This is a genomic window from Pseudomonas sp. GW821-FHT02H09 (genome assembly GCF_059421425.1).
Genome location: NZ_JBWKVA010000001.1, coordinates 343714 through 456549 on the forward strand (window position 1 = coordinate 343714; position 112836 = coordinate 456549).

Sequence of the window (112836 nt, forward strand, 5' to 3'; positions counted from 1 at the left end):
ATACAGATAGTCGAGCCGGGTCTGATCGCCAACGATTTGTGCGAAATCGTGGATAACCTGGGGATCGGACAGATCCTTGCGCTGGGCGGTGGTCGACATCACCAGGTGGTTCTGCACCAGCCAGACAATCAGTCGGCTGTCCCACTGCGGCAGCTGATGGCGTGCGCAGAACGCCTCGGCATCTACTGCGCCAATGTCCGAGTGATCGCCATGCCGACCCTTGCCGATGTCGTGATACAGGCCGGCCAGGTAGATCAACTCGGGTTTTGGCAGCTTGCCCATGAGTTTGCTGGCTAGCGGGAATTTTTCGGAAGCCTGGGTGTACTGCAGTTTACGCAGGTGTTTGATCAGGTTCAGGGTATGGGCGTCAACGGTATAGATGTGGAACAGATCGTGTTGCATCTGGCCGACGATAAAGCCGAATTCCGGTAGATAGCGCCCGAGAATGCCATAACGGTTCATTCGCCGCAGATTGCGGTGGACGCCGATCTCGCACTTGAACAATTCGATGAACAGGCTGGTATTGCGGATATCATGGCGGAATTCGTCGTCAATCAAGTGACGGTTTTCCCTCAGCAAACGGACGGTATCGGCGCGAACTCCTTTAATCTCCGGGTGCTGAGCCATCAGCAGGAAGATCTCCAGCATCGCGAATGGCGTGCGTTTGAAGACATTGACGTTGGTGACTTCGATGTAGCCGTCATGCAGCTGGAAACGCGAGTTAAGCGGCTGCGAGGGCGCTTCATCTTCTGATGCGAGAATGATTTCCTCGAAGTGCTGGATGATCAAGTCGCTGAGCTGGGCAATGCTCATGACCACCCGGTAATACTGCTGCATGAAGCTTTCGATAGCCTGCTTGGCGTCATCCCCCGCGAAGCCCAGCAACCCGGCTATCGAGCGCTGGTGATCGAACAGCAGGCGGTCCTCGGAGCGTCCGGCCAGCATGTGCAAGGCGTAACGGACCTTCCACAGAAATTCCTGGGATGAAGCCAGCAGGGTGTTCTCGCTCTCCACCAGGAAGCCCTCGCCAGCCAGTGCACGCAAGTTCAGCGTGCCGTACTGGCGGCGGGCTACCCAGAGAATTGTCTGGATATCCCGCAGGCCACCGGGCGAGCCTTTGACGTTGGGTTCCAGGTTGTATTCGGTATCGTTGTATTTGTGGTGGCGGGCCTTTTGCTCGGCACGTTTGGCCAGAAAGAAGTCCTTGCTTGGCCACATATGAGCGGTACTGGTGACCTCCAGCATGCGCTGGCGCAAACGCTCGGGGCCAGCAATGGTGCGGCTTTCCATCAGGTTGGTGATGACCGTCAGGTCGGCGCGGGCTTCTTCGGCACATTCATCCACCGAACGCACGCTTTGCCCGACTTCCAGGCCAATATCCCACAGCAACGTCAGAAAACGTTCGATGGAATCGCGGAAAGTCTCGTGATCGGCGCTGTCGAGCAGGATCAGCAGGTCGATGTCGGAGTAAGGGTGCAGCTCGCCGCGACCATAGCCGCCGACCGCGACCAGCGCGATGTCGGCGTCTTCGTTCCAGTTGAACTGCTCCCAGGCCTTTTGCAGGATGTTATCGATGAACCAGGCGCGATCCTCGATCAGTCGACGGATATCCCGACCGGCGCGAAAGCGCTCGTCGAGCGCCTCGCGGGCCTGGCGAATAGCTTTCTTGAAGGCCGCAATCGGGCTTGCCTTCAAGGCCAGTTCAGCCTGGAACTGACCGCGGTCGAAGAGTTCGGGATCCACCTGCGGCATCGATTGGCTTTCCTTTCTTTATGTAGGGGCAGAGCAGGACGGATCAGGCCGAAACGCGAGGGATAGTGTCATCGCTGCGCAGGGTGAAGATCTCGTAACCGGTGGCGGTCACCAGCAGCGTGTGTTCCCACTGCGCGGAGAGCTTGCGGTCCTTGGTGATCGCGGTCCAGCCGTCGCCCAATACTTTGGTGTCGGCGCGGCCCTGATTGATCATTGGCTCGATGGTGAAGGTCATGCCTTCTTTCAGTTCCATTCCGGTGCCGGCACGACCGTAGTGCAGGATCTGCGGCTCTTCGTGAAACACCTTGCCGATGCCGTGGCCACAGAACTCGCGGACCACCGAGAAACCGTTTTTCTCGGCGTGTTTCTGGATGACTTCACCGATGTCGCCAAGGCGGCAGCCAGGTTTGACCAGTTCAATGGCCTTGTACATGCATTCCTGGGTGACTTGCGACAGGCGCTCGGCCCAGACAGGCACGGTGCCAACGTGAAACATCCGGCTGGTGTCGCCGTGATAGCCATCTTTGATGACGGTGACATCGATGTTCAGGGTATCGCCATCCTTGAGTGGTTTCTCGTTCGGGATGCCGTGGCAGACCACATGGTTGATCGAGGTGCAGATCGACTTCGGGAAACCCTTGTAATTGAGAGGGGCAGGGATGGCCTTCTGTTCATTGACAATATAGTCGTGGCAGATGCGGTCCAGTTCGTCCGTGGTGACGCCGGGTTTGACGTATTCGGCGATCATTTCCAGCACGTCGGCGGCCAGTTTGCCGGCGACACGCATTTTTGCGATGTCCTCTGGGGTTTTGAGGGTGACGGTCATACAGGCTCTCTAGGCGCTCAAAGGCGCTATAAACACGGGAGATGGATTGCGTGACCAAATGTTGCGTCTTCGCAGCCCTAAAACACGATTCTAACAGACGGTCGGTGCAAATCATGAACGTCTTGCCATCGCTTCTCTCTATAGTAATGGTGCATTCTGATCCGATTCCAAGGTCAGGGTAAAAGCTGACGCCTGGAACGTGTGAATCCTGGTTTCGTTTTTCCCTTTCTTGTGGTATAAAATGCGCCGCTTTCCGGGGATACCTCGAAAAGTTTAAACCCACACACGCGTCGACACGATGACCTGGGTGCCTTCAGCTTGACGCTGCTGGTTGGTCATTGGGATGCGTGGAGGCCTAACCCGACTTATTAAGGAACTATCATGTCCCAAGTCAACATGCGCGATATGCTGAAGGCCGGTGTGCACTTCGGTCACCAAACCCGTTACTGGAACCCGAAAATGGGTAAGTACATTTTCGGCGCGCGGAACAAGATTCACATCATCAACCTTGAAAAAACCCTGCCAATGTTCAACGAAGCTCTGACTTTCGTAGAGCGTCTGGCCCAGGGCAAAAACAAGATTCTGTTCGTCGGCACCAAGCGTTCCGCTGGCAAGATCGTTGCTGAAGAAGCAGCACGTTGCGGTTCGCCGTACGTCGATCACCGCTGGTTGGGCGGCATGCTGACCAACTTCAAAACCATCCGTGCTTCCATCAAGCGTCTGCGTGACCTTGAAGTTCAGGCCGAAGACGGTACTTTCGCCAAGCTGACCAAGAAAGAAGCGCTGATGCGCACTCGCGATCTTGAGAAGCTGGATCGTAGCCTGGGTGGTATCAAGGACATGGGCGGTCTGCCAGACGCACTGTTCGTTATCGACGTTGATCACGAGCGCATCGCGATCACCGAAGCCAACAAGCTGGGCATCCCGGTTATCGGCGTTGTCGATACCAACAGCAGCCCGGAAGGCGTTGACTACATCATCCCAGGCAACGATGACGCAATCCGCGCCATCCAGTTGTACATGGGTGCGATGGCTGATGCTGTGATCAAAGGTCGCAACCACGTTGCTGGCGGCACCGAAGTGTTCGTCGAAGACGCTCCAGCAGCAGTAGTTGAAGGCTGAGTAGCTAGCGCTTAGCGTTTACTCAGTACGCAAAAAGGGGGCTTGGCCCCCTTTTTGCCACCTCGAAAATCGTTTGTTGAAAAATGCCCTCTGCAGTTTTTGTCATGAGCGGCGGTTAACAAGTGTTTCGGGAGTAGCGCAAGAATTGAACGCCCGTTCGGTCGGGTGGAATGGTTGAAAACCTATCCAAGAGGAATTTTGAAATGGCAGAGATTACTGCAGCGTTGGTCAAAGAACTGCGCGAGCGTACCGGCGAAGGCATGATGGACTGCAAGAAAGCCTTGACCAAGGCTGGCGGCGACATCGAAAAAGCCATTGATGACATGCGTGCTTCGGGCGCCATCAAGGCAGCCAAAAAAGCAGGCAACGTTGCTGCTGAAGGCGCAATCGCTATCAAGGACAATGGTAAAGCCGCAGTTCTGCTGGAAGTGAACTCGCAGACCGACTTCCTGGCTCTGCAAGACGACTTCAAAGTGTTCGTTGCTGCCAGCGTCGAACAGGCTTTTGCTGACAAACTGACTGATGCTGCTCCGCTGATCGAAGCGCGTGAAGCTGATCGTCTGGTTCTGGTTGGTAAAGTCGGCGAGAACGTCAACATCCGTCGTCTGGTTCGCGTTGAAGGTGACGTGGTCGGTACTTACCTGCACGGTAACAAGATCGGTGTTGCTGTCGTCCTGAAGGGCGGTAACGTTGAACTGGCTAAAGACATCGCGATGCACGTCGCGGCCAGCAACCCTGAGTTCCTGCTGCCGTCGGAAGTTTCCGCTGAAGCCATCGAGCGCGAAAAAGCCGTGTTCATGAGCCTCAACGAAGACAAGATCAAAGGCAAGCCAGCCGAAATCGTTGAAAAAATGGTTGCTGGTCGTATCAGCAAGTTCCTGGCCGAAGCCAGCCTGGTCAACCAGCAGTTCGTCAAGGACCCTGAAGTGACTGTTGGCGACCTGGCCAAGAAAGGCGGCGCTGAAATCGTTTCCTTCACTCGCTTCGCGGTAGGTGAAGGCATCGAGAAGCCAGTAGACAACTTCGCTGAAGAAGTTGCTGCTCAGCTGGCTGCTGCCAAGCAGTAAGACGGTTTTTTAAACTGTCGCCCTGAAGAGGCTGCCCGCTCACGCGCGCAGCCTCTTTTCAAATGGGATGATCAATTTATTTGGCTTCCCTTCGGAACTGGCTTACAAAGCCGTGTTCCGATGGCGTTGTGATAGCGTCCAGTTAGAGTGAACGCAGGCTGCAAACAGCTTGCAAAGAATTTTTAAAATACGCCGCAGGAGAGATTCGCAATGGCTCAGCAGGGCAGTGGTTATCAGGCTCGCTATAAACGCATTCTACTCAAGCTCAGCGGCGAGGCCCTGATGGGCTCGGAAGAGTTCGGGATCGACCCCAAGGTTCTGGATCGCATGGCGCTGGAAGTCGGCCAGCTGGTCGGTATAGGCGTTCAGGTTGGTCTGGTGATTGGCGGTGGCAACCTGTTCCGTGGTGCAGCCCTGAGTGCTGCCGGGATGGATCGGGTTACCGGCGATCACATGGGGATGCTGGCCACTGTGATGAATGCCCTGGCCATGCGTGATGCGCTGGAACGTGCGAATATCTCCGCCATCGTTATGTCGGCTATTTCCATGGTTGGCGTAACCGATCACTATGATCGCCGCAAAGCCATGCGTCACCTGAACGCCAAGGAAGTCGTTATCTTCGCAGCCGGTACCGGCAACCCGTTCTTCACCACGGATTCGGCAGCCTGCCTGCGAGCGATCGAGATCGATGCTGACGTCGTGTTGAAAGCGACCAAGGTTGATGGTGTGTACACCGCTGACCCATTCAAAGACCCGCATGCCGAGAAGTTCGATCATCTGACCTACGATGAAGTGCTGGATCGCAAGCTGGGTGTGATGGATCTGACGGCCATCTGTCTGTGCCGTGATCACAAGATGCCGTTGCGCGTCTTTAACATGAACAAGCCCGGCGCCCTGCTGAATATCGTACATGGCGGCGCTGAAGGAACCCTGATCGAGGAAGGCCAACAATGATCAACGAAATCAAGAAAGACGCTAAAGATCGCATGCAGAAATCTGTGGAATCGCTGGCGCACAACTTCGGCCGTATCCGTACTGGCCAGGCGCACCCAAGCATCCTGGAGGGCGTGATGGTGCCGTACTACGGTGCTGACACCCCGATCAAGCAAGTTGCCAACATCACCGTCAAAGACGCCCGTACCCTGCAAGTTGTTGCCTTCGAGCGCAACATGCTGGGCGCCGTCGACAAGGCAATCGGCAGCGCAGGTCTGAACCTGAACCCGACCAACCTTGGTGAGCTGCTGCTGATCAGCATGCCGGCCCTGACCGAAGAAACCCGTCGCGGTTTCACCAAGCAGGCACGCGATGTGGCTGAAGATGCCCGTGTTGCCGTACGCAACATCCGTCGCGATGCAAACAGCTCGCTGAAGGATCTGGTCAAGGAAAAGGAAATCAGCGAAGACGAAGAGCGTCGTGCCACTGGCGAGATCGACGATCTGACCAAGAAGTTCGTAGCTGAAATCGACGCTAAGTTGGCGGAGAAAGAAAAAGACCTGATGGCCGTATAAGGGTCGCGTTTTCATGGAAAAGACCAAGCAGGCTGTACCGTCTTCGGTGCCGCGTCATGTCGCGATTATCATGGACGGCAATAATCGTTGGGCAAAAAAGCGCTTTATGCCGGGTATTGCCGGGCATAAAGCGGGTGTCGATGCTGTTCGTGCTGTCATCGAGGTGTGTGCCGAGGCCAAGGTCGAAGTGCTGACCTTGTTTGCCTTCTCCAGTGAGAACTGGCAGCGTCCGGCAGACGAAGTCAGTGGCTTGATGGATCTGTTCTTCAGGGCATTGCGTCGTGAGGCCAAGCGCCTCAACGACAACAACATCAGCCTGCGCATCATTGGTGACCGCTCGCGCTTCCATCCGGAGCTGCAGGCGGCCATGCGTGAAGCTGAGGCGATGACATCGGGCAGCAATCGTTTTATCCTGCAAATCGCTGCCAATTATGGTGGTCAATGGGACATTGCCCAGGCTGCCCAGCGCCTGGCGCGCGAGGTTCAGGCCGGGCATCTGCGACCTGAAGACATTACGCCAGAGTTGTTGCAAACCTGTCTGGCGACTGGCGATCTGCCCTTGCCGGACTTGTGCATTCGTACTGGCGGTGAGCACCGCATCAGCAACTTCCTGTTGTGGCAGTTGGCGTACGCCGAGCTGTATTTCTCCGACCTGTTCTGGCCGGACTTCAAACACGATGCCATGCGTTCTGCGCTGGCCGATTACGCTTCTCGTCAGCGCCGCTTCGGTAAAACGAGCGAGCAGGTCGAGGCTGGAGCCCGGGTTTAATGCTTAAGCAACGAATCATTACTGCGCTGATCCTGCTGCCAATCGCCTTGTGCGGGTTTTTCCTGCTCGAAGGTACGGGCTTTGCTTTGTTCATCGGGCTGGTGGTGACTCTGGGTGCCTGGGAATGGGCTCGATTGGCAGGTTTCACTGCTCAGTCTGCCCGGATTGTTTACGCAACCCTGGTCGCGCTGCTGCTGTTTTTCATGCATGTACTTCCCGGTCTTGCTCCATGGGTACTGGGTGCTGCTGTTCTCTGGTGGTTGCTGGCGACTTTCCTGGTGCTGACTTATCCACGGACCGGTGAGTATTGGGCTAGCGCGGCAAGCAAGTTGGTGATTGGTCTGTTGATCTTGTTGCCTGCCTGGCAAGGTTTGATCCTGATCAAGCAACAACCCTTGGGTAACTGGCTGATCATGGCGGTAATGGTGTTGGTCTGGGGGGCTGATATCGGTGCCTACTTTTCCGGCCGGGCTTTTGGCAAGCGTAAACTGGCTCCGCAAGTCAGTCCGGGCAAGAGCTGGGAAGGGGTTTATGGTGGTTTACTGCTTAGCTTGCTGATCACTGCCGTTGTCGGCTTTGTTCGAGACTGGAGTGGGGTGCAGGTGCTGTTGGGGTTGCTCGGCGCGGCGATTGTCGTATCGCTCTCGGTGGTCGGCGATCTGACTGAAAGCATGTTCAAGCGTCAGTCGGGGATCAAGGACAGCAGTAACCTGCTGCCGGGCCATGGCGGTGTGCTGGATCGAATCGACAGTCTGACAGCGGCTATTCCGGTATTTGCTGTCCTTTTGTGGATGGCTGCACTGTGAGTCGCCTACAACAGATTACCGTTCTGGGGGCGACGGGTTCGATTGGCCTGAGCACCCTGGATGTCATTGCTCGTCATCCCGAGCGCTACCAAGTGTTCGCCTTGAGTGGTTTCAGTCGTTTGAGCGAGCTGCTCGCGTTGTGCGTTCGCCACATGCCGCGCTTCGCAGTCGTTCCTGAGATCGCTGCTGCACGTAGCCTGCAGGACGACTTGCGGGCTGCCGGGCTGAAAACCCGCGTCCTGGTGGGGGAGGAGGGGCTGTGTCAGATCGCGGCCGATCCTGAAGTCGATGCGGTGATGGCGGCGATCGTCGGGGCAGCGGGTTTGCGTCCGACTTTGGCGGCGGTAGAGGCCGGTAAAAAAATCCTCTTGGCTAATAAAGAGGCGCTGGTGATGTCCGGCGCGTTGTTTATGCAGGCTGTGCGCAAGAGCGGTTCGGTCCTGTTGCCAATCGACAGCGAGCACAACGCGATTTTTCAGTGCATGCCCAGTGACTTTGCTCGCGGGCTTGGCGCTGTCGGGGTTCGGCGGATTCTACTGACTGCCTCCGGTGGTCCGTTCCGGCAAACACCGTTGTCAGAGCTTGCGCAAGTTTCGCCCGAGCAGGCTTGTGCGCACCCCAATTGGTCGATGGGTCGCAAGATCTCGGTTGATTCGGCAAGCATGATGAACAAAGGCCTTGAGTTGATCGAGGCTTGCTGGTTGTTCGATGCCAGGCCTGCCCAGGTCGAAGTGGTCGTTCATCCGCAGAGCGTCATTCATTCGCTGGTCGACTATGTCGATGGCTCGGTGTTGGCGCAATTGGGCAATCCTGATATGCGTACGCCGATTGCCAACGCCCTGGCCTGGCCTGAGCGAATCGACTCCGGGGTGGCGCCTCTTGATCTGTTCTCAATCGCGCGACTGGACTTCCAGGCTCCCGATGAAGAGCGTTTTCCATGCCTGCGACTCGCGCGTCAGGCGGCGGAGGCGGGTAACAGTGCGCCTGCCACGTTGAATGCTGCAAATGAAGTGGCTGTGGCAGCCTTTCTTGATCGACGCATCCGCTACCCGGAGATCGCGAGTATCATCGAGGAAGTATTAAGCCTCGAGCCTGTGGTTGCCGTCGACGAACTCGACGCGGTGTTCTCGGCGGACGCCAAAGCCCGTACCCTGACCGAGCAATGGCTGAGTCGCCATGGGCGATAAATGTTGCGGCGGATTCGAGTGTATCGGCACTGGATAGGAATGCGGAGAAAGTAGATGAGCGCGCTCTATATGATTTTCGGCACCCTGGTTGCTCTGGGCGTGCTGGTCACCTTCCATGAATTCGGCCATTTTTGGGTGGCGCGCCGCTGTGGCGTCAAGGTTCTGCGTTTCTCTGTGGGCTTCGGTATGCCCCTGCTGCGTTGGCATGATCGCCGCGGTACGGAGTTCGTGATCGCTGCCATCCCGTTGGGTGGTTATGTGAAGATGCTCGATGAGCGCGAAGGTGAAGTGCCGGCTGATCAGCTCGATCATGCCTTCAATCGCAAGACTGTTCGCCAGCGTATCGCTATCGTCGTGGCCGGTCCTGTTGCCAACTTTCTGCTGGCTCTGGTGTTTTTCTGGGCGTTGGCGATGCTCGGCAGCGAGCAGGTGCGTCCGGTCATCGGTGCGGTTGAGGTCGGTAGTCTTGCTGCAAGGGCCGGCTTGAGCCCCGGTCAGGAAATCGTTGCGATCGATGGTGAGCCGACTTCTGGTTGGGCGGCCGTCAATCTGCAACTGGTGAGCCGATTGGGTGAAAGTGGCTCCTTGCAGTTGCTGATGCGCGAACAGGGCTCGACTGTCGACTCACCTCATGAGCTGATGCTGGATCATTGGCTTAAAGGTGTTGATGAGCCCGATCCGATTCACGCGCTGGGGATTCGCCCTTGGCGTCCAGCGTTGCCGCCGGTGCTGGCCGAGCTTGATCCCAAAGGGCCTGCGCAGGCTGCCGGCCTGAAGATGGGCGACCGTCTGCTGGCGCTCGATGGCCAGGCGTTGAGCGATTGGCAGCAAGTCGTTGATTTGGTCCGTGTACGGCCTGATACCAAAATTATGCTGCATGTTGAGCGTGATGGTGCTCAAATCGACGTCCCTGTGACCTTGGCTGCCCGTGGCAAGTCGAAAGTCGCGAGCGGTTATCTGGGGGCCGGGGTAAAGGCTGTCGATTGGCCACCAAGCATGATTCATGAGGTCAGCTTCGGTCCGCTGGCTGCGATCGGCGAGGGTGCCCGGCGGACCTGGACCATGAGTGTGCTGACCCTTGATTCACTAAAGAAAATGTTGTTCGGCGAGCTCTCGGTAAAAAACTTGAGTGGACCGATAACCATTGCTAAAGTGGCGGGCGCTTCTGCCCAGTCGGGTGTCGCTGATTTCTTGAATTTCCTTGCTTATCTGAGTATTAGCCTGGGAGTTCTCAATCTGTTGCCCATTCCTGTACTGGATGGGGGGCATTTGTTGTTTTATCTGATTGAGTGGGCGCGTGGTCGCCCCTTGTCGGATCGGGTGCAGGGTTGGGGGATACAGATCGGTATCAGTTTGGTGGTCGGGGTGATGTTGCTTGCTCTGCTCAACGATCTGGGTCGACTGTAACGCTTCGCTGAATTGCGAATCTGCCGCATTTTGCGGCAGTTTGTTTATTGCCAGTTGGAATAAGAAAGGACTTCATGAAACGTCTGCTGCTAACTGCGGTTCTCACCGTATTGATGATCGCCGAAGTTCACGCCGAGTCCTTCACTATCTCCGATATTCGCGTCAATGGCCTCCAGCGGGTGTCCGCGGGTAGCGTCTTTGGTGCCTTGCCGTTGAACGTTGGTGAACAGGCGGATGATCGTCGCCTGGCGGAATCCACTCGTGCATTGTTCAAAACCGGTTACTTTCAAGATATCCAGCTGGGCCGCGATGGCAATGTCCTGGTCATCACTGTAGTCGAGCGTCCATCTGTTGCCAGTATCGAGATCGACGGAAACAAGGCGATCTCCACTGAAGACCTGATGAAAGGCCTCAAACAATCCGGTCTGTCCGAAGGCGAGATCTTCCAGCGTGCGACCCTTGAGGGCGTGCGTAACGAACTGCAGCGTCAATATGTTGCTCAGGGCCGCTACTCGGCGACCGTCGACACCGAAGTGGTGCCGCAGCCGCGTAACCGTGTTGCCTTGAAGGTCAATATCAACGAAGGCACTGTCGCCGCTATCCAGCACATCAACGTGGTGGGTAACACGGTCTTCCCTGACGAAGATCTCATCGACCTGTTCGAACTGAAAACCTCTAACTGGCTGTCGTTCTTCAAGAACGATGACAAGTACGCTCGTGAAAAATTGTCCGGTGACCTGGAGCGCCTGCGTTCCTACTACCTGGATCGTGGCTATATCAACATGGATATCGCTTCGACCCAGGTTTCGATCACCCCGGACAAGAAACACGTCTACATCACTGTCAACGTTAACGAAGGTGAGAAGTACAGCGTTCGTGACGTCAAGCTGAGCGGTGACTTGAAAGTGCCTGAAGACCAGGTCAAGTCGTTGCTGCTGGTACAGAAAGGTCAGGTTTTCTCGCGCAAACTGATGACCACCACGTCTGAATTGATCACCCGTCGTCTGGGTAACGAAGGCTATACCTTCGCCAACGTCAACGGCGTGCCGCAGCCCCATGAAGAAGATCACACCGTAGATATCACTTTCATGGTCGATCCTGGCAAGCGCGCATACGTGAACCGTATCAACTTCCGTGGCAATACCAAGTCGGAAGACGAAGTGCTGCGTCGTGAAATGCGTCAGATGGAAGGAGGCTGGGCGTCAACCTACCTGATCGACCAGTCCAAGACCCGTCTGGAACGTCTGGGCTTCTTCAAGGAGGTCAACGTCGAGACGCCGGCTGTACCGGGTGTCGATGACCAGGTTGACGTGAACTACGCCGTTGAAGAGCAAGCGTCCGGTTCGATCACCGCCAGCGTCGGTTTTGCTCAGAGCGCCGGTCTGATCCTCGGTGGCTCGATTACCCAGAACAACTTCCTGGGTACCGGTAACAAGGTCAGCATCGGCTTGACCCGTAGCCAGTACCAGAGCCGCTACAACTTCGGTTATGTCGACCCCTACTGGACTGCTGACGGCGTCAGCCTGGGTTACAACGCTTTCTATCGCACCACTGACTACAAAAACCTTGATGTCAACGTAGCCAACTATGCGGTAGACAGCCTGGGTGCGGGCGTCAGCGTCGGTTATCCGATCAGCGAGACTTCGCGTCTGACCTTTGGTCTGACGGCGCAGCAAGACAAGATCAATACCGGTCAGTTCACCGTTGACGAGATTTTTGACTTCGTTAACCGTGAAGGTAACCAGTACCTGAACTTCAAGGCTTCGGCCGGTTGGTCCGAGTCGACTCTGAACAAAGGCGTGCTGGCGACCCGTGGTCATTCCCAGAGCCTGGTTCTGGAAGCAACGACCCCTGGCAGCGATCTCTCGTTCTTCAAGCTCGATTACCGTGGTCAGCTGTTCCAGCCATTGACTGATAGCTACACCATGCGTCTGCACACTGAGCTGGGCTATGGTGATGGTTACGGTTCGACCAATAGCCTGCCGTTCTACGAGAACTACTTTGCAGGTGGTTTCAACTCGGTTCGCGGCTTCAAGGACAGCACTCTCGGGCCTCGCAGTACGCCGAGTCGTGGCGTTAACCCGGGAACTTCCGTCGACCCGGACCAGAATGCGCTGCCGTTTGGTGGTAACGTCCTGATTCAGGGTGGTGTAGAGGTTCTGTTCCCTCTGCCGTTCGTGAAAGATCAGCGTTCCTTGCGCACTTCGGTATTCTGGGACGTGGGTAACGTATTCGACTCGACTTGCACGCAGAGCACTAACGCCGATGGTTCGAAGTCTAAAACGCAGTGCAACGAGGTCAGTCTGAGCAATATGGCCAGTTCGGTGGGCGTTGGTGTGACATGGGTTACTGCCCTTGGTCCGTTGAGTTTCGCATTGGCAATGCCGGTCAAGAAACCGGACAGCAATGCTGAGACCCAGGTATTCCAATTCTCCCTCGGTCAGACGTTCTAATCGTCTGATCCAAGATAACGACAATGGTTTTTGTAGGAGTGCATCGTGCGTAAGTTGACTCAATTGGTTCTCCTGGCGACTGTCCTGGTAGCGACCCCGGCATTTGCCGAAATGAAAATTGCGGTACTGAACTATCAAATGGCTCTGCTGGAGTCTGACGCGGCGAAGAAATACGCTGTGGATGCCGAGAAGAAGTTCGGTCCACAACTGACCAAGCTAAAGGCTCTTGAAAGCAGCGCCAAAGGCATCCAGGACCGTCTGGTCAGTGGTGGCGACAAAATGCAGCAAGGCGAACGTGAGCGCCTTGAACTCGAGTTCAAGCAAAAGGCCCGTGACTTCCAGTTCCAGTCCAAGGAACTGAACGAAGCCAAAGCCGTTGCCGACCGTGAAATGCTGAAACAGCTCAAGCCGAAACTGGATAGCGCTGTGGAAGAAGTCATCAAGAAAGGTGCTTTTGACCTGGTCTTCGAGCGTGGCGCAGTGATCGATGTCAAACCTCAGTACGACATCACTCGCCAGGTTATCGAGCGCATGAATCAGCTGAAGTAATCCATGACTGCGACTATAAAACTCGGCCAGTTGGCCGAGTTCCTCGGCGCCACGCTACGTGGTTCCGCGGAGAAAGAAATTACTGGGCTAGCCACCTTGCAGGAGGCTGGCCCAGCTCAGTTGAGCTTTCTGGCAAATCCCCAATACCGTAAATATCTGGTCGGCAGCCAGGCCGCAGCCGTGTTGCTGAAGGCCGCTGACGCCGAAGGTTTTGCCGGTGATGCGCTGGTTGTAGCTGATCCATACCTTGCGTACGCGCGGATTTCCCATCTGTTCGATCCCAAGCCTAAAGCCAGTGCCGGTATTCATCCGACTGCGGTTGTGGCTGAGGATGCGGTGGTCGATCCGGCTGCGAGCATTGGTGCATTTGCCGTGATCGAAAGCGCCGCGCGCATTGCCGCTGGTGTCACGGTCGGCGCTCACTGCTTTGTTGGTGCTCGCTCTGAAATCGGTGAAGACGGTTGGCTGGCTCCTCGAGTGACGCTTTATCACGACGTACGGATCGGCAAACGCGTGGTGATTCAGTCCGGCGCTGTCATTGGTGGTGAAGGTTTTGGCTTCGCCAATGAAAAAGGTGTCTGGCAGAAGATTGCCCAGATCGGCGGCGTGTTGGTCGGTGACGATGTGGAGATCGGCGTGAACACTGCCATCGACCGCGGTGCGCTGGCCGATACCGTGATCGGTAATGGCGTGAAACTGGATAACCAGATTCAGATCGCCCACAACGTGCAGGTCGGTGATCACACCGCCATGGCGGCGTGCGTGGGGATCTCCGGCAGTACCAAAATCGGCAAGCACTGCATGCTCGCCGGTGGTGTCGGTCTGGTTGGGCACATCGATATTTGCGACAACGTTTTCCTGACCGGAATGACCATGGTGACTCACTCGATTACAGAGCCGGGTTCCTATTCTTCCGGTACGGCGATGCAGCCTGCCGCCGAATGGCGCAAAAGCGCGGCACGCATTCGTCAGCTCGACGATATCGCGCGACGCCTGCGGCAATTGGAAAAGCGTGTAGGTGACGTGACCCCTGGCGGTAATGCTTCATCAGATGGCTGAAACCATTTCCATATCAAGTGTGCACAGCCGCTAGACTGCCTCCTTGATTTGCTAGAGGAGTGCGCGTCAGTCGCGCGCTCCCAATCTTTACTACAGGCTTCCCCCCGAAATGATGGACATCAACGAGATTCGCGAATACCTGCCTCACCGTTACCCTTTCCTGTTGGTGGACCGGGTAGTGGATCTGGATGTTGAAGGCAAGTGCATTCGTGCCTACAAGAATGTCAGCATCAACGAACCATTCTTCAATGGTCACTTTCCGGCACATCCGATCATGCCGGGCGTGCTGATTATCGAGGCGATGGCTCAGGCTGCCGGTATCCTTGGTTTCAAGATGCTGGATGTGAAACCGGCCGATGGCACCCTTTACTATTTCGTCGGTTCCGACAAGCTGCGCTTCCGCCAGCCGGTACTGCCAGGTGATCAGTTGATTCTTGAAGCCAGGTTCTTGAGCTGCAAGCGTCAGATCTGGAAGTTTGAATGCCAGGCTTCGGTCGATGGCAAGCCGGTCTGCTCCGCCGAGATCATTTGCGCGGAACGCAAACTATGAGTTTGATTGACCCTCGCGCAATCATCGATCCGACGGCCGTTCTGGCCGACGACGTCGAGGTCGGCCCCTGGTCGATCATCGGCGCTGGTGTGGAAATCGGCGAGGGTACAGTGATCGGGCCACATGTGATTCTCAAAGGCCCGACCCGAATCGGTAAGCAAAACCGCATCTACCAGTTTTCCTCGGTAGGTGAGGACACGCCCGATCTCAAATACAAAGGTGAGGAAACACGTCTGGTGATCGGTGACCATAACGTCATCCGTGAAGGCGTAACCATTCACCGTGGGACCATTCAGGATCGTGCCGAAACGACCCTGGGCGATCACAATCTGATCATGGCCTATGCGCACATCGGCCACGACAGTGTCATCGGCAATCATTGCATTCTGGTCAACAACACCGCGTTGGCCGGTCATGTGCACGTTGAAGACTGGGCGATTCTCTCCGGCTTTACTCTGGTTCATCAGTACTGCCATATCGGCGCTCACAGCTTTTCTGGCATGGGTACCGCTATCGGCAAGGATGTTCCGGCCTACGTCACGGTGTTCGGCAACCCTGCCGAGGCGCGCAGCATGAACTTCGAAGGCATGCGCCGTCGTGGTTTCAGCGACGACGCGATCCACGCTCTGCGTCGCGCCTACAAGGTGGTTTACCGTCAAGGGCTGACTGTCGATCAGGCACTTGCCGAGCTGGCCGAGCCGTCCGCACAGTTTCCGGAAGTCGCGGTTTTCCGTGATTCTATCCAGTCTTCGACTCGCGGCATTACTCGTTAATCATGGCCACTTTGCGTGTTGCACTGGTGGCGGGCGAGGCCTCCGGCGATATCTTGGGCGCTGGCTTGATGCGCGCCCTCAAGGCACAACATCCTGCGGTTGAGTTTATCGGTGTCGGCGGACCGCTGATGCAGGCCGAAGGCTTGACTTCCTATTTCCCGATGGAGCGTCTGGCCGTCATGGGGCTGGTTGAGGTTCTGGGGCGTTTGCGTGAGCTGCTGGCTCGACGCAAAAAGCTTATTCAGACCTTGATCGCGGAGAAGCCGGACGTATTCATCGGTATCGATGCGCCGGACTTCACGCTGAATATCGAACTCAAACTGCGGCAGGCCGGGATCAAGACCGTGCACTACGTCAGCCCGTCTGTCTGGGCCTGGCGTCAGAAACGCGTGCTGAAGATTCGTGAAGGTTGCGATCTGATGCTGACGCTGTTTCCGTTCGAGGCGAAATTCTACGAAGAGAAGGGCGTGCCGGTACGTTTTGTCGGTCACTCCCTGGCCGATGCGATCCCGCTTGAGGCAGATCGCGCCGCAGTCCGTGCAGAGCTGGGGTTGCCTGATGGACCCCTGGTTGCCTTGATGCCGGGTAGTCGCGGTGGCGAGGTCGGTCGTCTGGGAGGTTTGTTTCTTGACACCGCCGAGCGTCTGCGTGCCTTGCGTCCAGGCGTGCGTTTTGTCATGCCATGCGCCAGTCCTGAGCGCCGTGTGCAGCTCGAAGAGTTGCTGGCAGGCCGCGACTTGCCGTTGACTCTGCTCGACGGACGTTCCCATCAGGCTCTCGCTGCCTGTGACGCAGTGTTGATTGCCTCCGGTACCGCGACCCTGGAAGCGCTGCTGTACAAGCGGCCGATGGTGGTCGCTTATCGCCTGGCGCCGCTGACGTTCTGGATTCTCAAGCGCATGGTAAAAAGCCCCTATATATCTCTGCCGAACTTGCTGGCGCAGCGTTTGCTGGTGCCCGAGTTGTTGCAGGACGATGCAACTGCCGAGGCGCTGGCGCAGACGGTGTTGCCATTGATCGACGGCGGCGAAGAACAAACCCGTGGTTTTGACGAGATTCATCGGACCTTGCGTCGCGATGCCTCGAATCAGGCCGCCGAAGCGGTATTGAACCTGATCGGCAAACCAGTATGAGTGGTGTAAAGATGCAAATGGGTCTGGATTTCACCTTGGTTGCCGACGCTGAAGACCTGGTTGCCGGTGTTGATGAAGTCGGACGCGGGCCTTTATGCGGTGCTGTGGTGACCGCGGCGGTGATTCTCGATCCGAATCGGCCGATTCTCGGGCTCAACGATTCGAAAAAGCTCACCGAAGCCCGTCGCGAAAAGCTTTATGACGAGATCTGTGAAAAGGCCCTGAGCTGGTGCATTGCCCGCGCTGAAGTTGAAGAAATCGACGAGCTGAATATCTTGCACGCCACCATGCTGGCCATGCAGCGCGCAGTGGAAGGGCTAAGCATCACCCCAAAACTGGCGATGATCGACGGCAACCGCTGCCCGAAGCTGGCGATGCCGGCTGAAGCGGTGGTCAAGGGTGATAGCAAAGTCCCGGCGATTGCCGCAGCTTCGATTCTGGCAAAGGTTAGCCGTGACCGTGAAATGGCTGCTTTCGAATTGATTTACCCTGGCTACGGCATTGGCGGGCACAAAGGCTACCCGACTCCCGTACATCTGGAGGCCTTGGCCCGCTTGGGTCCGACGCCGATTCACCGACGCTCGTTCGCGCCTGTGCGTCTGGCGTATGAGGCGCTGGAAGGGTTGACTGAGGTTTAGTCAACAGGCTGATGTTTTGCTCAGGGCCCGGTACAATCCGGGCCTTGTTGTCTTCACGCTTATGACAGGATCACTATGCCGGCTTCATTCGTTCACCTACGCCTGCACACTGAATATTCCCTGGTCGACGGTCTGGTGCGGATCAAACCGCTGGTCAAGACGCTGGTCGGCATGAACATGCCTGCCGTGGCAGTCACCGACCAGAACAACATGTGTTCCCTGGTCAAGTTTTACAAGGCAGCCATGGGCGCCGGGATCAAGCCGATCTGCGGTGCTGACCTGTGGCTGTCGAACAAGGATCCTGAAAACCCGCTCAGCCGCATTAGCCTGTTGGCAATGAATGGCGTCGGTTATCGCAATCTCACCGAGTTGATCTCCCGCGGCTTTATCGATGGTCAGCGCAATGGCCAGATCATCATCGAGCGCGAGTGGGTGGCCGAGGCCAGCGAAGGCTTGATCATGCTGTCGGCGGCGAAGGAGGGCGAGATCGGTATTGCTCTGCTTGGCGGCAATCCGGATGAGGCGGAGACGCTGGCCCGTGAATGGATGGCGGTGTTCCCGGATCGTTTCTATCTGGAAGTACAGCGCACCAATCGCCCGAATGACGAAGAGCAACTGCACGGTGCCGTCGCCCTGGCCGAGAAGATCGGCGCGCCATTGGTGGCAACCAACGACGTGCGCTTCCTCAAGCGCGAAGACTTCGAAGCCCACGAAACCCGCGTCTGCATCGGCGAAGGCCGCGCCCTCGACGATCCGCGCCGTTCGAAGAACTACAGCGACCAGCAGTACCTCAAAAGCGCCGATGAAATGGCTGAGTTGTTCAGCGACTTGCCTGAAGCGCTGGAAAACTCGGTCGAGATCGCCAAACGCTGCAACATCGAAGTGAAGCTGGGCAAGCACTTCCTGCCCAACTTCCCGATTCCCGATGGCATGACCATCGATGAGTATTTCCGCAAGGTCTCGTTCGACGGCCTGGAGGAGCGGTTGTCCGTCCTGCTGCCCAAGGACACTACCGAAGATTATGAGGCCAAGCGCCAGGTCTACGTCGACCGGTTGAATTTCGAGCTGGATATCATCATCCAGATGGGTTTCCCCGGTTACTTCCTGATCGTTATGGACTTTATCCAGTGGGCCAAGAGTAACGGTGTGCCGGTCGGTCCGGGTCGAGGGTCAGGTGCCGGATCGCTGGTGGCCTACGTGCAGAAGATCACCGACCTTGACCCGTTGGAATATGACCTGCTGTTCGAGCGGTTCCTTAACCCGGAACGAGTTTCCATGCCCGACTTCGACGTCGACTTCTGCATGGATGGTCGTGATCGCGTAATTGAATATGTGGCCGAGAAATATGGTCGCAACGCGGTAAGCCAGATCATTACCTTCGGCTCCATGGCGGCGAAAGCTGTGATTCGTGACGTGGCACGGGTGCAAGGCAAGTCCTACGGCTTGGCGGATCGGCTGTCGAAGATGATTCCCTTCGAAGTCGGCATGACCCTGGAAAAAGCCTACGAGCAGGAAGAAATCCTCCGGGACTTCATCAAGATCGATGAAGAAGCCGCGGAAATCTGGGAGATGGCGCGCAAGCTTGAAGGTGTTGTGCGTAACGTGGGCAAGCACGCCGGTGGCGTGGTTATCGCACCGACCAAACTCACCGACTTCTCGCCGATCTATTGCGATGAGGAAGGCGACGGTCTGGTAACCCAGTTCGACAAGGACGACGTCGAGGCCGCCGGTCTGGTGAAGTTCGACTTCCTGGGGCTGCGGACCCTGACCATCATCGATTGGGCGCTGAAAACCATCAACCGCGACCGCGCCAAGGTCAACGAGCCGCCGCTGGATATTGCGTTTATTCCGCTGGACGACAAGCCGACCTACACGCTGCTGCAAAAAGCTGAAACCACTGCGGTGTTCCAGCTCGAATCGCGCGGCATGAAAGAGCTGATCAAAAAGCTCAAGCCCGACTGCCTGGAAGACTTGATCGCACTGGTGGCGTTGTTCCGTCCGGGTCCGCTGCAATCGGGCATGGTGGATGACTTCATCAACCGCAAGCACGGTCGCGCCGAACTCGCCTACCCGCACTCCGATTACCAGTACGAAGGCTTGAAGCCAGTATTGGCGCCGACCTACGGCATCATCCTGTATCAGGAACAGGTGATGCAGATTGCGCAGGTCATGGCCGGTTACACCCTCGGTGGTGCGGACATGCTGCGTCGAGCCATGGGTAAGAAAAAGCCCGAGGAAATGGCCAAGCAGCGCGGCGGTTTCATTGAAGGTTGTGCGACCAATAATATCGATGCCGACCTTGCCGGTAACATCTTCGACCTGGTAGAGAAATTTGCCGGTTATGGCTTCAACAAATCCCACTCGGCCGCCTATGGGCTGGTCTCGTACCAGACGGCATGGCTGAAGACTCACTATCCGGCACCGTTCATGGCCGCGGTACTTTCTGCGGATATGCACAACACCGACAAGGTCGTGACCTTGATCGAAGAAGTGCGCACCATGAAGCTGCGCCTCGACGCGCCGGATGTGAATACCTCCGAATTCAAGTTTACGGTGAACGACGAAGGCCGCATCGTTTACGGCCTCGGTGCGATCAAGGGTGTTGGTGAAGGTCCGGTGGAAGCCATCACCGAGGCGCGTCAGGAGGGGCCGTTCAAGGACCTGTTCGATTTCTGCGCCCGGGTTGACCTCAAACGCATCAACAAGCGCACGCTGGACGGTTTGATCCGCAGCGGCGCGCTGGATCGCCTCGGTCCGTACTTCCATGACGAGCCGAAAGCCTATCAGGCCGGCATCGACCAGAACCGTGCGGTATTGCTGGCGGCAATGGAGGAGGCGATCAAGGCCGCCGAACAAACCGCTCGCACCCATGACAGCGGTCATGCGGACCTGTTTGGCGGCCTGTTCGTCGAAGAAGACGCCGACGTCTACGCCAGCCACCGCAAGGCCAAGGAATTGACGCTCAAGGATCGTCTGCGCGGGGAGAAGGAAACCCTCGGCCTGTACCTCACCGGTCACCCGATCGATGAATACGAGGGTGAAATCCGACGCTTTGCCCGTCAGCGCATCATCGACCTGAAGCCGGCTCGGGATACGCAGACGGTCGCGGGCATGATCATCGCACTGCGGGTGATGAAGAACAAAAAGGGCGACAAGATGGGTTTCATTACCCTCGACGATCGCTCGGCGCGCATCGAAGCGTCGCTGTTTGCCGAGGCGTTCCACTCGGCACAGTCCTTGTTGCAGACCGATGCGATGGTGGTGGTCGAAGGTGAAGTCAGCAACGACGACTTCTCCGGCGGCCTGCGCCTGCGAGTCAAGCGGGTAATGAGCATGGAAGATGCTCGCACCAACCTGGCCGAAAGCCTGCGCCTGAAGGTGCACACCGAGGCCTTGAAAGGTGATCGGCTTCGTTGGCTGGGCGAGTTGTTCAAGCGTCATCGCGGGGCGTGCCCGATTACCGTGGAGTACACCGGCCCGGACGCCAGGGCGTTGCTGCAGTTTGGCGAAACCTGGCGAATAGACCCGGCAGACAGCTTGATTCAAGCCCTGCGTGACCAGTTCGGGCGAGACAACGTCTTCCTCCAATACCGTTGACGGTGAGGTGCCGCTCTTTGTCATTTGAGCACGCCCTGATCTCGACCAAATTTTTAATCTCGACCTGAACGCGCCTCTCCCTTAAGGTAGGGCGCGAATAGACAACTGGCCGGCCCAAGCTCTCTTGGACGTCGACCCAAGACGGACGCCTATGAACCCGAATTTTCTTGATTTCGAACAGCCGATCGCCGACCTGCAAGCCAAGATCGAAGAGTTGCGCTTGGTCGGTAATGACAATTCGCTGAATATCGGCGATGAAATCTCTCGTCTGCAAGACAAAAGCAGCACACTGACCGAGGACATCTTCGGCAAGCTGACCAGCTGGCAGATCGCGCGCCTGGCGCGTCACCCGCGTCGCCCGTATACCCTCGACTACATCGAACACATTTTCACCGAGTTCGATGAGCTGCACGGCGATCGGCACTTCTCCGACGATGCTGCCATTGTCGGTGGTGTTGCCCGTCTGGACGACCAGCCGGTGATGATCATCGGTCACCAGAAAGGCCGCGAAGTGCGCGAGAAAGTTCGCCGCAACTTTGGCATGCCACGTCCGGAAGGCTATCGTAAGGCCTGCCGTCTGATGGAAATGGCCGAACGCTTCAAGATGCCGATCCTGACCTTCATCGACACTCCGGGCGCATACCCTGGCATCGACGCTGAAGAGCGCAACCAGAGCGAAGCGATTGCCTGGAACCTGCGCGTCATGGCACGCCTGAAAACCCCAATCATTGCCACCGTGATCGGTGAGGGCGGTTCCGGTGGTGCGCTGGCGATCGGTGTCTGCGATCAGCTGAACATGCTGCAATACTCGACTTACGCGGTTATCTCTCCGGAAGGTTGCGCTTCGATTCTGTGGAAAACTGCCGAGAAGGCACCGGATGCGGCTGAAGCCATGGGCATTACTGCCGAGCGCCTCAAAGGCCTGGGTATTGTCGACAAGGTTATCAATGAGCCGCTGGGTGGTGCGCACCGTGATCCGGCTGGCGCAGCAGCGTCGATCCGTGCCGAACTCAGCTCGCAACTGGCGATGTTGAAGAAGCTGGATAACGACAAGCTGTTGGCTCGTCGCTACGAGCGTCTGATGAGCTACGGTCTCTGATTTGACGCTGATCTACTGTAGGAGCGAGCGGTGCGGCGATCCGGCTTGCCCGCGATAGAGGCGCCTCGGTCAATCTGACTGATCGCGTTATCGTTCATCGCGAGCAAGCTCGGCTCCTACAGGTTTTGGTGCGTTCATGACTCTTTGCGCAACACTTCTCAAGCAACTTGCCCCCTGGCGCAACGCCTCGACCTGGCGCATCGCCTTCTCCGGCGGACTCGACTCCACCGTTCTGCTGCATCTGCTCGTGCAACTCGCTAAAACCGAATCCCTGCCGACACTCTCTGCCATCCATGTCCATCACGGCCTTCAGGCTGTGGCCGATGCGTGGCCGGAACATTGTCAGTCGGTCTGTGATGCGTTGGGCGTGCCGCTGCAGGTGATTCGCGTCGAGGTCCGGCCCGGCGCCAGTCTTGAGCGTGCCGCCCGGGATGCGCGTTATGGCGCCTTCATCGCGGCGACCGGGGCCAATGAATTGCTGTTGACCGCTCAGCACCGCGACGATCAGGCTGAAACACTGCTTTTCCGTTTGTTGCGTGGGGCAGGGGTGAGAGGGTTGTCGGCGATGCCCGAACAGCGCCCGCTGGGGCACGGACATTTGCTGCGACCACTGCTCCATGTGTCGCGGGCCGAGTTGGAGGCTTATGCCGCTGAACATCAGTTGAACTGGATCGAAGATCCCTCGAATGATGATCGGCAGTTCTCCCGCAATTATTTGCGCCATCAGGTGTTCCCGGTACTGACCGAGCGCTGGCCACAGGCGGTGACGACCATCGCTCGCAGTGCTGCGCATCTGAGTGAGGCGCAAGGGCTGCTCGATGAGCTGGCTGAAATGGATCTCGCTAATGCCTGCACTGTCAGCGAGTTCGATTGGCTGGGATTACCGTCGCTGGCGTTGGCCCCCCTGGAAAATCTGTCGTTGGCTCGCCAGCGCAATGCCTTGAGTCACTGGCTGGCCGCGTGGACCCTTTTGCCTGATAGCGACCACTGGTCGGGCTGGCAGGCCTTGCGCGACGCTGCGGGCGATGCAAGGCCCATCTGGTGTCTGGCAGACGGAGAGTTGCATCGGGCCGCAGGGCGAATCTGGTGGCTGTCTGGCAGTTGGCTGCGAGCTCCGGAACCGGCTCCGATCTGGACGGATGCGGCCTCGGCTTTGCTGTTGCCCGATAACGGTAGGCTGAGATTCAGTGGTCAAATCCCCGAAGGGCCATTACACGTTCATTACCGTCGGGGCGGTGAAGTCATGCACCTGCCGGGGCGTGGTCACCGGGACCTGAAGCGCTTGCTCAACGAAAGCCGCCTGCCATTGTTCGCCCGTGGCAGATTGCCGCTGGTGTACCGCGGTGAGCAATTACTAGCGGTTGCGAACCTCCCTGGACTGAGCGCAAGTGCCCATGAATGTTGGCAATTGCATTGGCTGCCACCGACGAGCGATCAAGGTTTGAGCTGAAAGGGGCTTTCCGGTAGACTACGCTCCCTTCTTGATACAACTTCTGTGGATTCCCATGAATTGCAGGAGTTGCCGATTACCAAGCAGTCTTTGCTGGGCGATTCTCAAAAAAATGTGTAGCGCGTACCGTATCGGTGTTCTGTGCCGATCTGTTCCAACGCAGCAATTTTTCGAAAGATGCACTGTAATTAATGCAGGTGATCGGGGGCTTCGGCCTTCCTTCGCTTTCCCCGGCGGCTCTGACCGCTTTAACGCAGACTTCTAGGGTTTTTCATGACGCGCTACATCTTCGTCACGGGCGGTGTTGTTTCTTCATTGGGGAAAGGCATTGCCTCGGCTTCATTGGCAGCCATCCTGGAGGCGCGGGGACTTAAGGTCACCATGCTCAAACTGGACCCCTACATCAACGTTGATCCGGGCACCATGAGCCCGTTCCAGCACGGTGAAGTGTTCGTCACCCACGACGGCGCCGAAACCGACCTGGACTTGGGCCACTACGAGCGGTTCATCCGCACGACCATGACCCAGAACAACAACTTCACCACCGGCCGTGTCTACGAACACGTCCTGCGCAAGGAGCGCCGTGGTGATTATCTGGGCGCAACGATCCAGGTGATTCCGCACATCACCGACGAGATCAAGCGCCGGATCATCAAGGGCGCCGGCGATGCCGACGTGGCCATGGTCGAGATCGGTGGCACCGTGGGTGACATCGAATCCCAACCGTTCCTCGAAGCGATCCGTCAATTGCGTTTCGAAGTTGGCGCCAAACGCGCGATGCTGATGCACCTGACGCTGGTACCGTACATCGCCACTGCCGGTGAAACCAAAACCAAGCCTACTCAGCATTCGGTCAAGGAGCTGCGTTCCATTGGCTTGCAGCCAGACGTGCTGGTGTGCCGTTCCGACCACCCGATCGATATCTCTTCGCGCCGCAAGATCGCGCAGTTCACCAACGTTGAAGAACGTGCGGTCATCGCGCTGGAAGACGCCGACACCATCTACAAGATCCCGGGCATTCTGCACTCCCAGGGCCTGGATGATTTCGTCGTCGAGCGTTTCGGCCTGCAATGTGCTGGTGCCGATCTGTCCGAGTGGGAAGCCGTGGTTGACGCCAAGCTCAACCCGGAGCACGAAGTCACCATCGCCATGGTCGGCAAGTACATGGAGCTGCTGGACGCCTACAAGTCGCTGATCGAAGCGATGAGTCACGCCGGTATCAGCAACCGCACCAAGGTCAACCTGCGTTACATCGATTCCGAAGACATCGAGAACCAGGGCACTGCGCTGCTTGATGGCGTCGATGCGATTCTGGTGCCAGGCGGTTTCGGTCTGCGTGGCGTGGAAGGCAAGATCACCGCCGTTCAATTCGCTCGCGAAAACAAGATTCCTTACCTGGGTATCTGCCTCGGTATGCAGGTGGCCGTGATCGAGTTCGCTCGTAACGTGCTGGGCTGGAAAGACGCCAACTCCACTGAATTCGATCGCAACAGCGGTCACCCGGTCGTTGGCTTGATCACCGAGTGGGAAGACGCCACCGGCGCAGTCGAAACCCGCACCGAAACCTCCGATCTGGGTGGCACCATGCGTCTCGGCGCTCAGGATTGCCTGCTGGAAGCCGGGTCCCTGGTCCATGACTGCTATGCCAAGGACGTCATCGTCGAGCGTCATCGTCATCGTTATGAAGTGAACAACAAGCTGCTGCCGAGCCTGATGGAAGCCGGCCTGAAAATCTCCGGTCGTTCCGGTGATGGCGCGTTGGTTGAAGTGGTTGAAGCACCGGATCACCCATGGTTCGTCGCGTGCCAGTTCCACCCTGAGTTCACCTCGACACCGCGCGACGGTCACCCGTTGTTCAGCGGCTTCGTCAAGGCTGCTTTGGTTCAGCATCAGAAGAAAGCTTGAGCCCGGAGATAAAACGCATGGCGCAGAAAATCATCCGCGTAGGCAACATCGAGATCGCCAACGATAAGCCGATGGTGCTGTTCGGCGGCATGAACGTGCTGGAAAGCCGCGACATGGCTATGCAGGTCTGTGAAGAGTACGTGCGGGTTACTGAAAAACTCGGTATCCCTTACGTGTTCAAGGCCAGCTTCGACAAGGCTAACCGCTCGTCCGTGACCTCTTATCGTGGCCCGGGCCTGGAAGAGGGGATGCGGATTTTCCAGGACGTTAAACAGGCGTTCGGTGTGCCGATCATTACTGACGTCCACGAGCCTGAACAGGCTGCGGTGGTCGCCGAAGTCTGCGACATCATCCAGCTGCCAGCCTTCCTGTCGCGGCAGACCGATCTGGTGGTGGCCATGGCCAAGACCGGCGCGGTGATCAACATCAAGAAAGCCCAGTTTCTCGCCCCTCATGAAATGAAACACATTCTGAGCAAGTGTGTAGAGGCGGGTAACGATCAGTTGATCCTCTGTGAGCGCGGTTCGAGTTTCGGCTACAACAACCTAGTTGTGGACATGCTCGGCTTCGGCATCATGAAGCAGTTCGAATACCCGGTATTTTTCGATGTGACCCACGCGCTGCAAATGCCTGGCGGTCGCTCCGATTCCGCCGGTGGTCGTCGCGCCCAGGTCACTGATCTGGCCAAGGCTGGCATGAGTCAGTCGTTGGCTGGCTTGTTCCTCGAAGCGCATCCAGATCCGGACAACGCCAAATGCGATGGCCCTTGCGCCTTGCGTCTGGACAAGCTGGAGCCATTCCTGGCCCAGCTCAAGGCTCTGGATGAACTAGTGAAGAGTTTTCCGACAGTAGAAACCGCGTAAACCTGATTTCTCCGGTAAAGTACCGCTCGATTTATCGCTCTGGCCTGCGGGCCGCACTGCTCTTGTAGGAGTACGGCTTGCCGGCGATGGTGTCCTTGTGGGCTCCTTCGCTGGCAAGCCATGCTCCCACAGCGTTCTAGTCAACTTTGGAGTGTTTACAACAATGGCAAAAATCGTCGACATCAAAGGTCGTGAAGTTCTCGACTCCCGTGGCAATCCCACCGTCGAAGCGGATGTGCTTCTCGATAACGGCATCATCGGCAGTGCATGCGCGCCGTCCGGTGCTTCCACTGGCTCGCGTGAAGCACTCGAGCTGCGTGATGGCGACAAGAGCCGTTACCTGGGCAAGGGTGTGCTCAAGGCTGTAGCCAACATCAACGGTCCGATTCGTGACCTGTTGCTGGGTAAGGATCCGGTTGACCAGCAGGCACTGGACCGCGCGATGATCGCGCTGGACGGTACCGAAAACAAGGCAACCCTGGGCGCCAATGCGATCCTCGCCGTTTCCCTGGCCGCGGCCAAGGCAGCAGCACAGGACCAGGACCTGCCTCTGTATGCGCACATCGCCAACCTGAACGGCACCCCGGGTGTTTACTCGATGCCGGTTCCGATGATGAACATCATCAACGGTGGCGAGCACGCCGATAACAACGTCGACATCCAGGAATTCATGGTTCAGCCGGTTGGCGCCAAGACTTTCGCCGATGGCCTGCGCATGGGCACCGAGATTTTCCATCACCTCAAAGCTGTGCTGAAGGCTCGTGGCCTGAGCACCGCCGTCGGTGACGAAGGTGGTTTCGCGCCGAACCTGGCGTCCAACGAAGACGCTTTGAAAGTGATCTCCGAAGCTGTGGCCAACGCTGGTTACAAGCTGGGCACCGACGTCACCCTGGCTCTGGATTGCGCTGCCAGCGAGTTCTACGAAAATGGCAAGTACGATCTGGCTGGCGAAGGCCAGGTGTTCGATGCTGCCGGTTTCGCTGACTACCTGGCCGGTCTGGCCAGCCGTTATCCGATCATCTCCATCGAAGATGGCCTGGATGAGTCCGACTGGGATGGCTGGAAAATCCTTACCGACAAGATCGGCGACAAGGTTCAACTGGTCGGCGACGACCTGTTCGTGACCAACACCAAGATCCTGAAAGAGGGCATCGACAAGAAGATCGCCAACTCGATCCTGATCAAGTTCAACCAGATCGGCACCCTGACCGAAACCCTGGAAGCCATCCAGATGGCCAAGGCTGCTGGTTACACTGCGGTGATCTCGCACCGTTCCGGCGAAACCGAAGATTCGACCATTGCCGACCTGGCTGTGGGCACCTCGGCTGGCCAGATCAAAACCGGTTCGCTGTGCCGTTCCGACCGTGTTTCCAAGTACAACCAATTGCTGCGCATCGAAGAGCAACTGGGCGCCAAGGCCAAGTACAACGGCCGCAGCGAGTTTCGCGGCTAAGCTGAAGTATCCTGCCTCGCAAATAGCTGCTCCTTTTTGACGGCGTCTGTTGCCTTCATGCAGCGTTACCTGACGACTACAGCCACTCGTCAAAAGATGAGCGTGTTTGTGAGGCGGGACACTAGATGGTAAAAAGACACCAGATTGTGTCGGAAAGAACGCTACAGCGGCTTTTTTGCCACTAATCTGACGTCTTAGAGTACGAGCCTGGTTCTTCCAGGCTTCGTGCTATTGGTCGATTCAAAATTGTTGGCATGGCTGTCTTTTTTCACTGGAAACCCGATATTCGATGCGCAGTCCCAATTGGTTGTTCCTCGTCTTGCTCTTGCTGCTGGCTGGCCTGCAGTACCGCCTGTGGGTGGGGAATGGCAGTCTGGCGCAGGTCGCCGAGCTGACCCAGCAAATTGCTGACCAGCACGCCGAAAACGAGGCACTGCTGGAGCGTAACCGCGTTCTGGATGCCGAAGTCCTTGAGTTGAAAAAAGGTATGGAGACCGTTGAAGAGCGGGCTCGCCATGAGTTGGGCATGGTCAAGGAGGGTGAAACCCTCTACCAGTTGGCCCAATGATTCAGACGCTACCGGCCTTCTGGGCCGTGATTCCTGCCGCGGGCGTTGGTGCCCGTATGGCTGCGGACCGCCCCAAGCAATATTTGCAACTGGGTGGGCGCACAATTCTCGAACACAGCCTCGGCTGTTTCCTCGACCATCCCGCCTTGAAGGGGCTGGTGGTCAGTCTTGCTATTGATGACCCCTATTGGCCGACTCTGGCTTGCGCCCATGATCCGCGAATTCAGCGGGTGGATGGCGGTCAGGAGCGCTCGGGCTCGGTACTCAACGCGTTGCTGCATTTGCATGCACAAGGCGCTGCCGACGAGGACTGGGTGTTGGTCCACGATGCCGCGCGACCGAATCTTTCTCGCGATGATTTGGACAAGCTGCTGATTGAGCTCGCGGATGATCCTGTTGGCGGGCTATTGGCTGTGCCAGCGCGCGACACCCTGAAACGTGTCGACAAACAGGGGCGGGTGGTTGAAACCGTTGATCGCAGTTTGATCTGGCAAGCCTATACACCACAGATGTTCCGTCTCGGCGCATTGCATCGGGCCTTGGCTGACAGCCTGGTGGCTGACGTGGTGATCACCGACGAGGCCTCGGCCATGGAGTGGGCAGGTTTGGCCCCACGCCTGATTGAAGGTCGCTCGGACAATATCAAGGTCACCCGTCCCGAAGACCTGGAGTGGCTACGCCTGCGCTGGGCGAATCGCCGGTAGAAGTGCTTTTCGTAGCAGCTGGCGAAGCCTGCTGCTACGGGCGGAGTTGCAACTACTCCAGATACTCCGGCCGTTTGGCCAGTCCCTCCTTCAGATAATCCACCAGCTTGCGCACCTTCGGCGACAGATGCCGTTGCTGCGGATACAACGCCCAGACGGCGGTGTTCGGTGGTTGATGAGCATCCAGCAACGACACCAGTGCGCCGCTTTTCAGGTGTTCCAGCACATAATAGTCCGGCAGCTGACACAACCCAACGCCTTGTAGCGCAGCGTCCAGCACCGCTTGCCCACTGTTGCAGCGCCAATTGCCCTGTACCCGCTGGGAAAACTCTCTCCCGCCCTGCTCCAGTTGCCAGATGTCCGAGCTGCCGATCAAACAGTTGTGTCGGCTCAGCTCGGACAAACTGTGCGGACGACCATAACGTTCCAGATAGGACGGCGAGGCACACAAGTACATGCGCCGTGGTGCCAGGCGCGTGGCTACCAGTCGTGAGTCTTGCAGGCGGCCAAGCCGAATCGCCAGATCCAGACCTTCGTGCACCAGATCGAGCGGGCGGTTGCTCAATTCGATATCGACCCGCAATTGCGGATAAAGCCCCATGAAGCTGGTCACCAGCGGCACGATAAAGCGCTCGCCATACGCCACCGCGCAGGTCATGCGCAGCATGCCTTTGGGCTCGCTGGTCAGGTCGCCGACTGCGCGTAAGGCTTCTTCGCGTCCGTCCTGCAAGCGTTGGCAGTGTTGCAGGAAAGTTTGCCCGGCTTCGGTCAGCGTCACCCGGCGGGTACTGCGGTAGAGCAGGCGGGTTTGCAGGCGCTCTTCGAGTCGTACGATTTGTCGACTGATGTGCGAAGACGAAACCCCAAGGCGTTCGGCGGCAGCCGTGAACTGGTTGCATTCAGCGACGGCGACGAACTCATCGATGCCTTCCCAGCGGTTCTCGGACATGAGGATTATCCCTGTGCAGCAATAATGTTTTGCTTTTGGCTGGATTATTCATCGCTTGGCGGTGTTTTACACTCCCTGTCTCGTTTTTATTCGCTGGAGAGTCAGGATGATCAAGTCGCGCGCCGCCGTTGCCTTCGAGGCCAAGAAACCCCTCGAGATCGTTGAAGTCGATGTCGCCATGCCCAAGGCCGGTGAAGTCCTGTTGCGTGTGGTCGCGTCCGGCGTTTGCCATACCGACGCCTACACCCTGTCGGGTGCCGACCCGGAAGGCATATTCCCGTCGATCCTCGGCCACGAAGGTGGCGCGATTGTCGAGGCCATCGGCGAGGGTGTGACTTCGGTAGCGGTGGGCGATCACGTGATTCCGCTGTACACACCGGAATGCGGCCAGTGCAAATTCTGCAAGTCAGGCAAAACCAACCTCTGCCAAGCCATCCGTGCGACCCAGGGCAAAGGCCTGATGCCAGACGGCACAACGCGCTTCTCCTACAAAGGTCAGCCGATTTTCCACTACATGGGTACGTCGACCTTCTCCGAATACACGGTGTTGCCGGAAATCTCTGTCGCGAAGATCCCTAAAGACGCACCACTGGAAAAAGTCTGCCTGCTGGGCTGTGGCGTCACCACGGGGATCGGCGCTGTCATCAACACCGCCAAGGTCAAACCGGGCGACACCGTGGCAATCTTCGGTCTAGGTGGCATTGGCCTTTCAGCGGTCATCGGTGCGGTCAAAGCCAAAGCCGGGCGAATCATCGCCATCGACATCAACCCGGCCAAGTTCGAAATCGCCAAGCAGTTGGGCGCCACCGATTGTGTGAACCCGAAAGACTTCGATCGCCCGATTCAGGACGTTATCGTCGACATGACCGATGGCGGTGTGGACTTTTCCTTCGAGTGCATCGGCAACGTGCAACTGATGCGCGCTGCATTGGAATGTTGCCACAAAGGCTGGGGTGAGTCGGTGATCATCGGCGTTGCCGGTGCTGGCCAAGAGATTTCCACCCGTCCGTTCCAACTGGTAACCGGCCGCGTCTGGCGCGGTTCGGCGTTCGGTGGCGTGCGCGGTCGCACTGAGTTGCCAAGCTACGTCGAAATGGCCCAGACCGGCGAAATCCCGTTGGACACTTTCATTACCCACACGATGGGTCTGGAAGACATCAACAAGGCATTCGACCTGATGCATGAAGGCAAAAGCATCCGCTCTGTCATCCATTTCTGAGGTCGGTCATGAGTCTGGAGAACCTCTCATGCCAGAAGAGCTTCGGTGGCTGGCATAAACGCTACAAACATCATTCCGAAGTACTGGGCTGCGACATGGTGTTTGCCGTGTACCTGCCGCCGCAAGCGGAGCATGGCGGCAATCTGCCGGTGTTGTACTGGTTGTCGGGATTGACCTGCACCGACGAGAACTTCATGCACAAGGCTGGTGCCATGCGCATGGCGGCCGAGCTTGGTCTGATCATCGTCGCACCGGATACCAGTCCGCGCGGCGTCGATGTGCCGGGTGATCCGGATGGCGCCTGGGATTTTGGACTGGGTGCGGGCTTTTATCTGAATGCCACGCAGGAACCTTGGGCCAGGCATTATCGGATGCATGACTACGTGGTGCAGGAGTTGCCGGCACTGGTCGAGGCGCATTTCCCGGCGTCCGACAAGCGTGGAATCAGTGGTCACTCCATGGGTGGCCACGGTGCCTTGGTGTGTGCGTTGCGCAACCCTGGGCGTTATCAGTCGGTGTCGGCTTTTGCGCCGATCAACAATCCGATGGATTGCCCTTGGGGGCAGAAGGCGTTTTCCCGCTATCTGGGTGAGGAGCGCTCGAAATGGCGCGAATGGGATGCCAGTGTGCTGATCGCCGAGGCCAGTGAAAAGCTGCCGTTACTGGTGGATCAGGGGGATCGAGATGACTTTCTGGCCACTCAGCTCAAGCCCGAAGCGCTACAGCAGGCGGCGAAACTTGCCGGCCATCCGCTGACCTTGCGTCTGCAACCAGGCTACGACCACAGCTATTTCTTCATCGCCAGCTTCATCGATGATCACTTGCGACATCACGCACACGCTCTAGGCGCCTAATGTCCGCCAAAGCAGGTAGAATCACGCCCTGACTAAATCGGGGCGTTTTTTTATGCGTATTGGCCACGGCTATGATGTGCACCGTTTCGCTGAAGGCGATTTCATCACTCTGGGCGGCGTGCGAATTGCACACAGCTTCGGGCTGCTCGCCCATTCCGACGGCGACGTCTTGCTGCACTCGTTGAGCGATGCCTTGCTCGGCGCGGCGGCGCTGGGTGATATCGGTAAACACTTCCCGGACACCGACCCGCAATTCAAAGGTGCTGACAGCCGCGTACTGTTGCGTCACGTTGTCGCACTGATCCACGCCAAGGGCTGGAAGGTCGGTAATGTCGATAACACCATCGTTGCCCAGGCGCCAAAAATGGCCCCGCATATAGAATCGATGCGCGCGCTGATTGCCGCGGATCTTCAAGTTGAGTTGGATCAAGTGAACGTGAAAGCTACCACCACCGAAAAGCTCGGCTTTGTCGGTCGCGAAGAAGGCATTGCCGTGCACTCCGTTGCCTTGTTGCTGCGCGCATGAACGAACTGCAATTGCTCGGCCCGCGTGCCTATGGCGAAGCACTGGGAACGGCGGTACTGAAAGCCACCGCTGAAGACTTTCAGGTCGACGAAGTACTGGATATTCCCTTGAGCGGCGACGGTGAACACCTGTGGTTATGGGTGGAAAAGCGCGGCCTGAACACCGAAGACGCGGCCCGGCGCATTGCCAAGGCTGCGGGTGTACCGCTTCGCACCGTGAGTTACGCGGGGTTGAAGGATCGCCAGGCGCTGACCCGACAGTGGTTCAGCCTGCAATTGCCGGGCAAGGCCGACCCCGATCTGTCGGCGGCAGAAAACGACACGCTGAAAATTCTGAAAAGCACTCGGCATAAACGCAAGTTGCAACGCGGGGCCCACGCGGCCAACGGTTTTACCCTGCGTTTGACTGAACTGGTGGGGGACAAGGCGGCTATCGACGAGCGCCTGCAACTGATCGCCAGGCAGGGCATTCCAAATTATTTCGGTGCCCAGCGCTTCGGCCATCAGGGCGGCAATGTGGTCGATGCCCGTGACTGGGCCGCTCGCAAGGCCCTGCCGGAACAGCGCAATGTGCGCTCGCGTTTACTCTCGACCGCCCGCAGTTATCTGTTCAATCAGGTGCTGGCTGCCCGTGTCGCCGATGGCAGTTGGCAGCGAGCGCAGATTGGCGATTTGCTCGCGTTCACCGATAGCCGCAGCTTTTTCCCGGCAGGCGAAGCGGAATGCAGCGACCCGCGTCTGGCGATCCTTGATCTGCACCCGACAGGGCCACAGTGGGGCGAGGGGGAGTCACCGGCGAGCGGCGCCACTCATGTTCTTGAGCAAGAAGTCGCTGCCCGCGAAGCCGATCTGCGCGATTGGTTGATTAAAGCCGGAATGAGCCATGAACGTCGCATCCTGCGGCTGCCCATTGGCGGGTTGACGTGGCATTATCCCGAGCCTGACATTCTGCAACTGGAATTCGTCCTGCCGGCCGGATGCTTCGCCACTGTATTGGTGCGCGAACTCGTCGATCTGGTGCCGGTGGGGCAGACGGACAGCCCATGCGTATTCTGATATCTAACGACGATGGGGTAACAGCACCCGGTCTCGCCGCGCTTTATGCTGCGCTGGCGGATTACACCGAGTGCGTGGTTATCGCCCCGGACCAAGACAAAAGCGGCGCCAGCAGCTCGCTGACACTCGATCGTCCGTTGCACCCGCAAACCCTGGCAAACGGCTTTATCAGCATCAACGGAACCCCCACCGATTGTGTTCATCTGGGCCTCAATGGTCTGTTGGAGCGCGAGCCGGACATGGTGGTTTCCGGGATCAACCTGGGTGCCAACCTGGGTGACGATGTGCTGTATTCCGGTACCGTCGCCGCCGCGCTGGAAGGGCGTTTTCTGGATCGGCCATCCTTCGCCTTTTCGCTGGTGTCGCGTCAGGTCGAGAACCTGTCGACCGCTGCGTACTTCGCGCGCAAACTGGTAGAGGCTCATGCCCAACTGGATTTGCCACCACGTACTGTGCTGAATGTGAATATCCCCAATCTGCCGCTCGATCACATACGTGGCATCCAGCTGACCCGTCTGGGCCATCGCGCCCGTGCTGCGGCGCCGATGAAAGTGGTCGACCCGCGAGGCAAGTCCGGTTATTGGATTGCGGCGGCAGGCGATGCCGAAGACGGCGGCCCGGGCACTGACTTTCATGCGGTGATGCAAGGTTATGTTTCGATCACCCCGTTGCAGCTCGATCGCACCTTCAATGATGCCTTCAGTAGTCTCGATGGCTGGCTGGAGGGGTTGCGTTAATGGGGCGTGAACAAGACGACCTGTTGCGTCGAGGTATCGGTATGACCTCTCAACGAACTCGCGAGCGCTTGATCCAGCGGTTGTACGAGGAGGGACTGTCCAACGCCCAGGTATTGGAAGTGATCCGCCGTACCCCGCGTCATCTATTCGTCGATGAGGCACTGGCGCACCGCGCCTATGAAGACACCGCGTTGCCGATCGGCCATAACCAGACAATTTCCCAGCCCTATATGGTGGCTCGCATGAGCGAGCTGTTGTTGGCGGCAGGTCCATTGGACAAAGTTCTGGAGATAGGCACCGGGTCCGGTTATCAGACGGCGGTCCTGTCGCAACTGGTTGAGCGTGTGTTCTCGGTCGAACGGATCAAAGTGCTGCAAGATCGCGCCAAGGAGCGCCTGGTCGAATTGAACCTGCGTAATGTAGTGTTCCGCTGGGGCGATGGCTGGGAAGGCTGGCCGGCACTGGCGCCGTACAACGGCATCATTGTTACCGCTGTTGCCACCGATGTCCCTCAGGCCTTGCTCGATCAGCTGGCTCCCGGCGGGCGCTTGGTGATTCCGGTCGGCGCGGGTGAGGATCAACATCTGATGCTGATCATTCGTGAAGAGCAGGGTTTCTCTCGGCAAGTTCTGGACGCTGTACGCTTTGTGCCTTTACTCAACGGTCCATTGGCTTGAGCTTTTGTTTAATCGCGGTGAATTCTGCTTGATAGCGTTTGTCTTACAGCGGGCTATTCATATAAACACTATTGAACGTCGGTCAGCAGTTGTGTCCTTCTCTCGATTTCGCTTTGCCAGCGGTAAAGAATGAACGGCCGGTTATACTGGCGACATTCCAGGCCTGAACAGGCAATCTTTATTATCAGCCACCACATAGGGAGCGGCGGGTGAGTCTCACAGTCATTGCGCAGCGTATGGGTATAACAAGCTTTCAGCGACTGGTGATTGGCCTTGTCTTGAGTTCCACGTTGGTTGCGTGCTCCAGCAAACCTTCGGACGGCGTGCGGGTAGTCGACGGTAATAATGCAGTGGCCCAGCGGCCGGTCGTGACCACTGGCCAGTATGTCGTTCGCCGTGGCGATACATTGTTCTCGATCGCTTTTCGCTATGGTTGGGACTACAAAGCCCTGGCGGCACGCAACAATATTGCTGAGCCTTATACAATTCATCCGGGTCAGACGATTCGCTTTGACGGCCGTTCAGGTTCCACGCCGACCACCGTTGTTACAAAACAGGATTCAACACCATCCTCTTCCCTTAAAACCACGGTAATCAGGCGTCCGGCAGGCGCTGTAGCCGGCACCACAGCCGGTACTGCAGCCAGTGTCGAGAGCAAGCCGGCACCGGCTCCGCTACCGCCGGCAGGGCCTGCGCCGACCGGTTGGGGGTGGCCTTCGAGCGGCATTTTGATCGGGAAATTCTCTTCAAACGGCAGTTTGAATAAAGGCATTGATATCGCCGGAGATTTGGGACAGCCTGTTTTAGCTGCGTCTGATGGGACGGTTGTTTACGCCGGGAGTGGCTTGCGGGGCTACGGCGAGTTAGTCATTATCAAACACAGCGATACCTACGTAAGTGCTTACGGCCACAACCGTAGGCTGTTGGTTCGGGAGGGGCAGCAGGTCAAAGTCGGACAGGCAATTGCCGAAATGGGGTCAACTGGTACGGACCGGGTGAAACTGCACTTTGAGATTCGCCGTCAGGGTAAACCTGTAGATCCGCTGCAATTCCTGCCACGTCGTTGATCGGTTACCAGCCTGTTCCCTCACGTAGAAGGAACAGGCTCCAGCGTTGCCAAGGATAAAGGCGTCGCTTGAGCTTGAGGTCGAACTCACCAAAGGACTATAACAATGGCTCTCAGTAAAGAAGTGCCGGAGTTTGACATCGACGATGAGGTTCTCCTGATGGAGGCCGGCGTCGCTATGGATTCGATGTCGAATGAAGGATTTGCTGCACCTTCAGTTCGTGCCAAATCCAAACACTCCGCTTCACTAAAGCAACATAAATACATTGATTACACGCGGGCGCTCGATGCGACCCAGTTGTATCTCAATGAAATCGGCTTTTCCCCATTGCTCTCCCCGGAAGAGGAAGTTCATTTTGCGCGTTTGTCGCAGAGTGGCGATCCGGCCGGGCGTAAGCGCATGATTGAAAGCAACCTGCGGCTGGTGGTGAAAATCGCCCGACGGTATGTCAATCGTGGGCTGTCGCTGCTGGACCTGATCGAAGAGGGCAACCTCGGCTTGATCCGCGCAGTGGAAAAGTTTGATCCGGAACGCGGCTTCCGCTTTTCGACCTACGCAACCTGGTGGATTCGTCAGACCATCGAGCGCGCGATCATGAATCAGACCCGGACCATCCGGTTGCCGATCCATGTGGTCAAAGAGCTCAACGTCTACCTGCGGGCAGCACGTGAGCTGACTCAAAAGCTCGATCATGAACCTTCCCCTGAAGAAATCGCCAACCTGCTGGAAAAGCCGGTAGGTGAGGTCAAGCGCATGCTGGGCCTCAATGAGCGGGTTTCTTCGGTCGACGTCTCACTGGGTCCGGATTCGGATAAAACCCTGCTGGACACCCTGACTGATGACCGTCCAACCGACCCTTGCGAGTTGCTCCAGGACGATGATCTGTCGCAAAGCATTGATCAGTGGCTCTCGGAACTAACTGACAAACAGCGAGAAGTGGTGATACGCCGCTTCGGGTTGCGCGGCCATGAGAGCAGCACTCTGGAAGATGTTGGCCTGGAGATTGGCCTGACCCGCGAGCGGGTCAGACAGATTCAGGTTGAAGGCCTCAAGCGCCTTCGAGAAATTCTTGAGAAGAACGGCCTGTCGAGTGAGTCGCTGTTCCAGTAGCTGGAACGCATTAGCTCGCAAATAAAAGCCCCGACTGGTTCGGGGCTTTTATTTGCGAGAGAGTTGATGGGCAGAGCAGCGTCCTGTCGGTGTTTCAGGTTTAGTCTTTTGCTGGTGTAAGCCTTGGCCTACTCTTTCGTAAGTGTTCGGTTTTTTTGCTTCAGGGCAGACATCCATTAGCGTTGTTGTTTTTTTCTATTCTATTGATTTTAAAGAGATTTTTCTGACAGCTTGGTGGTGGTTTACTCACCATTTCCCCCGGGCTGTGTGATTGCTCTTGCTGGGGAACCCTCTACTATCAGTGCTGTGTCAACGGATAGACACAACCATCAAGGATGATGGTCAAGGACATCGCAGGAAGCGGTTCATCAGGATGATGAAAAGGAACACAAGGACTAGGGAAAAAATGTGGGCGGGTAATACCGCCCCTTTTTTTGCCTGTCTGTAGCTGCCGCAGGTTCGGGCCGCCGATTTTTTAAGCCGCGACGCATAGCTGACAGACATCAGGCAAACCCCGAAAAGCAAAAAAGCCCACGAGGGGCCTTTTCGGGAGCGCGATGATTATCAGCGTTCGAGGTCTTTGATCTTGCCCTTCACGCCATCCCACTCTTCAGCGTCCGGCAGCGATTCTTTTTTCTCAGTGATGTTTGGCCAGATTTCGGCCAGTTCAACGTTCAACTGAATGAATTCCTGCATCTCTTCCGGGACTTCATCTTCGGAAAAAATGGCCACAGCAGGGCATTCTGGCTCACAAAGTGCGCAGTCAATGCACTCATCCGGGTGAATCACCAGGAAGTTCGGGCCTTCGTAAAAGCAGTCCACCGGACAGACTTCTACGCAGTCGGTGTACTTGCACTTGATGCAGTTGTCGGTGACGACGAAGGTCATTTCTAATTCTCTCCTCAGGCGCGGCTTGCTGCGCCCCTTCACGGTGGGGTCGCCAGGTTTGGGAGCGATAGTCTGCAGGCAGGCTAAGCCGGCAGCATCCCAAACCGCGCGAGATTCTAACAGCTTGCAGGCATCTGCGTTAGGGGCTGTTGACGTTTGGTGGCGGCTCGCCACCAAACGTCAACAGACTCTATATCCGTGTCTTTAATGTATAGAGCATTTCGAGCGCTCTACGCGGGGTCATGTCATCCAGATCGAGTTTGGCCAGCTCATCCAGCACCGGATGGGGCAGGCTGGCGAACATATCGCTCTGCTGCGGCGCTGCGGGTTTGCCTTTGGCAGGCGCTGGCACTTCGTGGGGCAGGCTGGTGGTTTCCAGCCGGCTCAAGTGCTCGCGAGCACGTACTATCACCTCGCTCGGTACGCCGGCCAGTTGCGCAACCGCCAGCCCGTAGCTCTGGCTGGCAGGGCCAGGCAGTACATGGTGGAGGAATACGATGCGCTCGTTATGCTCTGTGGCGTTGAGGTGGACGTTGGCCACCAGCGGCTGGCTTTCCGGCAATACCGTCAGCTCGAAGTAGTGGGTGGCGAACAACGTGTAGGCGCGCAGATGAGCCAATCGCTCGGCTGCCGCCCAGGCCAGGGACAGACCGTCAAAGGTACTGGTGCCGCGACCGACTTCATCCATCAACACCAGGCTGCGCTCGGTGGCGTTGTGCAAGATGTTCGCCGTTTCGCTCATTTCGACCATAAAGGTCGAACGCCCGCCAGCCAAGTCATCGCTGGAGCCGATACGGGTGAAGATGCGGTCAACCAGTGACAACTCGCAACTGGCGGCCGGCACAAAGCTGCCGATATGCGCCAGCAACACGATCAATGCGGTTTGTCGCATGTAAGTGGATTTACCGCCCATGTTCGGACCGGTGATCACCAGCATCCGGGTGCTGTCATCCAGACTCAGATCGTTGGCCACGAACGGCGTGCTCAGCACTTGTTCGACCACCGGGTGACGACCCTGAGTGATGCGCATGCAAGGCTCGCTGACGAAGCGTGGGCAGTTCAGGTCCAGGTTCAGTGCGCGTTCAGCCAGGTTGCTCAGCACGTCCAGCTCGGCCAATGCCGCAGCAGTGTCTTGCAACGGCGGCAGGCGGCCGATCAGGTTCTCGAGCAGGGCTTCGTAGAGCATCTTCTCGCGGGCCAGTGCGCGGCTCTTGGCGGACAAGGCTTTGTCTTCAAAGGCCTTGAGCTCCGGGGTGATGAAGCGCTCGGCACCTTTGAGGGTCTGGCGGCGAATGTAGTCAGCCGGTGCCTGTTCGGCCTGTTTGCTCGGCAATTCGATGAAATAGCCGTGAATCCGGTTGTAGCCGACTTTCAGGTTGGCAAGGCCCGTACGGGCTTTTTCACGGGCTTCGAGGTCGATCAGGAACTGCCCGGCGTTTTCGCTCAGCGATTGCAGTTCATCCAGCTCGGCGTCGTAACCGGTTTTCAACACGCCGCCGTCACGGATCACCGCAGGCGGGTTGTCGATGATGGCTTTTTCCAGCAGGGCCGCGAGTTCTGGATAGGTGCTGGTGGTCACGGCCAGTTGCTTGAGGTGGGGGCCCTCAAGTTCGCTCATGGCCACTTGCAGTTCCGGCAAGGCACCCAAGGCATCGCGCAGGCGCGCCAGGTCCCGAGGACGGGCGTTACGCAGGCCGATACGGGCGAGGATCCGTTCGATATCGCCGATTTCCTTGAGCTGCGGTTGCAGCTTTTCAAAGCGATAGCCGTCCAGCAGGCAGGTGATCGAGGTCTGGCGGGCCAGCAATACCTGCAAGTCACGCAGCGGACGGTTCAGCCAGCGCGTCAACAGGCGGCTGCCCATGGCGGTCTGGCAACGGTCGACCACCGATTGCAGGGTGTTGTCGCGTCCGCCGGCGAGGTTGGTATCCAGTTCCAGATTGCGGCGGCTCGCGCCGTCCAGTACGACAGTGTCGTCAAGGCGTTCGTGGCGCAGGCTGCGCAAGTGCGGCAAGGCAGTGCGCTGGGTTTCTTTGGCGTAGCTGAGCAGGCAACCCGCGGCACCGATGGCCAGGGTCAGGTTCTCGCAGCCAAAACCCTTCAGGTCCTGGGTGGAGAATTGTTGGCAGAGGCTTTTGAGCGCCGAGTCGCGCTCGAAATCCCACGGCGCGCGGCGACGTACACCACGGCGCTTTTCGGCCGGTAGATCCTTTGGCCAATCATCCGGGATCATCAGTTCGACCGGGTTGACGCGCTCCAGCTCCGCCAGCAGGTTTTCCCAGCCTTTGATTTCCAGAACCGTGAAGTTACCGCTGGTGATGTCCAGCACGGCCAGACCGAACAAGCGCTCGTCACCCAGCACCGCCGCGATCAGGTTGTCCCTGCGCTCATCGAGCAGTGCTTCATCGCTGACCGTGCCCGGAGTAATGATCCGCACAACCTGCCGGTCCACCGGACCTTTGCTGGTCGCCGGATCGCCGACTTGCTCACAGATCACCACCGACTCGCCGAGCTTTACCAGTTTCGCCAAATAACCTTCGGCCGCGTGGTAAGGAATCCCGCACATCGGAATCGCTTGTCCTGCCGACTGCCCGCGCGCGGTCAGGGTGATGTCCAGCAACCTGGCGGCTTTCTTCGCGTCTTCGTAGAAAATCTCGTAGAAGTCACCCATGCGATAGAACATCAACTGGTCGGGGTGCTGGTTCTTCAACCGCCAATATTGCTGCATCATCGGCGTGTGGCTGGACAAGTCTGAAATAGCTTTATTCATCAGTGGCTTAGAGCGATTCGTTAAAAATGAGGGGCAAAATTGGGGCCCTGCGGCCCGGCTTTTTCGCGATGGGCGCAAGGTTACCACGGGATCTCCGCCATGGAGCTTCATCGTCGAGCCGGTGTGCCTCAATCCACGCTTTCACGCATTCTCAGCGGCAAGATTGTCGATCCTTCGGATAAGCACATCTCGCGGATCGCCGAGTATTTTCGCGTGAGCACCGATCAATTGCGCGGGCGTGCGGATGTTGCCCCCGCCAAAGCCCCAGCGCGACGAGTTGCATTCAGAACTCAAGGACATAAGTCCGTGGGATGACGATACCCCCGTCGAAGACGACGAGGTGTCGATTCCCTTTCTTCGCGAGGTTGAATTGGCTGCTGGATCAGGAAGATTCGTCATCGAGGAAAGCGAGAAAGCCAGCCTGCGTTTCGGCAAGCGGAGCCTGCGGCACAATGGTGTGCAGTTCGACCAGGCCAAGTGCGTGACCGTCCGCGGCAACAGTATGCTGCCGGTGCTGCGTGATGGCGCCACGGTCGGGGTCAATGCCGCTAAATGCGCGATTGGCGATATCGTCGACGGCGACCTTGTTCACGTCTTCTGGTGGGGCATGTACGCCCGTTAACCTCACCTCTTCCAGATAGAGCCCGCATTGAGCGGGCTTATTTTCGTCTGTAGAAAACCGCCTGAGCCTTTGTCCATGCAGGTCTCGATGCTTTGATGCATTTGTTGTGCATAAATAATTGAATTTGTGCAATCTGCGGCCATCGGACTTTACGAGCGGTGGGCCGCCAAGCGCATCGGGGGTCTGTGAAGTACCACCGCGTGATTCCAGTCAGGATCACTAGATGGCGTTCAGTTTCCAGAACCAATGGATTGGCAGACCAGGGGCAATGACTACGAGCCCAGCCCGCAAGGATGTGTTCAGAGCTATCGCTCATTAACATTTTGACCGACCAGGCGTCTTGCAAGCGCGATACGCTCGTGTACGGTAGGTCTCACGCCAGCCTGATCAGGAGAGGACCATGGACGAAATCACCCAGCTTGCCGCTGAACTCGGCAGGCGTTTGCAGATTCTCAATACGCACGTCTGTACCGCCGAGTCCTGCACTGGCGGTGGGATCGCCGAGGCCATTACCCGTGTCCCGGGTAGCTCGGCGTGGTTCGAAGCTGGTTATGTCACCTACTCCAATCGTCAGAAAACCCAGCAACTGAATGTGCCCGCCGAGCTGTTCGAGCAGGTGGGGGCGGTCAGTCGTGAAGTGGTCGAGGCCATGGTTCGTGGTGCTCAGGACAAAAGCCGTGCGCGTTTTGCCGTGGCCGTCAGTGGTGTGGCCGGGCCGGACGGCGGTTCGCCGCAGAAACCGGTGGGCACCGTATGGCTGGCCTGGGGGGTCGGAGAGGCGATCAATGCCGAGTGCCGCTACTTCCCCGGTAACCGCGATGACGTTCGCCGACAAACGGTGAAGGCCGCGCTAGAGGGGTTGCTGCTGTATGCCGCGGGAGAAATCTCAAATCAGGGGTAGGCGATCCTCAAGCGCTGTGGAATAATACTGGCTACTTATACAGGTGTTGGCCGTCAGGCCTTATTGATTACGTGAGGACTTTAATGGACGACAACAAGAAGAAAGCCTTGGCTGCGGCCCTGGGTCAGATCGAACGTCAATTCGGCAAGGGTGCCGTAATGCGTATGGGCGATCACGACCGTCAGGCGATCCCGGCTATCTCCACTGGCTCTCTGGGGCTGGATATCGCACTCGGCATTGGCGGCCTGCCAAAAGGCCGTATCGTTGAAATCTACGGTCCGGAATCTTCCGGTAAAACCACACTGACTCTCTCCGTGATTGCTCAGGCACAGAAGATGGGTGCCACCTGCGCTTTCGTCGACGCCGAGCACGCACTGGATCCGGAATACGCTGGCAAACTGGGCGTCAACGTTGATGACCTGCTGGTCTCCCAGCCGGATACCGGCGAGCAAGCGCTGGAAATCACCGACATGCTGGTGCGCTCCAACGCCATCGACGTGATCGTCATCGACTCCGTGGCAGCTCTGGTGCCAAAAGCCGAGATCGAAGGCGAAATGGGCGACATGCACGTGGGCCTGCAAGCCCGTCTGATGTCCCAGGCACTGCGTAAAATCACCGGTAACATCAAGAACGCCAATTGCCTGGTTATCTTCATCAACCAGATCCGTATGAAAATCGGCGTGATGTTCGGCAGCCCGGAAACCACCACCGGTGGTAACGCGCTGAAGTTCTACGCTTCGGTTCGTCTGGATATCCGCCGTACTGGCGCGGTGAAAGAAGGTGACGAAGTCGTCGGTAGCGAAACCCGCGTCAAAGTCGTCAAGAACAAAGTGGCTCCGCCGTTCCGTCAGGCTGAGTTCCAGATTCTCTACGGCAAGGGTATCTACCTGAACGGCGAGATGATCGACCTCGGCGTACTGCATGGCTTCGTGGAAAAATCCGGAGCCTGGTATGCCTACAATGGCAGCAAGATCGGTCAGGGCAAGGCCAACTCGGCCAAGTTCCTGCAGGACAACCCGGATGTTGCCGCGGCCCTTGAGAAGCAGATCCGCGACAAGCTGCTGACGGCGACGCCGGACGTGAAAGCCAATGCGATCCGCGAGACTGCTGACGATCTGGCCGACGCTGATATCTGATCGATCCGATGAACGCCGTACTCGATACACTCGTCGCGGTGCGGCGAACCGCAATGGACCTGCTCGCGCGACGCGAGCACGGTCGAGTCGAGCTGACGCGTAAACTGCGTCAGCGCGGCGCCTCTCCTGAAATGATCGACACAGCACTTGACCGTCTGACGGAAGAGGGCCTGCTGTCCGAATCCCGTTACCTCGAAAGCTTTGTTTCCTACCGTGCCCGTTCCGGTTATGGCCCTTTGCGCATTCGCGAAGAGTTGAGCCAGCGCGGTCTGCAACGTGCCGATATTGAACTCGCCTTGCGTGAGTGTGGTATCAGTTGGCAAGAGCAACTGGAAGATACCTGGCGTCGCAAGTTTGCCGGGCATTTGCCGATAGACGCCCGCGAGCGTGCCAAACAAGGCCGCTTTCTGAGTTATCGGGGTTATTCAATGGAAATGATCGGCCGCTTGTTGAGCGGCCGTGGGACGGATGACTGACTGATATGGCTCGCCCCACTGTTTACGTTAGAGGGCGCGAACCACTGAGTTGCTTGTCGATCAAGTGACCTTGATTGGTTCCCGTGCACGTTGTTGTGTCTTGTTCTGAGCCTTGGCCCAGTTTTCCGGCAGGTTGATGAAGTCGACCAGTTCACGCAGACGACCGTGATCGCGGGCGTTGAAGGTGAACGAGAGTCGCGCCAGATGGCTGTACTGTGCTTCGTCGTGCTCCTCTCCACTGTAAGCATGCTGATGAAAGTGATCGCTCAGGCAGAGGTCGGCAAAGGCCTTCTGCATGTGCTCAAGCGCCTGCTCGCTTAGTTTATGGTTCATGCGAATCACAAACTGATGCTTCAGCCAGCGGCTGGAGTGGAAGTTGCTGTAGAACTGGTTGATTTCCTCCACGGCTTCATCGGCGCTATGCACCAGGCGAATCAGTTTCATGTCGCTGGGAAGAATGTAGCGATTGTCCTCCAGTTGATTGCGAATAAAGTCCAGAGCGCCTTGCCAGAAACTGCCGTCCGGAGCGTCCAACAGCACCACCGGTACCAGCGGGCTTTTGCCGGTCTGGATCAGTGTCAGTACTTCCAGCGCTTCGTCCAGCGTGCCAAAGCCGCCAGGGCAAAGCACCAGGGCGTCGGCCTCTTTGACGAAAAACAGCTTGCGGGTAAAGAAAAAGTGGAATGGCAGCAGATTGGCTGTGCCTTCGACGGTTGGATTCGCATGCTGCTCAAATGGCAGTGTGATATTAAATCCAAGGCTGTGTTCGAGACCAGCGCCTTCATGGGCGGCAGCCATGATGCCTCCGCCGGCGCCGGTGATGACCATCATGTTCGAGCGAGCCAGGGTCGCACCGAGTTCCCGGGCCAGACCGTAGAGGGGGTGTTCGATCGGCGTACGTGCCGAGCCAAAGACGGTGACCTTGCGTCGACCTTTGAACTGTTCCAGCACACGGAAGGCATGCTCCAGTTCGCGCAGGGCTTGTAGGGTGATCTTGGCATTCCAGCGATTGTGGTCTTCCTGGGCCATGCGCAAGACAGTCAGCATCATGTCGCGATAAATCGGGGTATTCGGGCTATTGGGTGCAACCAGGTTGAGTTGCTCTTCGACCTTGCTGGTGAGGTCGCTACCGTTGCTTTGAAAATGACGGCTTAGGAGGTCATTCGGTTGGTAAGGCATTCAACTTCTCCTTCTGGACAGACCCCTTGGTACCGGCGAGATATTCGCTAGCGCCACGACACTCCATGTGTCGCTGTCAACCCAGACTAACGCCTGAGCATTACACCTGACTCGACAGTGCCTGAAACATTGACTGTGGCGATCGAGTCATCCATACGGGCTCTGTTTTTTCCTTGGATGAAAGAAACATTCGCACTGCAAGACGCTGTTGGGCAACCCCCTTTTCTGCCCCAAAAAAGTTAACCGGCACACTCTGAATCTAGACCCTCCAGGCGGTTTTTGCTGGCTTGATCATGTGCCCGGAAAGTCTTGGCTGGCAACAGCTTACTGCTGATTCGCAACGGGGTTTCACCGCTCGTCAGAACCTGTGCAGGGCTGTGTCAGCTCTGATTTACTAAGTTACAGCCGCAGTAAGACATCTTTGCGTCAAGGTGGGACGCAAGGCATAGGGCTGAGGGTTTGATCGCGCAATTATTGGCGAATCGGCGGATGCAAGGAGGCTTGAAATGACCAGTGTGGTTCTGGAAATCGATACGCAGCTGTATCGGTTGTTGCAATCGGCGGCTGCGGCCAATCATCTGAGTTTTGAGGAAGAGTGTCGGCGACGTCTGGAGGGTTCTGAGCGGCGTTCGCGGTATTTGCAGGTGTTGGTGGCAGAGCTGCGCGCCGATGATCAGCAGCGACGCGCAGCAGAGCAGTGATTACTTCTTCTTTTTCTGCTGTAGGCAGTCAGACTCTTTGAAGCGTTCAGAGGCTACCGGGCGATTGGTTTTATATTCAGTAAATTCGTAGCGCATGATCGCCCCCTTAGCCATCAACTTGCGATAGCTCTCGTTACGGCAGACGGTAGCGCCTAACTGGAAATACACCGCTTGTGGGTTCGCGCGCATTTTTTCTGCATGGCTTGACTGCACGCTGAGGTGGTTGATCAGCTCTTTACCTTCAACGGTGTAGCCTTGATCGAGAATGTCCTCGTTGATCGCCCGTGGGGTGCCAGCACTGCTTTGCGTGGCAACCTGTTCCAGCATCTTGCTCAGTTCGTAGTCTTGTTTGGACGCAGCCTGGGCAGTGAAGGGCAGCGCCAGCAGAAGGGCAACGGTGGGAACGATAAGGCGCAGCATGAAACTCTCCTGGTTCAGTGACTGGTGCTTCGACCCGCCACGGGACTGTGCGTTCAATGGCGGCGAATTATAGGGGGAGCAGGGGTGGACGGTACAGGCTTGCGCAGGTTGCTCTGGTAAACTGCGACGACTTTATTGGCCAACCGAGTTCTTTTCGTGTCGATTCTTTCCTCTTGCCACCTTCAGCTACCATGAGCCACGCCGTTTCCCGCTTGCGTGCCCAACGCCTGGCCCGTGCGGTCAAACCTTTTGTCGCACGTGGTTCGCGGGCGGAACGTTGCCCGGGTTGCCGAGTGATCCCCAGCCACTGCATGTGTGTGTGGCGGCCGCAGGTTTCGGCCAAATCGGCGATGTGCCTGGTAATGCATGATGTCGAACCGCTGAAACCGAGCAATACCGGCTGGCTGATTGCCGATGTCATTGCTGACACCAGTGCGTTCCCGTGGTCGCGTACGGAAGTCGAACCGGGGTTGTTGGCGCTGATTGCTGACCCGCAGTGGCAACCCTACATTGTATTTCCAGGCGAGTTTGTCGCGCCGGAGCGTGTGGTGACCGAGGTCAAGCTGGAGCAGGGCAAGCGTGCGCTGTTCATTCTGCTGGACGCCACCTGGAGCGAAGCGCGCAAAATGTTCCGCAAGAGTCCTTACCTGGAACACTTGCCGGTGCTCAGCCTGGAGCCCGAGCAGCTCTCACGCTATAAATTGCGGCGCTCCAAGCGCGACGATCACTTCTGCACCGCAGAAGTTGCTGCCTTATGCCTGGAGCTGGCCGAGGATCAACCGGCCAGTGAAGTACTGGACGCTTATCTGGATGTGTTCAGTACGCATTATCTGGCGGCGAAATATCAACAGGTGATCGACCCGAACGATGAAACCCACACACGTCTGAAACCTTTTCTCTAGCGATCATGCAATCACCAACTCCGGCCTTTTTGGCCAGAGCTGCGCCACCAGCATCCCGATCAGCATCAACGCACAGCCGAAATAGCCACGCAGTTGCAAAGACTCATCGAGCAGCCAGGCACCGGCAATAGCTGCGAAGACAGCTTCCAGTGAGAAGATGATTGCTGCGTGCGAGGCGATTGCATCCTTTTGTGCAATCACCTGCAGTGTGTAGCCAATGCCCACTGCAACGATGCCGCCATACAGAATGGCCGGACCGGCGGCGATAATTGCGTTCCACTGCAAGGTCTCAAAGCACAACGCCAGGACCAGGCTGACCAATGAGCACGTGGCAAATTGCAGGAAGGCCAGGCGAATCGGGTCATGACGGCTGGCGAAAACCCCGACCAACACCACATGCCCACCCCAGACAATGGCTCCGGTGAGCTGTAGCCAGTCCCCTGGGGCGACCTGAAAGTTCTCGCCTACGCTGAGCAGAAACATCCCGACTACCGCCAATATTGCGCCGAACCAGGTGCCCAGCCCCGTCTTGTGGCCAATGATCAGGCCCAATAGTGGCACTACAATGACATAGAGGCCGGTGATGAAGCCGGCATTGGTCACGCTGGTGAATAACAAGCCAACTTGCTGGAGGTTGATTCCGAGAGCCAGTGCCAGGCCCATCAGCCCCCCGCCCATTAGCAGGCCGCGGGTAAGCAAGGGCTCTGGTTTGGTGTGATGGTGATTGCCACGCAGCACCAGCGGTAGCAGGCAGAGCGAGCCAAGGGCAAAGCGCAGGCCGGAATAAAGGTAAGGACCGATATGATCCATCCCTGAGGTTTGTGCGACAAATCCCGATCCCCAGATCATGGCGGTTACAAGCATCAGGATATCGGCACGCAAGGCTTGGCTTCGCATGATGGCACTCTTATTAGTTAGTCGATGACTTTGCCGCAAAGCATCCAGCTTGACCACCCCGCCTTCGCTGGGCATGCTTGGCGCCGATTAAGGCGCGACTGAAGTTTTGAACGCTGGTTTGCTGGACTCCTGGCGTTGAACGCGCCTTGCGGGTACAGCATTTTTGGCTGTCGCCTTGTGTTGCGTTGGCGAGGACTGAATTCATCAGGCCTCCCGTAAAAACAGGATCATTTGAAAAATGGCCACATACGAAATCCTGATTGCCGATGATCACCCGTTGTTTCGCAGCGCGCTGCATCAGGCGGTGACGCTGGGCCTTGGCCCCGAGGTTCGTCTGGTCGAGGTTGCGAGCATTGCGGAACTGGAAACCCGTCTGACCGAAAAGGCTGACTGGGACCTGGTGTTGCTGGATCTGAACATGCCGGGTGCTTACGGTTTTTCCGGGCTGGTGTTGTTGCGCGGCCAATATCCGCAGATCCCGGTGGTGATGGTTTCGGCACAGGAAGAGGCATCGATTATGGTGCGCTCCCGTGAGTTTGGTGCGAGCGGTTTCATCCCCAAATCCAGTTCACTGGAAGTCATTCAGCAAGCGGTGCGTAGCGTTTTGGACGGCGATGTCTGGTGGCCGCCGCAGGCTTTCGAAGCGGTAAGCGTCTCGGACGAGGCCAAAGCCGCCAGAGATGGACTGGCCAGTCTGACTCCCCAGCAGTTTCGCGTACTGACCATGGTTTGTGAGGGGTTGCTGAACAAGCAGATTGCCTACGAACTGGGCGTTTCGGAAGCGACGATCAAAGCCCACGTGACGGCGATTTTCCGCAAACTGGGGGTGCGCACCCGGACTCAGGCGGCTTTGCTCTTGCAACAACTTGAGTCAATTTCGACCCAGTAACAGCCTGTTTCTTCACGCTTTTTTAACTTTCATTGAACTAGTTTCCCCACTCATTTTTTCAGTTGTCTACTTTATGTCGCCTTTCAAAGGTCAAACGGGTCTTAAACGCATCCTCAATGCCGCCGGCTACTCTTTCGACGGCTTGCGTGCTGCCTTCAGGGGAGAAGCGGCTTTTCGTCAATTGGTGTTGCTCAACGTCATCCTGATTCCGTTAAGCCTTCTGTTCAACGTCAGTCGGGTAGAGCGGGCAATGCTGATCGCCGTGTGTCTGCTGGCATTGATTGTCGAGCTACTCAATTCGGCAGTGGAAGCGGCGATCGACCGGATTTCCCTTGATCTGCACCCCTTGTCGAAAAATGCCAAGGACATGGGTAGCGCCGCCCAACTCATCGCCCTGAGCATGATCGCCGTGGTGTGGGCCGTGATTCTGATTTAACGGCCGCTCAAGCGATCGTCGGCAGGACTATTTCGTCACTGCGCTGTACCCCGGCGGTGAAGGCGCGGCACAGTTCGAGAAACTCGCGCATGGCCGAGGTCTGGTACTTCTGTTTGTGCCAGATGAAATAGAACTGCCGCGCCAGGTCCAGATCCGGCGTTTCTACGGCCACCAGGCTGCCGCGGCGGAACGCATCGCGCAGCGCCAGTCGTGATATGCAGCCAATTCCCAGTCCCGATTCCACTGCGCGTTTGATCGCCTCAGTGTGTTCGAGTTCGAGGCGGATGTTCAGCGCGCTGCGGTGATGACGCATGGCCTGGTCGAAGGTCAGCCTTGTTCCAGAGCCTTGTTCGCGCAGAATCCAGGCCTCGTGCGTCAGTTCTTCCATGCTCGCCTGGCCGCGCTTGGCCAAGGGATGCTGGGGGGCGCAAAACACTACCAGCTCATCTTCGACCCAGCTTTGCACCTCAATATCCGGGTGGCTGCAATCGCCTTCGATCAGACCCAGATCAATTTCGTAATGGGCAACCTGTTGCACGATATTCGCAGTATTTTGTACATGGAGTTTCACCTGGCTTTCGGGATGCCGCTGCATAAAGCTGCCGATCAGCAAGGTCGCCAGGTAATTGCCGATGGTCAGCGTGGCGCCAACCGCCAGTGAGCCGAAGCTGGACTTGCCATTGAGCAGATCCTCGATCTCCTTGGCCTGATCCAGCAGGGCTACGGCCTGTGGCAGCAGTTGCCGGCCCAGGGCATTGAGGCTCAGGCGCTTGCCGGCGCGATCGAAAAGCTGGCAGCTGGATTGGCGCTCAAGCTCGGTGATTGAGGTGCTGGCGGCCGATTGGGAAAGCGCCAGTAAGCCCGCAGCACGGGACACGCTTTCCTGCTGGGCAACGGCGACGAATACTTGAAGTTGACGGAGAGTAAATCGCATATCTATATAACCGATAACCCTTATCTTAATAATCCATTTAACAGATATTGTCGCCGCCATTAGAATGCTATGCAATTGCGCTCAGCAGCTCATTTTTTGCAGAGCAGGCGCAGAGCATGCGCAGATAAATTCCCAGGAGTCCCCGTACATGAGCAACATGAACCACGAGCGTGTCCTCAGTGTTCATCACTGGAATGACACTCTGTTCAGCTTCAAGTGCACCCGCGATCCGGGCCTGCGCTTCGAGAACGGTCAGTTCGTGATGATCGGCCTGCAACAGCCCAACGGCCGCCCGCTTATGCGCGCTTACTCGATTGCAAGCCCTAACTGGGAAGAGCATCTCGAGTTCTTCAGCATCAAGGTTCCGGATGGTCCGCTGACTTCCCAGCTGCAGCACTTGAAGGAAGGCGACGAGATCATCATCAGCAAAAAACCGACTGGCACCCTGGTGCTGGACGATTTGAAGCCTGGTAAGCATTTGTACCTGCTCAGCACCGGTACCGGTCTGGCGCCGTTCATGAGCGTCATCCAGGATCCGGAAACCTACGAGCGTTTCGAAAAAGTGATCCTGTGCCACGGCGTGCGTTACGTCAACGAAGTCGCTTACCGCGAGTTCATCACCGAGCACCTGCCGCAGAACGAGTTCTTTGGCGAAGCGCTGCGTGACAAGTTGATCTACTACCCAACCGTGACCCGCGAGCCGTTCGAGAACGAAGGTCGTCTGACCGATCTGATGCGCAGCGGCAAGCTGTTCAGCGATATCGGTCTGCCGCCGATCAATGCGCAGGACGACCGCGCCATGCTGTGCGGCAGCCCGAGCATGCTCGACGAAACCAGCGAAGTGCTCAACAGCTTCGGTTTGAAGGTTTCTCCGCGTATGCGTGAGCCGGGTGACTACCTGATCGAGCGCGCGTTCGTCGAGAAGTAAGCCTTTAGCTCTTGTGACGCAGAGCGTCACCGGAGGCATTCCCACGCAGAGCGTGGGAACGATCAGCCCGGGTTGCCTGAGAAGGCAGCGCGGGCTTTTTGGTTTCTGGCGATTTATTCGGCGGGGATGACTTCCAGTACTCGGATCAGGCCGGGCTCGGGGTAATGCCAGCGCACGTCCAGATCCCAAAACTGCGCGCCGTATTCGCGTTCCGCTGCAGGAATCTGGTAAGCCGGGCGTGGGTCTTGGGCCAGGCACTGCTCGACCAGCTCAACTAAAGGCTCTTGCAGGCGCTGAGCGTGCTCGTGAGCCTGTTGCAAGGCGGAGTCCGTCCACTGCACCGGGATAAGGTCCGGCGCGGCGCTGGCGATGCTATTGGACGCCGTGTTGACGATGTCCGCATAAGGCACGTAAGGCTTGATATCGAGAATAGGGGTGCCGTCCAGCAAATCGATGCCGGAGATCCACAGGCGATTGGCCTCGACTTTGTCCAGCCTGACCACCGACTGGCCGATGCCGTTCGGGCGATGGGTGGCGCGGGTGGCGAATACACCCATGGATTTATTGCCACCCAGGCGGGGCGGGCGGACCTTGAGCCGTGGTTTGTCTTCCAGGGCTTGATGGAACAGGAACAGCAGCCAGACATGACTGACCTGCTCAAGCCCTTGCACGGCATCGCCCTGATCAAACGGCGCCACCAGTTCCAGAACTCCGCGAGCGGCAGGAGCCAGTTGCGGTTGGCGCGGAATGGCGAATTTCTCCTTGAAGCAGGAGCGCACGAAACCGATGGGGGAAACGCTGTAGGTCATGGTCTGGATCGAGGCGGGGGTGAGGGTGGGCATCATAACCCGAGCGACCTCTGGATCGGTGGTGACTGACAGAGCGCTATGGCCCCGCCGCCAATCTCAGAGACTGAACTCACCATCGAGTGGATGATGTTCCCGGTCATGTAAGCCCCGGCGGTGCTCGCCAGGCTGATGGCCAGTGGAGCCATTATTGTGCAGCGCAATGAGCAGTCATAAGGTTTCAGGTGGCTCAGAGTCGCCACCTGAAACCAGGGCAATCAGCCGCGAACGCGCAGGGTCAGGCCTTTCAGGAAGTTGCGTAGCAGTTGATCACCGCAGGTGCGGTAGTTGGTGTGGCCGAATTTGCGGAACAACGCACTCAACTCGGGTTTGGACACCGGGAACTCGGCGGCCTTGAGGATCGCGTGCATGTCGTCTTCCTTCAGTTCGAAGGCCACCCGCAGTTTCTTCAGGATGATGTTGTTGGTCACCGGCAGCTCGATTGGCTGCAGAGGACGGCTTTCGTCCTTTCCACGCTTGAAGATCACCAGGCCGTCGAGGAAATGCGCCATGACCTCGTCCGGGCAGAATACGTAGCCTTCTTCCTCGTCTTTCTTGAGGTAGGTTACGAGGTCTTCTTTACTGACTTCGAAACCGGTGAGCTTGATGATCTCGACGACCTTGTTGTCGCTGATGTCGAGCATGTAGCGCACGCTGCGCAGTACGTCGTTATGAATCATGTGTGCAGTCCTGATCATTCAGCTGTGGGCGCCGCAGGGAGCTGCGACGCCAAAGTGTGTGGCAGCCTTAGAACTTCTCTTTGGCCGACAGGTAGCGCCATTGGCCCATCGGTACTTTGCCGATGGAAACCCCGCCGATGCGGATGCGGCGGATGGCAACGACCTTGAGGCCGACGGCCTGGCAGAGCAGAGCGATGACACCCGGCTGGGGGTTTTTCATCGCGAAGCGCAGGCGGTTTTCGTTTTGCCAGCTGGCTTTGACCGCCGGCAGTTCCTTGCCCTTGTAGCTCAGGCCGTGGTTCAGGCGGTTGAGCCCGTGGGCGACCATCTCGCCCTCGACCTCGACCACATACTCTTGCTCGATCTTGCCGGCATCGGCCGTGAGTTTGCGCAGGATCTTCCAGTCCTGGGTGAATACCAGCAGCCCGCTGGCGTTGGCTTGCAGGTCGGGGCTGGCGGTCAGGCGCAGGAAATGCCCCTTGAGTGGGCGTTTGCTGAAGCGGTGTTCTTCACTCAGGGTTTCAGGGCCGATCAATTGCATGGCGCTTTCTGCATCCATACCCGCCGGCGCGTGCAGCAGGATGGTCACCGGCTCCGGTGCAGTGGCCTTGGCTTCGGGGTCGAGCTCGACTTTTTGCGTGTCGACCTTGAACTGCGGCTCATCGATGACTTCGCCGTCCACCGTTACCCAGCCGCCCTCGATGAACAGCTCAGCCTCCCGACGGGAACAGCCGACGAGTTCGATCAGGCGTTTGGAGAGACGAATCGGGTCAGTCATGACAGGGGCCGTAACAAAAGAGGGCGCCCATTGTACCTGCCTGGCGCCGGTTAATCGCGGGTCCATTTAAAGCGTGTGTTTTTTAGCCGCGCCGGGCCCGCTGATTTGCCTGTTTGAGGCGCATATGCAGTAGCGGATAGGGCTGGCCCATGCCGTCGTGATCCGAGCGTCCTATGACTTCGAAGCCCTGTTTGAAATAAAAGCCCAAGGCTTGGGGGTTTTGTTCGTTGACGTCCAGTTCATCGGCGTTGAGGTGTTCCAGGGCATAGCGCAGCAGTTGTTTGCCCAGGCCCTCGCCACGGTGTTCGGGGGCGATAAAGAGCATTTCGATCTTGCCCGCCGCGACACCGGCGAACCCGGTGATGTTCTGGCGTCGGTCGCGGGTGCAGATCAGCATGACGGCATCCAGATAGCGGGTGAGCACCAGGTTTTTCAGCAGGTCGATGTAACTGTCCGGCAAAAAGTCATGAGTAGCACGCACCGATGCCTCCCAGACCCGGGTCAGTTCTTCGTAGTCGCTGTGTTTCGGTGTGTGGATGACCGAATGATGGCGCATGCCCGCCTGCCCCTTGTGCTGTGTGTGAGGTGAAATCCTTTTGCTGAACAAAACGATAGACGTAAAAAAGCCCCGCATCCCGTGAAGAGAGCAGGGCTTTTCGTATTTTTTGCGTTTAGATCTGTTCAGCCCACAGGTCGTATTCGTCGGCATCGGTCACTTTGCACCAGACCTTGTCGCCTGGCTTGAGGTTGCTGCCGTTGTCGATGAACACGTTGCCGTCGATTTCCGGGGCATCGAAGAAGCAACGGCCGACCGCGCCTTGCTCGTCGACTTCATCGACCAGTACTTCGATTTCACGGCCGACGCGCATTTGCAGGCGCGCCGAGCTGATGGCCTGCTGGTGCGCCATGAAGCGCTCCCAACGGTCTTGTTTGACGTCATCCGGTACCACGTCCAGATTCAGGTCGTTGGCCGGTGCGCCTTCAACTGGCGAGTACTGGAAGCAGCCGACGCGATCGAGCTGGGCTTCGGTCAGCCAGTCGAGCAGGTACTGGAAGTCTTCTTCGGTTTCGCCGGGGAAACCGACGATGAAGGTCGAACGGATGATCAGGTCCGGGCAGATCACGCGCCAGTTCTTGATGCGTGCCAGGGTCTTGTCTTCGAAGGCCGGGCGTTTCATCGCCTTCAGCACTTTCGGGCTGGCGTGCTGGAACGGGATGTCCAGGTACGGCAGGATTTTTCCGGCGGCCATCAGCGGGATCAGCTCATCGACGTGCGGGTACGGGTAAACATAGTGCAGGCGAACCCAGACGCCGAGGCTGCTTAGCGCTTCGCACAGTTCAGTCATGCGGGTTTTCACCGGTGCGCCGTTCCAGAAGCCGGTGCGATATTTGACGTCGACACCGTAGGCGCTGGTGTCCTGAGAAATCACCAGCAGCTCTTTGACGCCGGATTTGACCAGGCGCTGGGCTTCGTCGAGCACATCACCGACCGGACGGCTGACCAGTTTGCCGCGCATCGAGGGAATGATGCAGAAGCTGCAGCTGTGGTTGCAGCCTTCGGATATCTTCAGGTAGGCGTAGTGACGCGGAGTCAGCTTGATGCCTTGCGGCGGTACCAGGTCGATCAGCGGGTTATGATCCTGACGCGGCGGCACGACGTCGTGTACAGCGTTGACCACTTGCTCGTATTGCTGCGGACCGGTCACCGCAAGCACGCTTGGGTGAACGTTGCGGATATTGCCTTCTTCTACGCCCATGCAACCGGTAACGATGACTTTGCCGTTTTCCTTGATGGCTTCACCAATGACTTCCAGGGACTCGGCCTTGGCCGAGTCGATGAAGCCGCAGGTATTGACCACCACGACATCGGCGTCCTGATACGTGGACACGACGTCATAGCCTTCCATGCGCAGTTGGGTAAGGATGCGCTCGGAGTCGACCAGTGCTTTCGGGCAACCCAGGGATACGAAGCCAACTTTGGGGTTGGCTGGCGTTGTGGTGGACATGTCTAACCTCGGTGTTTTGTGACGCCTCCAGCCGTGAGCGGCAAGGCGACGGACGGGCGCTTGGCGCGCCTCTGATCAAAAAGTGCGCAATTCTAGCGATGGGCAGCGCACTTGACCAGCTTTATGCAGGGAAATGCGACGACTGCTGCGCTATGCTTCGCCGCGTCGCGCGATAGAGAGTTTTTACGGTCGACAAATCGACTGTAACGATAAGAAAAACAGCGCATGCTGCACGGCAAAGCATAGTGCTTCTTTCAAAGAAGTCCGGGTCTGAGTAGTAGGAGTGGTTGATGGGTCAGGCAAGTAGTCAGGCGGTGGGCTCTGAGCATTCCGGGGCGAGGCCCTTGGGAATGTTGGTGGCGGCGGTCGGGGTAGTTTACGGCGATATCGGCACCAGCCCCTTGTACACCCTCAAAGAGGTGTTTTCCGGCGGTTATGGGGTTACGGTCAGCCATGACGGAGTATTGGGGATTCTGGCGCTGATTTTCTGGTCGCTGATCTGGGTGGTCTCGATCAAATACGTGCTGTTCATTCTGCGGGCTGACAACCAGGGCGAGGGTGGGATTATGGCCCTTACTGCGCTGGCCCGGAGCGCGGCTGCGCCCTATCCGCGGCTGCGGATGGTGCTGGTGATTCTCGGCCTGATCGGCGCCTCGCTGTTCTACGGCGACAGCATGATCACCCCGGCGATCTCGGTATTGTCAGCAGTCGAAGGTCTGGAGCTGGCATTCGATGGGCTCGAACGCTGGGTCGTGCCGCTGTCACTGATCATATTGGTCGGATTGTTCCTGATCCAGAAGCACGGCACGGACCGAATCGGCAAGCTGTTCGGGCCGGTGATGGTGTTGTGGTTCGTCCTGTTGGGTGTGCTGGGCGTTCATGGCATCGTCCAGCATCCCGAAGTGCTCCATGCGCTCAATCCGGCGTGGGGCGTGCGCTTCTTCAGCGTTCATCCGGGCGTGGGCCTGGCGATTCTGGGAGCGGTGGTACTGGCACTGACCGGTGCTGAAGCCTTGTATGCGGACATGGGCCACTTCGGTCGCAAGCCGATCGCTCGTGCCTGGTTCGCCCTCGTGCTGCCGGCGCTGGTGCTGAACTACTTCGGCCAGGGCGCATTGCTGCTGGAAAACCCGGAAGCGGCGCGGAACCCGTTCTACCTGCTGGCACCGGGTTGGGCGCTGATTCCGTTGGTGATCCTGTCGACCCTGGCCACGGTGATTGCTTCCCAGGCGGTTATCTCCGGCGCGTTCTCCCTGACCCTTCAGGCGATCCAGCTGGGTTACATACCGCGCATGCACATCCAGTACACCTCCAGCGCTGAAAAAGGCCAGATCTATATCGGTGCGGTGAACTGGGCGCTGATGGTCGGGGTGATCCTGCTGGTGCTCGGCTTCGGGTCTTCCAGTGCGCTGGCTTCGGCCTACGGCGTGGCAGTGACCGGGACCATGTTGATCACCAGTATTCTGGTTGCGGCGGTGATGCTGTTGCTGTGGAAATGGCCGCCGATCTTGACGGTACCGATCCTGATCGGCTTCCTGCTGGTGGACGGGCTGTTCTTCGCCGCCAACGTGCCGAAAATCATTCAGGGCGGTGCCTTTCCGGTATTGGCGGGGATTGTGCTGTTCATCCTGATGACCACCTGGAAGCGCGGCAAGCAGTTGCTGGTGGATCGTCTGGACGAAGGTGGCCTGCCGTTGCCGATATTTATCAGCAGTATCAGTGTGCAGCCGCCCCATCGCGTGCAAGGTACGGCGGTTTTCCTCACGGCCCGGGCGGATGCGGTACCTCATGCCTTATTGCACAACCTGTTGCATAACCAGGTGCTGCATGAGCAGGTAGTGTTGCTGACTGTGCAGAACGAGGACACTCCGCGAGTTCCTGCGCAACGGCGTTTCGAGGTGGAGTCTTATGGTCAGGGGTTCTTCCGGGTGATCCTGCACTTCGGCTTTATCGACGAACCGGATGTGCCAGAAGCCCTGAAGCTGTGCCATCTCGATGAGCTGGACTTCAGCCCGATGCGCACCACCTACTTCCTCAGCCGTGAGACGGTCATCGCTTCCAAGCTCGAAGGCATGGCCCGTTGGCGTGAAGGGTTGTTCGCTTTCATGCTGAAGAACGCCAACGGTAACCTGCGGTTCTTCAAGTTGCCGGTGAACCGGGTGATCGAACTGGGTACTCAGGTCGAAATGTAAGCCCCACAAAAAAAGCCCCCGTTGCCTTGCGGCAGCGGGGGCTTTTTTGTGGGCGATCAGATCACTCTTCAGCGACCTTGGTCTTGCCCTGACGCTTCTCGATCGCATCGACCAGGCGTTGAGCCAGGGCCGGGTAGTTTTCGTCGAAGTGGTGGCCACCAGGCAGTTTCATAGCTTCACCCACTGCGGTCTTCTCAGTGCAACCGCTTTCGTCGACTTCTTCTGCGCCATAGATGCATACCACTTTGTCTGCTGGCAGCTTGGCCATTTCCGGGCCGGTGGCGGCTTCTTTGCCGGCGTTGCCCAACCAGCCTTCGACCTGGATTTCGAAGCTGCCGGTGCGGGCGAAGGCCAGCAGGATAATAACGTCAACCCTTTGCTGCTCGGCTTCTGGCAGACGGTTGTAAATGGCCGGCAATACGTCGGCGCCGAAGGAGTAACCGGTCAGTACGAAGCGTTTGGTGCCCCATTTCTGGCGATAGTGCTGCATCAGTTCGGCGAGGTCAGTGGCGCTTTGCTCCGGGCTCTTGTGCTGCCAGTAGTAGCGCAGGGTGTCGATGCCGACCACCGGGTAGCCAATCTTGGCCATTTCGCCGGCCACATCACGGTCCAGGTCGCGCCAGCCGCCGTCACCCGACAGGAACAGGGTCACCGTGTCTTTTGCCTGGCCGGCGGGTACTTCGACCACCGGGATATTCAGCCCGCCATTGCCCTTGTCTGAACCGACGAGGATCTTGCGTAACTCATTGTTCAGGACTTGCGGCAAGTGGATATCGTAGTCGCTGATACTGGTTTCGGCGTTGGGTTGATCGCGGACAAAGCCTGCGCTTGTGTCGTCAGGGTTGTCGTTCCAGGCCACCAGCCAGTGACCGTGAGCTGCGGTTTTGGGCAGCAGATGGGTGCAGCCGGGCTTTTCCAGTGCCAGGTCCACGGACACGGCCTGGGCCTTGTCATTGGTTTGCTCGGACAGCCAGCGCCAGGCCAGAATTGCTCCAGGGCCGATACCGCTGACCAGGGTGGCTGGACCGTTGAGTTGTTTCATGGCCGACTGCAGTGCGCTGCCCTGCAACGTGCAGTCGGCAGGCAGGATGACTTGAACAATCTGCGCAGCACCGCCACGGCCCAGGGTCAGCAGTTGTGCATCGCTGAGCTTTTGTTCATCGGTCACTGCCACGACCACTTGCGCGCGCGCAGTGGTACCAGGAACGACGCGAGTCATTGTCGAGCCATCGGCTTGTGCCAGGTGTTCAAGTGTCGGCTCTGGCGCTGGGCGGTTCCAGAACCAATAGCCGCCACCGAGGAGCAGGGCAAGCGCCACCAGAGTGGCCAGTAAATACCGCCAGGAGCGTTGAATCATCAGCGTTTCACCAATCCAGTCAAGCCGCCCGCAATCAGGGCGGCGGTATCGGCCAGCGCCACCAGCGGATCGAGTCCGGCGGGCACGGCCATGTAACGGGGTTCCCAGTCAGGCTGGAACTTGTCTTTGAAGCGACGCAAACCCTGGAAGTTGTAGAGTTGCTCGCCACGGCTGAACACCATCGAGCCGAGGCGCTGAGTCAGTGGTGCGCCACGACGGGGTTGAAGCCCCGACAATGGGACCATGCCCAGGCTGAAACGTGCATATCCATGACTTTTATAATGTTGAATCAGGCCGACCATCATGAACTCCATGGTCAGTTTGGGCGCATCTGGATGGGCGCGCATCAGGTCGAGGCTGGCCAGTTCATGGCCGTAAGTCTCAAGCAGGTTGGAAAACGCTACCGGGCGCCCTTCGAAACGGATAATCGCAACGCGAAAATGCTTGATGTAATCATCACTGAAACGGCCAAGGGAAAACCCTTTCTCGCGTACGTTCTTGCCGGTCAGCCAGGCATCGGAGATGACTTTCAATTCATCCATGGGGGCTTGACCCGGCTCGTGGATTTCCAGCGACAGGCCGTCCCGTGTGCCACGGTTCCAAGTGTAACGCAGGTCCTTCATCTCTTTGCCCTTGGCTTCGAGATCAAAGCGCTGCAGATCGACCCGGGCTTCCTCACCGAGTTTGATTGCCGACAGACCGATGTCCATGTAATACGGCAGGTTTTCGGCGCGCACCTGATAGAACACCGGGCGGGCGTGATGGACGTCGCAAAGGTCGCGGAATTGCCAGATCATCTCGGCCCGTTGCTGGGTCGGGCCAATCGGGTCGTACAACGCTACCAGGCTGCGACCGCGACGGGCGTACATCAGGAATGCGTCGTTGTTGGGATGAAAGAGCAACGCCTTGTCACCGGTCAAGGCCAGGCCGCCGTCCGGTTGGGCTGAGGACATAAGGATTTTTACCGCCTTGTCGAGCTCTTCGGCGGTCGGTAGATGGATCACCGGGCGTGCAGTGCGTAGCAGCCAGGTCAGCGACACTACCACCAGCAGCACCGCGGCGCCGAGTAACGAGCGCAAGCCGCGCGGAGCATCGGCGTCAAGGGTGAACTGCCACCAGAGCTGATGACTGTAGGGCACGTCCTGATAGGCAAACAGTAACAGCCAGGTCGATGCGCCAAGTACGCAGAGGCTGGCGACCAGATAAAGTGGTGAAAACGGTAACTCGGTCAGGCGGCTCGGGCGATAAAACGAACGCCTGAACACGCCGAGCAGGCAGGCGATCAGTGTCAGAAGACAAGCTTCTTCCCAGTCGAAGCCTTTGAGCAGTGAAAGCAGAGCACCGACCAGCAACATCACCATGGTCAGCATCCATGCTGCGGACAGGCGGCGTCGCAGCCCCTGTGCCAGGAGCAGGCACAGTACGCCGATCAGGCTGGCACCGAAATGTGAGGCATCGATCAAACGGTCCGGGACCAGGAAGTCGATGGCTTCGAGACGGGTATCGATTTCCGGTGTAGCACCGGAAAACAGCAGAACCATACCGGACAGGAACACCAGTACCGCGAGGATTGGCGCAGCAAGGCCCGAGGCTACCCGCAGCGATTGGCGAGACTGGAACAGCCGTTGTGCTTCGCTGATCAGCAATAACAGGCAGGCCACCAGCAGTGGCAGAACCACGTAGATCAGGCGATACAGCAGCAGGGCTGCCGCCAGTGGCGCGGCACCGAGCTTGTCGGCGAAGGCTGCCAGCAAAATGGCTTCAAACACCCCGACGCCGCCGGGCACATGGCTGAGTACACCGGCAGCCAGCGCCAACAGGTAGATCAGTACGAAGGCGCCGAAGGGTGGCGCTTCAGGTAGCAATAGATAGAGCACGGTGGCGGCAGCGGCCACATCCAGCGCCGTGATCACCAGCTGCAGGAGGGTCAGGCGGCGGCTTGGCAGGCGCAGGGTGCGGCGCCCGACACGGACCAGCAAGTTGTCCGGGGATGGTTGTTCCGGTAGACGGCGACGGTAGATGCCGATCGCCAGCACCGCCCCGAGAAACAGCACTGTGAGGGCAATCCCGGCCAGCAGGGATTCGGACAGGTGCAGCGCAGCAGCGGCTGCTGGCAGGTTGCTGAGCGTCGCCAGGGCTGCCAGTGGTGGTAGGGCGCAACCCAGTGAAAGGCTGGCGAATAGCGTCATGTGGGCGACGTCAGAGGCCCCCAGGCCAAAGCGTGCATACAAACGGTAACGCACCGAACCGCCGGAGAGCAGCGAAAGGCCAATGGCATTGCCAATGGCGAACGCGGTGAATCCCCCCAGGGCCAGCGTGCGCGGCGGCAATTTCACGCCGGCATAACGGCTGGCTGACCACTCATAGCCCAGCAAAATGATGAAGCCAGCAATGGTCGCCCCTAATGCACCGAGCAAGGCCGGCTTCGGCACTTCCAGGATTGAGTCGTGCAGGGCATACAGATCGAGTTCGCTCAGCAGGTGGCGACAGGCAATCAGCGCGATCGAGAATAGCAGCAGAGTGACTGCCAGGCCGATGGGTTGACGGTATTTGCTCAACAGCTCCAGCCAGCGCAGGCGAGTGGCTGTAATCGGTTGGGTCGCTGTGACGGTGTCTTGTGGATCAGACGAGTTGGCGCGCATCAATCACCTCTTGGATTGTGCGCGACAGGATGGGGGTATCCAGCCAAGTTACCAATCCCTATGAAAAAAATAATTTCAAATATTAACGCGTCTCATCGTAACTGGACGACTGCGCGCAACCAGCAGTAGAGAGTATTGCCTGCGACTCAGCATAGCCTGCGCCGAGATGATTCCGATTGACCGTCGACAGCGCGGCACACATTGCCAGATCATTGTTGCGAAAGGGCATTTTCGACAGATACAAAAAAGGCCACTCTTTCGAGCAGCCTTTTTTGATGTTTGGTTGCGGGAGCCGGATTTGAACCGACGACCTTCGGGTTATGAGCCCGACGAGCTACCAGACTGCTCCATCCCGCGTCTGTGTGGCGGCATTCTACAGGCGATCGCTTGAGTGTCAACCGTTAATAGTCTATTGGGTCAAATAAGCGCAAATAAGTGGTGAACGGTCCGTTGGGTGGGGTAAGTGCCAGAAGCGCAAAGGGTTTTCCTTTTGCACTGTTTTCAGCCGCTGACGGGAGAGGTGCTGCCAGAGGATGGGGTTGTAAAAATCGACGCGCACAAAAAAGGCCACTCTTTCGAGTAGCCTTTTTTGATGTTTGGTTGCGGGAGCCGGATTTGAACCGACGACCTTCGGGTTATGAGCCCGACGAGCTACCAGACTGCTCCATCCCGCGTCTGTGTGTCGGCATTCTACAGCGGATCGCTGGGCTGTCAACCTGTAATTCTAAAAAATCTCTTTTTGTTCAATCGCTTAGCTTGTCAGGAGGGCAGCCTGACAAGCCTTGAGGGCTTGCTGCGTAAGGCTTTCAGCTCTATTGGCATACCTGTTTTGATTGATAAAATAAATCCATTGAGGGTTTTTCCTACGTATACAGGCGAAGATTCAAAGCACTGGTGCTATATACAGGTGTCAGTGAGATACTGCGGATTCGTTTCACCTTTGCCTCTTTTGCTCTCAATGAACACTGCCTATATATGACGCAGCGCAAAATCATCCACATCGACTGTGATTGTTTCTATGCCGCGATCGAGATGCGCGACGACCCGCGTCTGGCCAGCAAGCCACTGGCTGTCGGTGGTTCGGCGGAGCGGCGTGGGGTGATTGCCACTTGTAACTACGAGGCGCGGGCTTATGGGGTGCGTTCGGCAATGTCTTCCCGGCATGCCTTGAAGCTGTGCCCGGATCTGGTGATCGTCAAGCCGCGTATGGATGCATATAAAGAGGCTTCGAAAGAGATTCAGGCGATCTTTCGCGATTACACCGACCTGATCGAGCCCTTATCGCTGGATGAGGCGTATCTCGATGTTTCCGATAGTCCGCACTTTGCCGGCAGCGCCACGCGCATTGCGCAAGATATCCGCCGACGTGTCTCCAACCAGTTGCATATCACCGTCTCGGCCGGTGTGGCGCCGAACAAGTTTCTCGCCAAGATCGCCAGTGACTGGAAAAAGCCCAACGGCTTGTTTGTGATTACCCCGGATCAGGTTGAGGATTTTGTTTCCGCCTTACCGGTCAGCAAGCTGCACGGGGTGGGGAAGGTCACGGCGGACAAGTTGGGAAGGCTCGGCATCGTCAATTGCCTGGAGCTTCGAGACTGGAGCAAGTTGGCGCTGGTGCGCGAATTCGGCAGTTTTGGTGAGCGGCTGTGGGGGCTGGCTCGTGGAATCGATGATCGGCTGGTGCAGAACGATAACCGGCGTCAGTCCGTCAGTGTCGAGAATACCTACGATGTGGACCTGCCCGATCTGGCCAGTTGCCTGGAAAAATTACCAGAGTTATTGGAAACCCTGACCGCCCGCATGGCGAGGATTGACAGCAGTTATCGACCGGGCAAGCCCTTCGTCAAAGTGAAGTTCCATGACTTTACCCAGACCACTCTGGAGCAGGCTGGGGCAGGGCGGGATCTGGAGGGATATCAGCAACTGCTGACCCAGGCCTTCAATCGGGGCGTCAAGCCGGTGCGGTTACTGGGGATTGGCGTGCGTTTGCAGGATCTGCGTGGCGGGCATGAGCAGCTGGAGTTGTTTAGCCGCTAGGCATTTGTAGCAGCTGTCGAGCTTGCGAGGCTGCGTTCGGCGGCGAAGCAGTCGTAAAACCTGCGATAGCGGTTTAACGGAACAACCGCATGCACCAGGCTACGACCGCTTCGCGGCCGAACGCAGCCTCGCGGGCTCGGCAGCTGCTACAGTCACACCCCGGGATCTGCCACCAGTCGCCCGGCATCTTTGGTCAGTGACTTGAGGAATTCACGCTGCAATTCAGGATCGTTGCGGGTCAATTCGATCAGGCTCTGTTCCAGTTCGCTGGCTTCTTCTTCAAGGCCCAACTCCGACAGGCGTTTTACCCGGTGTACCCACTGGCTGACGTCGTCATCTTCGAGGTCATCGAAGATCAGGTTGTGAGCTTCCAGCATCTTGCCGCGCAGGGTGCTGCTGATGGTCAGGGATGAGTTGGAATGCACGTCATTCTGAGCATCTTCGACGCTGATCTGCAGCTTGCTGATGTGGTTCAGGTCCTGTTCTGAAAACGGACTGTCCAGCAGGTTCAGGCGCAGTACGCCGTTGCGATCAGTGCTCAGCTCAAAGGTATGAGTGCCGGCCTTGACCTCCACCGGCCGCTCGCTCCACGGCAGGCTCGAATATTCCAGGCGTTTGTCACGCTGGGTTTCGTCGATTCCGGCCAGGTTTTGTTGCGCTCGACCATGGGATTGAATGTTCATGAACGGGTTGAGCCCGGCAAGGCCATAGCTGATCCAGTCTTTGGTCATGCTGTCTGGCAAGTTGCCCAAGGCGAACACGTTGACAATATTCGCACCGACGCCAGCGACCAACGCCACGGCGCCCAGCGGGATCTCGTAGATCTCCCGCCAGGGCTGGTAAGGCGTGTAGCGATCATAGCGACGGGCAACTTCGAACTCGGTGACTTCGAAGGTCTTCTGCTCGTGGATCCGTACTCGGCGTTGCGGCAGTTCAAGCACCTTAGGCTCGCCGACATCGATCTGCAGGCTGTGCTCGAGCAATTTGCGCTCGATGCGTTCCTCGTGCTCGCTGTGTTGTGACATCTGATTGGCGCAGCCACTGACCAGCAGGGTGCCGCACAGGGCGGCACCACCGAGGCCTAAGGTGTTTCGCTTGAACATGACTTCTCTTGATCTGGTTTCAGCGACGGATACGGGCTTGGAGGAAGGACAGCACCTCGGCGACCGGAAGCGCTTGCGGCTCGGCCTCGGTGCGGCTCTTGTATTCCAGGTTGCCTTCGGCGAGACCGCGGTCACTGACCACGATCCGGTGTGGAATGCCGATCAGTTCCATGTCTGCGAACTTGATACCAGGGCTGGTTTTCTTGTCGCGGTCGTCCAGCAGCACTTCGAAGCCGGCAGCAGTCAGCTCGGCATAAAGCTTGTCGGTAGCTTCGCGAACCAGTTCGGTTTCGTAGCGCAGAGGTACCAGAGCGATCTGGAACGGTGCGAGGCTGTCGCCCCAGATGATTCCGCGTTCGTCGTTGTTCTGCTCGATGGCAGCGGCAACCACGCGCGAAACACCAATGCCGTAGCAACCCATGGTCAGGGTTACAGGCTTGCCGTTTTCACCGAGAACCTGGCACTTCATCGCTTCGCTGTACTTGGTGCCTAGCTGGAAGATGTGTCCGACTTCGATGCCGCGTTTGATTTCCAGCGTGCCTTTGCCGTCCGGGCTTGGGTCGCCGCTCACGACATTGCGCAGGTCGGCCACGGCCGGAACCGGCAGATCGCGCTCCCAGTTGACGCCGAAGTAGTGCTTGTCATCGATGTTGGCACCGATACCGAAGTCGCTCATCAGCTCGACTGAGCGGTCGATGATGATCGGCAATGGCAGGTTCAGTGGGCCGAGGGAGCCGGCGCCGGCGCCAATGGCATCGCGCAGTTCGGCGTCGGAAGCCATGACCAGCGGGCTGGCAACGCCTGGCTGGTTGGCGGCCTTGATTTCGTTCAGTTCGTGATCGCCGCGAATGATCAGCGCGATCAGCTTGCCTTTTTCTTCAGCGTGAACCACCAGGGTCTTGATGGTCTTTTCAATCGGCAGATTGAAGCCTTCGACCAGTTGCGCGATGGTTTTGGTGTTTGGCGTATCGACCAGGCGCAGCTCTTCGCCTGGCGCAGGGCGCGAGGTTTCGCGAGGAACGGCTTCAGCCTTCTCGATGTTCGCCGCGTAGTCGGAACCATTGCTGAAGACAATATCGTCTTCACCGGACTCGGCCAGTACGTGGAACTCGTGGGAGCCAGCGCCGCCGATGGAGCCGTTATCGGCTTCTACCGGGCGGAAATTCAGCCCCAGGCGGGTGAACACGTTGCAGTACGCCTGATGCATGCGGTCGTAAGTGACCTGCAAGGATGCCTGGTCCGCGTGAAAGGAGTAGGCGTCCTTCATGATGAATTCGCGGCCGCGCATCAAACCGAAGCGTGGGCGGGTCTCGTCACGGAATTTGGTCTGGATCTGGTACAGGTTGATCGGCAGCTGCTTGTAGCTGCTGAGCTCGTTACGGGCCAGGTCGGTGATCACTTCTTCGTGGGTCGGGCCGGCGCAGAAGTCGCGACCGTGACGATCCTTGAAGCGCAGCAGCTCTGGGCCGTACTCTTCCCAACGGCCGGATTCCTGCCACAGCTCAGCCGGCTGGGTGCTCGGCATCAACACTTCAAGAGCGCCTGCAGCGTTCATCTCTTCGCGAACGATGGCTTCAACCTTGCGCATAACCCGCAAGCCCATGGGCAGCCAGGTGTACAGGCCGGAGGCCAGTTTGCGGATCATGCCGGCGCGCAGCATCAGCTGATGGCTGATCACAACCGCGTCGGAAGGCGTTTCTTTCTGTGTGGCGAGCAAATATTGACTGGTGCGCATGGTTGGCCGTTGTCGGTTGCTAATGACTAGAAATGACTGAGCATTGTACGGGTGAGATCTGTTTGCGTACAGGATTGCAGCCGGGCGTACCGGGGGAGGGTGGCGAAAGCCGGCAACCCCCCGGGGGGGCTCCTAAGATTCTTTGCTGATTTCGCTGATTTCGCTGGCTTTGTTGGCTTCGCCAACTTCACCAACTTCGCTGACTTTACTGGTGTCGCTAACGTCGTTAGCCGCGGCTGCGGCTGCGGCGGCCGCAGCGGCCTCGCGGGCGCGGCGGGCCTCCTGAAACCAGTGCAGGGCGATCAACAATACGGTCGGGATGCCAAGCAGGGTGGTGATCAGGAAAAAGTTGTGATAGCCGAATTTCTCCACCATCACCCCGGAGTAGCCGCCGATCAGGCGTGGCAGCAAGAGCATGATCGAACTGAGCAGGGCGTATTGAGTGGCGGAGAATTTCAGGTTGGTCAGGCTCGACAGGTAAGCGACAAATGCTGAAGTGGCCATGCCTGAGCTGAAGTTGTCCAGCGAGATGGTGAAGATCAGCATCTGCAGGTTGGCGCCCATGTCTGCGAGCATCACGAACAGCAGGTTGGTGGCTGCCGAAGCTACGCCGCCGATGAGCAGGATCGGCAGGATTCCGAAGCGCACGATCAGTAAACCGCCCATCCCGGCGCCGACCAGGGTCATAATCAGGCCGAAAATCTTGCTGACTCCGGCGATCTGATCTTTGGTGAATCCCAGATCGATGTAGAACACGTTGGCCATCACCCCCATGACCGTGTCGGACATCCGATAGGTGGCGATCAGCCCCAGCAGCAGGAAGGCCTGCCAGCGATAGCGCAAGATAAAGTCGTTGACCGGTGTCAGTACTGGCGCCAGGCCGCGTCTACCCATGGCCGAGAGGCACAGGCTGGTCAGGATGATATAGAGGATCGCCCGCAGGAAGGCGCGATCTTCCAATAGCAGATCCAGCAGGCTGACACCGTTGAACAGCACGCTGGCGAAGTCGGTGTTGTAAAGCTGGGTAAACATCGCCGGTACGGAGATCAGCAGGATGATCAGCACGAATACCGACACCAGTTGATGCACAAAGCTGTAGCGCCCGGCCGACAGCTGAGTACGCAGCGGCACGGGGGGTTCACGCATAAGGAGCGTGGTGAGCAGTGCCGGGATCATCAACACACCGAACAGGACGTAGGTGCCGGTCCAGGCCGCATGTTTGTAGTTGAAACCCGTGGAGCCGAAGCCTTCGGCAAAGAACAGTGCACCGGCGGTCGCCAGCAGTACGGCAACTCGATAACCGGACATGTACGCGGCGGCCAGCGCGGCCTGGCGGCTGTCTTCGGCAATTTCCAGGCGATAGGCGTCGATAGCAATGTCTTGGGTGGCGGAGGCGAAGGCGACGATCACCGCAATGGCTATCAGCCAGGACAGGTGTTTTTGCGGGTCGCAGAAGCCCATGCTGATCAGTCCGAGGATGATCAGTGATTGAGCGAGGACCAGCCACGAGCGACGACGCCCGAGTTTACCGAGCAGCGGCAGGCGCCATTGGTCGAGCAGCGGCGACCATACCCATTTAAAGGCATAGGCCAAGCCGATCAGGCTTGCGTAGCCAATGGTTTCGCGGGCTACACCAGCTTCGCGCAGCCAGACCGAAAGCGTCGAGAACACCAGCATGTAAGGCATGCCGGCGGCGAAACCAAGCAGCAACAGTACGAGCGTCGAGGGGCTGGCATAGGCGGCGAGTGCGTCGCGCCAGGTTTTTGGGGGCATGGGCTGGAGTCTGCCTCAGATTGCGGAAACAAAGCGCGCACTCTAACCGCTGTGCTCTACCGGACGCCAGCCATGACGCTGAATATCAACACGATTGTTCAGGATGCTGATGCCTTCCATGCGCAAGCGCGTACGTTGTTCATCCCCTGAAGCGCTGCCGGCAGGCAGGCTGATACGCCCGCCAGCACCGAGAACACGATGCCAGGGCAGCTTGGTGTCGCCGGGCAATTGGCTGAGTGTGCGACCGACCCAGCGTGCGGCACGGCCCAGCCCGGCCAGTTCGGCCAATTGGCCATAACTCACCACTTTGCCCTCCGGGACTTGGGCAAGTGTGAGGTAGAGAGCCGTGCGTCGGATTTGTGCAGGGCTTTCACTCTCGTCGGGAGATTCAGTCACGTTCGTGCTTCCTGAAGGAATTCGCGAGTTCGCCTGTAAGACATATCCCTGATAGGTCGATGAGAATTTAACTCGGTTGTGATGCTTGGGTCAGTCCTGGCTAAGGCTTTTGTCCATGGGGTGTCCGGTTTTTTTCGCAAGCTCGGGCCCTGTGTTCGCTTATGTTGTCCAGAGCCCTGCTGTGCCTCGTTGTCATCAGTTTGAACGGGACGCGTCACACCGCTTTTTTGGTGTCACCTGATAACACTGGCGTTCTATCGTTCGAAAGCTGGGGGGTAAACCTTTTTCAGAGCATGTTCAGGGCAAAACAGACGGGCACAAAAAAGCCCCGCTTTTGAGGGCGGGGCTTTTGCTGTATCAGGACAAGTTAGATAACTTGAACTTCTTCAGCTTGCATGCCTTTCTGACCGCGGGTAGCGATGAAAGAAACCTGTTGGCCTTCTTTCAGGCTTTTGAAGCCGTCGGACTGGATAGCTTTGAAGTGTACGAACAGGTCGTCACCGGATTGTGGAGTGATGAAGCCGAAGCCTTTTTCATCGTTGAACCACTTAACGGTACCAGTTTGGCGATTAGACATGGTGTATCTCCTTGGACAAAGTTAACTGCGACTCAGGAAAAGCCCTGGCCGAGACTGAGTGCAAAGAGCAGGAAAAATTCTTGGAGATGGTTGGATCGAAATTCAACATATCGTGTAGAGATTCTCAGTGACACAAGCAACACAGTGGCGCCACCTTAACCCTTTTTCCGGAACGTGCCAATGGTCTTTATGAAGGTTTCTTTATTTTCGTGACTGACGGTGCCGCGTACGGGATCCGGGCCTGCGCTATTGCCGGGATCAGCGAGAAAAGCGCCCCGGACTTTGAACCCGGCGGCGTGCCCCGGTAAGATGCCGGACAGAATTTTTCCACCTCGCTATTCAGGACACCCGCCATGAGCATCAAATCGGACAAGTGGATTCGCCGCATGGCGCAAGAGCACGGCATGATCGAGCCCTTTGTGGAGCGTCAGGTGCGCGGCGAAGGCCCTGACCGGGTGATTTCCTTCGGCGTATCGAGCTACGGCTATGACGTGCGTTGCGCGGATGAATTCAAGGTATTCACCAACATCAACTCGGCGACCGTTGATCCGAAAAACTTCGATGAGAAGAGTTTCGTCGACGTCAAAAGCGATGTGTGCATCATTCCGCCAAACTCTTTCGCGCTGGCCCGGACTGTCGAGTTTTTCCGCATTCCACGTAACGTATTGACCATCTGCCTGGGGAAAAGCACCTACGCCCGTTGCGGCATCATCGTCAATGTCACGCCGCTTGAGCCGGAGTGGGAAGGCCATGTGACCCTGGAGTTCTCCAACACAACGACCTTGCCAGCGAAGATCTACGCCAATGAAGGTGTGGCGCAGATGCTGTTTTTCGAGTCCGACGAAGAGTGCGAAGTGTCTTACAAAGACCGTGGCGGCAAATATCAGGGCCAGCTTGGTGTCACCCTGCCGCGTACCTGATTCAGGCATCTGACGAACAGTTGGAATTCTTGAGCGAGCAGGTACTCTATTGAGAGTACTGCTTCGGTTCGCGCAACGCGAGTCGGGCCATCGCTCAGGAGCGCCCTATGAAAATCGATCCGCGTATAAGTGCTGAGCTGGCGAGGCTTGAGCCCAATCAGGTCGGCATGCTTGCCTGGTCATTGCTGGCGCATCCGTCGGTCAACATGGCGGGCGGCATTCCTGGTCAACCCGACCCGGACACCCCGAACGAACAGCCTACCGAACCCGGTGAGCCCACCCTGCCGGATGAGCCACCTCCCGCTCCCGTAGCTTGATATCTCTCGCCAGAGAACTTTGTAGGAGCCGAGCTTGCTCGCGATAGAGACGCCTCGGTCAATCTGCCGACCGCGTTATCGTTCATCGCGAGCAAGCTCGGCTCCTACAGGAGGCCGGGGGGTTATTTCAGGTTTCCACTCAAGAACTGCTTCAACCGCTCGCTTTTCGGATTGCCCAGCACCTCATCCGGCGTGCCTTCTTCCTCCACCAGACCCTGGTGAAGAAACAGCACCTGGCTCGACACCTTGCGGGCGAAACTCATTTCATGGGTGACCATGATCATGGTCCGGCCTTCTTCGGCCAGGCCCTGGATCACCTTGAGCACTTCGCCCACCAGTTCCGGGTCGAGGGCCGAGGTCGGTTCGTCGAACAGCATGACTTCCGGCTCCATGGCCAGGGCCCGAGCTATGGCCACGCGCTGTTGCTGACCGCCGGAGAGGAACGCCGGGTATTGATCGGCGACCCGGGCGGCCAGGCCGACCTTGTCCAGGTAACGGCGGGCACGATCCTCTGCGTCTTTCTTGCTGACACCCAGCACCCGACGCGGGGCCATGGTGATGTTTTCCAGCACCGTCATGTGGCTCCAGAGGTTGAAGTGCTGGAACACCATCGCCAGACGGGTGCGGATCCGTTGCAGTTCGGCCTCGTCGGCTACACGCATGCCATGCCGGTCTTTGATCATGCGGATCGACTGGCCGTCCAGGCTCATGGCACCGTCGTTGGGTTGCTCAAGAAAGTTGATGCAGCGCAAAAAGGTACTTTTGCCCGAGCCGCTGGCGCCGATCAAGCTGATCACATCACCGGTTTTGGCTTTCAGCGAGACGCCTTTGAGCACTTCATTGTCGCCATAGCATTTATGCAGGCCTTCAATGGTCAGTTTGTACATGGGGGCATGCATCCTTAAGGCGAAAGTAGGTAGCCGCTGCGATAGGCTTCGCGGCCAGCGACATGGGCGATCACCATGCCAGCGGTGGCCATGCGCCGCAACGAGCGGGCGTAAAGCAGCCCGGCGTTGTTGCAATGAATGGGCGTGACGCGGTCGTTGATCGGGTCGATGATCTCGGCGACCAGTTGCCCTGCCTCAAGGAACTCACCCGGCAGCGCGGCAAACACCAACAGACCGCCGACAGGTGTTGTTACTGGCTCGACGCCTGCCAGCGGAGTGGCCGGGTAGGGCAGCTCTGGCAGAGGCGCCGGTTCGCCGGCGATGGCGCCGAATTGCGTCAGGTAGTCGATAAGTGCCTGGCAATCCAGGCTGGCCAGCCCGTGATTGACATCACCCTGACCGCGCAGCTCGACGGTGACTGAAAAACTGCCCAGCGGAATCTCGAAATGCTCAGCGAAGCGTTCTTGCAGCTGCCACCAGAGCAGGGTGAAGCATTCATCGAAGGACTGCCCGCCCGAGTCGGTGGCCAGCAGGCAAGCTTGGGCGCCGATGTAGCGCGCCAACGGTTCGACCTGCGGCCAGGCTTCAGGAGTGGTGTACAGGTGGGCGACGGCTTCGAAATCGCAATGCAGGTCCAGCACCATGTCTGCATCGCAAGCCAGTCGTTGCAGGGTCAGGCGTTGGGATTGCAATTGAGTGCTGGCGGTTTGCCGGGCCAAAGCCTTGCGCAGACTGGTGCGAACCAGCCTGATGTTATGGTGAGGGTCATCGCTGAGCTGGCCTTCGATTTCGTTACCGACTTCTTCACTCAGGTCGACGAACCAGCGGTTGAAGTTCTGTCCGCTTTCCAGCTCATAGCGGCCCATCGGCACGTCCATCAGTACTTGCTCCAGGCCGACCGGGTTGGCCACAGGCACCAACACGATTTCGCTGCGCAGGCGGCCTTGAGCTTCCAGTTCGGCCAGGCGCAGCTTGAGGTGCCAGGCCACCAGCATGCCTGGCAGTTCGTCCGCGTGAAGAGACGACTGGATGTAGATCTTGCCTTCGGCCTGCTGCGGGCCGAAGTGGAAACTGTGAATCTGTCGTGCTGTGCCCGGCAGCGGGGCAAGCAAGTCATGAATCTGGTGGCGCATTGGCTCTTGTTTCCTGAAACAGAAGTCCTAGTGGGTCGGCCCGAGGAAGGCCAGCCATCGGCGTTCGGCGAGGCGGAACAAACCGACCAGCGCAAAGGTGACGCTCAGGTAGATCAGCGCGGCAATGCCGAACGATTGAAAGGTCAAAAAGGTCGCCGAGTTGGCGTCCCGCGCAATTTTCAATACATCCGGAACGGTCGCGGTAAAGGCCACGGTAGTCGAGTGCAGCATCAGGATCACTTCGTTGCTGTAATAGGGCAACGAGCGGCGCAGGGCCGAGGGCATGATCACATAGGCATACAGTTTCCAGCCGCTCAGGCCATAGGCTTTGGCCGCTTCTACTTCACCGTGGGCCATGCTGCGAATCGCCCCGGCAAAAATCTCCGTGGTGTAGGCGCAGGTATTGAGGGCAAAGGCCAGGATGGTGCAGTTCATCGCATCGCGAAAGAACGCATCGAGCACCGGCTGCGCACGCACTGCGGCGAGGCTGTAGATCCCGGTGTAGCAGATCAGCAGCTGGATATACAGCGGCGTACCGCGGAACAGATAGGTGTAGAACTGCACCGGCCAGCGGACGTAAAGCTTGGGTGAAACCCGGGCGATGGACAGTGGGATCGACACCAGGAAACCAATGAAGATCGAGGCGCTGAGCAGCCACATCGTCATGGCCAGGCCGGTGATGTGGTAGCCGTCGCTATAGAGAAAGGGCTTCCAGTAATCCTGCAGGAGTTCGATCATCGCACGGCCTCCCGGGAGCCCGCCGCGTAACGCCGTTCGAGCCAGCGCAGGACGACGTTCGAAGCGCTGGTTATCAGCAAATAAATCAGTGCCGCCAGCACCAGGAAGTAGAACAGTTGATAGGTGCTTTTGCCGGCATCCTGAGCCGCCTTGACCAGGTCGGCGAGGCCGATGATCGACACCAGCGCGGTGGCCTTGAGCATCACCATCCAGTTATTGCCGATACCCGGCAGGGCGAAGCGCATCATTTGCGGGAACACCACGTAGCGAAAGCGCTGGCCGCGTTTCAAGCCGTAGGCGGTTGCGGCTTCCATCTGCCCGCGCGGCACGGCGAGAATCGCGCCGCGGAAGGTCTCGGTGAAGTACGCACCGTAGATGAAGCCCAGGGTAATGACCCCGGCGCTGAACGGATTGATCTCGATGTATTCCCAGTCCAGCGCTACGGTGAGACTGGTCAGCCAGGTTTGCAGGCTGTAGAAAATCAGCAGCATCAGCACCAGGTCCGGCACTCCGCGAATCAGCGTGGTGTAGAACTGCGCCGGAATCCGCAACAGCTTGACGCTTGAAAGCTTGGCACTGGCGCCGATCAGGCCGAGCAGAACGCTCACCAGCAGCGACAACACCGATAATTTGATGGTCATCCAGGTGCCTTGCAACAGCAGGGGGCCGAAACCCTTCAGGCTGAAGGCGGAAAGCCCAAGGGTCTGCAACAGTTCTTCGAACATGGATCCAGCCTTTGACAGTCAGAAAAGCGCCCACCTTTTCGAGGTGGGCGCCGGGCATTATTTGCCGCTGTACAGATTCATATCGCCGAAGTGTTTCTTCTGAATGGTGGCGTAGGTGCCATCGTCGTGTAACGCTTTGATACCTTTATCGAGTAGAGCCTTGAGCTCTTTGTTACCTTTCGAGATACCGACAGCAGTTTTGGATGGCAACAAAGGATCGTTGACCGGCTTGCTGACTTCGTAGTTAGCACCTTGTGGCGACTTCAAAAAGCCCAATTCAGCTTGCAGCATGTCCTGGATCGAGGCATCGAGACGGCCAGATGTCAAGTCAGCATAGACCTGGTCCTGGTTGGCATAGGCCTGAGTGGTGACGCCAGCCTTGTCCAGCACAGCCTTGGCGTAGGCTTCCTGGATGGTGCCTTGCTCGTAGCCGACCTTTTTGCCTTTGAGCGAGGCAACATCGGAGATGCCAGAGCCTTTCTTGTACACCAGTGCGGTAGGGCCGGAGAACAGCTCACTGGAGAAATCGATGACTTTCTCGCGGGCCTCGGTAACGGTCATCGACGAGATCACACCGTCGAATTTATTGGCTTTAAGGCCAGGGACCATGCCGTCGAAATCGCTTTCGACCCATTTGCACTTAACCTTCAGTTCGGCGCAGATCGCATTGCCCAGATCGATATCAAAGCCCACCAGGCTACCGTCAGCCGCTTTGGACTCGAACGGCGCGTAGGAAGGGTCAACACCAAAACGCAGCTCTTTGTATTCTTTGGCCAGCGCGGAGCCGGCAGCCATGCACAACGCCAGTGCAGAAAGGGTCAGCAATGCTTTTTTCATTATTCAATCCCTAAAAACCAATATGAGCGCTTGTGGCGCATTAGTACTGTTACTGGAAAGCGTAAGACCTATTAAAAGTAGCAATTTCCGAACCATAGTCCCGAACAAGTGTTTTAAAAGGCCGTTTTCGGGGATAGAGGGGCAATGGTCGTGCCCGAAAACGGGCGCTGAAAATATTATGCACCATCGTGGTGCTTGAGCGCCTGAGCATCAGTTACACCCCTCCTCACCTTAGCCCTCTCCCAGAGGGAGAGGGATGGATCGTGTGAGCGCTAAATCCTTACTTGCCCGGCACCAATGTCAGCCGTGTATTGCCGTAGACCTTGTCGAAGTTCTGCGGCTGCATCGGGAAGCTCATGTATTGGCCCTTGAGCGACGAATCGATACCGTCGATGTAATGCGGGCTGGCCGGGTTACCGGATTGGCCGGTGCTGTTGAGGCCCATCATCGGTTCCGCCTGACCGAAATCGACGATGAAACGCATGGCCGGGATCAACGTGGTATTGAAGTCCTGTCCCCAATGGTAGGCGGCAGTGTTCAACGTGGTGTGATCGCCGCCCGCCGGCATTGGACCGCGCACGGTTTGGCCGCTGGCGTTTTTCCACTCGTAGCGGTGCAGTTTGCCCCACTGCCAGGCTTTGTGATCGGCGCCCATCTGGCTGTCACCGGCGGTCATCGCCGCCGCGAGGCTGCGGGCGAGGATAGTCGGTTTGTCTTCCTTTTGCGGCGTGCGGGTGTCGTCCCAGAATGGACTGTCTTCGCGACCGAGCAGGTGGTCGGCTTGAGCCGAGTAGGACAGATTGCCGTTGGCGACGAAGGCTTTCCAGACCGGGCTGGACTCCGGGCCCAATTCGTCGAGGAAGATTTGCTTGGTGCTCTCTTGCAGGAACAATTCGTAGATCGCCGCATCAGCCGAGGTCGGGCTGAGTTTGCCGTCGAACGCCATTAAGTGGCTGTAGGCCTCGCGAGCCTTGTTACGTTCAGCTTCGGGAAGCGCGTCGATGGCCTGTTTGAGCGGCTGGGACATGCCCGGCGCTTCGAACATCTTCTTCAGTTTGGCGGCGAAGGTGGTGGTCTGGTCGTACTGCATGGCGATCATACTGCGGGTGTCGTGCTTGCCGGCACCTGCCAGTTCGGCGATGCGTTCGCCGCGCTCCGGGTAGTACCAGGAGTTGGACAACTGCATGCCATAGCCGTGAGGAATGATCCGTTGGTTGGCGGTGCCGAGCCAGCCTTGAGCCGGGTTCTGGTCATAGGGATGCAGCATCGGGTCGGCATAACCGTCCCAGTCGTAGCGACCTTCCCAGCCTGGCGATGGCAGCAAACCCTCACCTTCGCGGCGGTTCGGGAAACGGCCGGTGACTTGCCAGCCGATATTGCTCGCATCGGCGAACACCATATTCAGGGCAATGGCGCGGATCTCACGGCTGGCGTCGGAGGCTTTTTCGACGTTCTGCGCACGGGACAAATCGAAGAACGCATCCAGGCTCTTGTCGTCCTTGAGGTCCGGCATTTGCAGCGCCAGGCCATAACCACTGCTCAGGGTCGTGCCTGGCGTGCTGTTGAGCAGCGGGCCGTGGCGGGTTTCGTACACGACTTCGCGAATCGGTCGCTGACCTTTGACGAAGTAGGTTTCGTTACGAACGATTGCCGGCTGCCATTTGCCACCGACTTCGTAATAGAGCGCATTGCCCTGGCGTTTGAGTTTTTCGAGGAACAGGTCCTGATTGTCACCCATGAGCATGGTCATGCTCCACGCGACCTTGCCGTTGAAACCGGCGATGATGGCCGGGATCCCGGCGACTGACACGCCAGCGGCCTGGTATTTCGGCGCGCGCAGCTGCACGTAATTCCACAGCGAGGGCACGGCGATCGGCAGCTGGCTGTCACTGGCGAGCAGGCTTTTACCACTGCGGCTGCGCTGTGGCGCGATAGCCCAGTTGCTTGAAGCCGTGACGCTCAGCAGGTTCAGGTCGGAGAGTTGACCGGTGACTTTGGTGATGTCGGCCAGGCCCGGGATTTGTCCGTCGAGGTTCAGGCCCTTGAGCTTTTCGGCTTCGGCGAAAGGCAGCGGTTCATCTGGATAGGATGGGGTCAGCCAGGCGAGCTTGTCGGCACCGACTTTCTGTGCCAGTACCAGCGACGAAATTTCTTCCTGCAGGTTCGCCGATTGGCTGAAGTTCAGCAGGCAAAAGATCAGTGCCGAATCTTCCGGTTTCCAGTATTCGGGTTTGTAGCCTGAGGCGGCCAGGTCTGGCGGCAGTTTGTCGCGGTAGCGGAACAGGTAAGCATTGACGCCACGTGCATAGACTTCGAAGAAACGTTTGATACGCGGCGAAGCGGCGTTATAGAGCTCGCCGGCGCTTTTCTTCAGATTGACCGCACGCATGAAACGGTCGGCTTCCAGCACGTCGGGGCCGGACATCTCGGCCAGACGGCCCTGAGCCAGCAAGCGCATGGTAACCATCTGGGTGATGCGATCACTGGCGTGCACGTAACCCAGGGTGAACAGCGCGTCGTGGAAGCTGCTGCTCTCGATCAGCGGCATGCCCATGGCATTGCGGCGCACCGAAACGTTCTGCGCCAGCCCTTTGAGCGGCTGCACGCCAGAAGTGGGTGGCAGGGTGTCCTGAGTGTTCCAGGTCTGACAACCGGTCAGGCTTAGAACACCGGCCACTGCTGCGGCAACGCCGAGCCGGGGAAGGAAATGTGTGAAGGCTGGCGAGGCCATGGCAAAGCTCCTGCGGAGGGTAGTGCTGATAAAGGCGCTACGTTAGTGAGCAGGAGGATGCCGCGCAAGAAGGGCGCGGATCTTATTTCAAGATTTGTCTGATAAATGATCGTTCCCACGCAGAGCGTGGGAACGATCCCGGTCCTCAGGATTTAGGTGGATTGATCCGCGCCGCAATAGCATACGCGCGCGCGGTCGCCGGGCGATCCTGGATGTGGTTGAACCAGCGCTGCACATTGGGGAAGTCTTCCAGGTTCTGGCTTTGCCACTTGTGCGAGACGATCCAGGGGTAGATTGCCATGTCGGCAATGCTGTATTCGGATCCGGCGACGAAGTTGCGGTCGGCCAGTTGCTTGTCGAGGACACCGTACAGCCGGGCGGTTTCGTCGATATAGCGCTTGATCGCGTAGGGGATTTTTTCCGGGGCGAACTGGCTGAAGTGATGATTCTGCCCGGCCATCGGCCCCAGACCGCCCATTTGCCAGAACAGCCATTGCAGGGTTTGCTGCCGACCACGCAGGTCCTTGGGCAGGAACTTCCCGGTTTTTTCTGCCAGGTACAACAGAATCGCCCCAGACTCGAACAACGCCTGCGGAGCGCCGCCATCAGCAGGTTGCTGGTCGACAATGGCCGGAATCTTATTGTTAGGGGAGACTTTCAGGAATTCGGGTTTGAACTGCTCATCCTTGCTTATATTCACCGCATGCACGTTGTACGGCAGGCCGGCCTCTTCCAGAAACAGCGAGATTTTGTGGCCGTTGGGGGTGGTCCAGTAATACAGGTCGATCATGGAGTTCTCCAGGTGAGGGGTGTCTACGGACAGCAAACTCCGGCATTAGGTCGTCCTGTTTGCTTTCGATGGCTTGCCTGCAGGAGGAGGTGATGTTGAAGTGCGGGAATTTCAATGACCCCGCAGGAGAAAAGTCGGCATGGAGCTCAAGGCTAGCGCGGCGCTGATTCTGATCGATCAGCAAAAAGGCATTCATCACCCCAGGCTCGGGCGGCGCAACAACCCGCACGCCGAGGACCGGATGGCTGAGTTGCTGGCTCATTGGCGCTGTACTGCGCGGCCGGTGATTCATGTACAACATTTGTCCCGTTCACCAGACTCGGTGTTCTGGCCGGAGCAGTCAGGGGTCGAGTTTCAGGAGCGATTTGTGCCATTGCCAGGCGAACAGTTGATCCAAAAACAAGTGCCGGATGCGTTTTGCGGGACGGCTTTAGAGACGGTCTTGCGTGAGGCGGGGATAGAACAACTGATCATTGTCGGTGTGGCGACCCATAATTCGGTCGAGTCCACTGCGCGCACGGCTGGCAATCTGGGGTTTCAAACCTGGGTCGTGGAAGACGCGTGTTACACCTTCGACAAGGCCGATTATTTTGGCAAGGCGCATTCAGCCGAGCAAGTGCATGCAATGTCGCTGGGCAATCTGCATGGCGAGTACGCCACCGTCGTCAGCGTGGCGCAGATCCTGTAGGAGCGAGCTTGCTCGCGATGAACGATGACGCTGTAAGCCTGATACACCGCGGCGGCCCTGTCGCGGGCAAGCCCTGCTCCTGTGTGACAGAGATTCCTGTATGGGCTTGCTCGCGATGGCGATTTAACAAACGAAGAAAGTATCCGCCCGGAGCATCAAGCGCCGTGGCATTTCTTGAATTTTTTGCTGCTGCCACATGGGCAAGGGTCGTTGCGGCCGACGTCTTTCAACGCATTGCGCACAGGCTCCTGGTGGGCGTGACCGCAATTGGGGCCGTGAACATGACCATGGTCGTGATCATGGTGGTCGTGGTGATCATGATCGTGGTTGCAGTCAGGGCCATGGACATGGGGTTCTTGAGTCATTGAGGTCACTCCGGAATAAAATCGGCGGGAATTATCTCGCCATTACGCGCCAGGTGCACGTCATAGCCGATGAATAATCCGGTTTCCAGTTCACCTTCCAGCCGATAAGGGATGGGGCGCTCCGGTTTTCGCAGGAGTTTTACCACCTCGCGCACCTGCGGCCAGAGGTTGGTGCGGATCGGAACCTTGAAATAGCCGCTGCTTTTCGGCTCCACGGTGAACCACTCTGAATACTCACCGTCGGCCAGGAGAATCTGGCCCAAGTGAATCCGGTAAACCAGGCCGCGCACAATCAGGCTGGAGTCGTTGGGGTTGTCGATGCGAAAGTGCAGACGAAATTTTTGCTCTAGAAGCTTGGCCCTGACCACTTCAACCTTGATCAGGTGAACCTGAGGATCGAGCCTGTCGTCGCTAAACCAGGATGCGCAGCCGGAAAGCGTCAGCACCATGAGCAGACCAATTGTCCTTATTGTTCGAAACTCAGTGACCATGAAATTACTCCCTGTGAGACCCCAGTCCAGCAATCGGTGCGGCGGGGTTGGGGGGTGGTCCACTTTGAAACTTAGCTGACTGTGTAACTTGAACAGCACTTCTTGAATTTCTGACCGCTGGCACAGGGACAAGCGTCGTTGCGCCCGGCCTTGAGCTGCACGGTGGGGTCGATGAAGTACCAGTGGCCGCTGTTTTGCACGAACGAGGAGCGTTCGCGGTGGCTGTGTTCACCGGTGCTGTCGTGCCAGCGCGCGGTAAAGGTCACGAAAGCGTGTTCGGGTTGGCCACCAAATACCTCGGAGCTTTCCACGTCTAAACCCAACCAGGTGCTTTGGGCGCTCCAGTCACTGATCGATTGACGATCCAGGCCTGCCTGCTGCGCGGGCAGGGTGGTCGCTACCAGATAGTCCACCAGGCCCAGTACATAAGCGCTGTAGCGCGAGCGCATCAAGGCCTCGGCGCAGGGGGCGGGGTGGCCTGCATGATAATGGCCGCAGCAGGCATCCAGCAGGTTGCCGCTACCGCACGGACAAATCGAGGTACTCATCGCATTACCACCAATATTTGCCGAAATTTTCCGGATTGGCCCAGAACCGGGCATTCAGCCAGTCGGGCACTTGTTTGTATTCAAGCAGATCGTAGGTGAACAGAGTCAGCACCTGCTCGTTGCGCTGGAAGCGTTCGCTGGCTTGCAGCGCCAGGGAGAAAAAGTCGGTTTCCTGCCAGCCACAAGCTGAAAGATCCGCCAGTACGGCGATGCGGCTGGCATTGAGGTTGCGAATCCCGCCAAGCAGATTCAGGCCATCGCGCTTGGGCAAATGCTCCAGGCAATCGACTGCCAGTGCCAGGTCGAAGCGGCGCGCCGCCAGTTCTGCTGGCAGAGGGCCGGGCGCGGCTTGTGCCACACACGTGTCCGGATGCGCCAGCCGGAATGCTTCCAGCGCCGGGAAATCGCTGGCGCCGATCAGTAACAGATGCTGCGGCGCATAGCGATCGAGCAAAGCGGCAAGGGCTTGCTGGGGTGTGCGCGAAGAAATACCTGCGGTCATCGAAGATCCTCAATCAGAACTGCAAAGACTAGCGCGCCCGAACGCCGGGGCCTAGTGGCCTGTGTGGTTAGTTCTGTCAGTCAACTTCGGCGCCACAAACCCCAATCCTGCGTTGCTGTTCCTCGTCTGGCCGCCGGCCTCCTGCGTTCAGGAAGAATTTTCATCGCCCTCTGGCTTATCCTTCGTGGAAGTCGGTACTGTGCACGCAAAGAATAATTCACAACGGGGGAGCGTATGAAGGTGTTATGGGGGCTGGGGAAATTTTTGACCTTGCTGTTCTGGCTCGTGGTGGTGGTCAACCTGCTCAACCCATTGATCAAACCGTTCCATCTATTGGTCAATCTGGCCGGTAGCCTGTTGCTGCTGACGCATCTTCTGGAACTGGTGCTGTTCAATGGCAGCCTGAAAGGTCGTGTCCATCCCTGGCGTGATCGCTTACAGATTCTGCTGGTTGGCATTTTTCATCTGCAAACCGTCCCGGCTCCGGCCAGCCTGGAGGCCAATCATGCGTAATCTCTGTCTGCTGGCCGCTTTGGTTAGCCCTCTGACCTATGCCCAAGTGGTAACGGTCGAAACCAATACCATGATGCGTTTGCCGAACACCACCAGTGCCCTGCAACTGGAGCGGCTGGACGTCGCCGATTACGGCACCCTGCTGATTCCCTCCAACGTGACCGAAGTGACGGTCGGCGAACTGCATCTGGGACGCGAAGCGCGAATCGCCATCGTACCCGGTGAGCAAAGCCTGCAGTTGAAGGTCAGCCATGCCCAATTGGGCAGTGGCAGCCAGATTACATCCCGTGGTGCGCCGGGTACTTACCTTAAGGCAGCCAAGCCTGGGCGTAACCTCAATCTGCGGATCAACTCGCTGAATGCTCAAGAGTTGTCAGTGGATGCGCGCGGCGGTGCCGGTGCGCCGGGTTACTTCGGCCTGGATGGCGCCAATGGTCAGGCCCCTGGTTGTGCCTGGGGGCAGGCCGGTCGCGGCGCCGATGGCGATAACGGCGGCGATGGTCATCCCGGGGCCGCCGGTGCGCAAGTACGCGTGGAGTTGCCCAAGGACTATCCGGGTGCGCAGATCAAGGTCCTGGTCGACGGTGGCGCCGGAGGATTGGCCGGCGCCGCTGGCAAGCCAGGTGCGGGCGGCAAGTCCAAAGGCTGCATTGTTTACCGGACCGATGGCGGTCAGAGCGGACGTCCCGGCGTTGAAGGCCAACCAGGGCCTGCCGGTAACGCGGGATCGGTAACGGTGCAGCGGTTGTAGCGATGTTATTGAGAATCTGATCGTTCCCTCACTCTGCGTGGGAACGATCAAAGCAGAGATTGTGTTGGTCTTAAAACGTCGGCCTTGCCGACGCTACGGCCACCAGCAGCAACCCAATAATCAAATTGATCCCCACCAAACGGCGAATCCTTCCCAGGGTTGCAGCCCCCATCGGCCAATCTTCGGCCAACACCGCTTTACGCAGTTCCGGCAGCTGCAATGCCTGGATGCGGATAAACAGCGCCGTCATGACCAGGTACAAGCCCATCATCACCTGCACATAACGCGGTGCGGTTTCAAAGCCGTTGAAACGCAAGTGGATCAGGCCAACACCGCTGATCGGCAAAAGTACTACCGCGACCCAGACCCACACAAAAAAACGTTGAAACACTTCTACCCACAGCTTCAATCGCGCCGGACCTTCAAGTGCCGCTATTGCGGCAGGGCGCAGGACTATCCAGGCGAAAAACATGCCGCCGACCCAGACCAGGGCCGTCAATACATGCAGGGTGTAGACAAGGGCAAAGGGTGTCATTGTGGTACTCCGTTCTGCGCAGGATGAATTAGCGGGTTATGATAGCGGCCGATTCGAACCACTGAAAATTTATCCAGCGTTTCCCGCGCCCGAAGACCATGATCAGCAACGAACTCAAATCCCAGATCCAGGGCGCTTACTCGCGTTTTCTCGAAGCCAAGAGCCTCAAGCCGCGTTATGGCCAGCGCCTGATGATCGCCGAAATTGCCAAAGTCCTCGGCGACATCGATACCGATGACGAAGGCCGGCGCAGTGGCGACCCCGCAGTCGTGGCCGTCGAGGCTGGCACCGGTACCGGGAAAACCGTGGCCTACAGCCTGGCTGCGATTCCTGCCGCCAAGGCCGCGGGCAAACGCCTGGTGATTGCCACCGCGACCGTCGCGTTGCAAGAGCAGATCGTCTACAAGGATTTGCCGGACCTGATGCGCAACAGCGGGCTTAACTTCACCTTCGCCCTGGCCAAGGGGCGGGGCCGCTACATGTGTCTGTCCAAACTCGACATGTTGCTGCAGGAAGGCCATGCGCAAACTGCCACGGCGCAGCTTTTCGAGGAAGAAGGCTTCAAGATCGAGGTCGATGAGGCCAGTCAGAAGCTGTTCACCAGCATGATCGAAAAGCTCGCCGGCAATAAATGGGACGGTGATCGAGACAGCTGGCCCACCGCTCTGGAAGATCAGGACTGGGCGCGGCTGACCACCGATCACAGCCAGTGCACCAATCGTCATTGCCCGAACTTCGGCCAGTGCGCCTTTTACAAGGCCCGCGAAGGCATGGGCAAGGTCGATGTGATCGTCACCAACCACGATATGGTGCTGGCCGACCTGGCCCTGGGCGGCGGTGCAGTGCTGCCGGATCCGCGCGACACGGTCTACGTGTTCGACGAAGGTCACCACCTGCCAGACAAGGCCATCGGCCACTTCGCCCATTACACCCGGCTGCGCTCCACGGCTGACTGGCTGGAGCAGACCGCCAAGAATCTCACCAAGCTGCTGGCCCAGCATCCACTGCCTGGCGACCTGGGCAAACTGATCGAGCAGGTGCCGGAATTGGCGCGCGAGATCAAGACACAGCAACAGTTCATGTTCACTGCCTGCGAGCAAGTGGCCGACTTCAAACCCGGCGAAGACGTGGAAGGTCGCGAACGGCCACGCCATCGTTTCGTCGCTGGAGTCATCCCCGAGCACATGCGTGAAATGGGTATCGAGCTGAAGAAGGGTTTTGCGCGCCTGACCGACGTTTTCACCCGGCTCACCGAGTTGCTTAAAGAGGGCATGGATGGCGAGGTCAACATCGGTATCGCCAGCAATCAGGCGGAAGAATGGTACCCATTGTTCGGTAGTTTGCTGTCCCGATCCCAAGGCAATTGGGAGCTGTGGACAGCATTCACTGTCGAAGACCCGGATGACAACCCGCCGATGGCCCGTTGGCTGACCCTGGCCGAAAGCGGCTCGTTGTTCGATATCGAGGTCAACGCAAGCCCCATCCTTGCGGCAGAAATGCTCCGGCGCAACCTGTGGAACGTCGCCTACGGCGCGTTGGTGACCTCGGCCACCTTGACCGCGCTGGGTACTTTCGATCGCTTCCGCATGCGTGCCGGTTTGCCGAAAAAAGCCGTGACGGCGGTGGTGCCAAGCCCCTTCCATCATGCCGACGCCGGGGTGCTGCGAGTTCCGGACCTGCGCGCCGACCCTCGGGACGCTCCTGCACACACGGCGGCTATCATCCGCGATCTGCCGGCCCTGGTCGAAGGCTCGCGTGGCACCCTGGTGCTGTTCTCGTCGCGTAAACAGATGCAGGACGTGTTCGACGGCCTGGACCGCGACTGGCGTAAACAAGTGTTCATTCAAGGCAACCTGTCGAAGCAGGAAACCCTGAACAAGCACAAGGCGCGGGTTGATGGCGGCGATTCCAGCGTGCTGTTCGGCCTCGCCAGTTTCGCCGAGGGTGTGGACTTGCCCGGGGCCTATTGCGAGCACGTGGTGATTGCCAAGATCCCGTTCTCGGTGCCGGATGATCCGGTCGAAGCGGCGCTGGCCGAATGGATCGAGGCTCGGGGCGGCAATCCCTTCATGGAAATTTCCGTGCCCGACGCTTCGCTGAAGTTGGTCCAGGCCTGCGGCCGGCTGCTGCGTACCGAGGAAGATCGCGGCACCATCACCTTGCTCGACCGACGACTGGTCACGCAACGCTACGGTAAAGCGATTCTCAATGCGCTGCCGCCGTTCCGCCGGGAAATTTCTTGAGGCACGGTGGTTGAAAACGCCCGCCGCGTTGTCTATCTCGTGTCACTGATTCCACACAGGCCATTCACTGGTCGTTAGGGAGAACCTCGTTCCTATGATTCGCCGCTCGCTGCCCGCCATTTTTGCTCTGTTGTTCGCTGCGCCGCTGCTGGCTGCGCCCGCCGGACAACAGACGCTGTTCAACTTTGTCCGCCCCGCCGACGTGGTGCAAGTGGCGACTGAAGATGCCAGCCTGCCGCAATCCAATGCGGAGCAAACGGCTGAAGGCGAAGTGCTGCGCCGGGTGACCTTCAACCCGGCTGCTCGGCCGAGCCTGAGCCTGACACCGCAAACCGGTGCCTGGGACTGGTCACAGTCGAGCGTCATGAGCTTGCGGATCCAGAGCGCCATGAACTGGGCGCTGACCCTCTACGTGAAAATCCAGAGTAACGACGGCAAGACCCTGGTCAGCCGCATCGACTTGCCGGCTGGCCCGGCACAAACCCTGTTAGTGCCATTGCAGGCCAGCTCCCCACTGAGCCAGGGCATGAAAGCCGGGCCACCGATGCCGATGACGATCGATGGCCAGCGGGTCTTGCTCGCCAGCAGCGAAGGCGAGCTGGATCGTAGCCAGGTAGTGTCGGTCACGCTGTCGATGGATAAGCCGAAAGTGGCGCAGAGCATCATGCTCGAGCGTTTTGGCGTGCAGGACAGTGATGCAATGGTCAAGGCTGCCTACGGCTCGCTGGTCGACGCTTATGGTCAGTTCACTCGGGCCAGGTGGCCGGAGAAAGTCAGCAGCGATGAGCAATTGAAATCCGCTGCCGGCAAAGAGCAACAGCAGCTCAAAACCTGGCTTGCCGAGCGCGAGCGCTCGTCCCTGGACACATTCGGTGGCTGGAACAAAGGCCCTGCGTTCAACGCGAGCGGCTTTTTCCGCACCGAAAAACGTGATGGACGCTGGTATCTGGTGACCCCGGAAGGTCACCCGTTCTATTCCCTGGGAGTCAACGCGGTCGCCGCTGATACCAACCAGACGTATGTTGCCGGACGTGAATGGATGTTCGGCGCGCTGCCCAACGCCGATGAGCCATTGGCCAGCTACTACGGTGAAGGTGATAACCGGGGGGGTAACGGTGCCGACAAGGGCCGTGGGTTCAATGCCGGTCGCTGGTATGACTTCTATGGCGCCAATCTTCAGCGTACTTACGGTCAGCCCTGCGCTGTCACTCGTGAGACCAAGGCTGGGGGCGCAGCCGCCGCCAAAGTGGACGCGGTAGAAAAAACTGCCGAAGAAAACACGGTCGAGAAGCCGGTCAGCGTGCCGTGCGTGCCCCAGACCCTCGACGAGAAACGCTGGGCCAGCCACACCCTTGATCGCCTGCGGGCCTGGGGGTTCAACACCATCGGCAACTGGAGCGCCCCGACGCTGGGCCTCAGTGAACGTGTGCCCTACACCCTGCCGTTGTCGATTGTTGGCGACTACGCCAGCATCAGTACCGGCACCGACTGGTGGGGCGCAATGCCAGACCCGTTCGATCCGCGTTTTGCCATGGCCACCGAACGTGCTGTGGCCATTGCTGCCCGCGATCACCGGGATGACCCGTGGCTGATTGGCTATTTTGCCGATAACGAGCTGGCCTGGGCCGGTCCCGGCAATGATCCCAAGGCCCGTTATGCGTTGGCTTACGGCACCTTGCGCATGACCACCGACGTGCCGGCCAAACGTGCGTTCCTCAAGCAATTGCGCGACAAATACCGCAATCAGGCGGGCTTGTCGAAAGCCTGGGGTATCGATCTGCCGGCTTGGGAATTGATGGAAGACCCGGGCTTCGAACCGCCGTTGCCAAGCCCGGAACACCCGGAAATCGAAGCTGACTTCAAATACTTCCAGAAAGTCTTCGCTGATACCTACTTCAAGACCATTTCCGACTCGCTGAAGTGGCATGCACCGAATCATCTGTTGCTGGGTGGCCGTTTTGCCATCAGCACTCCGGAAGCCGTTGAATCCTGCGCGCAGTATTGCGACGTATTGAGCTTCAACATGTACACGCTGCAACCCCAGGACGGTTATGACTTCGCTGCATTGCGTGCTCTGGACAAGCCGGTGCTGATCACCGAATTCAACTTCGGTTCGCGGGATCGCGGTCCGTTCTGGGGGGGCGTGACGGAACTTGCGAAAGAAGAGGATCGAGGTCCGGCCTATGCCTATTTCCTCAAACAAGCAGTGTCCGAGCCATCGATTGTCGGTGTGCACTGGTTCCAGTACCTCGATCAACCGGTGACCGGCCGCCTGCAGGATGGTGAAAACGGCCATTTCGGGCTGGTAGGCATTACCGACATACCGTTTCAGGGCTTCGTCGACAGCGTGCGCAAGAGCAACCTACAGGCGGTCGATCAACTGGGTAAAGAGGCCGAGAAGGCCAAAGCCGATGCCGATAAGGCAGCGTCCCATGAAGGCGAAGGCAGCAAGAAAGGCAACAAGGGCAAAGGTGCGGGGCAGGGAGGGCACAGCGGTGGGCATTCCGGGAATGGTCAATAACGGCGGAGGTCTACCTGCGAGATGGCGTCCTGACCGACGCCGCAGATTTCAAATCCAGCTCGTATAAGGGCGATCAGCCAGACTGACCCGGTTCCCAAATCCGTCAAGGGCTGGAACAATGCGTGCCACTATGTAAAGCGATTGTCTGAGGGAGTTGCGGGTGCAGATTCAGGGTCATTACGAGCTTAAATTCGAAGCCGTGCGCGAAGCGTTTGCCGCACTCTTCGATGATCCCCAGGAGCGAGGCGCGGCGCTGTGCATTCAGATCAGCGGGCAGACCGTGGTCGACCTGTGGGCGGGTACCGCAGACAAGGACGGCACCGAGGCCTGGCACAGCGACACCATCGCCAACCTGTTCTCTTGCACCAAGACCTTTACCGCAGTCACCGCGTTGCAATTGGTCGCTGAAGGCAAGTTGCAACTGGATGCACCGGTCGCCAGGTACTGGCCCGAGTTCGCTGCCGCCGGCAAAGAATCGGTCACCCTGCGCCACCTGCTCTGTCATCAGGCAGGCTTGCCGGCGTTGCGCGAGTTGCTGGCGCCCGAAGCCCTTTACAACTGGCAGACAATGGTCGATGCCCTGGCCGCTGAAGCGCCTTGGTGGACGCCTGGAGAAGGCCATGGTTATGCGGCGATCACCTACGGCTGGCTGGTCGGTGAGCTGTTGCGTCGTGCCGACGGACGCGGTCCGGGAGAGTCCATCGTGGCGCGGGTTGCGCGGCCGCTGGGGCTGGATTTTCATGTGGGCCTGGCAGACGAAGAATTCCACCGTGTCGCGCATATCGCTCGAGGCAAAGGCAATGTCGGCGACGCCGCGGCCCAGCGCTTGCTGCAAGTAACCATGCGCGAGCCAACGGCCATGACCACTCGGGCCTTCACCAATCCGCCGTCGATCATGACCAGCACCAACAAACCGGAATGGCGGCGCATGCAGCAACCTGCGGCCAATGGCCATGGTAATGCCCGTAGCCTGGCAGGATTTTACAGTGGCTTGCTCGACGGAAGCCTGCTGGAGGCTGAAATGCTCAACGAACTGACCCGCGAGCACAGCATCGGACCGGACAAGACTTTATTGACCCAGACCCGTTTTGGCCTGGGCTGCATGCTCGATCAACCGGATGTACCCAACGCGACTTACGGCCTCGGCTCGCGGGCCTTCGGTCATCCGGGGGCTGGAGGCTCCATTGGTTTTGCTGACCCAGAGCACGATGTGGCATTCGGTTTTGTGACAAATACCTTGGGGCCGTACGTGTTGATGGATCCGCGCGCGCAAAAGCTTGTGTGGGTTTTGGCCGATTGCCTGTAAAAGGATTGTTGTATGGCATTATTTTGATAAAACATGCCTGAAAAAGCAGCAGAGCGGAACCCTGTGGCTTTTCTAGTTTCAAAGCGTCTGCTTAAACGGGTCGTAGAGACCAACAGCTTTTTATCTCATTTTGTGGATATCCCGATGTCATCGAACAAATCTTTAGCCTTGGCACTGTGCCTCAGCATTACCGGTTGCGCACAAACCCCACAAAATGAAGCAGACGGGGGGCACTGGTGGTCATTCGGTTCAGGTTCCGACAAGGTCGCGAGTAAAGAAACTGACAAGTCAGGGTCCAAAGCAGTAACGGCCGCGACAGCCGAGAAGAGCAAAGCGGCGACCACCGCAGCGGCTTCAACGCAAACCCCGCCAGTCGCCAAGGCTGAGACCGAAAGTCACTGGTGGTGGCCGTTTGGCGACCATCCTGAGCAGCCTAAAGATCTCAGCAAGGCGGTAGTGAAAGACGTCCCGATGCCGGATCCGAAAATCACTCAGGCCTGGCTGGACGACTATGAGCCACGCTTGCGTGTCGCCATCAAGGGCAGCAATTTGCAATTGGAGCGCCGCGACAACGTGCTGGTGGTGGTGGTGCCGGTGGACGAGTCTTTCAACGCGAAGCGTCCTTCGATGTTGCTGCCGGTAACCCTTGGCCCGTTCACCCGGGTAGCCAAAGTGGTTGAAGGTGATCCGAAGACTGCCGTTCTGATACTTGGCCATGGTGATACCACGAGCGCTGCTGCGGAGAGTCAGCAGTTGAGCAAGGATCGCGCACAATCCGTTGCGGCGATTTTCAGCCTCAGTGGTTTGCACAGCGATCGCCTGATGTTGCGTGGCATGGGTGGGCTAATGCCGCGTGCTGCCAATGACAGTGCCCGGGGCCGCGCCTTGAACCGCCGTGTGGAAATCATGCTGACGCAACGCACCACCATGCTGGCGTTGCTGAGCAAGTACAGCCAGTCGACCCCGCCAGCGGCAGAAATGGTCGCTGTGCCGGATGCCAAGCCTGCAGTTCCAGCCGTCACCGCGAAAAAAGGCGCTTCATCGAAGAAGTCCGCAGCGTCCAAAAAGGCTGCATCGGCGAAGAAATCAGCAGCCAAGAAAGGATCCGCGAAAAAAGCGGCTCCAGCCAAAGCTGCTGCGCCGGCGAAGACTGCCGCACCGGCTGATCAGACCAAGAACTGATTCTTTAAGCAGAAGGAAAGCGCCATGACCCAAAGTCTGGCTGATATGCGCCGCGACTACACCCGCGATGGTTTGACCGAGGCCCACGCTCCGGCTGAGCCTTTCGCATTGTTCCATCAGTGGTTCGCTGAGGCGGTGAAAACCGAACAGCCGCCGGTCGAGGCGAACGCAATGACCCTGGCCACCGTCGATGAGGACGGCCGGCCGCATTGCCGCATTCTCCTGCTCAAGGGGCTGGACGAGCAGGGCTTTACCTTCTTCACCAACTACGATAGTGCCAAGGGGCAGCAATTGGCGGTTCGCCCGTTCGCTGCCATGACCTTTTTCTGGCCGACTCTGGAGCGCCAGGTGCGCATTGAGGGGCGGGTAGTCAAGGTCACGCCGCAGGAGTCCGATGCGTATTACCAGGTGCGCCCGCTGGGCAGTCGCCTCGGTGCGTGGGCCTCACCGCAGAGCCAGGTGATTGCCGATCGCAAGGAGCTGGAAGGTTTGCTCAAGACTACCGAACAGCGCTTTAGCGACACTCAGCCCAATTGCCCGGAACATTGGGGCGGGTATCGCTTGTTGCCGGAACGTATCGAATTCTGGCAAGGCCGTGCGAGTCGTCTGCATGATCGGCTCAACTACCGTCTGCAAGGCAGCGACTGGGCACGCGAACGTCTGGCGCCTTAAGTGGTCTACTGATCGGGATAGCTTGCTGCGGCGGCCTGGAGCCAACGCGGCAAGTCCCGGCGTTTGATTTTATGCTCCTGGGCGCGAGCCAGCTGTTGCAGCATGAAGGTTCTTTTCTGCTCGTCGCCATTTGCCAGAGCCAACGCCAGGTCGCGATCCATCCAGCGTTTGATCCGTACGTATAGCCACCAGTGGAAGTACAGTCCGGCAACGGTGGTGACGACAATAATGAAGTAGTCCATGGAAATCCTTTAGCCAGCAGCGCAGATTTTGAAAATTGACGCTACGGTGTGATGGGTTTTCAGGCACGCCTGTACTGCGCCTGAATGCGGCAAATTTTATCCGGGTGATGCAGTGACAGGCGTCAATCTGCGGAGTTTAATGAATACCTGTCCTTTGGAGTTGATGCTATGCGTAAGACTGTTCTGCTGGTTGCTTCTTTCACCACGATGGCGATGTTGCTCGGCGGCTGCCAGTCCAGCCTGACTGGTGACTCTTACTCCCGTGACGAAGCGCGTCGGGTGCAGACGATTCGCATGGGTACCATTGAATCCTTGCGTCCGGTGAAAATCGAAGGCACCAAGAGCCCGGTCGGCACTGCCGCCGGTGCGGTCGTTGGTGGTATTGGCGGTAGCTCTGTCGGCCACGGTAAAGGCAGCGCCGTTGCCGCCGTGGTCGGTGCAGTTGCCGGTGGCCTGCTGGGTTCGGCCGCCGAAGAAGGCCTGACCCGCACTCAGGGCGTGGAAATCACTGTTCGCGAAGACGACGGCAGCATGCGTGCCTACGTGCAGCAGGTTCAGGAAAACGAGGTTTTCCGGGTCGGCGAGCGTGTTCGTATCTCGATGGTTGGAGGCACCAGCCGCGTTTCCCATTAAGCATTACCCGCTAAAAACAAAACCCCGGCCAGGCAACTGGTCGGGGTTTTGTGTTTTCAGCCTTTGCAGCCCTCGACGCTCAGGATTGAAGCGAGGGGTTCTTGCGACTGGCCGCCGCCGTCACGGCATAACCCATCAGCGCCGCAAGTATGGAGCCGGTGAGGATGCCCATGCGGTCCATCCCGGCGTAATCGCTGCTGCCCGGCACAAATGCCAAGGACCCGACAAAGAGACTCATGGTGAAGCCGATCCCGCAGAGAATCGCCACACCGAACACCTGACCCCAGTTTGCACCGGTCGGCAGGGCCGCAATGCCGATCCTGACCGCCAGCCAGGTCAGGCCGAAGACGCCGATGGTTTTGCCCAGCAGCAAGCCAGTGGCGATGCCCATCGGCACATGGTGGGTGAAGCTTTCGAGATTGACGCCAGCCAGCGATACCCCGGCGTTGGCGAAGGCGAACAGCGGCAGGATGCCGAACGCGACCCACGGATGCAGCGCGTGCTCCAGGCTCAGCAACGGTGAAGGTTCGGCGTTTTTGGTGCGCAGCGGAATGCAGAATGCCAGGGTCACCCCGGCCAGGGTCGCGTGGACACCACTCTTGAGTACACAGACCCAGAGGATCAGGCCGATGATCATATACGGCCCGAGCTTCACTACCCCTAGCCGGTTCATCGCCACCAGGGCCACCAGGCACGCCGCGGCCAGCATCAGCGACAGCGTGGACAGTGCGCCCGAGTAGAAGATCGCGATGACGATAATCGCCCCGAGGTCGTCGATGATCGCCAGGGTCATCAGGAACAGTTTCAGCGAGACCGGCACGCGTTTGCCCAGCAGGGCGAGTACACCAAGGGCGAAGGCGATGTCGGTGGCCATTGGAATGGCCCAGCCACCCAGCGCCGTCGGGTTGTCTTTGTTGAGGAACCAGTAGATCAGCGCCGGGACGACCATACCGCCGATAGCTGCAGCGCCCGGCAGGACGATCTGCGAAGGTTTCGACAGATGACCTTCGAGGACCTCGCGTTTGACTTCCAGACCAATCAGCAGGAAGAACATCGCCATCAGTCCGTCGTTGATCCACAGCAGCAATGGCTTGGCGATTTTCAAGGCGCCGATCTGGGCGACCACAGGTGTGTCCAGCAGGCCGTTGTAAAGCCAGGACAGCGGTGAGTTGTTGATGATCAAAGCCAGAGCTGCAGCAGCAATCAATAACAGACCGCTGGCAGCTTCCAACTGAAAGAAACGTGTGAAAGTGCTACGCAGAGGCAAGGTCACTCTCCATCAATAGTTCAAAAGGCAGGACACCCTAACCTGTACGGTTGGTTGTTAAAACAAAAGTTATATTCTTTTTTGTTATATGCGCTGAACAGGCGTTTTATTGGCCTGGAGCCTGGCAGTTGTGTATCTAATTGCGTCACGACTGCACCTGTGCGGTAGGCAGGAAATTTCCTAAGCTTATCGACAGGGTCGAGACAGGGTCCGAACTGTTACCTGTTGTCACCGCCAGGTTTTCCCTGAGCCCCGATCACCTGAGCCGGGTGCATTTCATCTTCAGGCGCCATGCACGGCGCTCGATCCAGCGAGAAAAGACCATGAGCGACAACCGACAGTGGGCCCGAGAAGCCATCCGGATCATCGAAGCGGACTTTCAACGCAGTGCCGATACGCATTTGATTCCTTTGCCCCTCCCAGGCTTGCCGGGCATCGAGCTGTACTTCAAGGATGAGTCCAGTCACCCCACCGGCAGCCTCAAACATCGTCTGGCGCGCTCGTTGTTCCTCTATGCGTTGTGTAACGGCTGGCTCAAGCCGGGCGCACCGGTAATCGAGGCGTCCAGTGGTTCGACGGCGATTTCCGAGGCGTATTTCGCGCGCCTGCTGGGCTTGCCATTCATTGCCGTGATGCCTGCCACCACGTCCCAGGAAAAGATCGCGCAAATCGCTTTCTACGGCGGAAAAAGCCATTTGGTGCAGGACCCGACGCAGATCTACGCCGAGTCAGAACGTCTGGCCAGCGAGAGCGGTGGCCACTTCATCGACCAGTTCACCTACGCCGAGCGCGCTACTGACTGGCGGGCGAACAACAACATTGCCGAGTCGATATTCCAGCAATTGCGTTTCGAGCGTTACCCGGAGCCGAGCTGGCTGATTTCAAGCCCCGGCACGGGCGGCACGACGGCGACTCTCGGGCGCTATGTGCGTTATCGCCAACACTGCACCCGCGTACTTTGCGCCGACGCCGAGCGTTCGGTGTTTTTCGACTATTACCAGACCGGCGACGCCAGCCTGCGCCTGGACTGCGGTTCGCGAATCGAAGGCATCGGTCGGCCACGGGTCGAGGCGTCGTTCCTGCCCAAGGTGATCGATGCCATGGTCAAAGTGCCGGACGCCTTGTCCCTGGCGGCCATGCATTACCTGGCGCAGCGCCTGGGACGGCGTGTCGGCGGTTCCAGCGGCACCAACCTGATTGGCGCTGTGATGGCAGCACAGCACATGGTTGCAGCGGCGGAATCCGGGTCGATCGTGGCGATACTGTGTGATGGCGGCGAGCGCTATGCGACGACTTACTACGATCAGAATTGGCTGAAGGCTCAGGGGTATGAGTTGAGTGGCTTGATCGAGGCGGTCACGGCGAGTGTCGAGCATGGTGAAGCGTTGCCGGCCAGCGTATTGCGCGTGGGGATCTGACAAGGCCGGACTGATCGTTCCTGCGCTCTGCGTGGGAATGCCGCTATGGACGCTCTGCGTCCGCCCTTAGGTGACGCAGAGCGTCACCGGATGCATTCCCACGCAGAGCGTAGGAACGATCCGTTCTACGAGGGTTAAGCCTCGATCCCGAGGATATTGCGCGCCACCGCTTCGGCGATCCGAATCCCGTCGACACCCGCCGACAGAATCCCGCCGGCATAGCCTGCACCTTCGCCGGCCGGGAACAGGCCTTTGACGTTCAAACTCTGCATCGACTCGTTACGAGTGATACGCAGCGGCGACGAGGTGCGGGTCTCGATCCCGGTCAGCACGGCGTCATGCAGGGAGTAACCCTTGATCTGTTTCTCGAACGCCGGCAAGGCTTCGCGAATGGCTTCGATGGCGAAGTCCGGTAATGCCAGCGCCAGATCACCCAATGCCACACCTGGCTTATAGGACGGCTCGACGCTGCCCAGAGCCGTAGACGGCTTGCCTGCGATGAAGTCGCCGACCAGTTGCGCCGGGGCTTCGTAGTTGCTGCCGCCGAGGGTGAAGGCGTGGGACTCAAGACGCTCCTGCAACTCGATACCGGCCAGCGGGCCGCCTGGGTAATCCACTTCAGGGGTGATACCGACCACTATCCCGGAGTTGGCGTTGCGCTCGTTGCGCGAGTACTGGCTCATGCCGTTGGTGACGACCCGATTCGGCTCGGACGTTGCAGCCACCACCGTGCCGCCTGGGCACATGCAGAAGCTGTAGACCGAGCGACCATTGCTGGCGTGGTGCACCAGCTTGTAGTCGGCGGCGCCGAGTTTTGGGTGACCGGCATACTTGCCAAGGCGTGCACTGTCGATCAGCGATTGCGGGTGTTCAATACGGAAACCCACCGAGAACGGCTTGGCTTCCATGTACACACCGCGGCCGTGAAGCATGCGGAAGGTGTCCCGGGCGCTATGGCCAAGGGCCAGGATTACATGTCTGGAGTGGATCTGTTCACCACTGGCCAGCTCCACGCCAGTGAGCTGGCCGTCCTCGATCAGCACATCGGTAACCCGTTGCTGAAAACGTATTTCGCCGCCCATGGCTTCGATCTGATGACGCATGTTTTCGACTACGCCGGTCAGACGGAAGGTACCGATATGCGGTTTGCTGACGTAGAGGATTTCTTCCGGCGCACCGGCCTTGACGAACTCGTGCAGAACCTTGCGGCCGTGGTGTTTCGGATCCTTGATCTGGCTGTAAAGCTTGCCGTCGGAGAAGGTTCCCGCGCCACCCTCACCGAATTGCACGTTGGACTCGGGGTTGAGTACGTTTTTGCGCCACAGACCCCAGGTATCCTTGGTGCGCTGACGAACTTCAGTGCCACGTTCAAGAATGATTGGCTTGAAGCCCATCTGCGCCAGCAGCAGCCCGGCGAAAATTCCGCACGGCCCGAAGCCGACCACAATCGGCCGCTCGCTCAGGTCCTGAGGGGCCTGGCCGACGGCTTTGTAGCTGACATCCGGTGCCGGGTTGACGTTACGGTCATCGGCGAACTTGTGCAGCAGCTTCGCCTCATCATGCACGCGCAGGTCGATGGTGTAGATGAAGCAGAGTTCGGAAGACTTCTTGCGCGCGTCGTAGCTGCGCTTGAACAAGGTGAAGTCGAGCAGGTCATCACTGGCGATGCCCAGGCGCTGCACGATGGCAGGCCGCAGGTCTTCTTCGGGATGGTCGATGGGCAGCTTGAGTTCGGTGATTCGTAACATGACGGGATCCGGTTCGCGGGGCGCACAAATGCGCCAAAGGCGTTTCACAAACCGGCGATTATAAGCCTCAAAGGGGTGTTCCAGTGAGGCTAAAACAGCAGCTCGTCGAATCAGTCGTTACGCGAACCACCAAAATACGCGCAGCCACGTTCTACCTGGCCATTGACCCGCAGCTCGGCGCTCATGAATTGAACGCTGCCGTGGGTGCTGTCGACGCAGCGCTGTGGCGAGATCCAGAGTTCAACGTGTTGGTCATTGGCTTCGCTACTGAGGTTGAAACGCCCATCACCGAGTTGTTCTTCCAGAAATGGCAACGCCAGCGCTGGCTGGCCGGCGCGCTCGATCACCATGCCCTTGGTATTGACCTTGACGTTCCAGTCGGGCGTGTTGCCGCTGGCGCGCAGGATCAGCCGCTGGAAGTTGGGGTCTTCGCAGGCCGCGCCCGAGCGTTCGACGCGGTATAGCTGCTGCACGTCGAGCCGGGCGCCAGCATCCGATGATTTGTCAGCGGCAACCCGGCCACGCACATCAGCGAAAATCTTGTGCTGCGTGCCCGCCAGCGTAGCGGCTTCTTGCAGGACGCTGGTGCTGCCGGTGTCATTGACGACATACAGTTTGTTTTCCTGGCACGGCTGAAACATCAGTTTGCCGTTGGCCATACTGAGTTCACCCTGCATGCGGGTCAGGCCCGCCGTGGACGGTTTCTCAGGTTGGCTCTGGAGCAGCTGGCAACCGGCGAACAGAGGCAACAGGGCAAGCATCACTATGGAACGGGCAACACGCATCGAGTGGTCTCCTGACAAGTGCCGCCACGTTACTCAGGCATAGCGCACATCACAAGCCTGGCTTGGCATGAAGTCCGATACACCCGCGAATCCGCGGGTGTACCTGCTTTTGTAGAAGCGGCCGAAGGTTCGGGCCGCGTTCGGACGATTGTTTGGGGGACCATTACCCCACGTGGTAGGTCTGCCCGGTCTGCAAGCCTTCGACACTTTTGGCGTAGGCCAGTGCCACATCGGCGGCTGGAACCGGTTTGAATCCGCGGAAGTACGGCGCGTAGCTGCCCATGGCTTCGACCAGTACGTTCGGGCTGACCGAGTTGATGCGCAGGCCACGCGGCAATTCGATAGCCGCTGAGCGCACGAAACTGTCGAGGGCACCGTTGACCATGGCTGCCGAGCTGCCGGTACGAATCGGATCGTGGCTGAGGATGCCGGTGGTGAAGGTGAATGAGGCACCGTCATTGGCGAAGTCTCGGCCGATCAGCAGCAGGTTGACCTGGCCCATCAGTTTGTCTTGCAGGCCAAGGGCGAAGTCTTTTTCGGTCATGTTGGCCAGCGGCACGAAGTTGACGCTACCGGCGGCACAGATCAGCGCATCGAAGTTACCGGTCTTTTCGAACAGTTTGTGGATTGATGCGCTGTCACTGATGTCGACCTGGAAATCGCCGCTCTTGCGGCCGATGCGGATGACTTCGTGGCGCGGTGCCAGTTCGCGATCAATGGCTGAGCCCACGGTACCGCTGGCGCCAATCAGTAGAATTTTCATCGTGCTGTTCCTCAAAGGGTTGGACGAAGTTTCAGTTTAGTGTGGTTTTTTCCGTTGATAAGCGCGCTAATGGGCAACCTTTGGTTTTCAAATGGAAACAATCCATGAGCGAAATGGATGATCTGGCGGCGTTTGCGGTGTTGATCGAGGCCGGTAGTTTCACTCTGGCAGCGCAGCAATTGGGGTGTAGCAAAGGGCAGCTGTCCAAGCGCATCAGCCTGTTGGAGGCACGTTTCAGCGTGGTGCTGCTGCAGCGAACAACACGGCGCTTGAGCCTGACAGCGGCGGGTGCGGCGCTGCTGCCGCAAGCTCAGGCACTGGTGATTCAGGTAGAGCGCGCGCGTCAGGCCCTGGCACGTTTGAAGGACGATATGGCGGGCCCCGTGCGAATGACGGTGCCGGTGTCGTTGGGGGAGACTTTTTTCGATGGGCTGCTGCTGGAGTTTTCCCGGGAATATCCTGAGGTACAGATCGAACTTGATCTGAACAACAGCTATCACGATCTGTCACGGGATGGCTTCGATCTGGCGATTCGTTCAGACGTGGCCAATGACCAGCGGCTGGTGGCCAAGCCGCTGCTGGCCTGGCACGAGATGACCTGCGCCAGCCCGGCTTATCTTGAACAGTTCGGCGAGCCGCAGACACCCTCGCAGCTGGCCGATCATCGCTGCCTGCTCAACAGTCATTACAGCGGCCGGGAAGAGTGGCTCTATCACCAGCAACATGAACTGTTGCGGGTGCGCGTCTCGGGGCCGTTCGCCAGCAACCACTACAACCTGTTGAAGAAGGCCGCGCTGGCCCATGCGGGGATCGCGCGCCTGCCTTCTTACTTGCTGCAGACGGAGCTGGCCGATGGCCGTTTGCGCTGGCTGTTGCGCGACTATCAGACCCGCAGCATGCCGATGTATCTGGTGCACCCGTATCAGGGCGGCCTGCCCAAGCGCACGCAGGTGTTGGCCGACTACCTGATAGGTTGGTTCAAGCGCAGTGGCGAAGCGCTGGACCGGCTTCAACGATAACGTTTGGCGATCAGCTGATCGATCGACAGCACGCCCGGACCTCCGGCCATCAGGTACAGCAGAATCGCTGCCCAGGTGCCGTGAGTCGGGTAGGCGTCCGGGTAGACAAAGGTTTGGATGGTCAGGGTCATGCCCAGCAGCGCCAGGGCCGAGAAGCGTGTGGCGAAGCCGACGAGGATCAGGATCGGGAAGAAGTGTTCGGCGAAGGCCGCCATGTGCGCCGCCAGTTCCGGTGACAGCAGCGGAACGTGGTATTCGCTTTGGAACAACGGAATCGTCGAGTCTGCCAGGCGCGGTGTGCCCAGCTCAAAGGTGCCGGAAATCAGGTCCACGGCAAAACCCTCGACCTTGGTCTGGCCGGACTTCCAGAACACCGCTGCGATAGAAAAACGCGCAACGAAGGCGACCAGGCTGTGGGGGATCATGCCGAGCAGTTCGATGAGCCGTTCAATCAGGCGGGCGATGGCATTCGGGCGTTCAGCGTGGGTGTTCATGGCGATACCTTGTCGTCTTCCAAGTGGGTGATGGCGTTGTGGAGGATCAGCAGTGCCAGGCACTGGCTCAGGTCGAACGCCGATGCAACGTCGAAGGCATCGGCCACGGCCTGCCCCAAGGGACAGTTGCTTTGCAGGCGGTGGATGAAGGTCGCTGTGCCGACATCGATGGCGAAAACCTCGACTTGCAGGCCGTTACGCAGCACCAGGGCACTTTGCGCGTGATACGGCTCAAGGTTCTGGGGCGGTGCGTCAGCCTGATGGGCCGCCCACAACGCAACCACGGCGTACGCCGAGTTCAGCGTGAAGATTGAGGGATGCAAATGAATGCGTAGCGCTGCGAGGCTTTCGGGGGTGCCCATGGCTGCTGCAACCTGTGCAGGCTCGACGGTATCGGCATCCGCCGCGTGATAGGCCATCACCCGCAAGCGCTCCAGGCGTGCGACATCCGCCAGATAAGGCACCGAAGCGGCTGGGGCAAAGTGTTCGATGAAGTCGGCAAAGTCGCTGCCGTAGTCGTTGATCAACGGACTGGTCGGTGCAAATGTCTGCACATAGTGCAGGGCCATCGCCCGAAAGAACTCATCCCCGACCAGTTGCAAGACCACCGGATAGCTGTCGGCCAAGGCGTTGATCAGCGAGCTCTGCACGTTGTTGCGGTACACCGCGAAGCGGCTATCCGGGTCAGCGCCGTTGGCGCTGAGCAACCCGTCAGGGCAGGGGCGTTGAGGATCAAGCAGGGCGGCGGCGAAATCGGCTTGAGTGCTCATCGGCGAACCTCGGAGTAACCCAGCAGCTCATCGGCCTGACGGGCCTCGGTGTACAGCACGGAAAACGCAGGTACCTGATTGTCGCGCTCAATCAGCGTGGCTACCGGGCCAATGCGCTCCAGAGCGTGCGCGTACAACGTCCACACAGCGTTATCGATAGGGGCGCCGTGATCGTCGATCAGCAGGCGGTCGCCGAGGCTGTCGGTGTCTTCGGCAAACCCGGCCAGATGAATCTCGCCCACTGCGTGCAGCGGCAGTGCGTCGATGTAGGCCAACGGATCGCGTTGGTGATTGATGCAGGAGACGTAGACGTTGTTCACATCCAGCAGCAAGCCGCAGCCGGTGCGGCGGATGACTTCAGCGATGAAGTGTGTTTCTTCCATGCTGGAGCGCTGGAATTGCAGATACGTCGCCGGATTTTCCAGCAGCATGGGGCGTTTCAGGTGGTGCTGGACCTGGTCGATATGTTCGCAGACACGATTTAGAGTCGGTTCGTCATAGGCCAGCGGCAGCAGGTCATTGAGAAACACCGGGCCGTGGCTCGACCAGGCCAGGTGTTCGGAAAAGGACTGGGGTTGATAGCGCTCGATCAGTTTGGCGAGGCGGTCGAGGTGCTCGGTGTTCAATGAACCTTCAGCGCCAATCGACAGGCCGACGCCATGCAGCGACAGCGGGTACTGCTCGCGGATCAATCCCAGGTAGTGATGAAACGGGCCGCCGGCGACCATGTAGTTTTCAGCGTGGACTTCGAAAAAACCGATGTCCGGGCGAATACCGAGTACTTCCCCGAAGTGCCCGGTCTTGAGCCCCAGCCCCGCGCGGGGCGGGAGTTCGGACGCCAATGCCTGAGTGTGAGGATGTACGCTGTGCAGCAATGAAGTGGCCATCATCAACACTCAGGCAGAGGTGGGGTTACGACTTGGCTTTGTAGGCGGCCAGTTGACCGAAGCCGGTCGGTGAGGTCGGGCTGGCAGTCTTCTCGCAAGTGCCTTTAGGTACCAGCTTGAAGTGGTTGCTCTCGTAGTCGACTTTCGAGGTGCCGGCACAGGTGGTGCCAGCACCTGCGGCGCAATCGTTTTTACCTTTCATGGCGACGCCAAAGCATTTTTCCATTTCATCGGCCGCGTGTGCAGTGATTGGCATGGCGGCAATGCTCAATGCTGAACCGAGGGCCAGAGCAAGGGCGGCGGCGGACAGGGTGCGAGTGGTAGCAGTCATGATGTTTCTCCAGTAATGGGCTTGGTCAAGGAAGCGTTTGCGCTTACTTACCCTAGTAGAGCCAGGTCATCCGGGTTCGTTACAGCGTGGCAAAAAATAATTGGTTCACACAAAAAAATGTGGGAGCGAGCTTGCTCGCGATGAGGGCCTGACAGTCAACATTGACGTTGCCTGACAGTCCGCCATCGCGAGCAAGCTCGCTCCCACATAGGCCGTTTTTTATGATTGCAGCAATGCTTAGCCGCCCAGATAGGCTTCGCGCACTTTTGGATCAGTCAGCAACGCTTCACCGGTACCTTGCATCACCACCCGGCCGTTTTCCAGTACGTAGGCGCGGTCGGCGATCTTCAACGCCTGGTTGGCGTTCTGTTCCACCAGGAACACCGTCACGCCATCGCGGCGCAGCTGTTCGATGATGTCGAAGATCTGCTGGATGATGATTGGCGCCAGACCCAGCGACGGCTCATCGAGCAGCAGCAGCTTGGGCTTGCTCATCAGTGCACGGCCGATGGCGAGCATCTGCTGTTCGCCACCGGACATGGTGCCACCGCGCTGCATGAAGCGTTCCTTGAGTCGCGGGAACAGACCCAGGACCTTGTCCATCTGCTCCTGGTAATCGCCCTTGTCGGTGAAAAAACCGCCCATGGAGAGGTTTTCTTCCACCGTCAGACGGGCAAACACCCGGCGACCTTCCGGGACCACTGCGATGCTTTTACGCATGATATGTGAGGAGTCCTGGCCGACCAGTTCTTCGCCCATGTAGCGAATACTGCCGCTATGGGCTTGCGGCGAACCGCACAGGGTCATCAGCAGGGTGGATTTGCCGGCGCCGTTGGCACCGATCAAAGTCACAATCTCGCCCTGGCGGACTTCGACGTTGACGTTGTGCAGGGCCTGGATCTTGCCATAGAAGGTGGAAACGTTATCGAACTGCAGCATTTACGCTTCCCCCAGGTAGGCTTTGATCACTTCAGGGTTGTCCCGGATCTGGTCCGGTGTACCGTTGGCCAGAGGCGTGCCCTGGTTGATCACGAAAATGTGGTCGGAGATGCTCATGACCAGTTTCATGTCGTGTTCGATCAGCAGCACGGTCACGTCATGTTCTTCACGCAGGGTGCCGATCAGCGCCTTGAGGTCGTCGGTTTCCCGCGGGTTGAGGCCGGCGGCCGGTTCGTCGAGCATGAGGATGCTTGGACGGGTCATCATGCAGCGGGCGATTTCCAGACGGCGCTGCTGACCATACGCCAGGGTGCCGGCCGGCCGGTTGGCGAACTCCTTGAGGTTGACCTTGTCGAGCCAGAACTCGGCGTATTCCATGGCCTCGCGTTCGCTGCGGCGAAACGCTGGCGTCTTGAACAGACCCGCCAGGAAGTTGGTATTCAGGTGCCGGTGCTGAGCAATCAGCAGGTTTTCCACGGCGGTCATTTCCTTGAACAACCGCACGTTCTGGAAGGTCCGCACCACGCCTTTGCCGGCGATCTTGTGGCCGGGCAGGCCTTCGATCGCTTCACCGTTGAGCTGGATGGTGCCGGCGGTGGGCTGGTAGAAACCGGTCAGGCAGTTGAACACGGTGGTCTTGCCGGCGCCGTTGGGGCCGATCATCGACACCACCTGCTTCTCTTTCACGCTCAGGGCTACGCCATTGACCGCCAACAATCCGCCAAAGCGCATGCTCAGGCCATCTACTTTCAGAATCTCTCTGCTCATTTACGCAGCTCCATGTGAGGACGTTGCATGGGCAGCAGGCCTTGTGGACGCCAGATCATCATCAGCACCATCAAGGCGCCGAACATCAACATGCGGTATTCGCTGAAGTCACGCATCAGCTCGGGCAACAGGATCATCACGACAGCCGCGAGGACCACGCCCAATTGCGAGCCCATGCCGCCCAATACCACGATGGCGAGGATGGTGGCCGATTCGATGAAGGTGAATGACTCCGGCGTGACCAGACCCTGACGTGCGGCGAAGAAGCTGCCAGCAAAACCGGCGAAGCAGGCACCGAGGGTGAAGGCCGACAGCTTGATCACGGTCGGGTTCAGGCCCAGGGCACGGCAGGCGATTTCGTCTTCACGCAGCGCTTCCCAGGCACGGCCGATCGGCATGCGCAGCAGGCGGTTGATCACGAACAGCGCGAACAGCGCCAGCAACAACGCAACCAGGTAGAGGAAAACCACCTTGCTGACCGGGTTGTAAGTCAGGCCGAAGAACTCGTGGAAGGTCTGCATGCCTTCAGCGGCCGTTCTTTCGAAGCTCAGGCCGAACAGCGTCGGTTTGGGAATGTTGCTGATGCCGTTCGGTCCGCCAGTGAGGCCCGTCAGGTTACGCAGGAACAGACGGATGATCTCGCCAAAGCCCAAGGTCACGATCGCCAGATAGTCACCGCGCAGACGCAGCACCGGAAAGCCCAGCAAGAAGCCGAAGGTCGCAGACATCAGTCCGGCGATGGGCAGGCAGATCCAGAAATTCAGACCGTAGTAGTGCGACAGCAGCGCATAGCTGTAGGCGCCCACGGCGTAGAAACCGACGTAGCCCAGATCGAGCAGCCCCGCCAGACCGACCACGATGTTCAGGCCCAGGCCGAGCAGCACATAGATCAGGATCAGCGTGGCGATATCCACCGCTCCGCGCGAGCCGAAGAACGGCCACACCAGTGCAACGGCAATCAACGCCATGATGAACCAGCGCTGGGTGCTGGGCAGGGTCAGGAAGTGGCTCGCGCTGGCCGGGATCAACTTACCTTTGGGCACGGACCGCATGGCGGCCGTGTATTGGCGGTCGAACAGCACGCGCAGGAACATCAGCACCGAGCAGGCGGCGATGATGATCAGCGTGGAGGTAGTGGCACCCTGCACTTCGAGGTTGATGCCGGCGATGGACAGTTTCAGACCGAGTACCGGATAGGCCACGGCCCAGACCAGCAGGGCGCTGAACAGCGCCTGTTTAAGATTCCTGATCATACTTTCTCAACCTCCGGACGGCCCAGCAGGCCGGTTGGCCGGAATAACAACACCAGAACCAGAAGGCCGAAAGCCACCACGTCCTTGTACTGGTCACCGAACACATCGGCGCCGAATGCTTCGGCTACCCCCAGCACCAGACCACCGAGCATGGCGCCCGGAATGCTGCCGATGCCGCCCAGAACCGCCGCGGTAAAGGCCTTGAGGCCCACCAGGAATCCGGAGTTCGGGTTGATCACGCCATACTGCATGCTCAGCAGTACAGCCGCCACGGCGGCCAGGGCCGCACCGATGACGAAGGTCAGGGCGATGATGTTGTTGGTGTTGATGCCCAGCAGGTTGGCCATCTTGATGTCTTCGGCACAGGCCCGGCAGGCCCGACCCAGACGTGAACGCGAGATGAACGCGGTGAGGCAGAGCATCACCACCAGGGTCACGATGAACACCAGGATCTGCATGTAGGAGATCAGCACTTCCTGTGCACCGCCCGGACCGAAGCTGAAGCTGCCTGGAATCAGGTTGGGGATCGATTTGTCCTTGGAGTCCTGCGAGAGCAGTACGGAGTTTTGCAGGAAGATCGACATGCCGATGGCCGAGATCAGCGGGATCAACCGGTTACTGCCCCGTAGAGGGCGGTAGGCGATCCGTTCGATGCTGTAGCCGTAGGCACTGGTTACAACGATGGTCGCCAGGAAGGCGGCGGTCATCAACAGCGGCAGAGAATGGATACCCAGCATGGCCAGTCCGGCAAGGACGATGAAGGCCACGTAGGAACCAATCATGTAGACCTCGCCATGGGCGAAGTTAATCATTCCAATAATGCCGTAAACCATTGTGTAGCCAATGGCTATCAAGGCATAGGTGCTGCCAATGGTCAGACCATTAACCAGCTGTTGGAAGAAGTGATAGATCTCAGGCATTACAACGCTCCTAAAAACCTGATACGCATTTCACTGGTGGAGTCATGTTCCGGCCCGGGCTGTGTGGTCTGTGGCCACCTTCGCACGAACGTTTGCCAGCGAACCGCTGGTGACGGTTTTAAGATTTTCAGGTAAGTCAGCTCCCGGATCGCGGGACCCTGACCCATTAACCTCGTAAAACAAAGCCCACTGCTTGCGCAGTGGGCTCTATTACTCAGGGAGCCAGGTTACTGAGGCGAAACTTCAGTTTTAGGTTTGCCGAAGTGCCACTGGTAGACCACGAACTTGAAGTTCTTCAGGTCGCCCTTGTCGTCGAACGACAGGTCGCCGGTCGGAGTCTTGAAGGTGCCGGCGCGGATAGCGGCGGCCACTTTGGCAGTGTCTTCGCTCTTCGCTGCCTTGATGCCTTCAGCGATCACTTCAACTGCCGAGTAGGCCGGGAACACGAACGGACCGGTCGGGTCCTGCTTCTTGGCGGCGAACGCGTCAACCAGCGCCTTGTTGGCCGGGTCCTGGTCGAAAGACTTCGGCAAGGTCACCAGCAGGCCTTCGGAAGCGTCCTGGGCGATCTGCGAGATGGAGTCGTTGCCGACGCCTTCCGGCCCCATGAACTTGGCGTTCAGGCCTTTTTCCTTGGACTGACGCAGGATCAGGCCCAGTTCCGGGTGGTAGCCGCCGTAGTAGACGAAGTCGACGTTGGCTTGCTTGAGCTTCTGGATGATCGAGGAGAAGTCCTTGTCACCGGCGTTGAGGCCTTCGAACACGGCAACCTTGACGCCTTTGCCTTCGAGGGTTTTCTTCACGGCGGTGGCGATGCCTTCACCGTACTGCTGTTTGTCGTGCAGCACGGCAACGATTTTCGGCTTGATGTGGTCGGCGATGTAGTTGCCGGCGGCAGGGCCCTGGGCACTGTCCAGACCGATGGTGCGGAACACCAGTTTATAACCACGGGTGGTGATGTCCGGGTTGGTGGCGGCCGGGGTGATCATGATCACGCCTTCGTCTTCGTAGATGTCCGAAGCCGGTTGAGTGGAGCTGGAGCACAGGTGGCCGACAACGAATTTCACACCATCGTTGACCACTTTGTTGGCGACGGCCACGGCTTGTTTAGGGTCGCACGCGTCGTCGTATTCCTTGGCTTCGAGCATCTTGCCGTCGACACCGCCCTTGGCGTTGATCTGCTCGATGGCCATTTTGGCACCGATGAACTGCATGTCGCCGTATTGAGTGACCGGGCCGGTTTTAGGGCCGGCGATGCCGATCTTGATGGTGTCAGCTGCGAACGAATGGCTGGCAACCCCGGCCAGAACCATAGCGGCAAACAGTCTGGAAATCTGCTTAGTAGCCTTATTCATAGTGCTCCACTCTTGCTGTTGTAGTTTTTATAGTCCTGGCGGCCATAGCTGCAGAACCGGATTAGATAATTTGAGTATCTCTCCGGAAATGCCCCCGGCAACTGTACCGGTACAGTGTAGAGCGCCGGTCATTCGCTTGGAAAGCTGGCTGCTGGGGGCAAAACCCGGGTGTGTCGCTTAATTGACAGAAAAAGACAGAATTGCGGCGGGGATTTTGCCTGAATTGAGCGGCAATCCTTGGCATTCCTGAACTTTTCGATCAGTCACTCATTTGCAACTGGGTTTTTCTGCCTGGTCACCGGCGTTATCATTGCGCCGATTTTTTTCCTGGTGAGACCCATGACTCAAGAACCTAGCACCCTCTATGCCAAACTGCTTGGAGAAACCGCATCGATTACCTGGAAGGAGCTTGAGCCGTTCTTTGCCAAGGGTGCCCTATTGTGGGTCGATACCTCTCTGGATTTGATCGCAGTTGCAGAGGCGGTGGCCGAGAATCAGGCCGAGAAAGTGGCTGCCTGGTTGACCAGTGATGTGCTTGCAAAGGTCTCTGCGTCGCGGGCCCAGGATCTTCTGGAGCGCGATCCACAGTTGTGGGCAGTGGTCGTTTCGCCCTGGATTTTGATCCAGGAAAGGGCACGGCCCTGAATGATCGCACCAGATTGGTGCTGTCATTCGGAGCGTAAAAGTGTGTAGGTGAGTAACTGCGATCTGAGTGATGGCACGGTGCCGTAGAGAAACGCCCCATCTGATCGAGGCTGGCGATAAAAATACTGAGGGGCGGAACAGTTGGCGGAACAAAGCCAGTGTCGCTTAATTGTTTCAGGTTGTGAGCAACTGGCAAAGCATGCCGGTCGCAGTTGTTCGCGCAGACATTGAGCGTCGTCGGATTGCCCATGGGGGGCGAATCGACCGTTTGCCGATTAATGTATAAAAGTGCAGTCGTATAGCCGTGCATCGCCAGAATCCCTCAGTCTTTTGTCTTTGTTTTTATTGGGGAGGACTGTAGAAAAAGCCGGCAAATACTGGCGCTGGGCGGCGAATGGGGCAATGGTCAAAGCCCTCAATCTGGTTGACTGGTTTGGCCAAAGTGCGAGTGAGTGTGCCTGTAGAGATCGTTCCCACGCTCTGCGCGGGAACGCCTCATTGGACGCTCCGCGTCCGTCTCAGCGGTGACGCAGAGCGTCACGGTATGCATTCCCACGCGGGAGCGCGGGAACGATCAACCGCGCGATTTCAGTTAGCTGTCTTGCCCGTATGGTTATTCAGAGAAATAACCTTGGTCTTGCCGATGCGATGGCGATAGATCTCGCGCAGGTACTTGATGGCCTTTTTCACGCAATCGCGAGACAGGCGGATGTCATTGATCGAGACGAACTTGTCCTTGTCGTTGATCAGCTCGCGGTACTTTTTCTCATACATCGGCTTGATCGCGTACCAGTTGGTATCGAGGATTTTTGCCGGGTTTTCGAATTCGTTGAGCAGATCGTCGATGAGGTCTTCGTCGAACGCTTCATTGATGATGAAGTCGAGGATCGAGTTGTCCAGCGTGTCATCGAAACGGTACGGATTACGCGCAAAGCACCGCTTGATGAAGGCCACGATCAAGGTCAGGAAGTCGTCGGAGAGGCACGGGCTCTTGGCGATCAACGTGGTCAGCGACAAGTTGGCCGAGGCACCGATCACCAGGGCATAACGCTTGAGCGTGGTGTTGGGGAACAGGCTGTTGAGGTGGGTCTTCAACCGGTTCAGATCCATGTACGACAGCTTGTAATCCTTGGGCAAGGATACGATCGATACCACCGAGGAGCAGTTCTTGAAGAAGTGCAGATCGTGCAGCGCCGCAGCGTCGTAACCCGAATTCTTGTACTGCTCCAGCGACGCGCGATAGCGCTTGGATTCAATCGGCAGCAGGCTGATGCCTTCGATGGCCTGGGTAACCTTGTTGAAGTGCGGCAAGTCGATGGAGCGGAAGAACAGGTCGTCGATGTTCAGACGTTGCGGCTCTTTCTCGAAGACTTTGAATTTGTCGCTCGACGGCGCCGGGGATTCCGGTACCACGGATTCCGCGTAGGCAATGGCCACCGGGCCGGCCAGACTCATGAACAGATCGTTGGCGTCCAGGCGAATGGTTTCGCCAATGTCGATACCGGCCCGACGGAAGTAGTTCTGGTCGTAGTCGGTGGTCACGGCCTGGGCGGTGAGAATGTTGAAAATCTGCTGAGAGATGTACTGGTTGGCGTGCTTTTCCATGGCATTGACATCAATGTTCTGGATGTTGCCGTCATCGCTTTCCTCGGCGTAACGCATGATGTCGTTGGAGATCAGCATCATTGCGTTCCACGGACGGATCCGGCCCATGACGCTGGCTTCACTGCTGTCTTCATTGTCGAAGTTGTAGGAGAAGTCCCATTCCTCCGACAGGTATTTGCAAAGCAAACGACCGGCGTTGATGTGCAGCGCTTCGGACATTTCACTACGGTGATCGGAAATGTTCGGCAGTACGCAAATGCCGCTGGTGAAGATCGGTTCGAATACGAAGGAGTGGCCGCTCTTGCTGTCATGTTCGTCCACCGGTTTGGTGTCGAACGTCTTGTTCATGTACGAGTATTGCTGGGCCAGGCCGAACTCCGAGGCCATGCCCGAGCCCGTACCTCCGCCTGCGCTGAAGATCGAGAAGTACAGGCGCGACTGGTTGGCCTTGATCCCGCAAGAGTCGATCAGGTAGGAGTGGATCATTTTCCAGTCGGGGCTTGAAAAGCGCTGGGTGTCCTTGTTGAGGATGATCTTCGCCAGGTACTGACCGAGGATCGGTGCGTTACCGGCACCGCCTGCGTGGACTTCCGAAAGGTCCATGATTTTCATTTTGCTGTAGTCGCGCAGGAATCCGCTTTTTTCGCCTTTACGGGAAAAACGGATGCGACCGGCAATGTCTTTGTCCAGGTCGCCCAGCATGACCAATGGCTCGACCAGAAACACCGGTTTGGTGGCTTTGTTCGGGCCCAGGCGCAGGTTGTTACGGATCCACTGCGCAGGGCTGTAGCCCTTGTCGGCGTAAGGCTTGTCTTCGTTGTTGAATTCGTTCAGGTAGAACTTGCGGGCGTTGTACACCAGCTCCGCTACGTCCAGAGCAATGTTCGATCCGCAGCGGCCCAGGCCGATCAGGCAGACCGAAGGAAATTCCTGTTCACGGCGCAGTTCATTGTCGTCTTCAAGGTGCGGTGCACGCGGGAACACCATGTCGCGCAGGCCATCGAGGTTGTCGAGGATGCGATCGGTATTGGTCTCGGTGTAGTACAGGTACTGTTGGCTCGCGAGGGGACGCGGGCTGGTCAATGGTTTCGACCCTGAGGGTTTATCCGGGGATATGAGCGTCAATTCGGATATATCGTTGGCAGGGTTGTTTTTAGAAGTCATTGTGCGCCACGTACTTGGACTGGTCGGCTCGGTGACGAGATGTCATCGAGCCATCACGGAATGGGATCTTGCGACTTTACAGTGCGACTTTGACCCGAGCGATAGGGTTCAACCTTAGGTACGCCAGGGGGAATCCTTTCCTGAATCATGTTGAATCGGCCAATATTCGGCGTTCTTTAATTGGGCAGGAGTAATTTATGAGTGCTGAGTTACCTTCCCTGGCGTTTGCCGGCATCGGTTTGATGGGCTTGCCGATGTGCCGACGATTGTTGGCAGCGGGCTATCCGCTGACAGTGTGGAACCGCAATCCGCAAAAATGCGCGCCGCTGGTCGAGGCCGGAGCGCAGCAAGTCTCCACACCTGCTGAACTGTGCCAGCAGGCCGATGTGGTGATGCTGTGCCTGGCCGATACGGCCGTGGTGCGAGAGGTGGTGTTCGGCACGGCTGGCGTGGCACAGGGGGCAATGGCCGGGAAATTGCTGGTGGACTTCTCCAGTCTGGAGCCGACCGCCACCCGGGAAATGGCCGCACAGTTGCTGAGCGCGACGGGCATGAGCTGGCTGGATGCGCCGGTCTCGGGCGGTACCTCGGGGGCCGAGTCAGGCAGCCTGGCGATCATGGTCGGTGGCGATGCGGCGGATCTTGAGCGCGTGCGGCCAATCCTCTCGAGCCTGGGGCAGCGGGTCACTCACATGGGCGCTGTTGGCGCGGGTCAGGTGACCAAGGCTTGCAATCAGATGATTGTCGCGTGCAATGCGCTGGTGATCGCTGAGGTAGTGGCCCTGGCGGAGCGCTCGGGTGTCGATGCAAGGTTGATCGCCGAGGCGTTGGCCGGTGGTTTTGCCGATTCCAGACCGCTGCAGATCCTTGCCCCGCAAATGGCTGAAAGCCGTTTCGAACCGGTGAAATGGCACGTGCGCACATTACTCAAGGACCTGGACACGGCAGTGAAATTTTCCCGCGAGCAGGGTTCGGCAACGCCCATCAGCGGACTGGCTGCACAGCTGATGCGCCTGCATGGTGGCCAAGGCTATCTGGAAAAAGATCCCGCGACGTTAGTCCATCTGTACCGCGAGCAACGTTCAGAAGATTGAGGGTGGCCGGACAGTGGTGTTTACGCTGGTTGATTTCGTTTAGCACCGGGCCCAACTCATCCAGCGCAATCGGGCGGCTCACTAGGTAGCCTTGAACGAAATCGCAACCGTAATGGTTGAGGAATTCGTATTGCTGCTCGGTTTCGACACCTTCGGTGACCACCTGCAAATGCAGGGTATGGGCCATGACGATAATGGCCTGGACGATCTCCATGTCCTGGGTCGACTCAGGGATGTCCTGGATGAAGGAACGGTCGATTTTCAAGGTGTTCAGCGGTAAGCGCTTGAGATAGGCCAGGGACGAATAACCCGTGCCGAAATCGTCGATCGACAGCGAGACGCCGAGGGCGCGAATCTGGCGCAGCAGCACCTGCGTGTTGGCGATACTGCCCATCAGGGCGTTTTCGGTGACCTCCAGTTCCAGCCGTTGCGGGGCAACGCCGGCGGCTCGTAACGCACTTTCGATTTCATCGACGAGTTCTTCGCGGGCCAGGTTCAGGGCCGAGCAGTTCACGGCGATTTTCAGCTTTTCACAGCCATGTCTGGAAAGCGTACTCAAGTCCTTGCAGGCTTTGCGCAGGACCCAATTGTCCAGCTCAGCGATCAGTCCGTTGGCTTGGGCAATGCCAATGAACCGATCGGGCGCCAACAAGCCGTACACCGGATGTTGCCAGCGAACCAGCGCCTCAAGCTTGGTGACCTGACCGCTTTTGAGGTCAAGTATCGGTTGGTAGTAAAGCGTCAGTCCGGAGTCATCGCGCAGTGCGTTGCGCAGCTCTTCTTCGAGTTGCAGTTCGAGGGTGGCCTTGGTTTTCAGGTTGGAACTGAAGAAGTGCAAGCCATTGCGGCCGTTGCCTTTGGATTGGTACAGCGCCAGGTCAGCATTTTTCAGTAGCTCCTCGCAGGTCTTTCCATCGTCGGGAAACAGGCTGATACCGATGCTGGTGGTCATGACCATGCGCCGCCCGGCCAACTCGATGGGCTCCTTCATTTTTTGCATGATGCGTTGTGCCATGTGCCGTGCTTCATCGCGATTGTGTAGGCTGATCAGGATGCAGAATTCGTCACCGCCAAAGCGTGCAACCACATCGTCATGGCTGCGGGTCGCGTTTTTGATGTGGCTGGCGATGACTTTCAGCAACTCGTCGCCGGCGTCATGACCGAGGCTGTCGTTGATGCGCTTGAAGTGATCGATATCCAGAAAGATCACCGCCAGCATGCCGCCGCCGGTGCTTTTCTCGATGATTTTCTCGGCGAAGATCTGGTTGAAACCGCGGCGATTGATCAGGTTGGTCAAGGGGTCGTAATGGGCCACTTGCTGCAACGACATGCGAGCCTGATCCAGTTGGCTGAGCAGCGCGTTGACCCGGCAAAGGTCGTGCTCCTTGTTTTGCAGTTTTTTGTCGGCAAGTGCGGCGCTGATACTGCTGCCGGTGATCAGCAGGGTGATGACGGCAACAGTCAGGCCCAGCTGCATGTGGTTGTTGTCGATGGAGAGTTGCTGGAGAGCCCCGACGGGCAGCACGAGGGACAGTGACCACATGCCTGTGTAGTGCATGCAGACGATTCCGGCTCCCAGGAGCAGGCTGGCGGTGCATTTGAGCAATTGGTGGAGCATGCCGCTGCCATTGCGCAGATAACGCGAGAGCAACAAGGCTGCGAGGCTGGCGCCAATGGCGATCACGATGGATAAGCCAAACAGCGTGGGT

General features: G+C 58.2%; 105 protein-coding genes, 2 tRNA genes and 2 pseudogenes (2 of these 109 cut by a window edge). 57 read left to right on the plus strand and 52 right to left on the minus strand.

Translation table 11 applies throughout. The features are described from left to right. Positions 1-1752: the 5' portion of a [protein-PII] uridylyltransferase gene (locus AC07VR_RS01575; RefSeq protein WP_495010314.1), read on the minus strand. It extends 951 nt beyond the left edge of the window; only the first 1752 of its 2703 coding nucleotides appear in the window; the start codon lies at positions 1750-1752; its stop codon lies beyond the left edge, outside the window. Between the two features lie 43 nt (positions 1753-1795). Next, the gene (gene map, locus AC07VR_RS01580; protein WP_494992553.1) at positions 1796-2578 is read right to left on the minus strand and encodes a type I methionyl aminopeptidase; all 783 of its coding nucleotides are present in this window, start codon (positions 2576-2578) and stop codon (positions 1796-1798) included. A 381-nt stretch (positions 2579-2959) separates the two neighbouring features. On the opposite strand from map, the gene rpsB reads away from it, so the two are divergent. From rpsB to ispD, 23 genes are all read left to right on the plus strand, one after another. After that, entirely contained in the window at positions 2960-3700 is a 741-nt protein-coding gene (rpsB, locus tag AC07VR_RS01585) for a 30S ribosomal protein S2 (RefSeq protein ID WP_494992554.1), read from the plus strand. Positions 3701-3903: 203 nt separating this feature from the next. Next, positions 3904-4767: a translation elongation factor Ts gene (gene tsf, locus AC07VR_RS01590; protein ID WP_494992555.1), complete on the plus strand. Its 864-nt coding sequence runs from the start codon at positions 3904-3906 to the stop codon at positions 4765-4767. 210 nt (positions 4768-4977) lie between these two features. After that, positions 4978-5721 carry a UMP kinase gene (pyrH, locus tag AC07VR_RS01595; RefSeq protein WP_003172271.1) on the plus strand — a complete coding sequence of 248 codons (744 nt, stop codon included), beginning with the start codon at positions 4978-4980 and terminating at the stop codon, positions 5719-5721. Continuing rightward, on the plus strand, positions 5718-6275 hold the full coding sequence (frr, locus tag AC07VR_RS01600) for a ribosome recycling factor (RefSeq protein ID WP_494992556.1): 558 nt from the start codon (positions 5718-5720) through the stop codon (positions 6273-6275). The genes pyrH and frr overlap by 4 nt, the downstream gene beginning before the upstream one ends. A 13-nt stretch (positions 6276-6288) precedes the next feature. Then, positions 6289-7044, plus strand: coding sequence for a polyprenyl diphosphate synthase (uppS, locus tag AC07VR_RS01605; protein WP_494992557.1), 756 nt, complete (start codon positions 6289-6291; stop codon positions 7042-7044). Beyond that, positions 7044-7850 (plus strand): phosphatidate cytidylyltransferase, encoded by an 807-nt coding sequence (locus AC07VR_RS01610; RefSeq protein ID WP_494992558.1) that lies wholly within the window; start codon positions 7044-7046, stop codon positions 7848-7850. Before uppS ends, AC07VR_RS01610 begins: the two co-directional genes overlap by 1 nt. Continuing rightward, positions 7847-9037, plus strand: coding sequence for a 1-deoxy-D-xylulose-5-phosphate reductoisomerase (gene ispC / locus AC07VR_RS01615; protein WP_494992559.1), 1191 nt, complete (start codon positions 7847-7849; stop codon positions 9035-9037). Before AC07VR_RS01610 ends, ispC begins: the two co-directional genes overlap by 4 nt. Positions 9038-9091: 54 nt before the next feature. Next, positions 9092-10444: an RIP metalloprotease RseP gene (gene rseP, locus AC07VR_RS01620; RefSeq protein ID WP_494992560.1), complete on the plus strand. Its 1353-nt coding sequence runs from the start codon at positions 9092-9094 to the stop codon at positions 10442-10444. A 74-nt stretch (positions 10445-10518) separates the two neighbouring features. After that, on the plus strand, positions 10519-12897 hold the full coding sequence (gene bamA / locus AC07VR_RS01625) for an outer membrane protein assembly factor BamA (RefSeq protein ID WP_495010315.1): 2379 nt from the start codon (positions 10519-10521) through the stop codon (positions 12895-12897). 45 nt (positions 12898-12942) lie between these two features. Beyond that, on the plus strand, positions 12943-13446 hold the full coding sequence (locus AC07VR_RS01630; protein WP_017130863.1) for an OmpH/Skp family outer membrane protein: 504 nt from the start codon (positions 12943-12945) through the stop codon (positions 13444-13446). A gap of 3 nt (positions 13447-13449) precedes the next feature. Further along, positions 13450-14505, plus strand: a complete 1056-nt coding sequence (lpxD, locus tag AC07VR_RS01635; RefSeq protein ID WP_494992562.1) for a UDP-3-O-(3-hydroxymyristoyl)glucosamine N-acyltransferase — start codon at positions 13450-13452, stop codon at positions 14503-14505. A 109-nt stretch (positions 14506-14614) separates the two neighbouring features. Next, on the plus strand, positions 14615-15055 hold the full coding sequence (gene fabZ / locus AC07VR_RS01640; protein WP_494992563.1) for a 3-hydroxyacyl-ACP dehydratase FabZ: 441 nt from the start codon (positions 14615-14617) through the stop codon (positions 15053-15055). Continuing rightward, on the plus strand, positions 15052-15828 hold the full coding sequence (gene lpxA, locus AC07VR_RS01645; RefSeq protein WP_494992564.1) for an acyl-ACP--UDP-N-acetylglucosamine O-acyltransferase: 777 nt from the start codon (positions 15052-15054) through the stop codon (positions 15826-15828). Before fabZ ends, lpxA begins: the two co-directional genes overlap by 4 nt. 2 nt (positions 15829-15830) lie before the next feature. Further along, positions 15831-16961 carry a lipid-A-disaccharide synthase gene (gene lpxB / locus AC07VR_RS01650; protein WP_494992565.1) on the plus strand — a complete coding sequence of 377 codons (1131 nt, stop codon included), beginning with the start codon at positions 15831-15833 and terminating at the stop codon, positions 16959-16961. Positions 16962-16972: 11 nt separating this feature from the next. Beyond that, the gene (gene rnhB, locus AC07VR_RS01655) at positions 16973-17599 is read left to right on the plus strand and encodes a ribonuclease HII (RefSeq protein ID WP_494992769.1); all 627 of its coding nucleotides are present in this window, start codon (positions 16973-16975) and stop codon (positions 17597-17599) included. A gap of 75 nt (positions 17600-17674) precedes the next feature. Then, on the plus strand, positions 17675-21196 hold the full coding sequence (dnaE, locus tag AC07VR_RS01660) for a DNA polymerase III subunit alpha (RefSeq protein ID WP_494992566.1): 3522 nt from the start codon (positions 17675-17677) through the stop codon (positions 21194-21196). 151 nt (positions 21197-21347) lie between these two features. Beyond that, entirely contained in the window at positions 21348-22295 is a 948-nt protein-coding gene (locus tag AC07VR_RS01665) for an acetyl-CoA carboxylase carboxyltransferase subunit alpha (protein WP_494992567.1), read from the plus strand. 136 nt (positions 22296-22431) lie between these two features. Continuing rightward, complete coding sequence (gene tilS, locus AC07VR_RS01670) at positions 22432-23745, plus strand: tRNA lysidine(34) synthetase TilS (RefSeq protein WP_495010316.1); 1314 nt, start codon at positions 22432-22434, stop codon at positions 23743-23745. Between the two features lie 273 nt (positions 23746-24018). Further along, positions 24019-25650 carry a CTP synthase gene (pyrG, locus tag AC07VR_RS01675; RefSeq protein ID WP_494992569.1) on the plus strand — a complete coding sequence of 544 codons (1632 nt, stop codon included), beginning with the start codon at positions 24019-24021 and terminating at the stop codon, positions 25648-25650. 17 nt (positions 25651-25667) lie between these two features. Continuing rightward, positions 25668-26513: a 3-deoxy-8-phosphooctulonate synthase gene (gene kdsA, locus AC07VR_RS01680; RefSeq protein ID WP_494992570.1), complete on the plus strand. Its 846-nt coding sequence runs from the start codon at positions 25668-25670 to the stop codon at positions 26511-26513. A gap of 163 nt (positions 26514-26676) precedes the next feature. Next, a complete protein-coding gene (eno, locus tag AC07VR_RS01685) occupies positions 26677-27966 on the plus strand; it encodes a phosphopyruvate hydratase (protein ID WP_494992571.1) in 1290 nt (429 codons plus the stop codon). A 289-nt stretch (positions 27967-28255) separates the two neighbouring features. After that, positions 28256-28534, plus strand: a complete 279-nt coding sequence (ftsB, locus tag AC07VR_RS01690; protein WP_494992572.1) for a cell division protein FtsB — start codon at positions 28256-28258, stop codon at positions 28532-28534. Continuing rightward, positions 28531-29238, plus strand: a complete 708-nt coding sequence (gene ispD / locus AC07VR_RS01695; RefSeq protein ID WP_494992573.1) for a 2-C-methyl-D-erythritol 4-phosphate cytidylyltransferase — start codon at positions 28531-28533, stop codon at positions 29236-29238. Before ftsB ends, ispD begins: the two co-directional genes overlap by 4 nt. A 52-nt stretch (positions 29239-29290) precedes the next feature. Here ispD and AC07VR_RS01700 read toward each other — a convergent pair whose 3' ends face one another. Beyond that, positions 29291-30187 (minus strand): LysR substrate-binding domain-containing protein, encoded by an 897-nt coding sequence (locus tag AC07VR_RS01700; protein WP_494992574.1) that lies wholly within the window; start codon positions 30185-30187, stop codon positions 29291-29293. 106 nt (positions 30188-30293) lie between these two features. Between AC07VR_RS01700 and AC07VR_RS01705 the strand changes: the two genes are divergently transcribed. From AC07VR_RS01705 to rpoS, 8 genes are all read left to right on the plus strand, one after another. After that, on the plus strand, positions 30294-31406 hold the full coding sequence (locus tag AC07VR_RS01705) for an S-(hydroxymethyl)glutathione dehydrogenase/class III alcohol dehydrogenase (protein WP_495010317.1): 1113 nt from the start codon (positions 30294-30296) through the stop codon (positions 31404-31406). An 8-nt stretch (positions 31407-31414) separates the two neighbouring features. Then, positions 31415-32260 carry an S-formylglutathione hydrolase gene (fghA, locus tag AC07VR_RS01710; RefSeq protein WP_495010318.1) on the plus strand — a complete coding sequence of 282 codons (846 nt, stop codon included), beginning with the start codon at positions 31415-31417 and terminating at the stop codon, positions 32258-32260. Positions 32261-32312: 52 nt separating this feature from the next. Next, positions 32313-32786, plus strand: coding sequence for a 2-C-methyl-D-erythritol 2,4-cyclodiphosphate synthase (gene ispF / locus AC07VR_RS01715; protein ID WP_071551620.1), 474 nt, complete (start codon positions 32313-32315; stop codon positions 32784-32786). After that, positions 32783-33841 (plus strand): tRNA pseudouridine(13) synthase TruD, encoded by a 1059-nt coding sequence (gene truD / locus AC07VR_RS01720; RefSeq protein ID WP_495010319.1) that lies wholly within the window; start codon positions 32783-32785, stop codon positions 33839-33841. Before ispF ends, truD begins: the two co-directional genes overlap by 4 nt. Then, positions 33829-34578, plus strand: a complete 750-nt coding sequence (gene surE / locus AC07VR_RS01725) for a 5'/3'-nucleotidase SurE (RefSeq protein WP_494992578.1) — start codon at positions 33829-33831, stop codon at positions 34576-34578. The genes truD and surE overlap by 13 nt, the downstream gene beginning before the upstream one ends. 41 nt (positions 34579-34619) lie before the next feature. Next, a complete protein-coding gene (locus tag AC07VR_RS01730; RefSeq protein ID WP_494992579.1) occupies positions 34620-35255 on the plus strand; it encodes a protein-L-isoaspartate(D-aspartate) O-methyltransferase in 636 nt (211 codons plus the stop codon). Positions 35256-35464: 209 nt separating this feature from the next. After that, positions 35465-36322 carry a peptidoglycan DD-metalloendopeptidase family protein gene (locus AC07VR_RS01735; protein ID WP_494992580.1) on the plus strand — a complete coding sequence of 286 codons (858 nt, stop codon included), beginning with the start codon at positions 35465-35467 and terminating at the stop codon, positions 36320-36322. Between the two features lie 105 nt (positions 36323-36427). Further along, positions 36428-37432, plus strand: a complete 1005-nt coding sequence (gene rpoS, locus AC07VR_RS01740; protein WP_494992581.1) for an RNA polymerase sigma factor RpoS — start codon at positions 36428-36430, stop codon at positions 37430-37432. A 564-nt stretch (positions 37433-37996) separates the two neighbouring features. Here rpoS and fdxA read toward each other — a convergent pair. Both fdxA and mutS read right to left on the minus strand, forming a co-directional pair. Continuing rightward, positions 37997-38320 carry a ferredoxin FdxA gene (fdxA, locus tag AC07VR_RS01745; RefSeq protein WP_007908827.1) on the minus strand — a complete coding sequence of 108 codons (324 nt, stop codon included), beginning with the start codon at positions 38318-38320 and terminating at the stop codon, positions 37997-37999. 190 nt (positions 38321-38510) lie between these two features. Further along, positions 38511-41078 carry a DNA mismatch repair protein MutS gene (gene mutS, locus AC07VR_RS01750; protein ID WP_494992770.1) on the minus strand — a complete coding sequence of 856 codons (2568 nt, stop codon included), beginning with the start codon at positions 41076-41078 and terminating at the stop codon, positions 38511-38513. 135 nt (positions 41079-41213) lie between these two features. Between mutS and AC07VR_RS01755 the strand changes: the two are divergent. From AC07VR_RS01755 to recX, 4 genes and pseudogenes are all read left to right on the plus strand, one after another. Further along, positions 41214-41712, plus strand: a pseudogene (locus AC07VR_RS01755) (LexA family transcriptional regulator). A gap of 400 nt (positions 41713-42112) precedes the next feature. Beyond that, on the plus strand, positions 42113-42613 hold the full coding sequence (locus AC07VR_RS01760; protein ID WP_495010320.1) for a CinA family protein: 501 nt from the start codon (positions 42113-42115) through the stop codon (positions 42611-42613). A gap of 83 nt (positions 42614-42696) precedes the next feature. Next, complete coding sequence (recA, locus tag AC07VR_RS01765; RefSeq protein WP_494992583.1) at positions 42697-43749, plus strand: recombinase RecA; 1053 nt, start codon at positions 42697-42699, stop codon at positions 43747-43749. 8 nt (positions 43750-43757) lie between these two features. Further along, positions 43758-44225 carry a recombination regulator RecX gene (recX, locus tag AC07VR_RS01770; RefSeq protein WP_494992584.1) on the plus strand — a complete coding sequence of 156 codons (468 nt, stop codon included), beginning with the start codon at positions 43758-43760 and terminating at the stop codon, positions 44223-44225. A 60-nt stretch (positions 44226-44285) separates the two neighbouring features. Here the strand turns inward: recX and AC07VR_RS01775 are convergent, their stop codons facing one another. Continuing rightward, positions 44286-45404 (minus strand): LOG family protein, encoded by a 1119-nt coding sequence (locus AC07VR_RS01775; protein WP_495010321.1) that lies wholly within the window; start codon positions 45402-45404, stop codon positions 44286-44288. Positions 45405-45910: 506 nt separating this feature from the next. Between AC07VR_RS01775 and AC07VR_RS01780 the strand changes: the two genes are divergently transcribed. After that, positions 45911-46105 (plus strand): hypothetical protein, encoded by a 195-nt coding sequence (locus AC07VR_RS01780; protein ID WP_494992586.1) that lies wholly within the window; start codon positions 45911-45913, stop codon positions 46103-46105. Here the strand turns inward: AC07VR_RS01780 and AC07VR_RS01785 are convergent, their stop codons facing one another. Further along, complete coding sequence (locus AC07VR_RS01785; protein WP_494992587.1) at positions 46106-46525, minus strand: quorum-sensing-regulated virulence factor family protein; 420 nt, start codon at positions 46523-46525, stop codon at positions 46106-46108. It lies immediately after the preceding gene. Between the two features lie 191 nt (positions 46526-46716). Between AC07VR_RS01785 and AC07VR_RS01790 the strand changes: the two genes are divergently transcribed. Then, on the plus strand, positions 46717-47427 hold the full coding sequence (locus AC07VR_RS01790; RefSeq protein ID WP_495010322.1) for a tRNA-uridine aminocarboxypropyltransferase: 711 nt from the start codon (positions 46717-46719) through the stop codon (positions 47425-47427). A 3-nt stretch (positions 47428-47430) separates the two neighbouring features. Here AC07VR_RS01790 and AC07VR_RS01795 read toward each other — a convergent pair whose 3' ends face one another. Then, positions 47431-48324 (minus strand): DMT family transporter, encoded by an 894-nt coding sequence (locus tag AC07VR_RS01795; RefSeq protein WP_495010323.1) that lies wholly within the window; start codon positions 48322-48324, stop codon positions 47431-47433. Positions 48325-48562: 238 nt separating this feature from the next. Here AC07VR_RS01795 and erdR point away from each other — a divergent pair, with 238 nt between their 5' ends. Both erdR and AC07VR_RS01805 read left to right on the plus strand, forming a co-directional pair. After that, a complete protein-coding gene (gene erdR / locus AC07VR_RS01800) occupies positions 48563-49213 on the plus strand; it encodes a response regulator transcription factor ErdR (protein ID WP_494992590.1) in 651 nt (216 codons plus the stop codon). Between the two features lie 73 nt (positions 49214-49286). After that, positions 49287-49649, plus strand: coding sequence for a diacylglycerol kinase (locus tag AC07VR_RS01805; RefSeq protein ID WP_494992591.1), 363 nt, complete (start codon positions 49287-49289; stop codon positions 49647-49649). Positions 49650-49656: 7 nt separating this feature from the next. Here AC07VR_RS01805 and AC07VR_RS01810 read toward each other — a convergent pair whose 3' ends face one another. Then, on the minus strand, positions 49657-50583 hold the full coding sequence (locus AC07VR_RS01810) for a LysR family transcriptional regulator (protein ID WP_494992592.1): 927 nt from the start codon (positions 50581-50583) through the stop codon (positions 49657-49659). A 148-nt stretch (positions 50584-50731) separates the two neighbouring features. On the opposite strand from AC07VR_RS01810, the gene fpr reads away from it, so the two are divergent. Continuing rightward, on the plus strand, positions 50732-51511 hold the full coding sequence (fpr, locus tag AC07VR_RS01815; RefSeq protein ID WP_494992593.1) for a ferredoxin-NADP reductase: 780 nt from the start codon (positions 50732-50734) through the stop codon (positions 51509-51511). A gap of 113 nt (positions 51512-51624) precedes the next feature. Here the strand turns inward: fpr and tsaA are convergent, their stop codons facing one another. From tsaA to rimO, 6 genes and pseudogenes are all read right to left on the minus strand, one after another. Then, positions 51625-52320, minus strand: coding sequence for a tRNA (N6-threonylcarbamoyladenosine(37)-N6)-methyltransferase TrmO (gene tsaA / locus AC07VR_RS01820; protein ID WP_495010374.1), 696 nt, complete (start codon positions 52318-52320; stop codon positions 51625-51627). 96 nt (positions 52321-52416) lie between these two features. Beyond that, a pseudogene (locus tag AC07VR_RS01825) lies at positions 52417-52505 on the minus strand (3-oxoacyl-ACP reductase); the annotation flags it as partial. 69 nt (positions 52506-52574) lie between these two features. Then, a complete protein-coding gene (locus AC07VR_RS01830) occupies positions 52575-53036 on the minus strand; it encodes a YehS family protein (RefSeq protein WP_494992594.1) in 462 nt (153 codons plus the stop codon). 67 nt (positions 53037-53103) lie between these two features. Continuing rightward, the gene (locus tag AC07VR_RS01835; RefSeq protein ID WP_494992595.1) at positions 53104-53814 is read right to left on the minus strand and encodes an rRNA pseudouridine synthase; all 711 of its coding nucleotides are present in this window, start codon (positions 53812-53814) and stop codon (positions 53104-53106) included. Positions 53815-53896: 82 nt separating this feature from the next. After that, positions 53897-54370 (minus strand): GNAT family N-acetyltransferase, encoded by a 474-nt coding sequence (locus AC07VR_RS01840; protein WP_494992596.1) that lies wholly within the window; start codon positions 54368-54370, stop codon positions 53897-53899. Between the two features lie 115 nt (positions 54371-54485). Beyond that, positions 54486-55820 (minus strand): 30S ribosomal protein S12 methylthiotransferase RimO, encoded by a 1335-nt coding sequence (gene rimO, locus AC07VR_RS01845; protein WP_494992597.1) that lies wholly within the window; start codon positions 55818-55820, stop codon positions 54486-54488. Between the two features lie 350 nt (positions 55821-56170). Here rimO and AC07VR_RS01850 point away from each other — a divergent pair, with 350 nt between their 5' ends. Next, positions 56171-58012, plus strand: a complete 1842-nt coding sequence (locus AC07VR_RS01850) for a potassium transporter Kup (RefSeq protein WP_495010375.1) — start codon at positions 56171-56173, stop codon at positions 58010-58012. 61 nt (positions 58013-58073) lie between these two features. Here AC07VR_RS01850 and AC07VR_RS01855 read toward each other — a convergent pair whose 3' ends face one another. The 4 genes from AC07VR_RS01855 to AC07VR_RS01870 all read right to left on the minus strand — a co-directional run bounded on the left by AC07VR_RS01855 (position 58074) and on the right by AC07VR_RS01870 (position 62685). After that, a complete protein-coding gene (locus tag AC07VR_RS01855) occupies positions 58074-59369 on the minus strand; it encodes a virulence factor family protein (protein WP_495010324.1) in 1296 nt (431 codons plus the stop codon). Beyond that, entirely contained in the window at positions 59369-62011 is a 2643-nt protein-coding gene (gene mprF / locus AC07VR_RS01860; protein ID WP_495010325.1) for a bifunctional lysylphosphatidylglycerol flippase/synthetase MprF, read from the minus strand. The genes AC07VR_RS01855 and mprF overlap by 1 nt, the downstream gene beginning before the upstream one ends. A gap of 280 nt (positions 62012-62291) precedes the next feature. After that, a tRNA-Met gene (locus AC07VR_RS01865) sits at positions 62292-62368 on the minus strand. A gap of 240 nt (positions 62369-62608) precedes the next feature. After that, a tRNA-Met gene (locus tag AC07VR_RS01870) sits at positions 62609-62685 on the minus strand. A gap of 301 nt (positions 62686-62986) precedes the next feature. Here AC07VR_RS01870 and dinB point away from each other — a divergent pair. Then, entirely contained in the window at positions 62987-64048 is a 1062-nt protein-coding gene (dinB, locus tag AC07VR_RS01875) for a DNA polymerase IV (RefSeq protein WP_495010326.1), read from the plus strand. Positions 64049-64200: 152 nt separating this feature from the next. On the opposite strand, the gene AC07VR_RS01880 is transcribed toward dinB, so the two are convergent. From AC07VR_RS01880 to AC07VR_RS01900, 5 genes are all read right to left on the minus strand, one after another. Beyond that, positions 64201-65151, minus strand: coding sequence for a hypothetical protein (locus AC07VR_RS01880; RefSeq protein ID WP_494992602.1), 951 nt, complete (start codon positions 65149-65151; stop codon positions 64201-64203). 19 nt (positions 65152-65170) lie between these two features. Continuing rightward, complete coding sequence (locus AC07VR_RS01885) at positions 65171-66886, minus strand: proline--tRNA ligase (RefSeq protein WP_494992603.1); 1716 nt, start codon at positions 66884-66886, stop codon at positions 65171-65173. A 132-nt stretch (positions 66887-67018) separates the two neighbouring features. Continuing rightward, positions 67019-68659: an AmpG family muropeptide MFS transporter gene (locus AC07VR_RS01890; RefSeq protein ID WP_495010327.1), complete on the minus strand. Its 1641-nt coding sequence runs from the start codon at positions 68657-68659 to the stop codon at positions 67019-67021. Positions 68660-68701: 42 nt separating this feature from the next. Beyond that, positions 68702-69076, minus strand: coding sequence for an MGMT family protein (locus AC07VR_RS01895; protein ID WP_494992773.1), 375 nt, complete (start codon positions 69074-69076; stop codon positions 68702-68704). A gap of 346 nt (positions 69077-69422) precedes the next feature. Then, a complete protein-coding gene (locus AC07VR_RS01900; RefSeq protein ID WP_002554837.1) occupies positions 69423-69632 on the minus strand; it encodes a cold-shock protein in 210 nt (69 codons plus the stop codon). 353 nt (positions 69633-69985) lie between these two features. Between AC07VR_RS01900 and dcd the strand changes: the two genes are divergently transcribed. Both dcd and AC07VR_RS01910 read left to right on the plus strand, forming a co-directional pair. Continuing rightward, positions 69986-70552, plus strand: a complete 567-nt coding sequence (gene dcd / locus AC07VR_RS01905; protein WP_495010328.1) for a dCTP deaminase — start codon at positions 69986-69988, stop codon at positions 70550-70552. A 107-nt stretch (positions 70553-70659) separates the two neighbouring features. Next, positions 70660-70869 carry a hypothetical protein gene (locus AC07VR_RS01910; protein ID WP_494992605.1) on the plus strand — a complete coding sequence of 70 codons (210 nt, stop codon included), beginning with the start codon at positions 70660-70662 and terminating at the stop codon, positions 70867-70869. A 122-nt stretch (positions 70870-70991) separates the two neighbouring features. Here the strand turns inward: AC07VR_RS01910 and AC07VR_RS01915 are convergent, their stop codons facing one another. The 7 genes from AC07VR_RS01915 to AC07VR_RS01945 form a co-directional block, all read right to left on the minus strand. After that, on the minus strand, positions 70992-71756 hold the full coding sequence (locus tag AC07VR_RS01915) for an ABC transporter ATP-binding protein (RefSeq protein WP_494992606.1): 765 nt from the start codon (positions 71754-71756) through the stop codon (positions 70992-70994). A gap of 14 nt (positions 71757-71770) precedes the next feature. Further along, entirely contained in the window at positions 71771-72889 is a 1119-nt protein-coding gene (locus tag AC07VR_RS01920) for a succinylglutamate desuccinylase/aspartoacylase family protein (RefSeq protein WP_494992607.1), read from the minus strand. Between the two features lie 27 nt (positions 72890-72916). Further along, the gene (locus AC07VR_RS01925; RefSeq protein WP_494992608.1) at positions 72917-73627 is read right to left on the minus strand and encodes an ABC transporter permease; all 711 of its coding nucleotides are present in this window, start codon (positions 73625-73627) and stop codon (positions 72917-72919) included. Further along, positions 73624-74352, minus strand: coding sequence for an ABC transporter permease (locus AC07VR_RS01930; RefSeq protein ID WP_494992609.1), 729 nt, complete (start codon positions 74350-74352; stop codon positions 73624-73626). Before AC07VR_RS01930 ends, AC07VR_RS01925 begins: the two co-directional genes overlap by 4 nt. Positions 74353-74409: 57 nt before the next feature. Continuing rightward, on the minus strand, positions 74410-75189 hold the full coding sequence (locus tag AC07VR_RS01935; RefSeq protein WP_494992610.1) for a transporter substrate-binding domain-containing protein: 780 nt from the start codon (positions 75187-75189) through the stop codon (positions 74410-74412). Positions 75190-75469: 280 nt separating this feature from the next. Further along, entirely contained in the window at positions 75470-77920 is a 2451-nt protein-coding gene (locus AC07VR_RS01940) for a penicillin acylase family protein (RefSeq protein WP_495010329.1), read from the minus strand. Positions 77921-78065: 145 nt separating this feature from the next. Beyond that, positions 78066-78710, minus strand: coding sequence for a glutathione binding-like protein (locus AC07VR_RS01945; RefSeq protein ID WP_494992612.1), 645 nt, complete (start codon positions 78708-78710; stop codon positions 78066-78068). Between the two features lie 139 nt (positions 78711-78849). Here AC07VR_RS01945 and AC07VR_RS01950 point away from each other — a divergent pair, with 139 nt between their 5' ends. Continuing rightward, positions 78850-79398 carry a cysteine hydrolase family protein gene (locus AC07VR_RS01950; protein WP_495010330.1) on the plus strand — a complete coding sequence of 183 codons (549 nt, stop codon included), beginning with the start codon at positions 78850-78852 and terminating at the stop codon, positions 79396-79398. A gap of 155 nt (positions 79399-79553) precedes the next feature. Here AC07VR_RS01950 and AC07VR_RS01955 read toward each other — a convergent pair whose 3' ends face one another. The 4 genes from AC07VR_RS01955 to AC07VR_RS01970 all read right to left on the minus strand — a co-directional run bounded on the left by AC07VR_RS01955 (position 79554) and on the right by AC07VR_RS01970 (position 81304). Further along, the gene (locus AC07VR_RS01955) at positions 79554-79763 is read right to left on the minus strand and encodes an SEC-C metal-binding domain-containing protein (RefSeq protein WP_494992614.1); all 210 of its coding nucleotides are present in this window, start codon (positions 79761-79763) and stop codon (positions 79554-79556) included. Between the two features lie 5 nt (positions 79764-79768). Beyond that, positions 79769-80254, minus strand: a complete 486-nt coding sequence (locus AC07VR_RS01960; protein ID WP_494992615.1) for an LEA/WHy family protein — start codon at positions 80252-80254, stop codon at positions 79769-79771. Between the two features lie 71 nt (positions 80255-80325). Beyond that, positions 80326-80802 (minus strand): YchJ family protein, encoded by a 477-nt coding sequence (locus AC07VR_RS01965; protein WP_494992774.1) that lies wholly within the window; start codon positions 80800-80802, stop codon positions 80326-80328. Between the two features lie 4 nt (positions 80803-80806). Then, positions 80807-81304, minus strand: coding sequence for a DUF6231 family protein (locus AC07VR_RS01970; protein ID WP_494992618.1), 498 nt, complete (start codon positions 81302-81304; stop codon positions 80807-80809). A gap of 234 nt (positions 81305-81538) precedes the next feature. Between AC07VR_RS01970 and AC07VR_RS01975 the strand changes: the two genes are divergently transcribed. Both AC07VR_RS01975 and AC07VR_RS01980 read left to right on the plus strand, forming a co-directional pair. Next, entirely contained in the window at positions 81539-81817 is a 279-nt protein-coding gene (locus AC07VR_RS01975; protein WP_494992619.1) for a DUF1145 domain-containing protein, read from the plus strand. Next, positions 81810-82568, plus strand: a complete 759-nt coding sequence (locus tag AC07VR_RS01980; RefSeq protein ID WP_494992620.1) for a collagen-like protein — start codon at positions 81810-81812, stop codon at positions 82566-82568. Before AC07VR_RS01975 ends, AC07VR_RS01980 begins: the two co-directional genes overlap by 8 nt. A gap of 70 nt (positions 82569-82638) precedes the next feature. Here the strand turns inward: AC07VR_RS01980 and AC07VR_RS01985 are convergent, their stop codons facing one another. Continuing rightward, positions 82639-83103: a CopD family protein gene (locus AC07VR_RS01985; RefSeq protein ID WP_494992621.1), complete on the minus strand. Its 465-nt coding sequence runs from the start codon at positions 83101-83103 to the stop codon at positions 82639-82641. A gap of 98 nt (positions 83104-83201) precedes the next feature. On the opposite strand from AC07VR_RS01985, the gene dinG reads away from it, so the two are divergent. The 5 genes from dinG to pdxH all read left to right on the plus strand — a co-directional run bounded on the left by dinG (position 83202) and on the right by pdxH (position 91027). Continuing rightward, positions 83202-85346, plus strand: a complete 2145-nt coding sequence (gene dinG / locus AC07VR_RS01990) for an ATP-dependent DNA helicase DinG (RefSeq protein WP_494992622.1) — start codon at positions 83202-83204, stop codon at positions 85344-85346. A 94-nt stretch (positions 85347-85440) separates the two neighbouring features. After that, complete coding sequence (locus AC07VR_RS01995; protein WP_495010331.1) at positions 85441-87867, plus strand: beta-agarase; 2427 nt, start codon at positions 85441-85443, stop codon at positions 87865-87867. Between the two features lie 160 nt (positions 87868-88027). Then, positions 88028-89173 carry a serine hydrolase domain-containing protein gene (locus tag AC07VR_RS02000; protein ID WP_495010332.1) on the plus strand — a complete coding sequence of 382 codons (1146 nt, stop codon included), beginning with the start codon at positions 88028-88030 and terminating at the stop codon, positions 89171-89173. A 144-nt stretch (positions 89174-89317) separates the two neighbouring features. Then, a complete protein-coding gene (locus tag AC07VR_RS02005) occupies positions 89318-90355 on the plus strand; it encodes an OmpA family protein (protein WP_495010333.1) in 1038 nt (345 codons plus the stop codon). Positions 90356-90379: 24 nt separating this feature from the next. Beyond that, positions 90380-91027: a pyridoxamine 5'-phosphate oxidase gene (pdxH, locus tag AC07VR_RS02010; protein WP_495010334.1), complete on the plus strand. Its 648-nt coding sequence runs from the start codon at positions 90380-90382 to the stop codon at positions 91025-91027. A 5-nt stretch (positions 91028-91032) separates the two neighbouring features. On the opposite strand, the gene AC07VR_RS02015 is transcribed toward pdxH, so the two are convergent. Further along, entirely contained in the window at positions 91033-91269 is a 237-nt protein-coding gene (locus AC07VR_RS02015) for a hypothetical protein (RefSeq protein WP_494992627.1), read from the minus strand. Positions 91270-91437: 168 nt separating this feature from the next. Between AC07VR_RS02015 and AC07VR_RS02020 the strand changes: the two genes are divergently transcribed. After that, complete coding sequence (locus AC07VR_RS02020; RefSeq protein ID WP_494992628.1) at positions 91438-91902, plus strand: outer membrane lipoprotein; 465 nt, start codon at positions 91438-91440, stop codon at positions 91900-91902. A 79-nt stretch (positions 91903-91981) separates the two neighbouring features. Here AC07VR_RS02020 and nhaA read toward each other — a convergent pair whose 3' ends face one another. Continuing rightward, complete coding sequence (nhaA, locus tag AC07VR_RS02025) at positions 91982-93169, minus strand: Na+/H+ antiporter NhaA (protein WP_495010335.1); 1188 nt, start codon at positions 93167-93169, stop codon at positions 91982-91984. Between the two features lie 323 nt (positions 93170-93492). On the opposite strand from nhaA, the gene AC07VR_RS02030 reads away from it, so the two are divergent. Then, positions 93493-94587, plus strand: a complete 1095-nt coding sequence (locus AC07VR_RS02030) for a PLP-dependent cysteine synthase family protein (protein WP_495010336.1) — start codon at positions 93493-93495, stop codon at positions 94585-94587. Positions 94588-94721: 134 nt separating this feature from the next. Here AC07VR_RS02030 and AC07VR_RS02035 read toward each other — a convergent pair whose 3' ends face one another. The 3 genes from AC07VR_RS02035 to AC07VR_RS02045 all read right to left on the minus strand — a co-directional run bounded on the left by AC07VR_RS02035 (position 94722) and on the right by AC07VR_RS02045 (position 97883). Next, positions 94722-96335, minus strand: coding sequence for an NAD(P)/FAD-dependent oxidoreductase (locus AC07VR_RS02035; protein WP_495010337.1), 1614 nt, complete (start codon positions 96333-96335; stop codon positions 94722-94724). 110 nt (positions 96336-96445) lie between these two features. Beyond that, positions 96446-97120, minus strand: a complete 675-nt coding sequence (locus tag AC07VR_RS02040) for a COG3650 family protein (protein ID WP_494992632.1) — start codon at positions 97118-97120, stop codon at positions 96446-96448. A 163-nt stretch (positions 97121-97283) separates the two neighbouring features. Continuing rightward, positions 97284-97883, minus strand: coding sequence for a short chain dehydrogenase (locus AC07VR_RS02045; RefSeq protein ID WP_494992633.1), 600 nt, complete (start codon positions 97881-97883; stop codon positions 97284-97286). 104 nt (positions 97884-97987) lie between these two features. On the opposite strand from AC07VR_RS02045, the gene AC07VR_RS02050 reads away from it, so the two are divergent. Beyond that, positions 97988-98902: a LysR family transcriptional regulator gene (locus AC07VR_RS02050; RefSeq protein WP_494992634.1), complete on the plus strand. Its 915-nt coding sequence runs from the start codon at positions 97988-97990 to the stop codon at positions 98900-98902. On the opposite strand, the gene AC07VR_RS02055 is transcribed toward AC07VR_RS02050, so the two are convergent. The 9 genes from AC07VR_RS02055 to AC07VR_RS02095 all read right to left on the minus strand — a co-directional run bounded on the left by AC07VR_RS02055 (position 98893) and on the right by AC07VR_RS02095 (position 106619). Further along, positions 98893-99396 (minus strand): DoxX family protein, encoded by a 504-nt coding sequence (locus tag AC07VR_RS02055; RefSeq protein ID WP_494992635.1) that lies wholly within the window; start codon positions 99394-99396, stop codon positions 98893-98895. The genes AC07VR_RS02050 and AC07VR_RS02055 overlap by 10 nt on opposite strands. Further along, positions 99393-100166, minus strand: a complete 774-nt coding sequence (locus tag AC07VR_RS02060) for an HvfC/BufC N-terminal domain-containing protein (protein ID WP_495010338.1) — start codon at positions 100164-100166, stop codon at positions 99393-99395. The genes AC07VR_RS02055 and AC07VR_RS02060 overlap by 4 nt, the downstream gene beginning before the upstream one ends. Continuing rightward, the gene (gene bufB, locus AC07VR_RS02065) at positions 100163-101056 is read right to left on the minus strand and encodes an MNIO family bufferin maturase (protein WP_495010339.1); all 894 of its coding nucleotides are present in this window, start codon (positions 101054-101056) and stop codon (positions 100163-100165) included. Before bufB ends, AC07VR_RS02060 begins: the two co-directional genes overlap by 4 nt. 22 nt (positions 101057-101078) lie before the next feature. Then, complete coding sequence (locus AC07VR_RS02070) at positions 101079-101384, minus strand: BufA1 family periplasmic bufferin-type metallophore (protein WP_495010340.1); 306 nt, start codon at positions 101382-101384, stop codon at positions 101079-101081. Positions 101385-101621: 237 nt separating this feature from the next. Then, entirely contained in the window at positions 101622-102323 is a 702-nt protein-coding gene (locus tag AC07VR_RS02075) for an ABC transporter ATP-binding protein (RefSeq protein ID WP_494992639.1), read from the minus strand. Next, positions 102324-103091: a high-affinity branched-chain amino acid ABC transporter ATP-binding protein LivG gene (livG, locus tag AC07VR_RS02080; protein ID WP_495010341.1), complete on the minus strand. Its 768-nt coding sequence runs from the start codon at positions 103089-103091 to the stop codon at positions 102324-102326. Further along, positions 103088-104344 carry a high-affinity branched-chain amino acid ABC transporter permease LivM gene (locus tag AC07VR_RS02085; RefSeq protein WP_494992641.1) on the minus strand — a complete coding sequence of 419 codons (1257 nt, stop codon included), beginning with the start codon at positions 104342-104344 and terminating at the stop codon, positions 103088-103090. The genes livG and AC07VR_RS02085 overlap by 4 nt, the downstream gene beginning before the upstream one ends. Further along, positions 104341-105264, minus strand: a complete 924-nt coding sequence (livH, locus tag AC07VR_RS02090; protein ID WP_494992642.1) for a high-affinity branched-chain amino acid ABC transporter permease LivH — start codon at positions 105262-105264, stop codon at positions 104341-104343. The genes AC07VR_RS02085 and livH overlap by 4 nt, the downstream gene beginning before the upstream one ends. A gap of 227 nt (positions 105265-105491) precedes the next feature. After that, positions 105492-106619 (minus strand): branched-chain amino acid ABC transporter substrate-binding protein, encoded by a 1128-nt coding sequence (locus AC07VR_RS02095; RefSeq protein WP_495010342.1) that lies wholly within the window; start codon positions 106617-106619, stop codon positions 105492-105494. 339 nt (positions 106620-106958) lie between these two features. On the opposite strand from AC07VR_RS02095, the gene AC07VR_RS02100 reads away from it, so the two are divergent. Then, complete coding sequence (locus AC07VR_RS02100; protein WP_494992644.1) at positions 106959-107264, plus strand: DUF2288 domain-containing protein; 306 nt, start codon at positions 106959-106961, stop codon at positions 107262-107264. A 588-nt stretch (positions 107265-107852) separates the two neighbouring features. Here AC07VR_RS02100 and AC07VR_RS02105 read toward each other — a convergent pair. Further along, entirely contained in the window at positions 107853-110033 is a 2181-nt protein-coding gene (locus AC07VR_RS02105; RefSeq protein ID WP_494992645.1) for a hypothetical protein, read from the minus strand. Positions 110034-110230: 197 nt separating this feature from the next. Here AC07VR_RS02105 and AC07VR_RS02110 point away from each other — a divergent pair, with 197 nt between their 5' ends. Continuing rightward, a complete protein-coding gene (locus AC07VR_RS02110; RefSeq protein WP_495010343.1) occupies positions 110231-111127 on the plus strand; it encodes an NAD(P)-dependent oxidoreductase in 897 nt (298 codons plus the stop codon). Here the strand turns inward: AC07VR_RS02110 and AC07VR_RS02115 are convergent. Then, a protein-coding gene (locus AC07VR_RS02115; RefSeq protein ID WP_495010344.1) for a bifunctional diguanylate cyclase/phosphodiesterase crosses the window boundary here: on the minus strand, positions 111018-112836 show its 3' portion. Its footprint extends 470 nt past the window's final position; 1819 of the gene's 2289 nt are visible here — the last part of the coding sequence; the start codon falls outside the window, past its right edge; the stop codon is at positions 111018-111020. The genes AC07VR_RS02110 and AC07VR_RS02115 overlap by 110 nt on opposite strands.

What these genes read in the sequence shown, in the direction of transcription:
- map (WP_494992553.1), bottom strand. Translation starts at nt 2,578, where the DNA reads ATGACCGTCACCCTCAAAACCCCAGAGGACATCGCAAAAATGCGTGTC.
- rpsB (WP_494992554.1), top strand. Translation starts at nt 2,960, where the DNA reads ATGTCCCAAGTCAACATGCGCGATATGCTGAAGGCCGGTGTGCACTTC.
- tsf (WP_494992555.1), top strand. Translation starts at nt 3,904, where the DNA reads ATGGCAGAGATTACTGCAGCGTTGGTCAAAGAACTGCGCGAGCGTACC.
- pyrH (WP_003172271.1), top strand. Translation starts at nt 4,978, where the DNA reads ATGGCTCAGCAGGGCAGTGGTTATCAGGCTCGCTATAAACGCATTCTA.
- frr (WP_494992556.1), top strand. Translation starts at nt 5,718, where the DNA reads ATGATCAACGAAATCAAGAAAGACGCTAAAGATCGCATGCAGAAATCT.
- uppS (WP_494992557.1), top strand. Translation starts at nt 6,289, where the DNA reads ATGGAAAAGACCAAGCAGGCTGTACCGTCTTCGGTGCCGCGTCATGTC.
- AC07VR_RS01610 (WP_494992558.1), top strand. Translation starts at nt 7,044, where the DNA reads ATGCTTAAGCAACGAATCATTACTGCGCTGATCCTGCTGCCAATCGCC.
- rseP (WP_494992560.1), top strand. Translation starts at nt 9,092, where the DNA reads ATGAGCGCGCTCTATATGATTTTCGGCACCCTGGTTGCTCTGGGCGTG.
- bamA (WP_495010315.1), top strand. Translation starts at nt 10,519, where the DNA reads ATGAAACGTCTGCTGCTAACTGCGGTTCTCACCGTATTGATGATCGCC.
- lpxD (WP_494992562.1), top strand. Translation starts at nt 13,450, where the DNA reads ATGACTGCGACTATAAAACTCGGCCAGTTGGCCGAGTTCCTCGGCGCC.
- fabZ (WP_494992563.1), top strand. Translation starts at nt 14,615, where the DNA reads ATGATGGACATCAACGAGATTCGCGAATACCTGCCTCACCGTTACCCT.
- lpxA (WP_494992564.1), top strand. Translation starts at nt 15,052, where the DNA reads ATGAGTTTGATTGACCCTCGCGCAATCATCGATCCGACGGCCGTTCTG.
- lpxB (WP_494992565.1), top strand. Translation starts at nt 15,831, where the DNA reads ATGGCCACTTTGCGTGTTGCACTGGTGGCGGGCGAGGCCTCCGGCGAT.
- rnhB (WP_494992769.1), top strand. Translation starts at nt 16,973, where the DNA reads ATGCAAATGGGTCTGGATTTCACCTTGGTTGCCGACGCTGAAGACCTG.
- dnaE (WP_494992566.1), top strand. Translation starts at nt 17,675, where the DNA reads ATGCCGGCTTCATTCGTTCACCTACGCCTGCACACTGAATATTCCCTG.
- AC07VR_RS01665 (WP_494992567.1), top strand. Translation starts at nt 21,348, where the DNA reads ATGAACCCGAATTTTCTTGATTTCGAACAGCCGATCGCCGACCTGCAA.
- tilS (WP_495010316.1), top strand. Translation starts at nt 22,432, where the DNA reads ATGACTCTTTGCGCAACACTTCTCAAGCAACTTGCCCCCTGGCGCAAC.
- pyrG (WP_494992569.1), top strand. Translation starts at nt 24,019, where the DNA reads ATGACGCGCTACATCTTCGTCACGGGCGGTGTTGTTTCTTCATTGGGG.
- kdsA (WP_494992570.1), top strand. Translation starts at nt 25,668, where the DNA reads ATGGCGCAGAAAATCATCCGCGTAGGCAACATCGAGATCGCCAACGAT.
- eno (WP_494992571.1), top strand. Translation starts at nt 26,677, where the DNA reads ATGGCAAAAATCGTCGACATCAAAGGTCGTGAAGTTCTCGACTCCCGT.
- ftsB (WP_494992572.1), top strand. Translation starts at nt 28,256, where the DNA reads ATGCGCAGTCCCAATTGGTTGTTCCTCGTCTTGCTCTTGCTGCTGGCT.
- ispD (WP_494992573.1), top strand. Translation starts at nt 28,531, where the DNA reads ATGATTCAGACGCTACCGGCCTTCTGGGCCGTGATTCCTGCCGCGGGC.
- AC07VR_RS01700 (WP_494992574.1), bottom strand. Translation starts at nt 30,187, where the DNA reads ATGTCCGAGAACCGCTGGGAAGGCATCGATGAGTTCGTCGCCGTCGCT.
- AC07VR_RS01705 (WP_495010317.1), top strand. Translation starts at nt 30,294, where the DNA reads ATGATCAAGTCGCGCGCCGCCGTTGCCTTCGAGGCCAAGAAACCCCTC.
- fghA (WP_495010318.1), top strand. Translation starts at nt 31,415, where the DNA reads ATGAGTCTGGAGAACCTCTCATGCCAGAAGAGCTTCGGTGGCTGGCAT.
- ispF (WP_071551620.1), top strand. Translation starts at nt 32,313, where the DNA reads ATGCGTATTGGCCACGGCTATGATGTGCACCGTTTCGCTGAAGGCGAT.
- truD (WP_495010319.1), top strand. Translation starts at nt 32,783, where the DNA reads ATGAACGAACTGCAATTGCTCGGCCCGCGTGCCTATGGCGAAGCACTG.
- surE (WP_494992578.1), top strand. Translation starts at nt 33,829, where the DNA reads ATGCGTATTCTGATATCTAACGACGATGGGGTAACAGCACCCGGTCTC.
- AC07VR_RS01730 (WP_494992579.1), top strand. Translation starts at nt 34,620, where the DNA reads ATGACCTCTCAACGAACTCGCGAGCGCTTGATCCAGCGGTTGTACGAG.
- rpoS (WP_494992581.1), top strand. Translation starts at nt 36,428, where the DNA reads ATGGCTCTCAGTAAAGAAGTGCCGGAGTTTGACATCGACGATGAGGTT.
- fdxA (WP_007908827.1), bottom strand. Translation starts at nt 38,320, where the DNA reads ATGACCTTCGTCGTCACCGACAACTGCATCAAGTGCAAGTACACCGAC.
- AC07VR_RS01760 (WP_495010320.1), top strand. Translation starts at nt 42,113, where the DNA reads ATGGACGAAATCACCCAGCTTGCCGCTGAACTCGGCAGGCGTTTGCAG.
- recA (WP_494992583.1), top strand. Translation starts at nt 42,697, where the DNA reads ATGGACGACAACAAGAAGAAAGCCTTGGCTGCGGCCCTGGGTCAGATC.
- recX (WP_494992584.1), top strand. Translation starts at nt 43,758, where the DNA reads ATGAACGCCGTACTCGATACACTCGTCGCGGTGCGGCGAACCGCAATG.
- AC07VR_RS01775 (WP_495010321.1), bottom strand. Translation starts at nt 45,404, where the DNA reads ATGCCTTACCAACCGAATGACCTCCTAAGCCGTCATTTTCAAAGCAAC.
- AC07VR_RS01780 (WP_494992586.1), top strand. Translation starts at nt 45,911, where the DNA reads ATGACCAGTGTGGTTCTGGAAATCGATACGCAGCTGTATCGGTTGTTG.
- AC07VR_RS01785 (WP_494992587.1), bottom strand. Translation starts at nt 46,525, where the DNA reads ATGCTGCGCCTTATCGTTCCCACCGTTGCCCTTCTGCTGGCGCTGCCC.
- AC07VR_RS01790 (WP_495010322.1), top strand. Translation starts at nt 46,717, where the DNA reads ATGAGCCACGCCGTTTCCCGCTTGCGTGCCCAACGCCTGGCCCGTGCG.
- AC07VR_RS01795 (WP_495010323.1), bottom strand. Translation starts at nt 48,324, where the DNA reads ATGCGAAGCCAAGCCTTGCGTGCCGATATCCTGATGCTTGTAACCGCC.
- erdR (WP_494992590.1), top strand. Translation starts at nt 48,563, where the DNA reads ATGGCCACATACGAAATCCTGATTGCCGATGATCACCCGTTGTTTCGC.
- AC07VR_RS01805 (WP_494992591.1), top strand. Translation starts at nt 49,287, where the DNA reads ATGTCGCCTTTCAAAGGTCAAACGGGTCTTAAACGCATCCTCAATGCC.
- AC07VR_RS01810 (WP_494992592.1), bottom strand. Translation starts at nt 50,583, where the DNA reads ATGCGATTTACTCTCCGTCAACTTCAAGTATTCGTCGCCGTTGCCCAG.
- fpr (WP_494992593.1), top strand. Translation starts at nt 50,732, where the DNA reads ATGAGCAACATGAACCACGAGCGTGTCCTCAGTGTTCATCACTGGAAT.
- tsaA (WP_495010374.1), bottom strand. Translation starts at nt 52,320, where the DNA reads ATGACCTACAGCGTTTCCCCCATCGGTTTCGTGCGCTCCTGCTTCAAG.
- AC07VR_RS01830 (WP_494992594.1), bottom strand. Translation starts at nt 53,036, where the DNA reads ATGATTCATAACGACGTACTGCGCAGCGTGCGCTACATGCTCGACATC.
- AC07VR_RS01835 (WP_494992595.1), bottom strand. Translation starts at nt 53,814, where the DNA reads ATGACTGACCCGATTCGTCTCTCCAAACGCCTGATCGAACTCGTCGGC.
- AC07VR_RS01840 (WP_494992596.1), bottom strand. Translation starts at nt 54,370, where the DNA reads ATGCGCCATCATTCGGTCATCCACACACCGAAACACAGCGACTACGAA.
- rimO (WP_494992597.1), bottom strand. Translation starts at nt 55,820, where the DNA reads ATGTCCACCACAACGCCAGCCAACCCCAAAGTTGGCTTCGTATCCCTG.
- AC07VR_RS01850 (WP_495010375.1), top strand. Translation starts at nt 56,171, where the DNA reads ATGTTGGTGGCGGCGGTCGGGGTAGTTTACGGCGATATCGGCACCAGC.
- AC07VR_RS01855 (WP_495010324.1), bottom strand. Translation starts at nt 59,369, where the DNA reads ATGATTCAACGCTCCTGGCGGTATTTACTGGCCACTCTGGTGGCGCTT.
- mprF (WP_495010325.1), bottom strand. Translation starts at nt 62,011, where the DNA reads ATGCGCGCCAACTCGTCTGATCCACAAGACACCGTCACAGCGACCCAA.
- dinB (WP_495010326.1), top strand. Translation starts at nt 62,987, where the DNA reads ATGACGCAGCGCAAAATCATCCACATCGACTGTGATTGTTTCTATGCC.
- AC07VR_RS01880 (WP_494992602.1), bottom strand. Translation starts at nt 65,151, where the DNA reads ATGTTCAAGCGAAACACCTTAGGCCTCGGTGGTGCCGCCCTGTGCGGC.
- AC07VR_RS01885 (WP_494992603.1), bottom strand. Translation starts at nt 66,886, where the DNA reads ATGCGCACCAGTCAATATTTGCTCGCCACACAGAAAGAAACGCCTTCC.
- AC07VR_RS01890 (WP_495010327.1), bottom strand. Translation starts at nt 68,659, where the DNA reads ATGCCCCCAAAAACCTGGCGCGACGCACTCGCCGCCTATGCCAGCCCC.
- AC07VR_RS01900 (WP_002554837.1), bottom strand. Translation starts at nt 69,632, where the DNA reads ATGTCTAATCGCCAAACTGGTACCGTTAAGTGGTTCAACGATGAAAAA.
- dcd (WP_495010328.1), top strand. Translation starts at nt 69,986, where the DNA reads ATGAGCATCAAATCGGACAAGTGGATTCGCCGCATGGCGCAAGAGCAC.
- AC07VR_RS01910 (WP_494992605.1), top strand. Translation starts at nt 70,660, where the DNA reads ATGAAAATCGATCCGCGTATAAGTGCTGAGCTGGCGAGGCTTGAGCCC.
- AC07VR_RS01915 (WP_494992606.1), bottom strand. Translation starts at nt 71,756, where the DNA reads ATGTACAAACTGACCATTGAAGGCCTGCATAAATGCTATGGCGACAAT.
- AC07VR_RS01920 (WP_494992607.1), bottom strand. Translation starts at nt 72,889, where the DNA reads ATGCGCCACCAGATTCATGACTTGCTTGCCCCGCTGCCGGGCACAGCA.
- AC07VR_RS01925 (WP_494992608.1), bottom strand. Translation starts at nt 73,627, where the DNA reads ATGATCGAACTCCTGCAGGATTACTGGAAGCCCTTTCTCTATAGCGAC.
- AC07VR_RS01930 (WP_494992609.1), bottom strand. Translation starts at nt 74,352, where the DNA reads ATGTTCGAAGAACTGTTGCAGACCCTTGGGCTTTCCGCCTTCAGCCTG.
- AC07VR_RS01935 (WP_494992610.1), bottom strand. Translation starts at nt 75,189, where the DNA reads ATGAAAAAAGCATTGCTGACCCTTTCTGCACTGGCGTTGTGCATGGCT.
- AC07VR_RS01940 (WP_495010329.1), bottom strand. Translation starts at nt 77,920, where the DNA reads ATGGCCTCGCCAGCCTTCACACATTTCCTTCCCCGGCTCGGCGTTGCC.
- AC07VR_RS01945 (WP_494992612.1), bottom strand. Translation starts at nt 78,710, where the DNA reads ATGATCGACCTGTATTACTGGACCACCCCCAACGGCCACAAAATCTCG.
- AC07VR_RS01950 (WP_495010330.1), top strand. Translation starts at nt 78,850, where the DNA reads ATGGAGCTCAAGGCTAGCGCGGCGCTGATTCTGATCGATCAGCAAAAA.
- AC07VR_RS01955 (WP_494992614.1), bottom strand. Translation starts at nt 79,763, where the DNA reads ATGACTCAAGAACCCCATGTCCATGGCCCTGACTGCAACCACGATCAT.
- AC07VR_RS01960 (WP_494992615.1), bottom strand. Translation starts at nt 80,254, where the DNA reads ATGGTCACTGAGTTTCGAACAATAAGGACAATTGGTCTGCTCATGGTG.
- AC07VR_RS01965 (WP_494992774.1), bottom strand. Translation starts at nt 80,802, where the DNA reads ATGAGTACCTCGATTTGTCCGTGCGGTAGCGGCAACCTGCTGGATGCC.
- AC07VR_RS01970 (WP_494992618.1), bottom strand. Translation starts at nt 81,304, where the DNA reads ATGACCGCAGGTATTTCTTCGCGCACACCCCAGCAAGCCCTTGCCGCT.
- AC07VR_RS01975 (WP_494992619.1), top strand. Translation starts at nt 81,539, where the DNA reads ATGAAGGTGTTATGGGGGCTGGGGAAATTTTTGACCTTGCTGTTCTGG.
- AC07VR_RS01980 (WP_494992620.1), top strand. Translation starts at nt 81,810, where the DNA reads ATGCGTAATCTCTGTCTGCTGGCCGCTTTGGTTAGCCCTCTGACCTAT.
- AC07VR_RS01985 (WP_494992621.1), bottom strand. Translation starts at nt 83,103, where the DNA reads ATGACACCCTTTGCCCTTGTCTACACCCTGCATGTATTGACGGCCCTG.
- dinG (WP_494992622.1), top strand. Translation starts at nt 83,202, where the DNA reads ATGATCAGCAACGAACTCAAATCCCAGATCCAGGGCGCTTACTCGCGT.
- AC07VR_RS01995 (WP_495010331.1), top strand. Translation starts at nt 85,441, where the DNA reads ATGATTCGCCGCTCGCTGCCCGCCATTTTTGCTCTGTTGTTCGCTGCG.
- AC07VR_RS02005 (WP_495010333.1), top strand. Translation starts at nt 89,318, where the DNA reads ATGTCATCGAACAAATCTTTAGCCTTGGCACTGTGCCTCAGCATTACC.
- pdxH (WP_495010334.1), top strand. Translation starts at nt 90,380, where the DNA reads ATGACCCAAAGTCTGGCTGATATGCGCCGCGACTACACCCGCGATGGT.
- AC07VR_RS02015 (WP_494992627.1), bottom strand. Translation starts at nt 91,269, where the DNA reads ATGGACTACTTCATTATTGTCGTCACCACCGTTGCCGGACTGTACTTC.
- AC07VR_RS02020 (WP_494992628.1), top strand. Translation starts at nt 91,438, where the DNA reads ATGCGTAAGACTGTTCTGCTGGTTGCTTCTTTCACCACGATGGCGATG.
- AC07VR_RS02030 (WP_495010336.1), top strand. Translation starts at nt 93,493, where the DNA reads ATGAGCGACAACCGACAGTGGGCCCGAGAAGCCATCCGGATCATCGAA.
- AC07VR_RS02035 (WP_495010337.1), bottom strand. Translation starts at nt 96,335, where the DNA reads ATGTTACGAATCACCGAACTCAAGCTGCCCATCGACCATCCCGAAGAA.
- AC07VR_RS02040 (WP_494992632.1), bottom strand. Translation starts at nt 97,120, where the DNA reads ATGCGTGTTGCCCGTTCCATAGTGATGCTTGCCCTGTTGCCTCTGTTC.
- AC07VR_RS02045 (WP_494992633.1), bottom strand. Translation starts at nt 97,883, where the DNA reads ATGAAAATTCTACTGATTGGCGCCAGCGGTACCGTGGGCTCAGCCATT.
- AC07VR_RS02050 (WP_494992634.1), top strand. Translation starts at nt 97,988, where the DNA reads ATGAGCGAAATGGATGATCTGGCGGCGTTTGCGGTGTTGATCGAGGCC.
- AC07VR_RS02055 (WP_494992635.1), bottom strand. Translation starts at nt 99,396, where the DNA reads ATGAACACCCACGCTGAACGCCCGAATGCCATCGCCCGCCTGATTGAA.
- AC07VR_RS02060 (WP_495010338.1), bottom strand. Translation starts at nt 100,166, where the DNA reads ATGAGCACTCAAGCCGATTTCGCCGCCGCCCTGCTTGATCCTCAACGC.
- bufB (WP_495010339.1), bottom strand. Translation starts at nt 101,056, where the DNA reads ATGATGGCCACTTCATTGCTGCACAGCGTACATCCTCACACTCAGGCA.
- AC07VR_RS02070 (WP_495010340.1), bottom strand. Translation starts at nt 101,384, where the DNA reads ATGACTGCTACCACTCGCACCCTGTCCGCCGCCGCCCTTGCTCTGGCC.
- AC07VR_RS02075 (WP_494992639.1), bottom strand. Translation starts at nt 102,323, where the DNA reads ATGCTGCAGTTCGATAACGTTTCCACCTTCTATGGCAAGATCCAGGCC.
- livG (WP_495010341.1), bottom strand. Translation starts at nt 103,091, where the DNA reads ATGAGCAGAGAGATTCTGAAAGTAGATGGCCTGAGCATGCGCTTTGGC.
- AC07VR_RS02085 (WP_494992641.1), bottom strand. Translation starts at nt 104,344, where the DNA reads ATGATCAGGAATCTTAAACAGGCGCTGTTCAGCGCCCTGCTGGTCTGG.
- livH (WP_494992642.1), bottom strand. Translation starts at nt 105,264, where the DNA reads ATGCCTGAGATCTATCACTTCTTCCAACAGCTGGTTAATGGTCTGACC.
- AC07VR_RS02095 (WP_495010342.1), bottom strand. Translation starts at nt 106,619, where the DNA reads ATGAATAAGGCTACTAAGCAGATTTCCAGACTGTTTGCCGCTATGGTT.
- AC07VR_RS02100 (WP_494992644.1), top strand. Translation starts at nt 106,959, where the DNA reads ATGACTCAAGAACCTAGCACCCTCTATGCCAAACTGCTTGGAGAAACC.
- AC07VR_RS02105 (WP_494992645.1), bottom strand. Translation starts at nt 110,033, where the DNA reads ATGACTTCTAAAAACAACCCTGCCAACGATATATCCGAATTGACGCTC.
- AC07VR_RS02110 (WP_495010343.1), top strand. Translation starts at nt 110,231, where the DNA reads ATGAGTGCTGAGTTACCTTCCCTGGCGTTTGCCGGCATCGGTTTGATG.